This window comes from Paenibacillus sp. S33, assembly GCF_053615415.1.
In genome coordinates this window covers 5,087,747-5,203,089 of record NZ_JBSIEZ010000001.1, presented here as the reverse complement: position 1 = coordinate 5,203,089, position 115,343 = coordinate 5,087,747, and the positions used below count along the sequence as shown (strand labels likewise).

The window sequence follows — 115,343 nt, the reverse complement described above, 5'->3', positions numbered from 1 at the left end:
CGAATAGGGACTCCTGTAAATGAGTGGTTTCCCATGGTTTTAGTCGCATATAAATCACGTGTTTGTGGATGAGTAGACGTTTCCGAAATGGTGAGGTAATCCGCAGAATGGTTCAGCACCAGACTGCAATAGCTAAGCTCAAAAGGAAGCTCCTCTCCATTACGAACCAGCATCTCTTCCCGGTTAAATGAATCTACAATTACATTTGTAACCCCATCATTAGCGGCAATAAAAATGGTATTAACATGTAAAATATCACTCAACACATCAATGACATGCGCGGTAGCCTCTTGAATACTATTATAAAAACCTGTAGGTGAAGTAGTCATATGTCTCCAATCTTGATGCAAAGTGGTGGTTAACAAAACTCTAATAGTTTGTGTATCCCATTCCTAGTCCTCTGAAAGTATTGCTGGAGCGTATTATTAATTATACATGATTATTTCGTTATAAACCTGAGTCTTCTACTTCGATTTACCTATTCGCTTGCACAAACCTTCATTCCGTAGGTCTAATGCTAGCCTTTCTTGGAGAGTTTTTGCATATATTATTACACATTCACGAAAAAATATGATTATTTTCATTCTGTTTTCATAAATTCATATGTAATCTCATGATATGAAAATTGTGTAACAAAATAGGAGGACAGAACCAGTAATATCATGTAAATATTCTATATAATAGGTTCAGAGGTGGAATTATGAATAGACAGGAAGCCCTACAACACTTCCTTAAGACCTATGCAGAAGATGCATTGAACCAGAAATTACATCAAGCAGCGTCTTTGTATGAACAAAGAAAAGATGAGCTCATCTCTTCTTTTATTCAATCCTTTCAATCGATCTGCCTGCAAGCCCATTCTGCAGAAGTGGCCAAGACGAGGATCGGATACATTACTTATTCTTTGAGGCGCACGTATCTGATGGACCGTAACTATAACTATGTCGTTGAAGCCTATGATAAAAATTGGTTCTTTGATCCTCAACCTTGTTATGGAATCTATGATGCAGGCTGGGCATTCAGCTTTTTAGCAGAATTGGAGGATGAATTGAATCAGCTTCGAAAACCCTATATGAATAAGATTTTTCAGCCTGATGTGGAGCGATTTGTACTCCAGGCTACAGGGGAATTCCATCAATATGTTCTGAAATTAGCGAAAGATGCTATTCAGCAGGCTGTACATTTACCTGAATTCAAGGCCTTGAAATGTGAGGACGATTTGGAAGTAAGAATAGGGGAGTATAAAGGAATCAGTGAGGTGGTGTATTCAACAGCTTATGGAGTACTACATGATTCAACAGGATAATCGTATTACGGAGTATATGTATCCAGTAGAGATGAATCGCAGGCAGTTATTGGAATGGGCAGCCAGCGAAGAGGATTCCGTTTTACAATTTTATGTATCAGGTGATGCGGACTATATTGATTTTATAGAGCATCCGGTATCCATCGTTTCGGAACAACTAAAGGAAATCTTTGATATATATCATGCCGGATTAAGCTGGAAGCTGATTGTTTTTGCCGATATGCAGCGAATGCAGCAAACAAGGTATTGGCTGGCAAATCCGCCTAGCCTGATATGTTTATCACCACGTAGTGAATATCATAGGGACGGTACACTGAAGAAAATCATTCTAGATGAATATAAAGTAGAGAATCATAAAATATTCAGGGTTCAGGATGCCAATCATCATATCATTGTAGATCTTGATGTGGCTGAATGTATTTTGAAGTTCAATCTGGCAGGCTTGAAATTACAAAAGGTCGATACAGAGGGGCCATCTATACAAAGGAGAGTCCAAGAATGAGTGAGAGCTATGTAGTGGATGGGGCACAGATACATTGTAGCTATGGAAGTCATACGGGAAGATTTAGTGTTTCAGCTAACAGGGGAATTAGTATTGGCGACAAACTGCAAGGGAATATTCAGGATTTTCACCCGCAGACGCATATCCCTTCTTTCGGAAAGTGCCGTAGTATGCATAATCCTGCAGTCTCTTCTGCTAACAAAGGAAATTCCGGGAAAATCATTCCGCAGCCCTGCAAACCGAGCGTTTCTATGCCTTGGTTGAATGGAAAAAAGGATGTATACGTAGATCAATCTCCGGCTCTTATGAGCTGCTCCACGAATTTATGCATGTGGTGCGGCAAAATTTCATTCACGACAGATGGGCAGGAATAGTTAATAGAATGTAGGATTTGCATCATATGAAAAGCAAACGGGGGGAGTAAGATGGGACTGGCAGGAACTATGCTGACTTATGGAAATATTAGAGTGAATGCACCGTATGAAATTATCAGGCTGCTTGATTTTGAATTGACACAGAAGATAAATGAGCACGGCAAGGTGTACATCACTGCTCTCATACCGGATGAGGATCATGCAAAGTATGATGGACTAGCTTACGATGAAGATGTGCTAGAGGTATATGAGACGGATGAAGACCGAGGGACAGTTAGCATCTTTAAAGGAATGGTCACCAATATTAGAATTGCATTCAAAAATGGCGTATATCACATGTACCTTGAGGCTGCGTCTTTTACATATTTATTGGATCAACAACGGAAAAACCGTTCGTTTCAAAACAGCAACTTGACGTATTATCAACTGTTCCGCGAACTTATAGATGCCTATCCACATGGGGATTTTATTGACCTGGCGGACAGCGATCAAAAGCTGGGCGCTTTACTATTCAGTATGAGGAGAGTGATTGGGAGTTTCTAAAAAGAATGGCCTCTCATCTGCAGACTGGACTCATTGCCGAGATTACATCCGTATTCCCGAGATTATGGTTAGGTACCTCAAAAGAACAGGTGAAAGGTGAATTGCGTAGCATTAACTTTTCCCTCCAAAAAACAAAGTCAGGTCCCCAGTATACATATGCTGAAGTAGAGGATACGAAGCGTTTTGAACTTGGAGATGTCGTCGTGTTTCAACGAAAGCATTGGGTTATTGATCAGATCCACGCAGAGATGAAGCAAGGTATTATGACATATCGCTACGTTCTCGTTCCGGAAGCAGGTATTCCGAGGGAGGTTATACATAACCCGTTAATCAAAGGTACCTCTATTGAAGGGAAAGTCATTGATTTAGATGGTGAAAACGAATCCGTTAAACTTCACTTGTCCGTGGATTCTATGCAGTCCAAAGTTGAGGGGTGCTGGTTTTCTTATCCCACCATGTATACCAGTGAGGGAATCGGTTGGCATTGCATGCCTGAGCTAGGGGATCATGTCCATTTGTATTTTCCATCTAACGAAGAAAAGGAAGCTCGTGTGGTTCAATCCCTGCGTAAGAGAGACTACAAAGGAGATGAAATCAGCAAGCCGTCAAGAAAGCTATTTCATACCAAAACTCAAAAAGTGGCGAGATTCGACGACAAAGAAGTAGCACTTTCCACCCAAAAAGAAAAGATACTTATACGCTTAAATCCTGCTTCCGGTATTCACGTGTATAGTCATCACGATCTTACCTTTCACGCCGATACAGACTTGGTGCTGCATGGCAAAAAGGTACAAATGACCGCTACTCGCGAAATATCTCTGACGTGCAAAAGCAGCTATATCCGAACCGATGGAACGCTTCATATCAAGGCTAGTAAGCTCATGAAAAATCAGGTGCCTGATGCAGAGCTGAAAGCCTATAAATCCCTAGTTCAAGAATTGAAAGGGAAGGGATATCCGCAATGGGTACAGGACTTGCTGCTTCAATATAAAACGGACTACTACAAAGCCGTGGCAGCCGGGGACAAAAAGGGGGCCAAGGAAGCAGCGGTCAAGGCCAAGCAATTGCGTCAGCAGGTGGCAGAAATAGATCGTATGCCTGCCTGGGCCAGAGCGCAAATGCATGAATACACGTCCCAGTGGTGGGAAGCGTACGGTGCAAACGACAAGGCCAAGCAAAAGCAGATGCATCTTCTCGCCAACCAACTGCGTGACAATGTGCTAATCAACGAGCTGATTCGTGGGCATTCAGCCAAGTCCTATCTGGATGCGAATCGGCTGGAGGAGCTGTCCGGACAATACGCAGATGCAGCCCATAAGCTGACCGTTGCTGATCAAAAGGCTTTAGCCAAGGAAGCGGCTGCTCTGCGAAGTAAGTATGGCGTGAACAGCCAGCTTGCCAGGGAGAATTTGAACAAGCTTGCCAAGAAGTATCCAGACAGCTTCTCGTACAAGCTTCCAGCTACAGGCGATTGGGATAAGGAGCTTAACGCCGCACTGCATGACTTTGCGAAAAAATACGGCCTGGAGAATAAGGGCTATGGTCGTGATGTGCTCGCAGTGTACCTGCATCAAGTAGCCAATGGGATTCTTCCATGGCCTAAGGTTAGCAAGGCTGCAACGCCGACTGTTCCAACGCCGACAACAACGAAAACGGAACCGGAACCGGGCAAGAAGCCGCCGACTACTCCTGAAAAGCCGCCGAAGGAGGAACCAAAGCCATTAGATCCTGAGGATTATAAAGATGGATTGGTGGCGGTGAAAAAGATTGAGAAGTATATAAGCAGTAAGGGTATAAAAGGTAATCAGGCTCGAGCTCTGTACAGAATAAACGATTACACGAATAACAGCATTGTTCAAAAGAAACTGTCATCGAACCGTAAGGCACCCCTTGTGTTTTTCTTTGAAGGAGACGGTTCGTATAGTTATGCACAAGACGATCATCAGGAAGGACGGTATGGAGCGACGGCTATTGTGGTGATAGATGGCGAAATTAAATATACAAGCAATAATGCAAGTACACTTCCAGATTATGAAAATGAGGCTGCCACGGTAAACGAGGGGGTATATGGATTTAAAAGTGGACGTCACCGTGGAACATATCCAGCATTACGCATTAGGAACGGAGGGGGCGTTCCGTCAATTATGCAAAATAAAAAGCATACAGCTACTGGTATCAACATCCATAAGGGTTTCAATAAGGACAGTTCTAAGCCTAAGCACGAGTCTTCAACCGGTTGTATAACAATTCATAAATATGAGTTCACTCAATTTCTTATCGCAGTAGGAGTGGTAAAACACTCATTAGAAGACAAGTACATCAACGAAGAAATTTACGGACTTGCTATCATTGACAGAAAAGATAGGACGAAAAAAAGCATAACGAAAAAAAGATAACGAGGAGTTTGACTATTGAAAGGAATATTAATATGCATTGTTGCATTGTTGCATTGTTGATTTTATCCGCGTGTTATCACTCTGATGAAAGTAGTCAAATACAAAGTACGGCACATAAAAGTGAAGTAGTTCAGACAACAAATGATAATAAAAATGTAATGCCAACAAACTGGATACTATTCCGGGGTGAAAATGATAACGAACCTATAGAATATTTGGAAAACATGGACGATTTAAATGGTGATGATATCATTAACACAGATAGTATTATCGATAAGCTGTATGCGAGTGAAAAAGGAGATTATCCAAAAGATGAGCTGTATATAAATAGTATTTCGCATAATGGTAGCCATATTATCTTATGCAGAGAATCACACGATTCGAATTATTTAATGATTAAAATTTTTAATTTATCGACACTCCAGAAGACATTTGAATTTAATATACCAGTAACTACTGATTATTTTCTGATTTCTCCTGACTTAAAAAGATGTGTTTACGCAGAAAATGGGGTTTTGTATCAATATATTATAAAGGAGAAGTCTGCTAAAAAACTCGCTGATTTGTACAATCATGTAACAGGCTTTGCTAATCTTAAAAACCCAATTTTTTCTCCTGATAGTATGAAGCTATGCCTTCAGAGTAATAGTGAGCTAGTCTTTTATGATTTAATGAATAATAAAAAAATTAAACAAGTCAGCATGGGTACAGAGGGGATTTGGATTGAACAATGGCTTTATAATGATCTACTGCTGCACTCTTCTTCCAGTAATAATAAAACATATCTATTGGATTTGAAGAATGGAAATAAAAGAGTACTGGCAGATGTGAATGGAAGCCTTACTCTAACTATGGATGGCAAACGAATGGTCTATTTGAACTCTCAAAAAGAGATAGAACAACACCATATCAACACTGGCCAAAGTGTAAAATACTTTGATGTAATGCAGAGGATAGGGTATTCTGTGGCTCCTGTGCAATGGATACAGACTACAACAGACTTGATGAAATATAGAAAAAGCATCCCGGCACAGAAAATCGTCGCTTCATCTATACTTCCAGATCAAGCAGGCAATTCCTATGCTGCCCGTAACATTATGGACGGAGATGCGAGTACAGCCTGGTGTGAAGGAGTTAAAGGAGACGGGATTGGAGAGTGGATCAAGATTGATTTTGGTTCTGTGCAAGAATTGAAGGGTTTCGAGCTTATCAATGGTTTAGCTAAGTCATCTAATGCTTTCCAAGCAAATAATAGAGTTAAACGAATGAAACTGGAGTTTTCAAATGGACAGACCATGATGATAGATAATGATTTTATAAGCAACCAATTTCTTGATAAGCCTATTCATACTTCATTCGTGAAAATAACGATTGAGGCCGTAGAGCGAGGAACTAAATATCACGATACCTGTATGTCGGAGATACGATTCTTCTAGCATTTCTAACAAAGGAGAAGACATATGAGATGGAAAGAACCAACGTTTGGTGCAACCCCTATGTTGAAAGCTTTAACAACTGCTAATGCTCATAGGAAAGCAAAGGCTTTTGACCTGGCGGCAGAACAGAAAAAACAAAAACTAAATTATCCCGACTGGGCCCAGACCTGGATGCGTAAATACAAAGAAGATTGGTATATTGCTCAAGCCAATGGTGACGAGGTTGGTATGCGTAAAGCGCAAAAGCTAGCAGAGGGGTTGCGAAGCAAATTACGCGAAATGACCACGTTCCCCAAGTGGGCTCAAGAGCAAATGCAAAAAGAAACCGTTCGTTGGATGACTGCGGAGGCAAGCGGAGATATCAGGGATAAGCTGGCTGCCGAGAAGGCAGGACGAGCCATACGAGAGAAACTTGGTTTGATCGATACGAGTACTAAAGTACCACCAGAAGAACCTATCAACGAATCGAAAGATGAACCTACAAAAACGAACGTAAAGACTCCAGCTGGAAAATGGATACCTGCTGAGTTTCAGTACAACGGTAGTTCTAAAGCTGAGAAAACATTTAAAAGGCGCTCATTAAAATTCACTAAAATGCAATGGAATCAGGAAAAGATACACGGTTTATGGGAAGCTACAAAAAAGATACAAGAAACGTATCATATCCAGATTGATCCCCGTCTTTTGTTAGCAATTATTATTCAAGAAGGAACTGGAAGTTTTAACACTAGTAGTACAAATAGAGCGGCCGATGGTGAGCATGGTGCTGAAACTAATTATGCCAAAGATTTAATGAAAGCCAATAGTTTAGTATTTGGAAAGATATTGGGATATATATACTATGGTCAGGAATTTAGACAAGCCGTAGTGAAAAACAATAAATTAAGTGGTATTACAGGCAAAGGGGACGTTTTTCAATACTGCAATTGGTTCACGCCGATCATTAGAATGAAATCCAAGCGAGTTGAATGTGGAATATACGCTAGCGATAACCTTTGGGGTGAAAATGTGCGGGAAATATACAATATATTTAGTGGAAATGAAGCTTCTAACTATGAACAATATCTGTTGAGTCTCGATAAAAGTGTAACTCAGGAAATTGCTGCGTCGGAAGGTATTAAGCTTCCTAAATTTATATTCAGACCTGAACAAAATGGTAATAATAGCAGGAAAAAAGTTACAGGCGAGTGGACTATCGTTGGCAAACGATGACTACAAGTTAGAAATGAGGAAAAGAAATGTACAGGAAAGCTACGGTTATCTCATTATGATGCTTGTAATGATATTGGCGTTAACTGCATGTAGTTCTTCGTCTATCCATGATTATAATAGTGCGGAAACAGCTACCGCCAAAGTTAAGCAAGAAGACGGTTACTATCCAGATAAAAAAGCAGACAAAGCCAAAAATGTTGTATCTGCTGATCCTAAACTCCTTCAGGATGAGGACTTTGAAATCTCATATCGATCGCACAAGATTGATAAGAATACGGATATTAAAGAACTTATCCATAAGTGGGGTTACAGTGAAGGATTTGAAGCTAACAATAGGGGATATAATAGCGGAAATGGAACATATAGAAGATGGAGTCTGTCTTATCCTAACTATGAAGATCCAGAAATTGATTTTGTAGTCTTATCTAAAATTGAACTTGAAGGGGAGGAGCTAGTTGATGGTGAAAGTTATCTAGTAGCTGTGAGCTTGGAAAATCCCAAGTTTAAAACCAAAAGAGGATTGAAGATTGGTGAAACCCTTGGTAAAGTGCTACAACTTTACGGTCAACCAAGTACCATAACAAATAGAAGTCTGGTTTACTCCAAAAATGGCCTACATTTGAATATTTATTGGGATACTAAAACAGAGAAAGTAGATAATATTTTTATCGAATATAACATGGAGAAATCCGTGGAGCAGCAACGTAGTGCTGACTATGTAGAAGAAGGTGCTCAGCCCGACCCTGATCTGGAACCATATACTATCCAAAAAGAACAATCGTTTACCACCACTCTCGATGGCTGGGGAAAAGTACGGTTTGTATCTACATTAAAAGATGAGGAAACAAATGATCTGATACACGCAAAGTTTTTTTGGAAGTTAACAGTGACAAATATGTGGAAAATAAGATACTATACGAATTCCCCGAATTTTATGGTAACAACGGTAGGATGATCGACAGGATCAAGGCAGTAAGCTTCAAGGATTTAAATCAGGATGGGCGTACGGATATTATCATAATTGCAGATTATATCACCGGGGTTAATGCACACGGAATAGAAACGCTACCTGTCGCGGGGATCTACTTTCAGTAAAAGGACAACACATACACTACCTTGCCTGAATTGGATAAGAGTATCAATCAAACAGGCCACAATCGGACGCTTCAAAATATCATTCAATACGTAAGCAAACAACGTATAAACATGTAATGAATAATGTAAGAGAGGAGTTTTTTGAAATCAACTTTATAAAACAAAATAAAATACTATTTTTAATATTGTTATTTAGTCTGCTATTGAATGGATGTTCTGAAAAGCCTACGAATGAGAAGCAGCAAGCAGTTGATTCCACCAAACCTAGCACTCAAGTGATAGAGCAAAAAGTTGTGACTGAACCAGGGTCTGCTGCTCAAGAACAAGGTCGAAATAGCAATACTGTGAATCCGATAAATAAAAGAAATGGAAATTCCGACGCAGATTCTGACACATTAGATCAGTTTATAAAGAAAATCCAACCTCAAAATGAGCAGCTTCAAAAAATATTAAAAGAAGATTTGGACCATGATGGAAAGCCGGAATATGTACTTGCTTTTGGAATAGAAAAAGAGGAGATTTATAACATATTTGTAGTCCGGGAGGATGACGGGTATCACATTATTGATAAACTAGAGGACCCGGTTATAGTTGTGCATATAAATACAGATGTGAAAATCATGAAGCTGGACCAAACAGATCAAAAATTTATCGTTGTATACTCTATAGGCGACGGAGGGGCTTATTCAGAGGGATTCTCTATATATGCCTTGGAAAATAATCATATCAAGAGTATAAATTCTGATTTTCCTAATGCTACTGGACAAGGAATTCGAACGTTAAAAGATACCGATCATGACGGTGTCTTTGAAAGTGTCGATTATTACGAGTTTAGCGACACTCAGGAGCATACCATCGTGGTCTATCAAAAATACGATGGAACAGGACCTGAAAAAAAGGAGATTTTGTATAAAAATAAAAGTAAAAAGTTTGTATATCCAAGCGACCCTAAGGCTGTGATATTGAACTACTTGGAAGTTGATTATCTTATGAAGTGGTTTGATTTACCTTTTCCTGAAATGGACCAGCTTACCGATCCGGCAGCAAGGCAAACGTATGATTTTGAGGATGCTGTCGATCTTTCCGGTTTAGCATATTTATCTTACCCGGTGTTGGAACTGAGTATTAATGAGGTTAGTAGCAATGATAACCGAAAAATATTTTTGGTGAAAGATAATTCAATAGAAGAAAGAGCGAAAAAGGAAATTACGTTTACGTTAGAAAAGCAATCAGGCAAGTGGAAGATTATGAGTATAGAGATGAACGATAAATTGTAGAAAGTGTGATATCCAGCATGAATTACTTGAAGTACGGGCGAGCTTCTTGCGTCCTGTTATTACTCATTTCCTGTGTAGTGCTGAATGGGTGCATGAAGGAACAGAATTCTCCAGCAACTAAAACAAATCATGCGCTTTCTCTCCAAAATGACGATAAAACGAATTCCTATTCGAAAAAGCTGGACACGTTAGTGAAAAAACTTCATATAGTCAACGATGAAAATAAGGATTATGATACCAGACAAAATAAGCTTGAGGAGTTCACACAGGAACTTAATTTGTTGTTAAACGAGCCTAAAAGTGTAGAGATGAAAGATGGAGAATTAGTAGAAAAGTTCGATAATAATCTCACTATCTTAACAAAATCGTTCCAGTTAAAAAGTGGACGGCTAAACGTTAGAGTTGTAAATTACAGAGCACCTACGACGCTGACAGGCACAATCGGAGATAAATACACATTTATTCAGTGGTGGAGTACGAAGCAGCTTGTACACGCTCAGATGCTTGAGGATGGCGGGGCAGAATTAACTACAGATTTTGTGGTTCGAGATTCAGAGCACGGTATACAGTTGTGGTTAGGGGGGCATGTCTCCATTTATCATCCATACCCCGTATTTGTTGATTTGTGGAAGTTGTCTGGACAAAAATGGACGCAGAAAAGCATAGATGTAGGTAAGATGAAGCTCCCGAATTCGTGGGAATTAACCAAGGATGTGGATGAGCTTATTTTAGAAAATCGACAACATGATAGCATGAGTATCGAAGTATTAGACCACGGCGATGGTTTCTTAATAAGCAGTGATGATTCTGAACAGAACATTATCATTGAGTTCTCAAAAAGTGGAGAAGTCCGTATTGATTCTGAATATAGTATGGCCTCAAATACTCATAGTGAACGGCAAAGTTATGAACTCATTCAAGAGGAATATTCAAAAAATGGGATCGTGATTAAATACCCTCAAATTATAAAACTCAAGGATATTGCAAAGCAGAAATCTTTAAACCAAATTCTTAAGACTGATGCTTTAGAAGGATTACAAAACTATGCGGATTCCAATGCTGGAGTCCATGTCGAAATTGATTATGAGATCAAACGACAAAGTGAACGATTCTTGAGTGTTCAATATACGGGTATTCATTATGTGAAGGACGCAGCCTATCCTACTCATATGTTTTATACGACGAACCTGGATATGAAGCAGGTTTTAAGAATAAGGTTGAGAGATTTGGTAAAGGTCGAGAAACCTTTTATTGAGCTTATAAAAAGCAGGAAGATTACAGCTGTTCAGCCAGAGCAACAAGGATTAATTGGTGATTTCACAAAAGATGATTTGATTCAATTGTTAACAAATGCGGATGTAACCAAAGGTTCGCTTGCGGAAGTAGAAATGGAATCGTTTAGTTATTTCACAAATGATTCATTGGGGATGAGTGTACCTATGGCACATGTAGTAGGGGACCATGCGGAGTATGAAATTCGTTTTGCACAAATTCCAGAGAATAATAGGCAAAATGAGGAACTATGGAGTGAGTTAAGTTCCGTTGAGGATCAGTCTGTTTCCACAGTTGGCGGTGAAAAGTTGAATACTGACCAATATGAAATTGAAGAGTCGCAGTCTTTTCAAACTACTTTCGAAGGCTTTGGGAAAGTACGGTTTGTATCGACATATGGGTATACGGAAGGTTTTCGTAAATTCTTTTTCTTCCTATTGGATGACCAAGGACATATTCTGTATCCATTCCTGGATTTCTACGGGAACCGTGAGTGGGTTGCACGTTACGGAGGAGTAGAAGCAGTGGCCTTCAAGGATGTCAATAAGGATGGATTGAAGGATGTTATCATCATTGCCGATGTTGACAACGGGATTCATGGACCTGGTAGAGTTGACCAATTCCCTATAGCAGACATATATTTTCAAAAGAAAAATAAAACCTTTACCACGCTCTCTGCATTAGATGAGGCTCTTAACGATCAGGGGCATAATCAAACCATTAAAGCTGTCATTCAATACGTAAGCAAACAACGGATAAACGTAAACTAACCGACATAGAGGAGCGGTAACATGGGATATCCAATCATCAAGTATAATGGAACAGTTTTATCTCTTAAAAATCCAAAAGTTAAAGTTGTACAGAAAATGAATGAGCATGTGAAGGTCTTTTTGACAGGTGTGTTAACGGGTGCTCAAATGGAAGAATATACAGATCATATGGAAGCAGGGGCGAAGTTAGTTGTTTCTTATATGAATGACGATCATAACCAGAGTGTGCTATTTCGAGGGCCAGTCACGCAGTTCAGAATCAAGATGGTATCCAATGTAGCTCATTTGGTTGTCGAAGCTCTATCTTATACATGCCAGATGGATGAAATACCTCATAGACAATCCTTTCAAAATGTGAAGATGAAGGTGCAGGCATTGCTTGAACATGTACTCAAATCATATCCCAAAGCGAATTGTACGAGCCGCTTAAAAGATCAGCTTCTACAGGAATTTACGATGCAATTCGACGAAACGGACTGGTCATTTCTAAAACGTATAGCGTCTCGGCTTGGTTGGGGACTAATACCTGATCCGATTGGTGAAAAACCTCAGTTTTATTTTGGATTACCGGATGGTGTCAATCAAGGTGAGCTCAAACAGTATAACTACTCGATGACCAGAAAAACCAAGCCAGGGGCCAGCAAGGAAGACAACCTTTTGTATTACAAAATACAAACGACAGGGGCCAAAGATGTTCTGCTGCATATTGGCGCAGAGGTCAAATTCAAAGGGAAAACCTTATACGTCCTGCAGTCTGTTGCGTTTATACGCCATAGTGTCTTGTGGCATGAATATGTGCTGACCACATCGGATGGAATGAAACAGGATTTGATTGTAAATGAGAGTATTCGTGGCATCTCGTTAAAATCGAAGGTTATTGGAATCGAGCAGGACCATATGAATGTTTTCTTTTATGAAATGGACAAGGTCAAGCCTAACGTCAAGGAAACCTGCGCTTTTCCAACGGCTACATTTTATACATCGGAAGGGAATACGGGATGGTACTGCATGCCGGAGCTGTTTGACTTTGTAGATATCTACTTTCCAACCGCTAAAGAAAAAGACGCCATTGTAACTCACTCGATCCGCAAAAGATCCAAAGGGGGCGACTTTATTAAGGACCCATCGACGAAGATCTTTATGACCAAGTACCGCAAAGCCATTATATTTGAGAAAAATGAAATTTTAATCACGGGGAATGACGATGAAGTGGTGATTCGACTGCTGGATGACCATGGAATTGAACTGCGGAGTAAAAAGGACATACGTGTTAAGGCTGATGGAAACTTAGTATTCAATGCGGGTAACACAATACAAGTCACCGCGAAAGATACCATCGGGTTAAAATGTAAAACGAGTTTGGTAGAAATGGATGGTAACATTAAAATGACTGGAGAAAAGATAAAGACGCAATAACTAAAACCACCAAGAGAGGGTAAACCATGGCTAAAGTAACTACAGGAGCAATCGTGAATGAGAAACCGCCTACCCAAGAAGACATGATACAAGAGTGGAAACGTAAAATAAGCAAAGGCGAATATCCTTTTATTCATGTAACTAAGCATAGTACCAAAGGTGAATAGCGTTAAATATGACTAACGACGACTGAAAAAGGCTCCTAGGGAGCCTTTTCTGCAATCATGGTTCAATATTCTATTCTTTTTAGGATTTCTACTATCGATGAACCAAGCAGGTCCAGAGACGTCGATCACTTCTTTGGTTTTATAATTATAATAGATGGTAATTTTGCTGTCTTCGTGACCTTTAATGTACCCATACAGATATATTCTTGAGTGGATAGCCGGATCATCTACAACATAATCCTTTAATATGAAATCGGCCCTATAGTATCCCTTAATGTACTCTTTTCCAATAGGTATGCCTGTCCGAACGATTTCTTCTTTTTTGGCATTCGATGCGTACTGCATGTAATAGAAAACTCCTACCAGAATGACAAGTGATATAAAGACAAAAAGCCATAGTTGTTTCTTTTTCAAGTTGAAGTATTCTCCTTAAAATTGAGCTAAATATGCTATACGCTTTCTCAGGAATAAGGTGCATTCTTATCTATAACCTTACTATCAATAAACCAATCCGGTCCCGTAACATTGACGATTTCTTTTGAGTCCAAGTCATAGGATATCCTAGCTTAAGTCTGTATCGTTTCCTTTTATATAGCCGTAAAGATGTACTCTTGCAAAGACACTGTTTTCTTCAATATTGTAATTTTTTAATACGAAATCCGTATTATAGTGAGTATTAATATATTTGATACTGACAGTAGTAGCAGACTCCACTATCTCTTCCTTTTGAGCGGTAGAAAAACCACAACCGTCCAGAATGGTTAATATTATGATGAGAACTGTGCAACATTTAAGGATTGTGTTCATTTACGCAACATTCCCCTAACATGCTATTTATAATTTAATGTGAACTACAACCAGAATGCAGTGAACAATGACTTGGTTCTTATTTTTGTTGCAAATATCTCTCAGTAACAGGAAGTATTATAATGATACTATTTCCTCATATTTAGGAAAAAATCATCTGTAATGGGACTAATTATTTGAATACAGACTTGATTTTAGAATGGCGGAACAATCTTATTAGGATTCCTACTGTCGATGAACCAATCCGGTCCAGTCACGTAGAGCACCTCTTTTTTCTTATAGTCGTAATTTATTGAGATTATCTGGCCTTCATGTCCTTTTATGTAGCCACGGAGATATACGGTAGAGTTAACGTAACTACCAATAAAGTCGTTATTTTGGTATATAAATTCAGCATTATAGTATTTCCTAATATAGTCTTGCCCGATAGGTATGCCGGATTGGACGTACTCTTCTTTTTGTACATCCTCCGTATATTGCATGTAATAAAAGATTCCTACAAGGATTGAAACTACTATAAAGATGCTTCCCCAATCCTTTTTCTTCTTCAAGTTGAATTCTTCTCCTTAGTATCTCCTGACTATAAACTCATAACATTATTGCTTTTTATAATAATAGTAGGATAGCTCATTTATTTAATAAAAGGATTAGCTCGGTACAACGTTTAAAAATTGTGTTCATATACGCAAATCTCTTCTAACATACAGTTACAAAGTCCTAATCGTTATTAGGTATGAACCGCGACCAGAAATGCAGTAACCAACGACTTTATACTTATTTTTACTTTCAACTATACCCCAAGTAAATAGGAAGTATTATAATGATTTTACTTCCTTAGATTGGAAAAATATATTCTTGAACTGAAATGAATCATGTGTGCTTTTTTTTTGCATACAAATCCTGATATTTAAAATGGTGGAACATTCTTTTTAGGGTATCGACTGTCAATGAACCAATCCGGTCCGGTTACACTAAGCACTTCTTTTTTTTCAAAATCGTAAGCGATAGATATCGATTGATCTTCATGCCCTTTTATATAGCCGATTAGATGAACTGTATTATTAACATAGCTACCTATATAGTCATAACTCTTAAATATGAAATCAGCCCTATAGTATTTTTTGATGTACTCTTTTCCAATAGGTATACCTGTTCTAACGGCTTCTTCTTTTTTTACATTTGATGCGTACTGCATGTAATAGAGAGCTCCTACTAGGATGCAGAATAAGATAAGAGCAGTAACCCAAAATTTTTTCTTTTTCAATTTTTTGATGCTCCTTTTTTGAAAGTATCAACTTTTTCTAACTTTATAATATATTAGGTGATTAGACAAGGTGGGGTAATAGTTGCAGTATATTAGCGAAAAAACATACTGGAAGATAGCAGATGAGGCTTACCTATTGGATATTGATCCAAAGACTTATAAAAATGAAGATATTCCCGGTTGGAAGGTTGTTGATTTAGACGAAAAACTATTACATGACACGAATGGTTCTGGATTCGATGCGACCGTTTTTCACAATGAGAATAGCAATCAGGTGATTATAGGGTATAGGGGAACTGAACCAGGAGGAAGACCAATATGGAGTAGAGCGATGGACATAGGAACGGATATTAGCGATGTCGTGGGCGGACGAGCAAAAAATTTAAATCAACTTCACGATTATTATGTAAATAATCAAGAAGAGATAAAAAATTCCCCCCCACAGGTACAAAGTTCATTTCATCAGTATGAGGCCCAGTATCAGGATAATCAATTTACAAAAGCTCAAACACTGTACGACGAAGTGAAGAAGAAGTATCCCGCTGCCGAAATATCTACGACAGGTCATTCTTTAGGCGGTGCAGAAGCAGAATATGTTGCAGTGAAGAATGGTTTATCATCTGTGAGTTTTGCTGCTCCGAGCATTGTACATTTATTGCCTGAAGATCTTCAAAAGAGGGTAAAAGCAGGAGAATTCAAGAAGACTAATGTGGCTTTTGCCCATCCCGGAGATAGCGTTGGTGGGGGAGCCACTAAGGCTAACCAACATGTGGGGGAAACGTATCATATTGGGAGTGGTTATAAGACTGCCAATGTAGCCAAGTTTACTATTCCTGTTTCAATTCCCTTGGAAAGAAAAACCGAATTGGAAAGACTTTTTCTTGGCCCCAAGTGGACTCCTATTGTTTATGTTCCGATTACATTGCCTATGATGCAGCAAGATGCATTCACCAAATTCTATAATTCTGTATTAGGTGGAGAGAACACTCATAGCATGGAAAACTTTACGTTTGATGAAAATGGCAATATCAGCAATCCACTGTACACCATGGACGGTCAATTGGTGGAAGGCAATCCACGGGTGCAGGCATACGAGCAGATGCTGGCCGCGCGAGCAGAGCTCAAGGAAGTCATGGGCGATCTGGTTGAACGCTATGGTGGACAAATGGGGGCCTTCGGGCAGTTTGCTGCTAATGCACTGGGAGTGAATATCCTGGGAGTAGGACAACAGAATGGTCGCTCCAATGGCGGTGCATATTTTGTAGGCAACAAAAATGGGGGTACAATTCAATTAACACCTGAGGAGCTAAAGCATGCGGCTAACCAGATGCGTTCCAGCCTGCATGGATTTTCTAGCGATACCCGAGCATCCATCCAGTTATTTCAGGCTCATATCGGGACAAGTGAAAGTCAGTCTTTGACCCCAATTGCGCATAGTGCAACGGCAACACTGGATCGGATCAATCGCTGGTATCAGGAATCGATTACAGAGATAGCAGAGTATATAGATCGCAAGGGCCAGGAATTTACGATGGTGGATCAATAAAAAGAGCAGCTGGAAGAACACAACGGGAGGCAAAAGAGATGAGTAGAATATCTTTGAGCCTGGGGGATCTGCGTAGGGCTGTACAGCAGTGCGAGCAGCTAAAGCAAAGACTTCAGCATCAGGAGCAGCAGATGAGAAATATATATGGTCGTCTGCAAGACTGGAGGGGCGAATCGGCTGCTGAATTAACACGTAAAATGGAGGTATTTCTCCAAGGAACCACGGTACGAATACAAGAATTGGACGATCATAAAGAGCAGTTGAAACGTTATATTCGCAAAATGGAAGAAGCTGATCGGCGTGAGGAGAGACGTAAACGGGCTGCACAATGGTGATACAGGCAGACTGCAATAGTTAGGAGAACATCATGAAAGATCAAAATGCATTTGTTATTTTACTTATATTGAATATCGTTTATGGCTTAACGCTGTTTGCCTATCCGGCCATGCTGATGGTGGTCGCATTTTCTTTCGATGCACCAACAGCTGGAGATTATCTCATCAGTTATATTTTTGCCTATGTCATAATGAGCTACCCGATAGGAGTATTTATCTCATGGAGCTGTTGGTATTTTTATCATCGTTATGCTTTTAAGAAGGCGTATATCATAGCTAACTTTATGCTGCTGTGGCCAGCTACTCTTGTAGTGTCCTCGTGGATTCAATCGGCTTTTTCTTGAAGGGGTTCCCATCTGGCCAGTCAGCTACATAACATAAAAAACCGTACAATCGCTAGGGGACTCCCGCGGGGTACGGTTAAATGCGTTTAAATAAAAACTACATATATAGTAGTAGAAAAAAATATTCTCCCAGAGTGGTGACGATAATGATTTTGTAGTCTACTTTAATTTTCCTGCGGGGAATATAGCAGTGTTCGAAAACTTAAGGGTTAGACGAAAAAGTGTAAAAATGTTGAAAAGCTACAAAGTTCGACATATTGTTCGCTTTTTCGCATCATATGTTATTAGATTAGGGATTTTTGTTTGCTATTTATCGCATATTTATGTATAATCTATCGTGTTGAAAGATTGATTGTACGTAATATGCTGATGAGGGTGGGTTCATGACGCTGCTCGACAGTAACGAAAGCAAGAAGCGGATGTGCCAGATTTACAATGAAGTTTCAAAGGAACTGTTCGGCTTCGGGACCACGCTACTGCGGGCCACCGTTGAGAACAACATTGTTACCTTTGTGGCGAAGCACCGGCGTTCTCCACGCTCGGCGGCATTGGAAGTGGAAGCCCCCGGCTTGAAGCTGGAAGTGGATTTCCGAATGTCCATGCTGTACAAGAAGAGACTTCGCGAGAAGCTGATTGAGGATATGGAGCTCGATATAGAAGCTTTACTGCGTGATTATGATTCAGCAACGCAGTGGGCAATTACGAACATCATACTGAAAGAATCCTAATAAAATTGGATATTCGGCTTTTCGCTTCGGATCTATCTGAGGGGAGAACCTGTTATAACGCGCAGCGGGATCAACTTATTCTTTGTTTACGAAGAAAAGTATTCTTGTTTTACAAGAGTACTTTTCTTTTTTGTGTCATAAGGTGTGCATAATAAAAAAATAGGGGGAGTTTCATATGAAAAAATGGTTTAAAGGGTTTATGGCTGTGACCTTGGCATCCGTGGTACTGGCAGGTTGCGGCAGCAATGCTACTGGCGGTCAGACAGATGGAAAAGATGGTTCAGCTGATGGAAAAAAGAAACTAGTTATTTCCACATGGGGCTTTTCCGAGGACTTTTTTAACAAAGAAGTGTACGAGCCTTTTGAAAAAGAACATAACGTTGACATCGTGGTCGAAATTGGAAATAACGCGGAACGGTTGAACAAAATCAGTCAAGGCAGCACAGACGTCGATCTGATTTATCTGTCTGATTATTATGCTCAACAGGGAATCCAACAGGGATTGTTTGAGAAGCTGGATCGCAGCAAGGTGCCGAACCTGAACCAAATTTATGATATTGCCAAAGCACCGCTGGGTGAGGAATATGGTCCTGCTTATACAGTTGGACGCCTTGGTATTGCCTATAATCCGGAGCTGGTGAAAAAGAATGTGACCTCTTGGGCTGACCTGTGGGGAACTGAGTTCAAAGGAAACGTGACTTTGCCGAATATTACGGCGACTGCCGGACCGATGATGGTAGATGCAGCCTCCAAGGTAGCGGGTAGTAAGGAGTTTAATGAAGACCAAGCCTTCGGAAAACTGAAAGAGCTGAGTCCGAATATCGTTAAGTTTTATAGCAAAACGTCCGAGTTCGTGAACATGTTTAGTCAACAAGAAATTGCGGGCGGTCCGATCATGGAAATGTACTTCAAAGATTTGCAGGCGGCTGTGCCAGGAGCGAAATTTGTAGCTCCTAGTGAAGGTGCTTACGCAGTCATGAACACGATTAATGTAGTGAAGGGCTCCGACCAGAAGGAGCTGGCTGAGGAATTTATCAACTGGCAGCTGAGCAAGGAAGTTCAAGAAAAATCCGCCAAGGCGAAGGTTGATTCTCCGGTGAACACGCAGGTGGTACTTTCCGGTGCGGATACAGAAGGAATTACGTACGGTACAGATGTAGTGAATAAGCTGACCAAGCTGGATATGAAATTCGTTAACGATCATATCAAGGCATGGACAGATCGCTGGAACCGGGAAGTTGCACAATAATGAAAAAGGTCATATTAGATGTAGATACGGGCATTGATGATGCGTTGGGTATTTTATTGGCCGCCAAAAGTGGTCAGTTGGATATCCGAGCGATTACTACAGTATGCGGTAATGTCTCACTTAAACAAGCAACATTGAACACATGCAAAATCCTCGACCTTTTGGATAGACCGGATATTCCGGTTTATCGGGGGGCGGAGGCTCCCTTAATACGTAAAGGTCTGCACGAGCACCGTGTCCATGGAGAAGACGGCATTGGAGGTGCATTGAGTGGAGTAATCCCAGCAATGTCTGCATCCGAAGGTTTTGCGCCGGATATCATCATCGATACCGTGATGGCTCACCGGGGGGAAGTGACGCTCATTTGCACCGGGCCGCTCACCAATTTGGCACTGGCGCTGCTGAAGTGTCCCGAACTGACGGATCACGTCGATGAGGTCATTTTTATGGGCGGTGTTATTCACGGGTGCGGCAATATTACACCCGTAGCGGAGTACAATATGTATGCTGACCCTGAAGCCGCACGGATCGTATTTCATGCAGGATTTGGTCGGTTGATACAGGTGGGACTGGATGTAACACGGAAGGCTTTGCTGACTGCCGATCATATTGCTCGTCTGTCCCATCCTGCAATTCGTAATTATGTAGCTGAAAGTACGGCTGTTTATACCAAGCGTTATGAAGAACGCAACGGGGTAAAAGCGTGTGCGCTTCATGACCCGCTTGCCGTGGGTGTCGCATTGAATTCGAGGTTAGTAGATACCTCGTTGTTGTATGTCGACGTGGAAACCTCCAGTCGTATATGTGACGGACAAACGGTGGGCGATGTGCAGAACCGCCTTAATCATAGCCCCAATATGAATGTGTGCGAACAGGTGGACAGCGAAGCTTTTCTGGAGCTGTTCATCCAGGTGCTGAATAAGGAATAACATTTTGATAACCGCAAGGAGCTACCCATGAAGAAAACATACTTGTATTGGCTGCTGCTGCCAGGTCTGCTCTTTCTGGCGGTGTTCATGGTCATTCCGATTGTGTTGACGATCGGTTCGACCTTCGTACAGAACAGCTCATTCACCCTAGAAGGCTATCTCCATTTCTTCAAGGACCCTTATTTTCTGAAAATATTGCTGACTACGCTGGAAGTCAGTGTCGTAACGACACTCGTGTGCGTATTACTCGGCTTCCCGACGGCTTATTATATTTCGCAAAAGGCCCCGCGTCGTAAAGGTATTTTGCTTGCGCTGGCTATCTTTCCCTTATTGACGAGTCCGGTGGTGCGGTCATTCAGCTGGATGGTCATTCTGGGTCGCAAGGGGCTGTTAAATAACGTGCTCATCGGTTTAGGACTTGTAGATGAACCGCTGAATATTTTGTACACCCCGGCAGCGATGATTATTGGTCTGGTTCATTTGTTTTTACCACTGATGATTATTTCACTGATTGGTGTGCTCGAAAATATTGACGGTGATCTTGTTCATGCTGCTCAGAGCCTCGGGGCTTCCAGATTCAGCGCATTTCGTAAAATCGTATTTCCGCTGTCTGTGCCGGGCCTGATCATTGGAAGCATTCTCGTTTTCGTAGGCAGCCTGACTGCATATACGACACCAGCACTACTTGGAGGAAAACAGCGGGTTATCGCTACATTTTTGTATCAGAACGCGATGACGCTAAACGACTGGTTTTTAGCTTCTGTTATTGCAACAATTATGATTGTTATTACATTTATCGTGGTCGGTCTCTTAAATAAGGCGGCCCATAAACTCAATCCGAAGGGGTAGGTGGATATGCGGGAGAAACATTACGGACTAGGCTTCTTTAGCCTGCTGGTCTTCATCTTTCTGCTCGGTCCGCTGTTGATCATATCGGTCACTTCTTTCGAGCCGGGCACGGTATTAAAATTTCCTCCGCAGGGCTTTTCTTTGCGCTGGTATGAAAATATTTTTGAAGTGGATTTGTTTATGTCCACGTTCAAAACGTCCATTGTCGTCTCTCTGCTAGGTAACATCTTGGCACTGCTGATCGGTATGCCTGCCGCCTATGCACTTAGTCGCTTTTCGTTTCGCGGGAAGGATGCGCTGAATGCTTTGTTCCTTTCCCCGTTGCTTATACCGGGTATCGTTCTTGGTTTTACACTGCTGCGCTATTTGATCATTGTTTACCATTTACCAGTATATGCTGGACTATTGATCGGACATACGGTGATTATGTTGCCGTTCATTATTAGAGTCATTGCATCCAGTTTGTCTAACTTTGATTTTGCGATTGAGGAAGCAGCGCTTAGTTTGGGGGCTGGACGGCTGGAAACCTTTTTCAAGGTGGTTCTGCCCAACATCCGCTCAGGTATTATTGCGGCTATCCTGATTGCCTTTCTGGAATCATTCAACAATGTCGACATCTCCGTCTTCATGACAGGACCGGGCTTCAGCACCCTGCCCATTCAAATGCTGACTTACGTCGAAAATTATTTTGACCCGACGATTGCAGCGATTTCAGTTATGCTGATGATTTTGACCGGTATCCTGATGTTCTTGATTGAACGACTGATGGGATTGTCTTACTTCACTAAAAGGTAATGGAGGCTTCAACCTTATGGCACTGCTTACTCTGGATCGCGTATCGGTCGCTTATGACAACCAACTGATCTTGCAAGATTTCGATTTGCAGCTCGAACGGGGGCAATTGCTCTCGTTGCTCGGACCGAGTGGTTGTGGCAAAACGACCACACTTCGTCTCATTGCAGGATTTCTCGAAGCTAAACAAGGAACATTTTTGTTTGGCGATAAGGATTATACTCGGGTTCCGGTGAATAAACGGAACTTCGGCTTTGTATTCCAAAGTTATGCACTCTTCCCGCATTTGTCCGTTTTTGATAATGTTGCCTTTGGTCTGCGGTTACGTAAGGTAAAGGAAGATGATGTGAAACGCCGCGTTATGACCATGCTGGATACGGTTAGCCTGGGGGGATTCGAAAAACGTTTCCCCGGTGAATTGTCAGGTGGACAGCGTCAACGTGTTGCGATTGCGCGAGCGCTTGTGATTGAACCCGATCTGCTGTTGTTTGATGAACCTCTGAGTAACTTGGATGCTAACCTGCGTGTAAATATGCGTGTGGAAATCCGCCGTATTCAACAGGAACTGGGCATCACTACTGTGTATGTATCGCATGATCAGGAGGAATGTTTTTCGATTTCTGACCAGGTTGCGATTATGAATAAGGGGAACATCGAACAATTAGATGCTCCATCGACCATTTTTAAATATCCGACGACCGAATTTGTCGCCCGTTTTATTGGGTTTAATAATTTTCTAAGTTTTGACGAGCGTACTGAAGAAGGGGATCGTATTCGACTGAATACAGGCGATCTTTCGTTCGGCGTAGCGCGTAATCAGGGTACTGCCCAACCGGGTGCTCGTCAGGGCGCTATTCGCCCGGATGATTTGGTCATTCGAACAGAAGGCAACGAGACAGGGGAAAATGAGCTTCCCGGTATTATTAAAGTAAGTACTTACCTGGGGCGTAGCTATCAGTACGTGGTAGAAACGGCGAAAGGCAACTTTACGGCTAATCAGGAAATGGATACGCCTTACCTGAGTGGTCAGCGGGTTACCCTACATTTTCCGGCAGATAAAATGGTGCTGGTCCAATAATCAGCGGGTTCGATGAAGGAGATACATCATGCGTGCAGACAAAATGATTTTACAAGTTAAGGTGTATAACAGTTACTACAAGACGTTCGAAGAAGGTAATGTAGCTATACTTAATGGCAAGTTTATGTATATCGGTCAGCGTGGTCTGGAGTCTTTCGAGGCTGCTGAAATTGTCGAAGGGCATGGGAAATATATGATTCCCGGCCTGATCGACATTCATTTGCATATCGAAAGTACCATGGTGACACCAGCGACTTTTTCCTATGGGCTGATTCGCAATGGGGTAACGACGATTGTACCGGAACCGCACGAAATGGCGAATGTTTTCGGATTGGAAGGCATTCAGGAAATGATGGAAGCCAGCAAAGATTGTGTGGCTGATATGTTCTACGGCATTCCAAGCTCTGTCCCGGCAACGCCGCTCGAAACCTCAGGGGGCGAGATTGGTATTCCCGAGATTGATGCGCTACTGCAAACCGGCGAAATGATCTGCCTGGGTGAAATTATGAACTATGTGGATGTCATTCGTGATCCGGAGAGCAAGACGAATCGCATCTTACGCCATGTTCGTGAGCACTACCCGGAGCTGATCATTGAAGGCCATACGCCGCAACTGCTTGATCTGGACCTGCATCAGTTGATCTATGCGGGAATAGGCTCGGACCATACTCACCAAAGTATTGAAGGTATGAAGGCGCGGATGGCTGCCGGAATGTTTATTGAAATCCAAGAAAAATCCATGACCCCTGAAGTGATGGACTATCTTATTCAGGAAGATGTGGCACAGCATTTTTGCTTCGTAACGGATGATGTCATGCCAGACTCTTTCGTAGAGCGAGGGCATCTGAACCATATTGTAAGTAAAGCAATCGGAATGGGCATGAAGCCTGAGGATGCCATTTATGCAGCTACGTTTACTCCTGCTGCACGGATGCGAATGCATGACCGCGGAACAATTGCACCGGGAAAAATAGCTGACTTTGTACTGCTGTCCGATCTTGGTCAATTTGATGTGGAGCAAGTCTATAAGGACGGACTCAAGGTATTCGATAAGTTCGAGGAATACCATCAAGCACCGATAAAAAGCCGCTTCCCCGCCCATTTTTATCAAAGTGTGAAGCTCAATCCGCTCACGGAGCAGGATTTTACGGTAAAGATGGATGTAGCTGATGGCACACATCAATGTCGTATTATGATGGTCAAGGATGGCTCAACTTTTACGAGCGAACGGATTGCACCTGCACATGTGGAGCAGGGTGAACTGGTATGGGAACATGGTGAACATGGACTCATCGCTACGTTTGAACGGTATGGAAAGAATGGCAACCGTGCTTACGGTTTGATCGGGGGAGATACGATTAAACGTGGGGCAGTGGCAACCACCTATTCGCACGATAACCATAACTTGCTGGTCGTAGGGCATAACAAGCAAGATATGATACTGGCTGCGAATACGGTTCTATCCAGCCAAGGTGGCTTTTGCGTAGTTGAAAATGGCAAGGTGCTGTCCCATTTGCCGTTAACCGTAGGCGGGATTTTAACAGAAGGACCGCTGGAAATGGTTGCGGCCCATGTGAAGGAGCTTCGTTCAGCCTTGCTGTCGCTGGGCTACCGTCATTACAATCCAATCATGTCACTGAGTACGCATTCTTTGCCGGTCAGCCCGGCCTTGAAGATTACCGATCACGGCCTGATTGATGTAAATGCAGGCAAGGTTGTATCCTTAATCGTGGAACCTTCAGAGATGCAAGAATAAAAAAAGAGCCGACCCTCTTACGGGTCGGCTCTTTTTTTGTCGTGGCTAGGTATGAGGTAGTAGGTTATGGACTTTGCCTACAATACAGATACTTTAGCAGACAAAATTAACATCTTCTTTACTCCTATTGATGTAACCTATGTATAAAAGATAAATAAGTCTTGATTCTGGATATCCTATTGCCTATAGAGTTTGATTTACAATCAATTCACGTAATCTTCATGATTTAAACCGAATTAAGACTTGAAAAACATCGACACAGTGTTATAATTAAAACAGGATTTAGATTAAGTCTAAATTAATTAATAAATATTTATTGGATTCACGCATGGGATTTTGAAGAAAATCAGACACTACTGTTAACGAGTATCCAAGCTTTACACCAACTATATTTTGAATGAAAACGAGAGGGGATTTTAACATGAGTACATTAAATCATACGAACGCACCTACACAAGAGGCTATTCAAGAATTGCACAAGGCATTGAATCGTCAGGTAGCTACCTGGTCTGTATTGTATACGAAACTGCATTATTTCCACTGGTATGTGAAAGGACCTAAATTCTTCACACTGCATGCTAAATTTGAAGAGCTTTACAATGAAGCAACAGCTAATCTAGATACGATTGCTGAACGTTTGTTGGCTATTGGTGGCCGTCCGGCTGCGACCTTGAAGGAGCATTTGCAACTTTCAGCTATTCAGGAGTCCGCAGGTGAACAGACAGCTGACGATATGGTGAAGTCCGTTGTTGCTGATTTTAAAACCATCACTGTTGAACTGGCTAATGGGATGGAAGCAGCGGAAGCAGCACAGGATAAAGCGACAGAGGATCTTCTTAACGGCTTGAGAGAAGCAATGGATAAACATATCTGGATGCTGAGTGCGTATTTGGGATAATTAGTTGGTGTATATTTCCATGTATATGGAGATCAGGTGAACAAGATACACATCCCGTTGGTTCCAGTCTGCCACTGGAGTATAATGACGAGAAGGCGTGGAAGACCACGGGCTCTTGAGTCATGGAGCTGCCGGGATGGGGTGTATGATATGGAAGTAAAACAACAGCTTTTGCATGAAGCGGAGCAGTTTATATATACATGTTATGAGGAGCTGGGCCGAAGCCGCGATGAAGCGGAAGCCCGGCTTCTTAATATTCGTTACGACATAGAGGCTACGGGAACGTATGATCATACTTACGAAGAGCTGGAACACGGAGCGCTCATGGCTTGGCGCAATAGCAATCGTTGCATCGGGCGCTTATTTTGGGACAAGCTTTTAGTCAGGGATGCGCGGGGCGCATCAGATGCGACGGAGGTGGTCAGCGAGTTACTGGAACATATACGCATAGGAACGAATGGCGGAAAAATTAAGCCAACGCTTACTGTATTTCGCGCCTCCAAGCCAGGGCAGCCGAATATCCGCATCTGGAACCATCAACTCATTCGTTACGCTGGATATGAAACCGATCAAGGGATCATAGGAGACCCGGCCTCGGTGGATTTTACCAATGCTTGTAAAGACATGGGCTGGCAGGGGGCGATGACTCCTTTTGATATTTTGCCACTGGTTGTGGAAGTCGGTGGGCAGCCTCCCCAGCTATTTGATATTCCTGAACATTTGGTGATGGAGGTAGCCATTGAGCATCCAGAACTTTCGGGTTTCGCTTCCTTGGGATTACGTTGGTATGCCGTGCCTATGATTGCGGACATGACGCTGGAGATTGGTGGTATCATCTATACAGCGGCTCCCTTTAACGGTTGGTATATGGGAACAGAAATCGGCGCCCGTAATTTTGCGGATACCTTCCGCTATAATAGGTTGCCACAGGTGGCTAAGCTGATGGGACTCGATACGACGAGTGAAACAACGCTTTGGCGTGATCGGGCGCTGGTGGAATTGAATATTGCTGTGCTGCATTCTTTTAAAAAAGCGGGAGTCAGCATTGTCGACCACCATACCGCAGCGGCACAATTTCAGCTGTTTGAGGAACGAGAAGCCAAGGCTGGGCGCGCGCTGACAGGCAATTGGACATGGCTGATCCCCCCGCTATCCCCAGCGACAACGCATATTTTTCATAGCTCCTATGATAATCGGCTTGTGAAGCCGAATTTCGGAGTTCAAGAGAAGCCGTATACGTCGAGACAGGCTACTAGTACAGCAACAGACACAGTGCTTCAGCAGAAGCGCCAAGGCTGCCCTTTTCATTCCGGATAACGATGGGAATGACCTAATGGCTGGATTAGGACTCCAGCTTATCCCATGCAACGATAAAAAGGGTAGCCAGTGGCCCTATTAATAGGGAAAGCAGAAACCAATTTAGCCCGCTCCGATTTTTGGATTGTGCCAAGCCGGCATTAATCAGGGCAAGCGTTCCCCAACCTATATAATAATCTTCTGACATGGTATTCTCCTTTGTAAAAAGGTATAATATCGTACTGTATATGGTATGAACACATCCATGATTTCATAAGTTTAAAGTAAATATAACTTTATATATCCTGGTTTGAGGAGCGAAGCTAAGTTGGAAAGAAATCAGGCAGAGCGCATTGTCGCTGAGCTGTTGGAACGGGCTGCTATAGGTGTGACAGTCAAGCTGGAGAAACGTTTTCCTGGTGGAAGGCTGATTGGGGGCAAGTATGCCATGAATGCTCACGTCATTACCATGTATACGGACGTTATCGAAACACAGTGTGTACAGATGTTCGGCAGCGTTGATCGAGTTGAGGAGTATTTTACGGTTGTGCTTGCACATGAGATCGGGCACGCCGCCGATACGGAATTAGTGGACCTCTCCGATGCGTTGGAGCAAGAGAACGCGATAGGGACCCGGCAACGACTTGCGCTGCAAATTGAAGAAAACGCATGGAATTATGCGCTTAGACTGGTGCCTGAAATAGAAGCAACGTTTATTTCTGCCGTAATAGACGAGTCCTTGCTGGCCTATCGGGTCCCGGTTATAGAGCAGTCCGACATTGCGTAACGATGATGATCCAAGAGCCGTCAGGCTCTTTTTTTGTTGATTAGAACAGACGAGATCGGGTCGGATGATTTAAAGAAGTAGCTTTTTAAGCTGCGACACGCGTCCCTGGGATAGTTCGAGCATTTCGGCTAATTCTTTTTGAGATACATTAGGATGCTCCTGCATGAGCTGTTTTAGTTTATTCAGGAGATCATTCTGATTTCTGTAACTCCTTCTTTTCTTGGGCTGGACAGGACGGGATTCATTCAAATGACTGGAAGGATTATCGCTCTTCAGATTTTCAATACAACTTTTACATATCAGATGATCCCTAAAATAGCTCAAATGATCTACGGCACCACAAAAATAGCAAGAAACCCCCGTATACTTGCGAATCATCAGTCCCTCTGGGGTAATAAAAAAATCGAGGGCATCTCCAATATTAATATTCATAGAATTGCGCAGCTCCTTGGGCAGCACAATGCGGCCCAAATGGTCTAATGGCCGTGTCATTCCTGTGTTCTTCATCATTTTTCCCCTTTCCTGAAATGCGCTTATAGTTGTAGGAATTGTATGTATATATGCTGGAAGTACAAAGCGCTTATATTACAGTTTGTTTTGGTATAGCTATGCTGAAAAAAAAGCTCCGGCATGACGAACAATTACGTCTGCCGGAGCATTGTACAGCCAATGAATCTAAGATGTCATGTCGAATTACTGTGGGTTGGTTGTCCAAATACCGGCTACTTTTAATTGAACCCGTGGAGGCAGTTTCAATGCGGCTAATGTCAGATCGGCCAAATCCTGCGGTTGAAGCATGCGATCCTCATCACCAATAGACAATCCTGCGTTTGCCGCCAGTTCTGTATTGACAGTACTTGGAGTCAGCGCGGTGACGCGAATATTGGATTTGCGAACTTCCTGCATCAGTGCTTCCGTGAAGCCCATCAAAGCAAATTTGGATGCGCAATATGCCGAGCCTGTTGCAAAACCTCGTTCTCCTGCCGTCGAGGAGATATTAATAATGTTTCCGCTCTTTTGTGCCAGCATGCTTGGAAGAGCAGCATGTGTAACATAATAGGTTCCCATCAGGTTTACGCGAATAATACGTTCCCACTCTTCGGGGTCCATATCTGCGACTGTGCCAAAGGTAGCAATGCCTGCATTGTTGATCAAAATATCGACAGCGCCCAATTCGTGTTCCAGTGAAGCTACAGCGGCAGCGGCCTGTGCGCGATCCGATATATCTGCAACAGCACTCACCACTTTCACACCGTATGTACTCCCCAGCGAATCCTGCAGCTTTTGCAGGTCAGTCAATGTTCGTGAGATTAATCCCAGGTTAACGCCTTCCTTGGCTAAAGTTTCGGCAATTGCTTTACCGATTCCTTTGCTGGCTCCTGTAATAATGGCTGTTTTATTCTTAAGTTCCATCCAGTCTCCTCCTTTTCACTCCATAACGTGGTTGTGCATGTGAGCACATGGTTACATTATACAAGGTTAAACTCATTGAACCAAACTTCGCCTCTGATGAGGTATTCATCTAGAGGTCTCCTATTTGGAAATATTAATATCCCCTGAGGTGGTTTCTACCTTTATCACGTTCACACTACCGGGAACAGATTCGGGAGTATCTATACTCCCAGAGTCAGAGTGGACATTATAAACACCTTTAAAATCGGGAGCTTGTTTAATCTTCACGTCACCAGAATCAGCATTCACTTCCAAGTTGGCTACGGCACGTTGCGTAATATTTGTCTCCCCTGAGGTTAGGGAAATAAGGCCATTACCGCTATAATCGCGGATGGTAACATCGCCTGAAGTAAGCTTCAACTCCATATCTGCTGCAAGCTGACTGGCTGTAAAATTGCCGGATGTTAAATTTGCGATCAGGTGGGTACTTTGGAGGTTTGTAATCTCGGCAGTGCCTGAAGTAGCGGTGATGGAAGTATTCTGCACGGAGGCATCTTGAAGTTTTACATTCCCTGAATGTGCATCTACCTGTAGGTCAGTTAGTGTTTCGCCGGAGGGCATCTCTACGGTAATCGTTTGATCCAAATCAGGGGTGATCGAAAGAAATGACAAGGAAGCGGCCGGCTCCGATTGAATCGTAAGCTTACCGTTCTCAATTCGGGCATTATGAATTTGGTCGGCTACCTTTGTCTGAACTTCTCCACTAATGCGTATCGTACCTTGGTCGCCAGAGCCGGGAGTAAACAAAATAGAGACATCATCAGAACTGTCCACTTTCAGCTTCTGTAGCTGACCACGTGTGAACGTCCATTTTTTGTTAATCGCAGTTGTTTCCTTCATGACTTGTTGACTCCATGGGGCACCGTAAGCCACCATTCCGGCTACACCGATCACAATGCACAGACCTGCTGCAATAAACCACTTTTTATTCATGTTGTTAGTAAGCTCCCCTCAGGGTAGTCTGATTCCATTTCCAGTATCGTACTGTGCCTTTGACCATAAGGAGTAAGAGATAACGTACTCCAGGCAGCAGCAATAGACCTATACCCGTCATCGTGATAGAGAAAAAGAATTTGGCCGGGTAAAAGGTGCTGTTCAGCGCATAATCAGTAACGGCGAGAAGGGGGGCTGCAATGAAGCTGACCGCTACCACGGTCAATGAAACCCATACTACCCATAGGGTAGCCATAATCGGGATGGAGATCAGCAAGTTGAGAAACAGCAGTCCTAAGAAAGTAAAAAGATTGCGTGCGAAGCTTCCCTGGCGAAGCGGAGGAGAAGCGTTCCAGGCTGCATTGGGATCATCCAACGCTTCTCGGGCAATATCCTCTGGGTTACCCAGCTCATTGGCAATCTCACTTTCGCTTTTTCCATTGACCAACCCGTAGTCAAAATGCTGGCTCAAATCACTAAGCAGCTCATTGCGTACCTCTGCAGGGAGAGGAGAAAGACGCTGCTCCACCTCTGTAAGAAACTGTTTTCTATTCATCGGAATTTCCTTCCTCCAGTAGGCTTGCGACATGATGGACAAAATCATTCCATTCCCGCGTAAGTATTTTTGTATAATGGCTTCCAGTATCAGTCAGCCGATAATATTTGCGGGGAGGTCCCTCGGTCGATTCCTGTAAATACGTTGTGCAGTATCCTTCTGATACCAGACGGCGAAGCAGTGGATATAGGGCTCCCTCAGCTACTTCAATATGACGGGAGACGGCTTGAGCCAACTCGTAGCCATAACGGTCTCTGCGTCCAATTAGAACTAGAACGCACAGTTCCAGTACCCCTTTTTTGAATTGGATGTTCACATTCACGAGCGGTGCTCCCTTCCTGGATGTTATCAATGATTCATAGGTGTCGTTCGGAATAAGGGGAAGAAACGTGTGTTTGTGCATAATTTGTCACGGGTACTAATTATAGAACAGTAGTCAGGTATAATTTAACATCATGTACTGATTAATGCAAGGTACTAAATTTTTAATAATAAAATATTTGTGCCGAAATGGGTATATTTTCTTTCTTGAAGGCTTTATTGAATAGCGAATGTTGTAGAAAAAAGTAGTTTCATTTGGAAATTCCTCGAAATATGGCTGGAAGCCCAAATAGGATGCCGCTTTAATTTCATTCATTAAAATGATAGATTGTAAAGTATTCAATAGGTTTAAAGATTACTTTTTATGAAGAGGTGGTAAAGGGTGGATTGGAAACACTGGTATATGGAACTGGAACAGGATGATGAGTCTTGGGATGTATCTGAGGAGATTGTTCTGCGTGGTGTAGTACATGTTAATTTTTGCGGGCAGCCCTCGGAAGTAGAAGTCGAATTTATCGTGGGAGCCGACTCCGAAGAACAGGCACAGACTATAGAAGAACCTACACAGTTGCAAAAAAAGACATGGGAGCAGTATATGGAATATTCGTCAACTATTCATCCTCAAGTGTTGGAGTCCATACACCATCATTATGCTGGCATAGTGGAAAAGTACCGGAATGCTTACAGTACATGGGGAGAGGACCCAGATGAATATGCGCCTTATGTGGAGCGGCCGGAACAATTGTTGGATCGAATACAGCTTATGTCTATACTGATTTCCGACTCATCGGCAAAGGATGAACTGTATTTGAATTTTAGTTGCTCCTGGGATCGAGAACATGGCTTAGGCGTACATATGAAGCAGATGAAAATGGAGCATATTCAAGGCGTATATACATTATATGATCTAGAATAAATCCCCCTTCCTGGCTTTTAGCAAAAAGGGCCGGAAAGGGGAATAGGATAAGGCGAAAATGATGGCGCGATTGGATACGATAAAAAAATTAGTTGGATACAGCCAATGCAGCCCGGGCTGCTTGAGCCGCTTGTACCATTTGTCGCAAGGCGGCGACAGATTCCTCTTTGGTACGGGTTTTCAGACCACAATCTGGATTAACCCAGAACAAATCTGATGGCAGTACGCGCAGGGCACGCTGGATCATGCTTAGCATTTCAGATACATCGGGGATGCGCGGGCTGTGGATATCGTACACGCCCAGACCGATGCCTTTGTCGTATACCTGATCTTCAAAGCTGACAATCAGTTCTCCGTGGCTTCGCGAGGTTTCAATAGATATAACGTCGGCATCCATATCGGAGATGGACTGAATCATATGCTGAAATTCGGAATAGCACATATGCGTATGGATTTGGGTCGCTGGCTCAACGGTGGCCGTGGTCACAAGGAAGGCTTGAACCGCCCAATCCAGATAGGCTTGCTGCTGTTCTTTTTTCAGCGGAAGCCCTTCACGAATTGCAGGCTCATCGACCTGAATCATGCCGATGCCCGCTTGTTCCAGTGCCTCTACCTCTGCCCGTAATGCCAGAGCCAACTGTAAAGCAACTTGACTGCGTGGAATATCATTACGTTCGAAAGACCAGTTCAAAATGGTCACAGGACCCGTAAGCATTCCCTTAACAGGCTTGGAAGTTAACGATTGGGCGAATGCCGTTTCTTCCACGGTCATGGGCTGATCGAAGGAAACGTCTCCGTATATAATCGGCGGTTTGACACAGCGGGAGCCGTAGGACTGCACCCATCCGTTTTGCGTAAAAGCAAAGCCGTTCAGCTTTTCGCCAAAAAATTCAACCATGTCGGTCCGCTCAAATTCCCCATGTACAAGCACGTCAATGCCAATGTCCTCTTGGATATCAATCCATTCCTTAATTTGCTGTTGGATGAACGTTCGATATTGCTCGGCAGACCATTCTCCTTTGCGATAGTGCAGGCGGGCCTTGCGGATCTCGGCGGTCTGCGGGAAGCTACCAATGGTCGTCGTAGGCAGTGGAGGCAACTTCAGCTTATTTTGCTGAATCTCACGACGCTCGGCGAAAGGAACGCTGCGTGACAGAGGCTCTTTGGCCAACAGGTCGGCCAGATCGGCAGTTGTCTGTACGCGTGCCGCTGAACTGTTGAAACGGGCTACCGCATCTGCACTTTGTCCAAGCTTGGTGAGTGCGGATGGATCGTGTTTGCCAAGTGCAGCTGTCAGGATGGCGATTTCCTCTAGCTTTTCATCAGCAAAGGCCAGCGCTTGCACCAGCTCCTTGTCCAGCTTGTGCTCTGCCTCCAGGCTGACTGGCACATGCAGCAGACTGCATGATGGCTGTACGATAAGCTGCTCGGCAGTGGTCTGTTCTGCTAACTGACCCAGCAGTGCAGCTACAGCGTTCAGGTCGCTGCGCCATATATTGCGTCCGTCAATGACACCAGCGCCCAGCGTTTTTCCTTTAGGAAAGCCATGCTGCAATATATGCTGAAGATTTTCGCCATCATCATACACAAAATCAAGACCCAGCCCCTGTACCGGAAGTGCGGACAGACGCTCATAATGATCTAGGCTGCCAAAGTAGGTTTGCAGCATTATATTTAAGGAGGGCGCAGCTTGGGTCAAAGCTTCATAGACTTCTTGAATAATGTCCAGATCCTCTACTGGGAATGAGGTGGTCAGGACAGGTTCATCGATTTGTACCCACTGAACACCTTCTGCTGCTAGCTCAGACAGGACACGGGTGTATAAAGGCAGGAAGGTTCTTATAATAGAGGCAAGCTCCTTACGATCATAGCCTTTGGAAAGGGTAACGAATGAATAAGGGCCGATGAGAACCGGTTTACCCTCAATGCCTAGTTCCTGTTTTGCTTCACGATAAGCCTGTAAGGGTTTATTTTCAGTGAATACCGGGACTGCATTTGCCAATTCGGGAACGATGTAGTGATAATTGGTATTCATCCATTTGGTCATTTCACTGGCGGTTGCTCCCTTCTGACCGCGAGCGATCCCGAAGTACACGGACAGAGGAATCGGACCTGCGGGACGATAGTTGAACCGTTCAGGTACTAGACCGAACATCACAGATGTATCCAGCATGTGATCGTAATAGGAGAAGTCTCCGACAGGAATGCGATCAATCCCCTTATCGCGCTGCTTGCTCAGATGCTCCAACCGTAATTTTTTCATTTCCGTCTGCAGTTCGCTTTCGTTAATGCTGCCGTTCCAGAAGCGTTCCAGTGCTTTCTTCCATTCCCGATTTTCGCCGATACGCGGATATCCCAGATTACTGCTAATTAAGCCGGACAATTCAGGCCATTCAATAATGGACATGTACTTTTCCTCCTAGCGGGTAGCTGTTTTATTTTTACGTACCAAAAAAGGCATTCTTCCCCCCAAAGTTAAAAATAAGTAGGGGAAAGAATGCCTCCGTGATTAAAAAATCAAAAATACGGCGACTGCTTTTAACACCTCCCTATCTTCCGTAGGTACTTGCGATGTTGTTAAAATAGGCAGGTCTCCTGACTTACGGATCATGACGCTCAGCATTCCTTCCCGGTCTGTGGACCAGTGGATATATGAACAGCTGAAAGTTCCCCGTTTACAGTGGCGGGACCGTGCCGGATTTGCACCGGCTTCCCTTTTAAGCCTGATCTGAATAGAACAGACACCTATCTCCAAGCTATGCGGTTAAGGTATGACGAATAATTATGCACTCGTATACTTGTTCACCATCATAAGTGAAACTTACAGGATGCGCAATAGAAACTCCAATGGAATCTGTTAGCTATATCTAATCTAAGACAAGCCTTACCCATGATGGGGGCTTGTCTTAGATTAGATATAGCATCTTGCTTGCTGGGTAAGCATCGCCTTATGTCAATGAAACGGTATAGCCTGCCTGAATACTGGCTTTCACATCTACCAGACGCTGGTTGCGACTGCCCCGGAAGGGAAGGGTCAGGTCCTTTTGCTGTTCTACAAAACGACCGTCCACAATCACATCGCACAAAAGCGCCAGTTCCTGTCGCTCCTGATCTGTGAGTAGATCTTCATAGACAAAGCCAGTGTAAGCCCACACGGTTCGGTCGGGACAGGCTTCGCGGAAGTCACGCACAAATTGCGAGCATTCTGCTGCTGAGAAAAACGGGTCTCCCCCGCAGAGAGTCAGTCCATCCAACAACGGATTTTCCATGATGTCACGAATGACCTCCTGTTGTCGTTGGGGGGTGAATGGCTCGCCTGCACGGAAGCTCCATGACTCTGGATTAAAGCATCCAGGACAGGCATGACGGCAACCGCTAATGAACACAACGGTGCGCAGGCCGTATCCTTCGTTCAGAGATTCCGGAATGTAGCCACACAAATTCACTTATGTTTCACCCGGTCTCGAACTTCTGCCTGTTTTGCGGCATTAAAGCGAACGGTATAATCTCCTGTCAGATATCCGGTTACCCGACGTAAGCGCTGAAAGTGTGTGTGCTCCTCATCTGTGCCACATTGGGGGCAGCTTGTCCCGATAATCCCTTCATAACCACATTCCGTACAACGATCCACCGGATGGTTGATGGAGAAATAGCCGATGTTCTGATGCAGCGCATACTGAACAATTTTAAGAAACGCATCCGGGTTATTCCGCGCATTACCGTCCAGCTCAATGTATGAAATCGCACCAGCGTTGCATAGGTTATGGAACGGAGCTTCCAAGCTGATTTTACGAGCAGCCGGGAGCGTGTAATACACGGGAATATGAAAAGAATTGGTGTAATATTCTCGATCATTTACCTCAGGAATAATCCCGAAATCACGTTGATCCAGCAATGTGAACTTGCCCGACAGACCTTCGGCAGGCGTAGCGAACAATGTAATATTTAAATTGTGATATTCACTCATTCGATCGCAATACACGCGCATGGAAGTGATGATTCGCTGTGCCTCGCGGTATACAAAATCATCCTCCCCGTGGTGTTTCCCGTATAGTGCCTTCATGCACTCAGCCAGCCCGATGAACCCGATCGAAAGCGTACCGTGTTTTAGTACGCCTCCCACCTTATCATCTGGTGCCAGTTGTTCTCCACCTTCCCATACCCCTTCGCGCATCATAAAGTCCGAGGCTTTGGCCGGTTGGCTGGTCTGGATTTGATAGCGATGAATTAGGCCATCTACCGCAATGCGCATAACTTCTTCTAGTCTCGCATCAAAGCGATCACGGTCAGGTGTCAGGCGTTTGCCTGTGCAAATACCATATTCAATGCCAAGCCGCACCAGATTAATGGTATTGAAGGAGAGATTCCCCTTGCCACTCTGCCGGTTTCTACCGAAACGGTCAGAAATGGTGCGGGTACGGCAACCCATTGTCGCTATAATGGTATCTGGATCATCAGCACGGTAAAAAGGCAGGTTGAAGGTGGCATCCACATTCACAAAATTGGGATACATCCGTCTGCTAGAGCATTCTACCGCCCGTAAGAACAAATCATAATTGATGTCGCCTTCTGCCTGGTTGATTCCCTCTTTACATTGGAAAATATGCTGTGGAAAAATAGGAGTTTCCCCGCTGCCCAAGCCGCGAATAGTGGCCTCTAGCAGCGATTGAGTAACAAGCCGTCCCTCAGCAGACGTGCACATTCCGTAATTCAGTGAAGTGAATGGAATCTGTCCCCCCGCCCGACTGCTCATGGTGTTCAGGTTATGAATGAGCGATTCAGCAGCCTGCCGGGTTTCCGTCTCCGTTTCTTCGCGTGCGAATGCGTATGAACGAGGGCAGACTTCTTGCAAATGGGGATTGGCCATATGTAGTTCGTCGTCAGGTAGACTGGATTCTATCTCTTCCTCGAACAACCGGAGTCCCTTGCGCAGATGCTTGCGGAAGGACCGGGCAACGTATGGGGCAAGGTCCCAATCGATTTTATTGGCAGAGACACCTCCGAATTGGCTGTTTTGCTGAGACTGGAATATGATGGCGACTAGTGCCATAGCAGACATAATCGTTTGCGGTGTGCGCACAGAGCCGTTGCCTGTATTGAAGCCGTCTCGCAGTAAACGACCAAAAGGAATAAAGATACAATTTGTAGTTCCGAGTGCATATTGGTCCAAATCGTGAACATATACATACCCGTGGTCAATCGCGTTCGTCAGTTCAGGCGGAAGTACCCGCAGGCGCGCATACCATTTGGCATACTCGGACCCAAGCTTGCTCATTTTGCCGCTGAACGATTCTCCATTCAAATTTGCATTCTCCCGCAGCATGTCCAGATCTTGTGCCCCAATGACCCGTTCGCCGATGTCGTATAATTGATGTTCCTCCAGCACCTTCATCGTAAAACCCTCCATATAGTAAAATATATATATTTTTCACAAAAACAACATATTGATGATATCTTGTGTTAACCAATTGTTTCGATCTATATATTGTATATACGTATACATTGAGAGTATGTGACTATTGTCACATTGGTAGGGGCGGGCAGCATAAAAAAGCCAGATACAGAGTAAGGGACACATCCACGGATATGCACCTTACTCTATATCTGGCCATCGTAGTTGCGATGAAAATGATAGGCTTGCGAGTACATAGTATATGATCTTGGGATATTGTTTTGAGAAGGTTTAGAGTAGCTTTTTCAACTGGGACACCCGGCCTTGGGAAATATCTAGCATTTCGGCATATACTTTTTGTGGCAGGTTCGGGTGTTCCTGAATCAGCTTGCGTAGCTTTTTTACCATTTCACCTTGCTGCACTCTAGATTGCTTGGGTTGCCAGGTTGTGTTGGTTCGGGTCGGCTTAGAATCTTCTTGAGCCTGGATAGCATCGGTGCTTGTGGCATGCACATTTTCATCGGTCTTTAATACCTGGATGCACTCTGCGCAAATAAAGCTGTCGCGAAAATAAGTTAAATGATCCACCGCGCCGCAAAATTTGCAGGAGACACCGGTGTATTTTCTTAGTACAAACCCTTCTTCATCTACGAAAAATTCAAGTGAATCACCGATATTGATATCCATTGTGGTCCGCATTTCCTTAGGAAGTACAATCCGGCCCAATTGATCTAGAGGCCGTGTCATTCCAGTATTTTTCATTAGATCTTCCTCCTTCCATGATATATCCTGATTATACCAAAAAATATTATTTTTAGCTTTGTATATTGAAGGTAAAATACAACTTTTTTTGTCTTTATGCTGCGGTCTCTCTTTCAACCAGTATAGGATGTTTTCGGTATTGTTGCCGGGGTATCCCTTTTTAGCTATGATATATTAAAACGCTTTCATAAATGAACTTTTTATCATCTTATTAAGCTAAGGAGATGACGGATATGAGTCATGAAACAACGGGTATCGAATATTTATTTCAAGATCCGAAGATTCATCTGAATGAGCGTGTACGGGATCTTGTGTCGCGACTAACCTTGGAGGAAAAGGTTGAATCCATGTTGCAATACCAGCCGTCCATTGACCGATTGGGAGTCGCAGCTTATAAGCACGGTACGGAAGCGGCACACGGGATAGCGTGGTTGGGTGAGGCGACTTCATTTCCTCAGCCTGTAGGATTGGCATGTACTTGGGATACGGAATTAATGCGCCTCATCGGCTCTGTTATCGCCGATGAGGCGCGTGTGTACTATCGTCGTGATCCCAAATTAAACGGTCTGACCCTGTGGGCACCTACAGTGGATATGGAGCGTGACCCAAGGTGGGGACGCAATGAGGAAGCTTACGGCGAAGATCCATATTTGACGGGAGAGCTGTCAAAGGAGTTAGTCAAGGGGATACAGGGGGATCATCCGGTATATTTGAAAGCGGTCGCAACTTTAAAACATTTTCTAGGTAACAATAATGAAGTGGATCGGGGAAGTGGCTCCTCCAGTATAGATCCACGAAACCTGCGAGAATATTACCTAAGAGCCTTTGAGAAGCCTTTTAGGGAAGGCGGCGCCCAGTCGATGATGACTTCTTACAACCTGATTAATGGAACGCCTGCTACGTTATATTATGGGGTTAACGATATTGTCAGGGACGAATGGGGGATGGACGGTTTTGTCGTAAGTGATGCGGGTGATGTCATGGGGATTGTCAACGATCATCAGTATTACGATTCACACACGCCAGGTGTGGCCGAATCTATTCGGGCGGGAATTGACAGCATTACAGATGATGCAGAGCTCTCCAAACAGGCGATTCGTGAAGCCTTGGCGCAAGGAACGCTACAAGAAGAAGACTTGGATCGGGCATTGTTCCATACGTTCCGTGTCCGTTTTCGTTTGGGGGAATTTGATCCGGCGGCAGACAATCCTTATGCCTTAATCGGAGAGGAAGCTCTCCTGACAGAGCAAGCCCGTGAATTGTCGTTGCGTGCGGCGAGGGAGCAGATCGTATTGCTTAAAAATGAGCATGAACTCTTGCCTTTGAACCCTGCCCGGTGCGGCAAAGTAGCGGTCATTGGTACGCATGGCAATGAGGTGTACCGCGACTGGTATTCCGGTACGCTGCCCTACCGGGTTACACCGCTGGAGGCGATTCGTGCCAAACTGGAAGGTGAGGACGCAAAGGAACGCGTCGTGTACCGTGATGCCAAGAATCGCGTGACCTTGACGGCGGCAAATGACGGAGCGAAGCTCACAGTCGATTCTTCTGGTGAGATGCGCCTGTCCCAGGATGGAAAGCCCACGATATTGACCATGACGGATTGGGGCAATGGCAGTGTGACGTTACATGATGAGCATCTAGGTACTTACGTGACGAGTGATGAGGAGACGCTCCGTGTGACAGCTGATGAAGCGTATGGCTGGTATGTCAAAGAGGTCTTTGGGCTGACTCCTGTTGAACAAGGAGAGCATCTGTGGACAACATGGAATGGCAATTCAGTGATTGCCGGAATGGAGGGCTCATTAAAGGTAGTGGAGGCTGAAAAATCTGTACTTCACGCTGTAGAGAGTAACGCCTCGACAGTTTCAGGACAGAGCCATACAACATTCCAGGTAGAGACGGTGTCAGATGGTTTAGCGGAAGCGATAGCCGCTGCGCAAGCGGCAGATACAGCAATTGTATTTGTTGGAAATCACCCGCTCATCAATGGAAAGGAAGAGAATGACCGTCCAGGCTTGGAACTGGCAGCTTCCCAGCAACGGCTTATCGAGGAAGTGTATCGCGTCAATCCGAATACGATTGTGGTTCTGACGGGCAGCTATCCATTTGCCATCCCTTGGGTTCAGGAGCATATTCCAGCGATCGTATACACGTCTCATGCGGGACAAGAGCATGGTACAGCAATAGCGGATGTGTTATTTGGAGACTACGCGCCAGCGGGGCGTTTGAACATGACTTGGGTTCAGAGCGAGGATCAATTGGGCGACATTAAAGATTACGATATTATTCGCGGCGGTCGTACCTATCAATATTTTGAAGGTGAACCTTTATATCCGTTTGGCCATGGATTGACGTATTCGCCTTTTGAATATAATGACCTGCGTACGGATGCCCCAAAGGATAGCTTAAAGTCTATTGCTGCACTGGATGCCGTGGATACGCTCCAGGTGTGGGTAGAGGTGACGAATCGGGGCGTAGCTGCTGGTGAAGAGGTCGTACAACTCTATGTACGGCCCGGTGCCTCACGAGTAAAGCGACCACTGAAGACATTGTGCAGTTTTCAACGTATTCGCTTAGAGGCAGGTGAGACGAGAACGGTTTCCTTTACGATTCGGATAAAGGATTGGGCAATTTGGGATGTTACACGGGATTGCTATTGCGTTGAATCGGGAGAATATACACTGCTAGCAGGCGCTTCCTCAGCGGATATCCGGTTGGAGCACCCTGTGTATGTTCGTGGCGCAGTTATTCCACCACGTCAAGCCGGACGAAGTATCCGCGCTGAAAACTTTGATGATTGCTCCGACATCGTACTGGATGAAAGCAAGGAGCAAAGGGAGGCTTGTGTACGTCCGCGCACACCTCAACGTTCCGGTTGGATTGCCTTTCATGGCGTAGACATGGATACGGTGAGTGTGGTCGAGTTTCAGTGCCGCGTGTCAGGCAACAGTAGCGATGCCACAATTGAGCTGTGTTTGGATGCGCCGGACAGCGAAGCTGTGGCACGTGTGAACGTGGGCAATACAGGAGGAGCGCAAGCATGGGCTACGCTCGCGGAAGCGGTACATTCAGTCTCTGGCACACGTGATGTATACCTGTTGTTGAGCGGAGAAGTGCGGCTAGCTCATTTTACTTTGGGCGCTAATGCTACAGAGGATTCCGGCTTTCAGGCTTGAACTTACTTCTGACATCACGTACAATGCATTCAACGAAGTTTCTACAGCTTAGGGGTGTCATCTCATTTGAATAGTGAAAAACGACTACGCACCGCAACGCCCAAATGGCTTGGGGTGGCGGTAAAGGCGCTTGTCTATTTGGAAAAGTACGGAGAACTCTGTGCCAGCGGTTCTATTGCCCGTTCCATTGACTGTGAAGTCACTTTGGTGCGCAGGGTGCTGACGCGACTTGTACAGGCAGATTTGATTGCAGCACGCGAAGGTCGTGAGGGAGGCTATGTGCTTACCCGTTCGGCCGACCATATTACACTTGCCGATATATACCACGCTATTGAAATATGTGATCCAATTTTCCCGGGTATGATGCATGAACCGGAAACCAATCCTTTTTGTGAGGAGTTGGCGATAGCCGTATCCGAAATTTTAGCCGAGAGCGAACAACGTATGCTAGAAGTATGGGGGTCCCATACGCTGGCTTCGCTTGCCAAGCGTACATCACTCGTGGTGGGGAAATGCAATCATAATGAAGATTCAAAATGATAATAGCCGATGCAACTCTCAAGAGAGGGTTGTATCGGCTATTTCTATGAAATGGTCATGCCTCAAATTATATTTCATATGAGCAAACCCGGTTACGTCCTGCATTTTTAGCTTCGTATAGTGCTTTATCTGCCTGCTCCAGCAGGGCTGCTCCGGACATATCTTCCCCGGTACCAGGAAAGGTCGTCACGCCGATGGACACCGTGACTTTAAGAACAAGATCGTCCGCTAAAATAAACTCGTGCTGATTTACTCCACTAAGAATCTGATTAGCTATGCGCAGCGCTTGCCGAAAAGCACAATTCGGCAAAAGCACGGTGAATTCTTCCCCCCCGCTGCGAGTGACTACATCATTAGGACGACATTTTTCCATTAAAATCTGCCCAAGCTGGCGCAGCACTGCATCTCCTGCCGCATGTCCGTAGGTATCGTTGACTTCCTTGAAGTGATCAATATCCAACACCAGTACAGATAAGTGCTCATGACGTTGGCGAGCTTGAGGGAGCTTTTCTTCCAATGAAAACTCAAGCTGTCTTCTGTTGCTTAAATTAGTGAGATGGTCTGTGTAGGAGGTATGCTCCAGTCGAAGTAACAGCTCATTGGATGTGTTGATAGATTCAGCAATGAGGTACAGAAGACATCCGCCGACCATGGAAATGAAGAATTGGAGCGGATACACGTGCAGAACATCATCAAGATCTTTTAAATTAACCATCAGGGAACAAAATATAAAGCCCAAAGCAAAAATGTTCATCATAATCAGCTTGGGCAAACGTGACCACGACAAATGTGACAGTATAGCGCACCCCAGACCGGCAAACAGCATAAAAACAGCGCCTACGATGGCTTGAGTGTTAATACCAAACAGTAATAATCTACCTACACATATAAACAGGGTAGCCATGAGTGCTGCTGGGGCGCCGATATACGTTGCGGTAGCTACGATGGCCAAATGACGAAGATCGGCAATCGTATTAAATCCTACTGGAATTGAATAGTACATCATAACTATGCCGTAGCACCCAAAAAGGGCGCCTCCAATCCAATGTACCTTACGTTTCAAGGTGTGCAGTCGGATTTTATATCTTTGTGATATAAGGCCTGTTATGTACAAAAAGGTGACAAGGATACAGGTATTTACAAAAAACGTACTGAACAAGATGCTAACCCTCCCGAGAGGCATATTCCTTCATTTTATCAAAAAAACTGACATTAAGCTTGCAAATGAAGAATTTATTGAAATTTATTACGCGGGTGCGCTTATAGCGTTTCGTTCACATGTTTGGTGCATAACTGGGAATAGATTGAGCATACTCCAAAGATACAAGAATAAGGAAAAATGGGCGGTAGCTATTGCTGCCTTACTGGAGATGAGGTTTGCTCATGATTCGCTATCCCTATCGCAAACATAATAAAAAGTCGGGTGCGGACAGGAATAAAGAAAATTCTTCACGTTCTTTAAAGATCGAGGCTCATTTGGATACCAACTTGCAGCAAATTAAGGAATCGACGTCTAACAGCCCAGACTTCTTGATTCGCCGTTTTAATGTCGGACTAAAGGCGGATGTTCCTGCCGCCATTGTATTTCTAGATAGTATGGTCAAGACGGATACGGTGAATGAGCTCGTCATGAAATCATTGCTTAGCCGCCCATCTGCCGAGGTGGCTGCTGAGGTAGAAAGTGCAGAAGAGCTTTACAATCGGATACAGGCTCATGCGCTGGAACTGGGTGAAGTGAAGGATTGCGATGATTGGAATTCCATGATGGAACAACTCTTGATGGGAGATACGATCATTCTGCTGGAAGGCTGTAAAAAAACCATCGCATGCGGCACACGCGGAGGAGAGACACGGGGGGTTAACGAGCCCTCCACACAGTCTGTCGTCCAGGGGCCGAAGGATGGATTTGTGGAATCCCTGTTCACGAACGTCTCTCTTGTACGTCGGCGGATTAAAAGCTCCGATCTTACGATGGAGATGTTCAAAGTGGGAAGTACGTCCCTCACGAATGTGGCCATACTGTATATGAAAAATATTGCAGATTCAAGTGTCGTAGATGAAGTTCGCAAACGAGTAAAAGCCATCAATATTGACGCCATATTTGAATCCGGCATGGTAGAAGAGATGATACAGGACCAAAATCTCACACCATTTCCAACGATCTATAACTCGGAAAGACCGGATACGATTAGCAGCAACATTATGGAGGGTCGGGTGGCACTCATCGTCGATGGAAATCCATTTGTACTGGTGATGCCCACTGTATTTGCTCAATTTTTTCAAAGTTCTTCCGATTATTCGGAACGTTATGACATGGCAACTGTCATCCGAGTCATACGTTATATCAGCTTTATTATTCTGATTTTGGGGCCTTCTCTCTACATCGCCTTAACCACTTATCATTATGAAATGATACCAACCCCACTGCTGATCAGCATACTAGCGCAGCGGGAATCCGTTCCTTTTCCGGCATTTCTGGAGGCGTTTATTCTGGAAATCACCTTTGAAATCTTGCGAGAAGCAGGTATTCGAATGCCCCGTGTGGGCGGACAAACGGTATCCGTTATCGGTGCGCTTGTATTGGGACAAGCGGCTGTGGAGGCTGGAATTGTCACCCCGCTGCTCACGATTGTAGTAGCGCTGACGGGGATTGCCAGCTACGCGATTCCGGCATATAACATGGCGGTAGCCGGGAGACTGTTCCGGTTTGTTTTTATGGTGCTGGCTGCATTTATGGGGCTGTATGGCATTACATTGGGGCTCATTGCGCTGATCGCCCATATGAACAGCCTTCGCTCTTTTGGGGTACCCTACATGGCCCCTTTCAGTCCTTTTGTGCTGGAGAGTCAAAAGGATGCGGTATTGCGAATGCCATTTTGGATGATGCGGAAACGTCCTAAAAGTATTACATCAACGAATCAGACACGAATGAAGGATGGAAGCGGGATTTCCCCTTCCGATAAAACTTCACCAATGCGGGAGGGGGGCGCTCAGGGTGCATCTGGAGAAGGGGAGTAAACGAAGCACAGTAACCTTTAAATGGAGAATATGGATGCTGAGTTTGGTGGGGCTACTAGTCATGCCGCTTCTCTCTGGCTGCTGGGATTCAGTGGAGTTGAACCAGCGGGCAGTAGTCGCGGCTATAGGCATTGATGCGGATGGGGAATCGGATTATGTGGTTTCCCTACAGATTATCGTAGCGGATGAAATTGCCGGGGCTAAGGCCCGAGGAAATACCCCAGTCGTGCTGTTTCAGCAAAAGGGAAGCAACCTTTTTCAAGTGATTCGCAAAGCTTCACAGAAGATTCCGCGGGTAGTTTCTCTGGCCCATGCGAGGATTGTCGTTTTTGGAGAAAAGCTGGCTCGACGTGGTATCGGGGATACGTTGGATTATTTGGAAAGGGCCGCGGAGCCCCGACTAACGATGAAAATGCTGGTAGCACGCGGTGAAACGGCCAAGAACGTACTGGCATCCATGACTGCAATCGGTCGTATTCCTGCTAATGATATCTCGGGTAAGCTGGAAGCGTCCCAGCGTATGTACGCCGGGGATTACGCAGTGAGTCTAGACGATGTTATCCGGAGTATGTCCAATAAAGGTAGTGGCCCTGTCCTTACTGGTGTAGAAGTAGAAGGTAATTTGGAGCAGGCTCCCCTTAAGGCTAACGTGGATACTATTTTGCCCGAAGCGGTTGTTCGCATTAACGGTATGGGTGTGTTCCGTAAGGATCGTCTCGTCCATTGGCTGGACGATAACCGAGCTATTGGATTATCTATAGTAAACAATAAAGTGAAAAGTGCTGAAACCGCGTTGGGCTGCGGCAAAAAAGGTGAAACCATTGGAATCGAAACCTTGTATTCTAAAACACATGTACACAGCCTGATCGAGCAAGGGAAGCCGGTATTTGTTATTAATTTGGAGCAGACCGGGACGATTCAGGAAGCCGAGTGCTCGATTGACTTAAAAAGTCCAGAGGTTATGTATAGCTTGCAGAAACAGTGGGGAGAAGAAACAAAAAAAGTGATTACTTCAACGGTTAAGGAGGTTCAGCGTAGCCGTAGTGATGTACTCGGTCTAGGCCATGCACTGGAGAAAAGCCATCCTGAACAGTGGAAAAAACTCTCACCTGAATGGAGCCGCTATTTTGCAGAAAGCACCGTTCGTGTTCAGGTGACTTCGGTACTGAAGCATACACAGTCACGGACTAGCCCTTATTCAAAGGGAGAGTCCAATTAGTGAAATCGGGAAAGGAGGGAAGGCATTGAAAAAGATACAAATCGACGCAAAAGAGATGATTTCCCTGATGATGCTGTTTGAGTTGGGGACGTCCATGATGTCTATTCCCGGAAGAGATGCGGGCAAGGATGCGTGGATTGCTATTCTTATCGCCGCAGGTTTGGGAGCCCTACTTTTTCTATGCTACGGCAGCCTTCACCGCCACTTTCCCGACCTACTCATGACACAGTACTGCAAGGTGCTCCTGGGCAAAACTGCTGGGAGCGTGCTTGCCTTTTTATATATTGTGTTTTTTCTTTACGGTGGAGCACGCGATCTTCGAGATACTGGAATACTGATTGCCGATCGGACATTACAGCATACGCCGTTAACTATCGTCTGTGTCCTGATGATTGGTCTTGTAATGTATGTGATGCATTTGGGAATTGAGGTCGCAGGCCGCACGGGACTTATGCTGTTATTTTTGCTGCTGCTGCTGGGCTTCGCTACGAATATCATGATTTTATTGTCAGGCATTGTTCATATGAGCAATATATTGCCTATTGCTCAGCATGGCTGGCAGCCGGTATGGGAGGTTGTCTATTCACAAGCCTTGATGTTGCCATACGGTGAGATGGTCACGTTTGCGATGATCCTTCCCACATTAAAGAAAGGCTACCGTGCCAACGGGGTTGGGGTCACCGCTGTATTGTTGGGAGGCGCAATCCTGTCTTTTGTTACACTGTCAAATGTGGTTGTGCTTGGGGAGGACGTATTCAAACGGGCCACTTACCCGCTGCTTTCTATGATCAGCAAGGTGGAAATATCAGATTTCGTCGATAGAGTGGATGTAATTGGGGTCATGACTGTCATTATTTTTGATTTTTTCAAAATTTTCATTTTCTATTATGCAGCGGTTAAGGCTGCTGAAGATGTATTACGTGTTTCATACCATAAACTGATTCTGCCGTTTGGGCTTATCATGCTTGTTTCTTGCGTGTTGATGGCTCAGGGTTATCAAGAACATCTTACAACAGGCAAGTTTGTACTGAAATGGGTGTTTCCGATATTTGCTGTGTTCTTTCCTTTCTTGTTGCTTATGGTGTCATGGCTGAAAAAGTTTCGCAACAAAAAAAGAAAGGAGTATGCCTCGTGAGTCATCGTCTTGAAAACAAAACATACATCAGCACGGGGCAATTGCTCATTCTTATGTTTCATTTTCTTACAGGCAACGCAATTACCATTAATATGAATAGTTATATGCAGCGGGACACCTGGATTATCCAACTCGTTGCTATGATTCTGGGTATGGTATTATTCCGAATGTACTGCTACACAGCTGAAACGTTCCCTGGTAAGCCTCTCACAACCTATGCTAGCGAATTGGTCGGTCATACATGTGGAACAGTCATGGGAGTATTATATATTTTGTTTTTTTTATTTCTAACAGGCGGGAATTTGCGCGATGAGACAGAGCTAATTCGTATTTCCGTACTGGAGCAAACGCCCAGCCTCGTCGTTGCCTTCCTTATGGTTTTGTGCGTAATGTATGTCCTTTGGTTAGGATTTGAAGTATTAGCTCGAACAGGACAAATCATGCTTATTGCAGTGGTGACTGTCATTTTTGTGGGAAATGTACTGTTGATTTTATCGGACAGCATTCATTTGCATGAGCTGACGCCGGTGATGGAGCATGGCTTTAAATCTGTGCTTCATTCAGCCATTCGGGAACATTTGGCATTTCCATACGCAGAAATGATTTGTTTTATGATGTTCGTGCCCCATTTGGAAAAAACGTCGCAGATGGCCAGAACAGGCTATGCGGGCATTATCGTAGGTGGTTTCGTTTTAGCTGAATCCGCAATACTAAATGTGGCTGTTATGGGCACTGACATTGCACAGCGCTCCATCTTTCCTTTACTCAGCACCTTTGGGAATGTACAGTTTTCAGAATATTTACAACGTCTGGATGTGATTGTTCTGATGACGATGATTGTGGGCGATTTTTTTAAAATTGCCCTGTTCTTCTATGCTGCGGTGCTCGGGATCTCCGATATTTTTAGCCTCCCCTACCGGAAAACACTACTTTTTGTCGGAATCATTGTCTTACTGTGGTCACAGGTACAAACACCCAGCATGATTGAGCACCTTGCTTTTGGACGATTATCGTTTATTTATATTCATCCGTTATTTGTTTACATCTTTCCCTTGCTGCTCTTTTTGGCCGCTCTTTTGCATCGAAGCAGAGTTAGAACCCGAGGAAGAAGCGGAAACTTTAAGAAAACGGGACCATCGTGAAAAAAGGAAGTGAAATCCGTATTTAATTTGTTTTTTTGCCACGGTCACAAAGAATACGAGCAGCATTCCTGCCAAGACGATATATTCGGATGGACGCATAGTGCTAAAAGCCAATGCCATCGGCTCCCACGGGGTATGAGTACTGAATAGCCAGTTCACTAGCAGATTGGTGCCGAGCATAAGCATCATAAAGAGTGTGAATATCCACAGTATTTTCATAAAATATTCCTCCGATGTGTATGAGCTGAGATGTACCATGTATACATTGTGTTGCAAAGCCGTTCAATTTATCCGATCCCATTGACTTGAAATAAATTAAGATTTATACTTATTCTAAATTGATCTTTATTATGATTGTAAGTTTGTAATTAATATAATCTGCGTTGGTTAAGGGAGATGCGGCATGAGAACTTTAAATTTAACTTCGCAGCGCCAAGCGGTATATGATGTGGTTCGTGAAGCCCACGATCATCCTACTGCGGCCGATGTTATGAATCGGTTGATGGAGCGCGGATATAATCTGGCCTATGGAACGGTATATAATTCACTGCGTTATTTGACGGATAAGGAATTAATCCGTGAATTGAAGCTGGGGGAAGCTGCTAGTCGTTATGACGGACGGATGGACGATCATCAGCATATTATTTGTCAGGTTTGCGGCCGGGTAGATGAAGTAATGAGTGAAGTCCCCCATGATTGGATTGACACGGTTGCGCATGAAACGGGGTATAATATTGCCCATGCCCATGTCGTATTCGGAGGAGTGTGTAAGGAATGCCAAAGCAAGCGAATCAGATAACGAATCGTTTCAAAGTGGCTGACATGCCTAGACGGGTGAAGGGCAGTTGGACATCGATGTTAGCAGCTCCCTCTACACCTACGGTGCAGACCGTTCCCTCCAATGAGCCTTTGTATTGTCCGACCACACGTCGTATCATTCTAATCAGTTCGGTACCGGGTGTAGTTCACGGGTTGGTGCGTACGTTGTCAGATGCGTGTTTTGATGTGATGGTTTTTCATCGCTGGGAGCCTGAAGTGCAGCGTCATCTGGGAAGCGATCTGTTGATTTACGATTTGACCGCCACCGAACCACAGAATGAATTACTGGATATCCGCAATCGTCTGGAGGTAGAACACATGAAAGACACACCGGTTATGTACGTGGTTCAGGATCGGGTGTCTGTACATGCGAATGAGCTGCTTCCTTCAGAAGAGGTGCTGGTGTGGCCGCTGGCTTCCAATCATATGGTGCATGACATTGAACGGATGATTGTACGCCATCCTGCCGTTTCCCGTCAGGCAGCGCAAGCCAGCCGTCGTACGGTGTTCAAGGACATCTGGATTGACCGAGATAAAATGCTGGTATATAAAGAAGAGAGTCAACTGAATCTGACTAAAACAGAATACGATTTGTTGCTGAAGCTGATTGATGCTCAAGGCAAAGTGATCTCTCGCGAGCAAATGATGCACGATATCTGGGAGACGGATTTTGTAGGCGGTAGTAACGTTGTAGATGTGCATGTCAAAAGTTTGCGTAAGAAGCTAGATGATCGACCTGCGGAACCTGAATATATTGCAACCGTAAGAGGTGTAGGATACAGATTGGCAGATTGACCTGAAAGTTATGAATACCGATGAATTTCCGCCGGATGGAGACATTCGGCGGTTTGTATATGATTCCATGAAGAAACTGACATTAGGTGTGACGGTTGACTTTAGCCGGATATATACACTACAATCGGTAGTGTGAGGTGCTTCTTATGAAACGACTGAATTTTAAAGCTGGCGAAACTGGGCTTAACCGATTTTTCGGGCCTCTGGAAGCCAAGATTATGGATATTTTATGGTCCACTTCGGATCGGAGTATCAAAGAAGTGCAGACCGCGTTGGAGGGGGATCGGGACTTTAACTTCAATACGGTAATGACCGTGATGAACCGTTTAGTGGACAAGGGGATACTGAGTAAGAGTATACGTGGGAGAACGTCTTTATATCGTCCAGTTTTAAGTAGGGAAGAGTTCATGGATGAGCAATCCAAGGGACTCAGTCACGAATTGGTGGATGAATTTGGTCCGCTTGCTGTCAATCATATGATTGATGCTCTGGAGGTGGCCGATCCGAAGTTGATCGAACGTCTGGAACAAAAAATTAAACAATGGAAAAAGGATATGTAGCGATGTGGAAAACACGTTCTAAATTACTGTTTACAGCAGGCGCCTTGATTTCGGGTTTCGCCCTTATACAGATGGGTATGTACGCTGGGCAGCATGTTTTCGGCTGGAAATTGAATTATAACGTGTTTCAAATTTGCAGAAGTTTGTTGCAGCACTACGGAATTGGCTACATGGTGGATGCGCTCAGCGGGCTGGTTTTCGTTACCTTCGCTATCGCCGGAGGAGAAGCAGTCAGACAGTGTATGGCTACCAGGGCAGCTTTTCGCAGACTGCACCGAATGCGTGATCTGTCGCTGACCGAAGCACTGGGTGAGCGATATCGTGAACTCGGGACCGATCGGATATGGGTCATTGATTATGCCAAGCCAGCCGCCTTTACGATGGGATTATGGAAGCCACGCATTGTATTGTCCTCTGCACTATTGTCCGTACTGGACAAGCACGAGGAAGAGGCTGTCATATACCACGAAGCCTATCATATGAAACATTATGATCCGTTGAAGACCTGGTTGCTGCAAGTGTGTGCTAAACAGCTGTTTTACTTGCCAGTGCTGCGTCACATTACCAATCATTATAAGACGGCCCGTGAAATTTTGGCTGATAACGAAGCGATCCATCGAGCTGGTTCACCCGTTGGGATTGGGAGCGCATTGCTCAAGCTTCTGAGTATGACACCTGCCAATACTCGCCTGGTAAACTCGGCCGCTTGTTCCTCGTTTGCAGAAACGTCCATTAATTATCGTATCTCACGTATTTTAGACCCTCAGCAAGAACCTGTCATTCAAATGCCTTGGCGTTCGATTATGTTTTCCAGCTATGTGCTAGTGATGCTGACACTTATGTTCGCACTGGCGCTAATCTAGTTGGACAAGATGTTTCTTACGGGTGGTGCTTTTCGCGCTCCCGATTCTCAATGTGCAATACACTACACTATGTAGTTTGTTGCAGGATTTTTATACAATTTAAAAGGAGATGAGCAAATGAATCAAACGCTTATGAATATTGGATTATTGTTGGTACGAATCTTTACAGGGGTTATTTTTATCGTTCACGGTGCACAAAAGTTTCAGGGATTAGACGGAACCTCCGGCTTCTTCCAAAGTATCGGACTCCCTGGTTGGATGGCCCCTGTGGTCGCTACGGTTGAGCTGGTTGGAGGAATTGCACTGGTTCTGGGTATCGGAACACGACTGGCTGGAGCGGCATTGACCATTGTTATGATTGGTGTATTGCTAACCGCTAAAAAAGGACAGCCTTTTGGCTCGATTGAATTTGATCTGCTGATTCTGTTCACCAGCCTTCAGCAAGCGCTTGTCGGTGGACGTTTTCTGGCAGTGGATCAGTTATTTGGCCGTAAAAAGACTGAAAACAGTAACGTACAGGTCTAAATGTTCATATAACCGCGTCCTTAGTCTTATAGGGCGCGGTTTTTGTTTTTCTCCTTTGTGAAATTTTATTGTAAATCATTTGCTACTTTCAACCGATATAACTAACACGGAATGTAATTCAAATATATTGTTTTATGAGCAAAGGGGAAAAAACATGGGAACAACGCGAAAGAGAAAAACGATATGGACACTCAGGAACAAGCTAAGTTTAGGCTTTTTACTTGTTTTGCTGATTCCGAGCTTAAGTATTTCCACTGCGACCTATAAATCATCATATAATGCTATGGAGAAACAGCTCCACGGCAGTGCGAACCAGGGGGTAGCGACAGCTAACTCCATTATTGAATACGCAATCGCCAGTAAAATTAAAGATGCGAGTTATTTGGCGGAGCGTCTGGACGGTTCGATGATAGATGGTCGAAACAGCCCTTTGATTCAGCCCAAGCTGATCCAATACAAGGGTTTGCACGAAGATGCAACGGATATTTTTGTTGGTACACCGGAGGGGCTGATGATCCGGGGGGTGCCCAAGGAGGATGAAGGGACATTTGACCCTCGCACACGTCCATGGTACATCGAAGCGATGAAGCAGCCCGGTAAGGTTGCAATTACGCCTGTGATCATCAATTCATCGGGTATTCCTGTTGTCGTAGTATCTCAGACGCTTTCCGACAAGTCCGGGGTTATCGGGATTTCTCTAAATCTGGAGAGTGTACGTAAACTGGCCTCTATCAAAGTGGGCCAGGAGGGGTATATCATCATTTTGGATCATACGAAGAAATTCGTAGTCCATCCTACGGCTAAAGCGGGCTCATCTCCTCAGGAGAATTCGCTTGATACGTTGTATACTGCGCCGAGCGGGAACTTCAACTATATGCATGAAGGTCGCGAGAAATATTTGACCTATGTAACGAATACGGATACCGGCTGGAAAATTGCAGGTACCTTCTATCAATCCGAGATTAGCGATGCCACCGCTGCCATGCGTTATGTAACCATTTTCGTGCTGGCTGCCTCACTGGTGATTGCGCTTATCGCGATTTTCCTGATTACCCGTTCTGTTTTGGTACCGATTCGTAAGCTGCAAAAATCAGCAGAACGAATCAGTGAAGGAGATTTGACGGGCGATTTGGAAACTGGAAAAACGGATGAGGTGGGCGAATTGTCTGCTCACTTTCAAACCATGGTGGATAGTTTGCGCACGATGATTCGAAGCGTACACGAAACGACAGATCGGGTAAGTTCTTCAGCGGAGGAGCTGGCTGCGGGTGCAGATCAGACAACCCAAGCGATTGAGCATGTCACCATTGCTATCCAGGAAGTAGCTGTGGGCAGCGAACGTCAGGTGGAGAGCGTCAAGCACGGCTCCGTAAATATGGAGGAGCTTGCTCAGCAAGCAGCGAACGTATCCGAGCGTATGGTGGGCGTATCTGAACATGTGAAGATGAACGCCGAGTCGGCTCAGGAGGGCAGCAAGGCTGCTACGCAGGCTGTCCAGAAGATGCATGACATCGATGAGACCGTTAACGATCTCGGACAGGCCATGGACTCTCTCAATGAGCGCTCCGGTGAAATCGTGAATATTATCAGCGTTATATCCGGTATTGCCAAACAGACGAATCTGTTAGCTCTGAATGCGTCCATTGAGGCCGCACGCGCTGGGGATCATGGTAAGGGATTTGCCGTGGTCGCTACGGAGGTACGTAAGCTAGCTGAGGAATCAGCGAAATCGGCTACCTTGATCTCGGAGCGTATTGAAGCGATGCAGGTGGATATGAATCATGCTCTGGGTGCTATGCATCAAGCGCGGACACGGGTGACGGAAGGCATTGATTCGGTAACCACGTCTGAGCAATCCTTTGCGGAAATCAGCCAGGCCGTGGAACGAGCTATGGTACATATCAATGACATTACCGGAGTGACTCAGGAAATGGCACGAGGGACTGTAGGCGTCGTAGATATTATGAGCGATATTGCCCACATTTCGGACGAGGCAGCGAGCAATACCGAGTCGATCTCAGCGGCAGCTGAGCAACAGCTCGCTTCTATTGAGGAAATTGCTTCATCTACAGCGGACCTGAGCCAAATGGCAGAGGAATTGCGCGAACTGGTTGGACGTTTTCAGGTTGAAGGAAAATCATAAAATGATAAAAAGCGCCCGGATACAGGAGATTATACTCTGTATCCAGGCGCTTTTTTTAATGTTTAGCATAATTTCTAGTTTGCAGGGTTAGAAGTTAACGTTGGAAGGACTTGCGGCGATCCAGACGGAAACGGACATCCCGTGAGCTGTCGGAAGGACGCAGTGAACTTCTCTGAAACATATTGTTCAGAATCAGTGCGAAAATGACTAGCACTGTCCCATATAGTTCAAAACGGCTAATGACATAACCTTGGAAGTACATGAGTACCAGCGTGGTAATCGGTACAAAGTTAATAAATAGAATTCCGTTCAGTGGAGACAGCTTTCGGATTCCGGCATTCCAGCTAAGCAGGGCAGCTAGCCCTGGAAGCAGGATCATAAAGCTCATTTCGTATTTAACTGACCACACAGCCTGCCAGTCCGGCACCACAATCCAGTTGAAAGCAGAGGCAAATGTGACGACTACGAAGGAGACGAGAGTTCCCAGCAGGCAGGTTAGGGTTGAATACCGAAGAGTAGACCATCCTGCAAAGTGGCTGCCTCCCATGGAATATACGACCCATCCGACGACGCCTACGAAAATAAGCAGCAGCGGCAGTAAATGTTGTCCGGCAAGTGTGAAAAAGGTCCATTTTCCGTTCGTGATCACAAGTAAAGCCCCAGCCAGCGCAATCACCATGCTGATTAGTGTATATTTCGGAGGCATTTTACGGGTCATGATCCACACCATCGCAATGGAAATCATCGGCATTAGCACTTCCATTATAGAAGCTACCAGAGTACCTGCTGCCCCCATCGCGTGCTGTCCCTGGAAAACGGCCATATTATAAATGGTGAATCCCATGGTCCCAAAGAATAACAACGTCTTGCCCTTGCCCTCAAAGCGAAATGCCGTCCGTCCCTCTTTGAGCCACAATAGCACGACTAAAATGAGTGTAACCGATAAATAGCGCAAAAATGAAAAGTACAGTGGATTGATATGTTGTAATGCAATGTGCGAAACCGGAAACATCGCCCCCCAGGACATACTGGCGATTAGGCATAATAAAGATCCGGTCATGATTTGTCTGTTCATGGTGTACAAAAGCTCCTCCTTGCCGGTCTCAGCGGACATATCTTATGGACACATCATAAAGGATAGGAAGCTGTTGGTAAAATGATTGAAAATAAACATTATGATCATTTAAAATGATAATAAGTGACAAGGCGCGTCAATTTTGATGGCCCCTTGTCCTTCACAATAAGGAGGAGCAGTAGTGGATCTGAACGATTTAAACATTTTCCAGACGGTGGCTGCGCATGGCAGTGTCAGCAAGGCTGCAGCCGAGCTTAGCTATGTCCAGTCCAATGTAACGGCCAGAATCAAGCTGCTCGAAAAGGAACTGCAAACGCCTTTATTTAATAGACATAAGCGGGGAATGATCCTCAATGCAGAGGGCAAGCGTCTGCTGCAATATACGAAAAGCATTTTATCGCAATTTGAGGAAATGAAACATGCGTTTCAGAATACCTCTGCACCTTCGGGGGTACTGGAGATTGGCATTGTGGAGACTGTCATTGCCCTCCCGGCCATTTTACATGCTTACTATAGCAAGTACCCGGATGTCGAGTTGTCCCTCAAGGCCGGGGTTACAGAGTCTCTGGTGCAGGAGGTTGCAGAAATGCGGCTGGATGGAGCTTTTGTGACCGGGCCGGTCAAGCATCCGCTGATTGAACAGTTTGATGTGTTTCAGGAAAAACTGGTCCTCGTATCCCAAGGAGATGACTTTTCTGTCGAGGATCTTACGACCCGTCCACTCCTGCTGTATAAAAAAGGTTGCGGCTACCGGGGACGGCTGGAAACTTGGCTCAAGATGGAGGGGATTATTCCCAAGCAGATTATGGAGTTTGGGACATTTGAGACAATTATCGGCAGTGTGGCGGCCGGTATTGGAATGACTGTTTTTCCCGAATCGTCGATCAGCGGGCTGGTGGCTCAAGGCCTTGTATGCGGTCATGCGATGCCTGAGCCGTACAATGAAGTAACAACGGTGTTTATCCGGCGTAAGGAAGCCTTTGTTACCAGTACTTTGCAGTCTTTTATAGATGAGATTATCACTCAGACAGAGGCGTAGCTTTATCGCTTGGGCTCGGTTACAATGAGAGGGATTTGATCTCATTTTTCTTCCTGAAGGAGGGCTATTATGTTTACAATATATCCGGCGGCTTCCCGATTCAGCTTCGATAAGGGCTGGTTGCGGGGAAGTCACAGCTTTTCATTCGCGGAGTATCAGGATGAGAACAATACAGCGTTTGGCCCTATGCGTGTCTGTAATGACGATGTCATCGCACCGGGACGGGGATTTGGGGCGCATCCGCACAGTGATATGGAGATTGTTTCGATTGTGCTGTATGGGGAACTGCGTCATGAAGACAACCGTGGACATGTAGCGGTAACCCGTTTTGGAGGCATTCAGCGAATGTCAGCGGGCCACGGCATCATTCATACGGAGCACAACGCTTCACAAACGGAGGATGTCAGTCTGCTGCAATTGTGGTTTAGCCCGCATACGAGAGGACTGAAACCGTCATATGAGGCTACAGCATTCAATCCTGAGCGTCTTTACGGTCAGCTTCTGCCTGTCGTTGCCGGAAAGCGCGTACCAGGCACGGAGGGTGAAATAGCTGCAATCAACCAGGATTTAACGATTTATTTAAGCAAGCTTCAGCCTGGAGAACAAGTAGAATTCACACAGGCCGAGGGTCGGCGCGTGTTCCTGTTCGTCATCGAAGGCTCGCTGCGTGTGAACGGTGAACATATTCTGCAAGGACGCGATTCCGCTCGTATTGAGCAGGAGCCGAAGCTCTCACTGAAAGCAGAAGATTCTGTTTTTTATATGTTGATTGATTTGCCCTAAAAGGAGGTGCGCACAATGGCGCAGCAGGAAACATGGCTGATTAAGCATGCCGTCACGGGACGTAGCTTTGCTGACAGCCGCAAGCAGAGTTTCGATTGTCATTTTGAATCGGTGGACGGTGTGTTTCGCTTTACGCTTCAAGAGTTGCCGCGTGAGACGGCGGAGGCGATTGTGCGTTATAGCGGGGAGTTGAACGTATTTCGTTTTGTAACCCCGGTAGATGATGGCCCCCTGGTGAAGCATTGGTATTACGTCACCCCGGAAAGCGTGGAATATCATGATCAGACAGATAAGCTTACGTTCGAAGCTGGTTCTGAGATTGAATACCATCCCGAGGAGTATTGGGGCGATTAATCATTCCTTTATCATAAATTTTCAGATATATAATGGATTTCCGAAGGCTCTGCATCATTGCAGGGTCTTTTTGTTATCCGTTCAATATGTTGAGTTCATTGGATACATAATCCTTTGCAGGCTGGTACATCCTATATGTCATATTATCTGTTCGGCTCATTCGTAAAGGGGGAATAACGATGAAGAAAGGGCGCTTTCCCAAGTTGCCGAAGCCACCGTGGATCCGGAGAGCGATTCCAGCCGCAGACCGCAAGACACGAAATTCCAATGTGCCTAAAGGACTGCCTGAGTCTTCGTGGCTGGAACAGCCGCTACGTAGCAGTGTGGAAGACAATTTGATTGCTTTGCGTGATATTTTCAAGGATTGCTCTGATATCGTCTATCGAGAGCTCATGATTTCTCCTGAACGCAAAGGGTTGTTGGCTTATTTTGAAGGTACGGTAAAATCGGAGGATTTGCAGGATCATATCCTGCGGCCTGTCATTCTGGGCATGATGCTCAAGGACCCTGAAGTGAACGGCAAATTGGAGCCGCTGGATGAAACTCGTATCTCCATGTCCCAGACCAAAACGATGGACGAATGGAAGATGGTATCGGCAGCGATACTGGACGGCAATGCCGCCTTGTTCGTAGATGGCACGCCTCGTGCGTATATTTTTAGCGCCAAGGGGGGCGTTCGCCGTGGCGTAGAGGAACCACAGACAGAAGCGGTTATTCGAGGTCCGCGTGAGGGCTTCACTGAGACTCTTCGCGTTAATACGGCACTGTTACGCTTCAAGCTGAAGACCTCCAAGCTCAAGATGTACAGCATGACCATCGGAACAGAAACTCAAACGAGCGTCGTCCTTACTTATATTGAAGGGATCATAGATTCGAAGCTGGTGGAGGATGTAAAAAAACGGCTCAGCGATATTAAAATTGATGGTGTTCTGGAGACGGGGTATATTGAGGAACTGATTGAGGATCATCCGTTTTCACCGTTTCCGCAAATGGAATACACTGAACGTCCGGATACCGTCACTGCGCAGTTACTGGAAGGACGTTTTGCCATTTTTGTGGACGGAACGCCTTTTGCCCTGATTGGGCCAGTCACCATGTGGCAGATGATGCAAGCGAGCGAAGATTATTACGAGCGCTTTTTCATCAGTAATATGGTGCGCTGGATTCGTTTTCTTTTTCTGGTAATGGCTCTCTTTCTGCCCGCATTATATGTAGCGGTGACGACCTATCATCATGATATGCTGCCGACGACGCTCATCCTGAGTATTGCGGCGGCTCGCGAATCCATCCCTTTTCCAGCACTGGTGGAAGCATTGATGATGGAGATTTCCTTTGAGGCATTACGGGAAGCAGGGATTCGTCTCCCCAAAACAGTCGGTCAGGCCGTCAGTATTCTTGGTGCGCTCGTCATTGGGCAGGCCGCAGTACAGGCAGGAATCGTATCGGCGCCCATAGTCATTGTTGTGTCGCTCACAGGTATTGCGTCGTTTACCATACCGCGTTTTAACTTTGCCATCACGGTTCGTCTGCTGCGATTTCCGATCATGCTGATGGCGGGTTTATTCGGATTGTTTGGGATCATTATTGCGACAACGCTGATTGCTACGCATCTAACCAAGCTAACCTCGTTTGGTGTCCCTTATATGAGTGGATATAGCCCATACAACCATATGGATCAAAAGGATATCGTCGTCCGCGCGCCTTGGTGGAAAATGACCAAACGTCCTTCCTGGATTGGTAAAGACAACAACAAACGAGCGAAGGAAAAGATGAATGGAACGCCCAAAAGCGAGGAGGGATGGTGATGAAGCCCAAATCGAATACACAACAAATACGTAAAGTCGCTGTGCTCTGTTGTCTGCTGCTATGCTCTGTTCTCTTGGGAGGATGCTGGGATCGCCGTGAAGTGAATGATGTGGCTTTCGTGATGGGTACCGGGCTGGACAAGGAAGGCGATCAATACCGGGTAACGATGCAAATCGCTCTACCCGGACAACTCGGATCTTCGGGCAGTACAGGAGGAGGGGGAGGTACCAGTGGTACGAAATCCTACTATCTGGAGTCCAAAATAGGCCCAAGCTTTCGAGGAGCAAGTACCGAGGAACAGCGCGGAGTTTCGCGAACACTCAATTACTCCCATCGGCGGGTGCTGCTGTTCGGCGAGGCGCTGGCACGAGAAGGGATTAGCAAAATGATGGATGTACTGGCACGTGTTCCGCAGAACCGTCTGTCGTCCCTGGTTGTTATTACGAAGGGTTCAACGATGGAATTGCTTCAGGCAGATGCTCCGATAGAGCAATATCCAGCAGAAATGGTGCGTGAGCTCAATATTTCCTATATGAAAAAACCTCGTTCCGTTAAGCTGTTGATGAATTCCGTCCTGCTGGAAGGCGTTGACCCGGTGGTACCAGTAATGTCTCTGGTGAAGAATGGGCCCCCTAACCTTAAAGACAAGAAAACGAATATTCAGGTCGATGGACTGGCTGTGTTTCGCAAAGACAGGTTAACAGGAATTATTGATAACCACCTCAGTCGGTTTCTGCTTTTGGGTATGGAGCAAGCCAAGGAGACAGAAATATTTATTCCCCCTCCCAAAGGTAGAGGTTACATATCTGTACACCTCATCGAAAATAAAGTCCAAATTAAGCCCCATATTCAAGGGGATGAGATTCGAATGACCATTCAACTGAACTGCAATGGGAATGTGAAGGAAAATGAGACGAGTTTCGATATTTCCAACGAGGAAAATTTGAAGTGGCTGGAGCAGCAGACAGCCGAGGAAATTAAGAGGGAGCTGGGAGAGGCTGTTCAGGTGATTCAGCAAAAGTATCGTTCAGACGTACTTGGTTTGGGCCGGGCTATTATTACGAGTCAACCGGATGAATGGAAACGGATCAAACCCCAATGGGAACAACTGTATCCCAAGGTGAAGGTCACCATAAATCCGGTCGTGCATATTGAGAATATCGGTGCGGTCACCAAACCATTCGGGGTCAAAAAGGAGCAAATCCAATGAATAAAGTATTTCTGTTACCTTTGGTGCTGGTTATGCTCTTCATGTATCTGATGGACCGTAAAAATATTCACAATGCACCAGCCATCAATCGCTGGGTCTCCCGCGTAATGTATGTTATTAGCATTGGTATCTGGATTTACGGAACATCAACGAAGAGCACCGTTTATGTGGCTACATGGCTAACCCGTTTTATTGACATGTGGCTCCCCCCTACGTTGTAAATCGTGTAATGGATGCCTGCGGGCAAAAGGAGGATGTACCTGCATGAAACAGTTCACAACCAGACAAATTGTGCTGCTTGGTGTATTGATGGAGGTCGGTATTACCCTTATACATGCTCCGGCGCAGGCAGCGGATCACGCGAATCAGCATGCTTACTGGACCTGTATAATTGCGGCTATCGTGCTATGCTTGCCGATCTGGGCGATGTTGAAACTTAAACGACGGTTCCCTAATCAGGATCTGATGCAGGCGATGGTGAGCTCTCACCCTGTGCTGGGCCGTGTGCTGCTTGCAATCTACCTTATTTTATTCCTGATCATCTTTGCACGGGATTTGAGGATTATTACGGATCTGGTGGAGGTGGTGCTTTTGCCGCTGACTCCGATTGTGGTCACTTCTCTTATTGTGCTGTTGACTCTAGTATTTATGGCTAAAGGCGGAATAAGCACCATCGTGAATATGACCGAGAATTTTATACCGCTGTTGATTGTGACGCTGTTGACCATGCCGCTTTTTTTTGGGCGTAATATGGATTTTTCAATGCTGAGACCCTACTTACATCCAGAAGTAGAGGGAGTAATCAAGGGGAGTTGGCGCATGCTGGGTTATATGGCCGATATTATGATAGTCCCCTTTGTGATTTCTGGGAAGAGCTATAATGGGCGTAGTGCGTGGTTTGGGCATTTGCTCGGAACCGCTTTTCTGACCATGCTGGTGCTGCTATCCGAGTTGGTTATTGGTGTTCCTATCTTGTCACGGCTGTTTTATCCAGCGTATGAACTGGTGCGTCAATTGCAGCTAACGGACTTTCTGGATCGGTTCGATTTGTTCGTGGCAGTACTGACCGTACCGACCTTTCTTACGAAGATTGGGGTTGATCTGTACGTTACCAGTTTGGCGGTAAAACGGATGTTTGCCCAAGCCTGGGGGAGCCTGATGGTTTGGCCCGTAGGTTTGTTAGGCTATGTCTGTTCGTTTATGCTGTTCTCCAACATTGTGCAAATTTATGAGTTCAGCCGGGAGTGGACCGCGGTGATGATCATTTTTTTTGTTATCATGCCTTTGTTGCTATGGATGTTGCTCCGACCCAAATCTAAAGGGAAAGGCGGAGATGATAGGGCATCTAACGGAGAGCGGGATAGTAGTAGTCAGAAAGAAAGCCAGCATGGAGGCAGAACAGAACACGGCCACTTATAAGATTACTGTATTCATCGGAAAAGTAATTCTTATTTGTCTTTTACCCCTCTGATTGTATACTTGGTAGAAAGAAATACGACATCTACAAGGGAGGCAACAGAATGGCACAACGCATGGCAGGCAAGAGAGTCGCTCTTGCTGGTCCCCGTAAAGCAGAAGAAATGGCGCTGCTAGTTGTGAAGATGGGGGGGGAGCCAGTACAGCGCCCGGCCCAGGGTACCGTTTTTCTGGATGATATCGAGCTGCGCAACGCTGTTGTATCGTGGGTGAAGCACCCTCCGGACTGGTACATCTTCACGACAGGTATGGGGCTGGATGCCCTGTTCGATATGGCAGAGGATATGGGCGTGGCTGAGCAGATTATGGAGTTGCTGCAATCTTCCAACATTGCAGCGCGGGGCTACAAGACGGTCAATGGACTCAAAAAGCGTGGCTTTACGCCAGCAGTACGAGACGAGGACGGAAGTTTGATCGGATTGACAGGAGCTTTCGCCCCATACGATCTGAAGGGAAAAGAAGTATTGTTGCAACTGCATGGCGATCCAGCCCCACGGTTGGTAAAGTGGCTGGACGAGCAGGGGGCAGTAACCCGCCAGGTACTTCCTTATAAGCATATCCCACCTGAGGAAGCAAAATTGCAGGCGTTACTGGAGGATGTTATCCATCGTAATGTTGATGCTGTTACGTTCACGAGTGGTCCGCAAATTCGATTTTTAGCCCAATATGCGAGAGAGCAAAATCGAATCGAGGATTTACTGGAAGCTTTCCGTGAGGATGTGATTGCTGTATCAGTAGGGAAGGTGACTGCACAGTCCATTGTGGAAGAAGGGATTGATCGAGTCGTGTTTCCAACCGAAGAGCGCATGGGCGCGATGATGGTGGAGCTGGGCAAATATTTTGAGCATAACGATTCGGTGCATGGCTGTGGTCTGAAGATCGTGAATGGTCATTGAAATGAGATGAAAATGAGATAGAAATGAGATAGAAATTATAAATATAGTATGCTAAAAATGAACTTATATTTTTGGATAAAGCGTAAAATAAAGATAAGGGCCTGCGAGGTCTTTATCTTTTTTTTTGTTGGACATGCATCGACAAAGATTTTTGTTATAGCGAAAATATTTAGCTAATATAATGAATAAGTTTCGATGCATGATACTTAGGACAGGAGCTGAGACGTTAATGAATTCTATTTGTGTATTTGCCGGGTCCAGACCTGGACATTCATCGGTATATGTTGAAGCGGCAGGCAAGCTGGGAGAAGCCATGGCTCGCCATCATATCCGTCTGATCTACGGTGGCTCCAGTAGGGGGCTGATGGGAGAGGTGGCGGATGGAATACTGGCGGGTGACGGTCAGGTCACTGGCATTATGCCCACCCTGTTATTTGATGCAGAGATCATTCATCGGGGAGTTACCGAGTTCATTGAGGTAGCAAGCATGCATGAGCGTAAAGCGGCAATGAGCGAGATGGCCGATGCGTTTATTGCCCTTCCGGGTGGCTTAGGAACCTTTGAGGAGCTGTTCGAGGTATTGTGCTGGGCGCAAATCGGCATTCATCGCAAGCCGATTGGGCTGCTGAATGTGAATGGATATTTTGACCCGTTAGTAGAAATGGTGCGTCATAGCGTGCAAGAAGGGTTTACCGGGGCTGAGCATCCAGCGTTATTAAGTATCTCTGCGGACCCGGACGAATTGCTACATATGTTAAAAAATAAAGCAGAGAACTTGAAATAAAGCGTTTTTCGTGCTTGCACAACTGATTGAGGCAAGGTTATGATAAGACCCATAATCAAATAGCGGACAGACAAGGTGCCTTTGCGGTTGAGCAAAGGGTAACAGGGAATCGGGTGCAAATCCCGAGCGGTCCCGCCACTGTAAGGAAGAGGATTTTTTTAAATGGTCACTCGTGAAAAACGGGGAAGACGAAAGAATCTGTTGATGCCAAGCCAGGAGACCTACCTTGATCTGTATGCACCGTTAACCTTCGCGGAGAGGATGGGTGTACGAAATCAGGAAATCAGGCACACGTTGCTTTTTCCATGTTGGTTAGAGGTTTGCGTGGATATGAACGTGCAGCAGCGTTTGAAGCGTAAACAGACAGGTGGAAAACAACGGCAGGCTGGAGGAAGACAAATAGTGTCTTCTTACGCTGTTTGTTCGTCTGATGAGAGATACGTACATAGAAACCCCATCCGGGTAGGATGGGGTTTTTTGAGTTACAGGATGTCCATAAATCATTGAAATAGATAGCATAGCTACCCTGAAAAGGGTGAATAGGAGGAGCACGATGAGCCCATTAGGAAAATTGCTGGTGATTGGATTTGGACCAGGAGATATGGAACATATCACAAAACGGGCGCTGGATGCGCTGGCCGAAAGTGAGGTCATTATCGGCTACAATACCTACGTTGATTTGATCCGTCCGTTGTTGAACGGACAAGAGATTGTACGCACAGGGATGACAGAGGAGGTGAGCCGTGCGCAGGAGGCGGTTCGCCAAGCAGAGATGGGCAAGAAGGTAGCTGTCATTTCCAGTGGAGATGCAGGAGTCTATGGTATGGCAGGGCTGGTGTACGAAGTGCTGATGCAAAAAGGCTGGCGACGCGAGGACGGGGTTGAGGTAGAAGTCGTGCCGGGGATCTCGGCTATTCAGTCCTGTGCTTCACTGTTGGGGGCGCCAGTGATGCATGATGCTTGCACGATCAGTCTGAGTGATCATCTGACCCCATGGGAAACGATTGTGAAGCGTGTAGAAGCAGCGGCTTCGGCCGATTTTGTGATTGCATTATACAACCCGCGCAGTGGTCGGCGTACCCGCCAGATTGTGGAGACGCAGTCCATTTTGCTGCGTTACCGCGATCCGCAAACTCCAGTTGGGTTGGTGAAAAGTGCTTATCGTGAACGTCAGCAAGTTATTGTAACGACGCTGGAAGATATGCTGAATCATGACATCGGGATGCTGACGACTGTAATCATCGGCAATTCCTCGACAACGGTGTATGACGGCTTGATCGTGACTCCGCGCGGATATCAGCGCAAATACACGCTGGATGCGACCGAGCAAGCGCTCAAGCCACATCAGCGGCTCCGCACGGAAGCGGAGCCGTGGTCGCTGGGCGCACAAGAGGCTGCACCGCAGGCAGGCGCAGCCCCGACTACGCCCGCTGGACCCTCCGCGAGCGGCGCTGCGGTTGCGACGCAGGCACGCCCGCAAGCGATGGCTGCCGTGCAGGCAACGACCGCTGTGCAAACCGGCGCAGCAACCCCGGCATCGCTGGCGGCAGAGGCACTAAGCCGCCTCGCTGTTGGCGGCAAGCTGCCTGACGCAGCCAACGCTCGCTGGAGCGGGCAAGCGCCTACCGCCGAGAGCACCGCCAGAACGTCAGCGGTGGCCGGAGCGGGGGCTACGGCCGGGATGGCGACAGGCGGCTTTGGCAAGCCTGCGCTATTTGAGGTGGGCGTTTCCCCGGGTGTGGGAAACAAGAAGTTCACCGCTCGCCAGATGGCGCTGCTCGCCGAGGTAGCGGGTGATGACGGCGAGCTGGAATACACGCCAGATCATCAGATCGTGCTGCGCGTACCATGTGCAGACCCCGAGGAACTGGTCGGACGGCTGCGGGATGAACGATTCATTGTCATGCCGATTGGCGATGTGTTTAAGGTAAAGGCGTGCGACTTCTGCAATATGGAGAAGGATGACGCTGTGCCTGTGGCTGAGCATCTACAGGTTGTACTTGGCGGATTACAGGCACCCAAGGAAACGAGCATTGCTTTGAATGGATGCGGTATGGCCTGCTATGGAGCGGTGCTGGAGGATATCGGTATCGTCTATCGCAAGGGAGGATACGACCTCTTCCTTGGTGGCAAAAAATTCGGTCGCAATGCTCATGCCGCTCAGCCCGTAGCGGAAGGGATTCCGGGTGACCAAATTACTGACATTGTGGAGAACGTCATCGCTGAATATAAGGAAAAAGGGCATCCGAACGAGCGTTTTCATAAATTTTTTAAACGTGTAGGCGTCGTTGCGGGTTTCCGGCATGAAGATGCACCAGCAACGGTAGAAGTGAATGCGGTTTGTGGGGATTAATGGACTGAAGGCCTGATGAACTGGATACAAGCATATATAAAATAGGGCGTCATGCAGGCTATCCCTATTAAAGAGGAGGAAAAAACAGCAGTGGATGCAATATTGTTAGTTGGACATGGAAGTCGGGACCCGGAGGGGAACCAGGAACTGCTGGAATTTGCACAGGCAGTGGCAGACCGGGTACCGGATATGTGCGTGGAAACCTGTTTCTTGGAGTTGGCACGTCCCAGCATTGCTGATGGGATGCAAACATGTGTGGAGAAAGGTGCGACGCGTGTCGTTCTCATTCCGATTATCTTGTTCGCAGCGGTACATGCCAAAATTGATATTCCGATGGCTATTGATCGGGCAAAAGCAAAATATCCACAGGTGGAATTTGTATATGGACGCCCGATTGGCGTTCACGAGAAAATCGTCAGCATTCTGCAAAGCCGCTTGAAAGAGGCCCGTCCGGTTGCAGTTCCAGCGGGAATGAATAGCGCTGTAGAGGCATTTGCCGAGGTATCCGACGAAGAAACGGCGGTACTTGTGTTAGGACGCGGAAGTAGCGATCCAGATGCGAACAGTGACTTTTTCAAAATCACCCGTATGCTGTGGGAACAGCTTTCTTATACGTGGGTAGAGAGCAGCTTTATCGGTGTGACGCAGCCTTCTTTTCCCGATGGATTGGAGCGTTGTGTACGACTAGGGGCCAAAAAGATTATCGTGCTTCCCTATTTTCTGTTCACGGGTGTGCTGATTAAGCGCATCGGAGAAATGACCCAGGAATTTGCCGAGGCTCACCCTACATTACAAGTGGAAATGGGAGGATATTTTGGTTTCCATCCTCAACTGATTGAACTGGTACTGGAGCGAGCTAAGGAAGGCTTGTTTGGCAAGGTTACGGCCAATTGTGATAACTGCCAGTTCCGTCTGGAGGCGCAGGAGCACCACCATCATCACCACGACCATGATCATGACCACCATCACGATCATGAGCATCATCACCATCATCATGCACATGAGCACGATCATCATGATCACCATACACACAGCCATGATCACACTCATGAGCATGTCCATGCTCACAGCCATGATGACCATGATCACCATCACGAGCATTCACATACGCCATCTGTAGTGAATGGAAGCGGGCAGGTGAAGGGCTCATGATATTCATGCTATGTGGAACGAGCGATGCTCGGGAATTGGCGCTGCAAATCCGTGACAATGGCTTCAACGTATTGACCTCGGTCGTAACCGAAAGTGCGGCAGCCAGCTTGTCCGAAGCAGGACTGGACGTACGTACAGGCCGAATGACAGCCGATGAAATGGCTGCAATGATTCGGGATCAGGGAATACAGGCTGTTGTTGATGCCAGTCATCCTTTTGCAGAAGAAGCACATGCGAATGCGATGACAGCTGCTCGCGAATCCGGAGTTCCTTATATTCGCTACGAGCGGGCGGGACTGGTGTATGACAATCATCCATTGCTCCACATCGTGTCTTCCTATGAAGAGGCCGCATTAGAAGCGAAGCAACTCAAAGGCTCTGTCATGCTTACGACAGGTAGTAAGACGCTCGGCACGTTCACCAAGCATTTACTCGGAGACCCGGAGATTCGTCTGGTTGCACGCATGCTGCCGCGCTTGGACAATATGGAGAAATGCGGCGAACTGGGCATGGAGCAAAAGAATATTATTGCCATGCAGGGACCCTTTTCCCGCGAGATGAACGAAGCATTGTACAAGCACTATGGCACGACCGTGATGGTCACCAAGGAAAGCGGACGCACGGGAGCAGTGGATGAAAAGGTACAATCTGCATTGGAGCTGGGGATTCACGTACTTTTGATTTCCAGGCCGGAAGTGGAATTTGGCACAGTATTTGATCATTTCGGCGGAGTCATCAACGCACTGCGCACAACAAAAGAGAGAACTTCAATTTGAGTTGAGCCTTGCCCCTGCGAGTCCAATCCATCAGGAACGACTTCTGGCATGTATTTAAAATATAGTCATCTTAAAACAGGTGTTTTTAAGAGGTATCTATGATTTTGTAGCAATGAATTGTCATTTTCCTAAACTATTTTCTAATTTTCCATAAGGGAGTGGTCTACCATGGATTTTAAAACAGAATTCAAACCGCTAACGGTACAGCCGCAGGAGATTGAAGGCAAAAGCTTCGAGATGATCACAGAAGAATTGGGAGAGCATCCTTTTACAGCAGAGCAATATCCCGTTGTACAGCGTGTCATTCATGCATCTGCTGATTTTGAGCTGGGCCGCAGCATGATGTTTCATCCAAAGGCGATTGAAGCCGGGATTGCAGCTATTCGTGCAGGACAGCAGGTAGTGGCGGATGTGCAGATGATTCAAGCGGGGCTGAGTAAGGATCGTATCCGTCAATTTGGCGGGGATGTGCATGTGTACATATCTGACCCTGATGTCATGGAAGAAGCGAAAAGACTGAATACGACACGCGCCATTATTTCCATGCGCAAAGCGATTCAGGCGGGCGAAGGTGGTATCTATGCCATTGGTAATGCGCCGACAGCGTTGCTGGAGTTGATCCGTCTGGTAAAAGAAGGAGCGGCTAAGCCCGGACTGGTGATTGGCATGCCCGTCGGTTTCGTATCGGCAGCAGAATCCAAGGACGAGCTGCGCAAGCTGGATATTCCGTTCATTACGAATATTGGACGCAAGGGCGGCAGTACAATTGTCGTAGCAGCATTGAATGCGATCTCCTTAATGGCTGTCCGCTAGATGCGGTTGTCCGTTTGCTGTATCATGAAATGAATTAGAACATGATCAGCAGAAGAGGTTAAGGAGGAATTGGCATGGAAAAGGAAGCGGCGTCCGCCAACAGGCCCAAACGGATGAAAAGTGGTGAAGCTCCCGCGCCGGACAAGCCGATGCGGTCAGGCTTTACGACGGGGGCTTGTGCGGCTGCAGTAGCCAAAGGAGCGGTACAACTGCTCATCACGGGCATTCCACCGAAGGAAGCAGTGATATCGCTGCCCGCGGGATTCGATCATGCGTTTGAGCTGATCGAGCCTGTGTTGGACGCGGACGAAGCTTCCTGCACGACGATCAAGGACGGTGGCGATGACCCGGATGCCACGCATCAGGCGAAAATTATCGCCTCTGTTAGCTGGCGCGAGGAGCCGGGTATTGAGCTGGATGGCGGCATCGGCGTAGGGCGGGTAACGAAGCCCGGTCTGCCTGTGCCTGTCGGGGAAGCAGCGATTAATCCGGTGCCGCGACGGATGATTACGGAGGCTGTGACAGGCGTGCTTGAAGAGCACGGATCGGCCAAAGGTGTCCGTGTCGTCATCAGCGTACCGGACGGCGAAGAAATCGCCAAGAAAACGCTGAACGGGCGTCTTGGCATTCTTGGCGGTATTTCCATACTAGGTACACGCGGTGTGGTCGTTCCGTTTTCCACGTCAGCTTATAAAGCCAGCGTCGTGCAGGCCATATCGGTTGCACAAGCGATGAACTGCCAGGAAATAGTCCTGACCACAGGCGGCAGCAGTGAAAAATATGCCATGCAAATGTATGATCAGCTGACGGAAGAAGCCTTTATTCAGATGGGCGACTTTGTCGGCTTTGCAGTTAAGCATGGCAAACGATTGGGAATGAAAAAAATTATTCTCGTCGGTATGCCTGGCAAGCTGTCGAAGGTAGCTCAAGGTGTCATGATGGTTCACTCCAAGAGCGCTCCGGTGGATTTTGGTTTTTTGGCTGAGGTCGCGCGTGAAGCGGGGGTGGATGAGTCGCTTGCAGCGGCAGTGGCAGAGGCGAATACAGCTACGCAGGTGGCGGATATGATGACCGAAGCGAATGCGCTTAGCTTTTTTGAAAAGCTGTGTACCTATGGATGTCAGCATTGTCTGGACCATGCAGGTGGTGGAATTGTCGTGGAAATGGTACTGGTAACGATGAAAGGGAACGTGCTGGGGAGGGCGAGAGTCGGTGAGTAGAGTGATTCGTGTCATTGGTATCGGTGAAAATGGAGCGGCAGGTCTGTCGCAGGAGACGCTGGAGCACATTGAGCGTGCCGACCTGCTGGTTGGTGGAGAACGCCAGCTAGCCTTTTTCAAGGCATTCGCAGGGGAAAAACGAACATTAAAGAGCGGCTTATCTGCCGTGGTAGAAGAATTGGGACGGTTGCGCAAGGACAAGGATATTGTCGTGCTTGCGTCAGGCGATCCGCTTTTTTTTGGAATTGCAGGTTATTTGTCCGCCAAGCTGGGGGCAGAACATCTGGATATTTTGCCGCATATCAGCTCGGTTCAGCTGGCGTTTGCGCGTCTCGGTGAAAGCTGGCAGGATGCGGTGCTGGAAAGCGTACACGGCCGTCCGATGACCGGATTGGCGCAGCGGATCGATGGACAGAACAAGGTCGCGCTGCTGACGGACGACCGCAATCATCCCGCCGCAGTCGCTGCCTATCTGCTGCATTATGGCATGACGGAATATGATGCCTTTGTCGGCGAGCATTTGGGCGGACCGGATGAGGCGTATCAGCATTATACGTTGGATGAGATGGCGCAGAGAACGTTCCAACCACTGAATGTGGTTATTTTGCGCCGCCGTAAGGGAGAAGACGTGCCTGCAATTCGTCGGGGATTTGGCTTCGAGGATGCGGAATTTCACCAGCGTAAGCCAGAAAAAGGACTGATCACGAAGCGTGAAGTACGCGTATTCAGCTTGTCCGAGCTGCGTCTGACCGAACGAAGCATCGTATGGGATATCGGCGCAGGTTCTGGCTCTGTAGCGGTGGAATGTGCGCGGCTGGCCAAGTATGGGCAAGTATTTGCCATTGAGAAGAACGAAGGCGATCTGGCTAATGTCGAAGCAAATAAAATCAAATTCCGTACCGATTTCCCGGTTATTCATGCCAAAGCGCCTGCCGGACTGGAAGATCTGCCAGACCCGGATGCGGTGTTTATCGGTGGGAGCGGGGGAGAATTGGCCGAACTGATTCGTCTGTGTGCTTCCCGTCTGCGGAAGGATGGACGAATTGTAGTGAATGCTGCAACGATTGAGACGCTGCATGACGGGATGAAGGCGATGCAAGCAGCAGGTCTCGAAACTTCGGTGACGTTATTGCAAACAGCGCGCAGCAAGCCGATTTTGAATATGACTCGTTTTGACGGACTCAATCCGATATATGTTATTACAGGACAGCCGTCGGTGGACGTGGCTGACGAAGTAGCAGGGGAGTAAGCTGGTAATTCAAGAGGGGGAGAGAGACAGCATGAATACGGCAGCAACAGGAACACTTTACGGCGTAGGCGTGGGGCCGGGTGATCCCGAGCTGATTACGGTCAAGGCGTATCGCATGATTCAGGAATGTGCAGTTGTGGCTTATCCGAAGAAACGCCGGGGAGGTAAGTCGTATGCTCACGAAATCGTGGAGTTGTACGTCAACCCGGAGGAAAAGGAGATGCTGGGACTCATTTTTCCAATGACCAAGGACCCGGTTGTACTGGAGCGTGAGTGGAACAAAACGGTGGTTGCTTGCTGGGAGGCACTGAGCCAAGGCAAGGATGTAGCCTTTGTCACAGAGGGAGACCCTAATCTGTACAGTACCTTTATTCATTTGGCACGGCTCATGAAGGATCTCCATCCTGAGGTGCCGATTGTATCTATTCCGGGCATTTCGTCTGTGTTGGGAGCGGCGGCAGCGCTGGAATTGCCTTTGGCAGACGGAGATCAGCAGGTCGGTATTATTCCGGCTACGGATGATCGGGAAGCGATGAAGCGGGCGATTGAGAATCACGATACGGTCGTGTTTATCAAGGTTGCCAAGGTGCTGGATTTGATTTTGGATGTGCTGGATGAACTCCATCTTGGGGACCGTGCATCAGTCATTACCAAGGTCACTTCTCCTTATGAAATGGTATGGCGCGACGCACGTGAGCTGCGCGGACAGGAGCTTGAATATTTGAGTTTAATGGTGGTGAGCAAATGACGTTGGAGCCCAAAGTGTATATCGTAGGAGCAGGTCCCGGCGACCCGGAGCTGATTACTGTCAAAGGCTCCCGGATTCTACGCACGGCCGATGTGGTATTGTACACGGATTCGCTCGTGAACGACGAGCTGATTGCCACGGCCAAGCCAGAGGCGCAGGTACTGCAAAGCTCAGGCATGGATTTGGAGCGGCAGGTCGAGATTATGAGCGAGGCTGTGCAGGCTGGACGCAGTGTAGCTCGCGTACATACAGGTGATCCGGCAGTGTACGGAGCCATTTTGGAGCAAATGGTGTTGCTGAAGCAGCGCGGAGTAGCATACGAAATCGTACCAGGCGTCAGCTCGGTCTTTGCTTCTGCGGCGGTGCTGGGTGCAGAGCTAACTGTGCCTGACCTGACGCAGACGGTCATTCTGACGCGTGCCGAAGGCCGTACACCTGTACCGGATCGGGAAAAGCTGCGTGACTTGGCATCCCATCACTGTACAGTGGCACTGTTCCTCAGCGCAACGTTGGCAAAGAAGGTGGTCGTTGAGTTTTTGGCAGCAGGCTGGAGTGAGGACACGCCTGTAGCGGTTGTGCAGCGCGCGACCTGGCCGGACCAAAAGATCGTACGCACGACGCTTGGTCAATTACCCGCCGATTTGCGTGCAGCAGGCATAACGATGCATGCCATGATTTTGGCAGGCTGGGCGCTCGATCCGGGACTGGTGGATAAGGACGCGCATCGTTCCAAGCTGTATGACAAGTCGTTCACCCATGGCTACCGGAAGGGAGTGAAGCCCGGTGAGTAATCCATTTGCCGCTGTGGCGATCACGAAGCATGGAGTGGAAATGGTCCGCAATTTGGGAGCCAGCTTTCCGGGCACGGATGTGTATTACATGTCCAAGTTTGAGCGTGGCGACGAGCAGCAGCGTGGCATTCAGTTGTTCGAAGGCTCGGTCAAGCTGATTTTGCCGGATTTATTTAAACAATATAACGGTATTATTTTGTTTATATCTCTCGGTGCAGTGGTTCGTATGATTGCACCAATTTTGGTGGATAAAAAGGTAGACCCGGCGGTAGTTGTCATTGATGATCGTGGCGAGCATGTCATTAGCGTATTGTCTGGCCATTTGGGTGGCGCCAATGAATTGACCCGCCATGTAGCGGCTGTACTAGGCGCACGTGCTGTAATCACGACTGCATCGGACGTGCAGGGCACGATCCCGGTGGACATGTTTGGTCGGGAATTGGGTTGGGTGGTCGATAGCTTCGACAAGGCCACTCCTGTGAGCGCCGCTGTTGTGAACGAGGAGCCTGTTGCGCTCATACAAGAGACAGGCGAACGGAACTGGTGGCGTTATGACAAGCCTGTACCTGGACATATCAAGGTATATGCTTCGACGGCAGAAGCATTGCAAGAACCGTTTAACGCCGCATTGGTCGTGAGTGACCGTTTATTGGAGCCGGAGGAAGAGGAGCAGCTTCTTTCTAATGGCGTGCTGTACCGTCCGAAAAGCTTGGTGCTCGGCATCGGCTGCAACCGTGGGACTGCATTGGAGGAACTGGAGGCGGGTGTGCTGGACACCTTGCAAGAGCTGCGTTTGTCCGTGAAAAGCGTACGGAATATTGCCACCATTGATCTGAAAAAGGACGAAGAGGGCTTACTTGCCCTTTGCGCCAAATACGGTTGGGAACTGGTGACGTATACTCCGTCAGAGCTGAATACAGTGCAGCTTCCCAATCCATCGGAAACCGTCTTCAAATACACTGGCGCATATGGGGTCAGTGAACCTTCAGCCTTGTTGTCTTCTGGTGCAGACCATTGGCTGCTGGAGAAGAAAAAAAGCGGCAATATGACGCTGTCTGTAGCGCGGGTTTCCTATGACTGACATCATGAAGCAGGCTGTACAGTCTGATCCGTCTGCCGCTACGCGCAGAAGCCGTATTGTTGTTGCCGGAACAGGCAGCGGCGCTGGCAAAACGACGGTTACCCTCGGGCTGATGAAGGCGTTCGCCGACAGCGGCCTGCGAGTGCAGGGTTTTAAATGCGGGCCGGATTATATCGATCCGACCTATCATACTGCCGCGACCGGGACCTCTTCCCGTAATCTGGATTCATGGATGACCTCACCGGATACGGTGCGTGAAACCTTTATCCGTGCTTCCGAAGGCGCGGATATTTCCGTGATTGAAGGCGTCATGGGGCTGTATGACGGCAAGGACCCGCTCAGCAACACCGGCTCGACCGCTGAGATCGCCATGCTGACGGACAGCCCTGTATTGCTGGTGGTCGACGTGCGCAGTATGGCACGAAGCGCCGCCGCTATTGTGCTCGGCTTTCAACGCTTGGAGCCCAAGCTGCGCATTGTGGGCGTAATGGTGAATCGCTGCGGTAGCCAAGGGCACTATGGCATCGTCAAAAAGGCGATTGAGCAGGAGTGCGGCATCCCCGTGCTCGGCTGGTTAAAGCGTGATGACAGGCTGGATATTCCTGAGCGTCATCTGGGTTTAGTACCCGCTGTGGAACGCGGCGAGCTGGAGCCGCTTTTCCAACGGGCGGCAGAGCTGATCCGCGCGGGTACGGATCTGGATGCACTGCGGGCATTGGCGGATTCGGCTCCGCCGTTGTCTCTGCCCGCACAACCGTTGTTTCCCCCGGATTGGCTTCCATCAGCAGGGCATGAAGCTGATACCGGGGAACGTCCCGTCATCGCCGTCGCCAGAGATGCGGCGTTCAATTTTTACTACCCGGAGAATATGGATTTGCTACGTCAGGCGGGAGCAGAGATTGTCTATTTCAGTCCGCTGGCGGGAGAACGCGTACCTGAGCAGGCAAGCGGCCTATACCTGGGCGGCGGTTTCCCCGAAGAGTTTGCCGCAGATATCGCTGCAAATACGGGCTTTTTGGAAGATATCCGCAACGCGGTAAGCCGGGATATGCCAGTATTCGCCGAATGCGGCGGTTATATGGTACTGGCACGGACACTTACGGATCGTATGGGGAATGCCTATCACATGGCCGGGGTTATTCCGTCGGACGTCCGCATGCAGGAGAAACGGGCTGCACTGGGATACCGGGAAGCAACCGCTTTGCAGGATTGCTTGCTGCTGGAGGCTGGAGAGACCATTCGGGGACATGAATTTCATTATTCTGTCATGCACTATGATGAATCATCCGCCCCCTACTCCTACGCCTATCAAACCAAGGGGATGCGTGGTCTCCAGAGCGAGGGTTATGCGAAAGGGAACCTTTTGGCAGCCTACACGCATGTTCATCTTGCATCTCTTCCCAAGGCGGCAGCACGCTGGGTGGAACAATGCCGGGTTTACGGTCAATAGTTTTGCAAACGAGTGCACCACTTCATATAAGCGAAAAAAAGCCGAGTCCCTAAAGGGCCCGGCTTTTCTAAATTCAATAGATTTAAACCTTACATAGTATGGAAGCGTATACATTACTTTTTTGGTGATTCGCTTACATGAGTTTTTTCAGTTGGGAAATCCTTCCCTGACTCACGCCAAGCATGGAGGCGAGTTGTTTTTGTGAAGATGCTGGATGTTCTTCCATAAGCTCTCTCATTTTCTCCAAAATAACGTCTGTGCGCTGATAAATTTTTTTCATATGCATATTTTGCTTAAGTGGAGGTGAATGGGTTTCAGTCGCTGTGACCGGAATTAAATCTTCCGTTTTCATCGAGGCTGCACAATCATCGCAGATAAACTGATCTTTAAAGTAGGTGTTGGTATCAACCGCACCGCAAAATATACAGTTGGTTGATTTGTACTTACGGAGCATGAGTGTCTGGTCTTCAATAAAAAACTCTAATGGATCGCCGATGTCAATCTCCATCGTCATGCGCAACTCTTTAGGAAGCACAATTCGCCCCAAGCTGTCCAAGGGCCGGGTCATTCCAGTCCTTTTCATTCATGCAACCTCCCCGGTTTTTTAAGATTTATAGAATGTATAAGGTTTGAGGCAATTCTTATCAATTCTATAACCGCAAGCATAAATTCTTACAAAAAGCGGCCCTTCATTGTTAATCAAGCATGGACGCACTTTTTTTCTTACGAGTATACCATAAACAGGCCGAATCGCCATCGTTCAGATTTATAAAGTTTGAATAAGTTTTAATAAGTTTATTGCGAGCGAACATATATGCTATAATCGTCTGCTAAAGGATTTAATAGGCCGTCTGTAGAATTATTTATATATGCCGTAGCTCGGACAATGATGGCGGTGTTATGGGAAATGGATAAGGGCCAAACGGAATTTTCTGAGCGTTTTGACCCCACAAACAAGAATAAATGACACGGGCCCCGCCTTTAAAGTCCTTATATACAAGTCAGGCAAGGAGGATTTATCATGGAAAAAAGAAAAGCATTGTTGTTAGGAGATTATTCGTATCCGGAGTTTCACCCGCTGCAAGGGGTGGACGAAGAGATTAGCCATATTTTACAGGATTGGATGACCGTACAGTGCAGTGAGAATCGTAAAATGCTGCTCAAGGAAAATCTAACCTCATTTGATCTATGTATCTCGTACTGCGATAGCCGCAAGGAGGTTCTGTCACCTCAACAAACAGCAGGATTGCTGTCTTATGTTAGTGGCGGGGGTGGATTGCTTGTGCTGCATAACGGAATCACATTGCAAGGACGGTATGAAATTGCACAGTTAATGGGGGCACGTTTCTTGCGACACCCGGCTGCGGGTCCACTTTCCTTCAAAGTAACGGAGCCGGATCATCCGATTATGGAAGGAATCGAGCCGTTCGAGATGCAAGAGGAGCCGTATCGTTTTGATTTTGATCCTTTCACTGAAAAAACACTACTGATGGAATATGAACACGAAGGCCAGTGGTGGCCGGCGGCATGGTCACTGTCCTATGGCTTGGGTCGGGTCGTCTATTTGATGCCTGGACATAATCAGCCAAGCTTCCAACACGAGGGATACCGCAAGCTGCTGCTTCAGGCTGCCAAGTGGGCTGGACGCTTTCCAGGTTAAACATAGATCATTCCATTCATTGAGGAAGGGGAGCTGCGAACTTTATGCGGCTCCCCTTTTCAGGTTATACTATAGGTAATCACAGGTAGGGGAGGATATATTATGAGCGATTTGTTCAAAAAAGCCATCTCATTGGGGTGGGGCCTCACCGTTGTCAGCAAAGAAAAGGTGGAGAAAGCCGTCGAGGATCTTGTAAACCGGGGAGAACTTGCGCCCTCGGAATCCAAAGCGCTGGTCGATCGTCTGATCGAACGAGGGGCAGAGGAACAGGGACAATTCAAAACAGTGATCCGCGAACAGGTTAGCCGCATTTTGCAGGAGCTGGAAGTACCTACCGAAAATGATGTTACAAGTTTGGAGCAGCGTGTGGCATTGTTGGAAAAACAGGTAGCGGAGCTGGAAAAAGAAAAGGCGGCGCTTACGGGTTCGAGCGACGCTGAAGAAGCGAACCGGCTGGATTAAAATGGCGGTTCGTATGAAGCACGCCGGTCGTTACCGGGAAATTGCCATGGCGCTGGCGCGTCATGGCTTTGGCTATATGGTGGAAGAAATGGGACTGTTCCAGCTGCTGTCATTGCCTCGCAAGTGGCTGACGAGAGAAACTCCCGAGTCCAAAACGCTAGGTGAACGGATTCGACTTGTGCTGGAGGATCTGGGGCCTGCATTCATCAAGCTTGGACAGTTGGCAAGCACACGTGCTGACCTGCTGCCGGAGCCTATTATCCGTGAGCTGGTTAAGCTTCAGGATCAGGTACCACCGTTTTCATCTGAAACGGCGCGTGGCATTCTGGAGCAAGAGCTGGACACGTCATTAGAGGACATACTGGTTCGTTTTGACGATGTTCCGCTGGCCGCTGCTTCGATCGGGCAAGTGCATCTGGGCAAGCTGCACAGCGGCGAAATGGTCGCCATTAAAATCCAGCGTCCTGGCGTTAATCGCATTATTCGGCGAGATTTGGACATTTTGCGGGAACTGACCGCTATGGCAGCCAAGCGCTGGGAGTGGGTAGAGCGATATCAGCTTCGCCAGATGGTGGAGGAGCTGGGGAGATCGCTCATTCAGGAGCTGGATTACAACCATGAAGCCCGTAATACAGAGAAGATTGCGCTCCAATTTGAGCAGGACCCACATATCTATATTCCGAAAATATACTGGGATCATACCTCTTCCCGTATACTGACTATGGAGTTTCTAGACGGAACTCACTTGGGTAGTCGTGAAGAGCTATTACGCCGTGGATATAACTTGAAAGAACTGGCGCAGCGGCTGGTGAACAGCATGCTGCATCAAATTTTTATAGAGGGATTTTTTCATGCCGATCCCCATCCGGGGAATTTACTTGTTTTGAAAAATGGCAGTCTCGCTTATTTGGACTTTGGCATGACGGGAAGGTTGAGCGAAGAGATGAAGAATCATCTCGCTTCCCTCATTATTGCCCTGATGCGCAAAAATACCGATGCCATGGTTCGGTCTATCGAACGTTTGGGTCTGGTCGAACCGGACACCGACCTGAATGCGCTGCGTGCTGATCTGGACAAGATACGCGAAGATTACTCAGACGTTCCTTTCTCACAGATCAGTATTGGTGATGCTTTGAACGACCTATTTGGCGCAGCGCAGCGCCATCGGATTGGTTTGCCGTCGGACGTCCTGTTGCTAGGCAAGGCGTTGCTGACACTGGAGGGGGTCGTGGAGCACCTGGACCCCGATCTCAGTATTATCGCTTTGGCTGAGCCCTTTGGTAACAAGCTGTTGAAGGAACGCTTCAGCGGTCGTCGTATCCGAGGCAAGCTGCTGGGTGGTGCGACTGAGCTGGTGGAGACGCTGATGGAACTACCAGGACATGCGAGGCATTTGGCCTCGATTATCAGCAAGGGCAAGCTTAAGCTGGAGGTTACTGTGCCGGAGCTGGAAATGCTTCTGCGCAGGCTGGATCAGATCAGCAACCGTCTGTCATTCAGTATCGTGCTGTTAGCGTTCAGCATTATTATGGTCGGACTTATTATCGGTTCATCGCTGAATCATCAGGTGACCATGCTGTGGAATGTACCTGCTATTGAAATCGGCTTTGTTGTCGCTCTCTTAATGGTTGCCTTTTTACTATATTCCATTTTTAAATCGGGAAGATTCTAGATACTGACCAGAAAGGAAAACTTATGGATACACATAAGATGAATAATCTCCAAATTGCAGATGTGCCATGGCACCGCCTGACTACTCCTTATGGCAGGGGCACGGAGTTGCCACAATTGATATCCAACGGGGAGTACGCAGCAATTGCTGATCTGATAGAGCATCAAGGCACACTGTGGCAGGTTACGCCATGGGTGTTACTTTTCTTATTGCGTATTATGCATATGAGAAATTCGGATGATATCACGCGGAGTGAGTTGGAACTGTACCATGCGGTTGTTGGAGCATTGGACATGGAAAACGCACAAGAGGATTCACAGAAGTCTGTAGAATCCCTAACCATGCTGCTGGACGAAAAATATCTATGGCCGGCAGACAGCGATCCAGAAGAAGATGAACTGGAGTGGGAAGAGGAAGAAGCACGCGGTTATGATCCGGTAGCTTTTTGGAGTTATTATGACTATAGTTATCGATTATTGAAGCAAGCACTGCCTGACTTTGAAGGCTTACTCCAGCAGCATGCGGACTCTGAGATTGCGGAATCCCTAATGGAGATTGTACAGAAATTGCGAAAATTTTAAACATAAGAAAACGAATAAGATGAAGATAATGATCGATATTTCAAGGAAATAGATGATTTCTTTCTGTAAACAGCCTTTTAACTCATTCGTCTCTGCGAATTCCTTACGTTATAATGATGGACTGAATGTAACGGACCGGGTTCGTTTGAGAGAGACGAACTGAATGATAGGAGAGCCTTGGCGATTGGTCGCTGGACGGAGACCCGAAACACACGGGGTACGAGTCAACACGCTACTCTCCGTAAATATAGGAGGCTGGAACGAGACAGTATGAATCTTAGACAACAATGGTTCGGTAATATCCGGGCCGATATACTTGCGGGCATGACCGTGGCGCTAGCACTAATTCCCGAGGCGATTGCCTTCTCGATCATTGCGGGGGTCAATCCCATGGTCGGACTGTATGCCTCCATTTCGATGGCAATTGTCATCTCTTTTGCAGGTGGACGTCCGGCCATGATCTCGGCAGCAACCGGGGCCGTAGCTGTACTGGTCGTTGGCCTGGTGAAGGATCATGGCGTGGAGTATCTGTTTGCAGCTACCATTTTGGCAGGAATCATTCAAGTGCTGCTGGGTGTTTTGAAAATAGGTCGCTTTATCAGCTTTATTTCGCAGCCGGTTATGACCGGATTTGTGAATGCGCTGGCGATCCTCGTCTTTATGGCGCAACTCACCCACTTCCATGGAGCTAATTGGATCATGTACGCGATGGTAGCGGGGACGCTGCTCATTGTGTATATTTTACCGAGATTTGTGAAAAGCATTCCTGCTCCATTGACGGCAATCATCATCATGACGATCATTACGTATGTATTTGGATTGAATGTGAAAACGGTAGGAGATATCGGTACGCTAACCAGCTCGCTGCCTTCATTCCATTTGCCGCAAATTGAGTGGTCGTGGCATACTTTGCGGATTTTGTTGCCGTATTCCTTTACGATGGCACTGGTTGGACTGCTGGAATCGCTGCTGACAGCCAGTATTTTGGATGAAATGACCGAAACGAAGAGCAATAAAAACCGGGAAGCCCGCGGGCAAGGGATTGCCAACTTTGTAAATGGCTTTTTTGGTGGTATGGGTGGTTGTGCCATGATCGGACAATCCGTCATTAATGTCAGCTCAGGTGGAAGAGGGCGTTTGTCCACTTTTACGGCTGGGGTATTCTTGGCCTTTCTGCTGCTCGTGCTTGGCGGGGTTGTAAAGGAAGTGCCAATGGGTGCATTGGTAGGAGTCATGTTTATGGTGTGTATCGGAACCGTAGACTGGAAATCGCTCCGAAACATTGCTAAGGTACCCAAGGCGGACACGTTTATTATGGTGGTCACGGTGATCATTGTGGTGGCTACGCATGATTTGTCCAAGGGCGTGATCGTAGGCGTACTGCTGAGTGCTCTGCATTTTGGCTGGAAAATGGCTAAAATTCGCATCAGCGCAACGGAGAACAACGACGAAAAGGTGTACCATGTCAGGGGTCCGATGTTTTTTGCTTCAACGACTCATTTTGTCGATCATTTCGAACCTTCGGATGATCCAGAACGTGTCGTGGTGGACTTCAGTCATTCTCATATTTGGGATCACTCCGCAGTTACTGCCATCGGCAAGGTGTTGCAAAAGTATACGAAATCCGGCAAATCCATTACCCTGCGGGGATTAAATGAGGAGAGCCGTTTAATTGTAGAGAAGCTCGGCGGCCCTCTTGTTACCGAGCCGCTCGTATGATGAATCGTATAGCATAAATCAAAGCTTGAAATGAAATTTATTCATTTCAAGCTTTTTTTATTTATTTCTGAAATAAAACAACACTTTTCTTCCTGAATCATAGATAAATATGACAAATTTTCATCAAAGTATTGACGTAATAATTGGCCAGGAATACAATCATTGTTATTAAGCAGAGCAAGTACATAGGAATAATTGAAAATCGAAAGGTATACACATATGAACTTAGACTGGGAGTTTATTGTAGAGAGCTTGCCGTTATATGGAGAAGCTATGTGGTTGACGTTGAAGATCGCCTTTTTTGCTATTCTATTTTCATTAGTCGTCGGTTTGCTGTGCAGCACAGTACTGTATTACAAGGTAAGGGGAGTTAGCGGCATCGTTGTTGCCTATATTGAGCTTTCCCGAAATACGCCGCTGCTTGTACAGTTATATTTTCTGTATTACGGGTTTACGAAAATAGGTCTGCATATGAGCGAAATGACGTGTGCCATTGTGGGCATGACCTTTTTGGGCGGGGGTTATATGGCTGAGGCGTTCCGTGGGGGAATGGAAGCAGTGAGTAAAACCCAGACGGAATCCGGGCTGAGTCTCGGACTGTCCAAGATACAACTGGCGAGATATGTTATTTTGCCACAGGCTTTTGCCATCAGTGTTCCGTCTCTAGGAGCGAATGCGATTTTTTTGCTCAAGGAGACTTCCATTGTTGGCGCCATTGCTTTATTAGATCTGATGAATGTGGCAAAAGACCTGATTGGCATGTACTACAAAACGACAGAATCGCTAATTCTGCTGGTATTGGCATACCTCGTCCTGCTGTTACCTTTGTCGATACTGCTAACGTGGGTGGAAAGGAAGGTGCGATATGCTGAATTCGGGGATTAATGTACTTTTTGAAGGTTCCAATTTCGAGCGTCTATTAGGGGGATTGCTCGTTACGCTGGAGATTGCGCTACTTTCCATTATTATCGGTACTCTATTAGGCATTTTGATGGGGTTGCTGCGCACCTTAAAATCAAGACCGATTCGGTTTGTGCTGAGGTTATATTTGGAGACATTCCGCATTATTCCAATTCTGGTGTGGTTGTATGTCGTATATTTTGGATTTACTCCTTTGTTGAATGTGAATATCAGCGGGGAATTGACAGCAATTATCGTATTCAGCCTGTGGGGAGCGGCCGAGATTGGTGACATCGTTCGTGGTGCATTAGAATCACTGCCCAAGCATCAGGTGGAATCCGGGCAAGCATTGGGACTGACATATGGACAGTTATACCGCCATGTGCTCATTCCCCAGGCGGTGCGCCGAATGCTTCCCGGTTCTATTAATCTGGCGACACGGATGATCAAAACCACTTCATTAGTGGTGCTGATCGGTGTAGTGGAAGTGGTCAAGGTCGGGCAGCAGATTATTGAGCTTGGTGTAATCAAGGCGCCCTCGGCATCCTTCTGGGTGTACGGCTTTATTTTCATATTGTATTTTCTCGTATGCTATCCGTTATCCAGACTTTCCAAAAGATTTGAACGCAGATGGCAAAATTAGCAGGATGGGGTGGATGTCATGGGAGAGGCTGTGGAGGTTTTACTCGAAATTCGAGGGCTGCACAAAAGCTTCGAAGACCGAAAAGTACTGCAACAGATTAATCTGGACGTAACGAAAGGGGAAGTCGTGGTCGTTCTCGGTCCTTCGGGATGTGGAAAAAGCACGCTCCTCCGATGTCTCAATGGTCTGGAGCCGGTCCAGAGTGGAGCTATCCGTTATAGAGGGCAGGACCTGACGGATAAGAAAGTGAACTGGCGTGAGGTGCGGCAGCATATCGGAATGGTGTTCCAGAACTACGAGCTGTTTCCGCATATGACGGTCTTAGAAAATATATTACTCGGCCCGCTTAAAGTTCAGCGGAGAAACAAGCAAGAGGCACTTGAGCAAGCGGAGCAGCTATTGGAGCGAGTGGGTCTGCTGGATCGCAAAGATGCGTATCCGAGACAATTATCAGGTGGGCAAAAGCAACGGATTGCAATTGTGCGAGCCCTGTGTATGAACCCAGAAATTATGCTCTTTGATGAAGTCACCGCATCCTTGGACCCGGAAATGGTCAGAGAGGTACTGGATGTCATGCGAGAGCTGGCACAGCAGGGCATGACCATGATTATCGTGACGCATGAAATGGGATTTGCCAAGTCGGTAGGAGATCGTATCGTTTTTATGGATCAAGGACAGATATGCGAAATGACTACGCCACAGCAATTTTTTACCCAACCGGAAACAGAGCGTGCTCAGCACTTTCTGGATATATTTCAGTACGAAACGATATAAACAGGGGGATGAATACAGATGAGAAAAGGAATGAAGTTCACGACGTTATTACTGGCTTTGAGCTTGCTGATTGTTGGTTTGGCGGGATGTGCAGGAGGCGGAAATACCAACGGTAGTTCAGGCTCGGCTAAATTTGCTTCGATTGAGGACATTAAAAAGAATGGCAAGATTCGTATAGGTGTATTTGCAGATAAGCCGCCTTTTGGCTACGTGGATTCGGAAGGGAAGAATCAAGGCTTTGACGTCTATATTGCGAAGCGGTTTGCCAAAGATCTCTTGGGTGACGAGTCCAAGGTGGAATTTGTTCTGGTGGATGCTGCCAGCCGGGTCGCCTATTTGGAATCCAACAAGGTAGATATCATCATGGCTAACTTTACGGTGACGGATGAGCGTAAGGAAAAAGTCGATTTTGCCAACCCGTATATGAAATTATCCTTTGGCATTGTGTCGCCTGATAGCGCTCCAATCACCACGATTGACCAATTGAAGAATTCGGATCAGAAGCTGATTGTCGCAAAGGGAACAACGGCTGAAACCTATTTCACGAAAAATTACCCTGATATCAAGCTGCTTAAATTCGATCAATATACAGAAATCTTCTCAGCCCTCAAAGACAAACGCGGGGCTGCCATTGCCAACGATAATACAGAGCTGATCGCCTGGGCAAAGGCCAACCCTGGCTTTACCGTAACCATCCCGGCCTTTGGTGGTCAAGATACGATTGCACCCGCAGTAGCAAAGGGAAATAAGGAGTTATTAGACTGGATCAATAATGAGCTGGCTACATTAGGAAAGGAAAACTTTGTGCATCAAGCCTACAAGGACACATTGACCTCTGTTTACGGAGAAGGCTTTACAGATCAACTGGTCGTAGAGGGCGGCAAAGTGGATTAATCATAGTATAAGTTGTTGTTTTACTATAAAGAAGTGTTGGGACTGCAAGCCCAACGCTTCTTTCATTTGGGGAAAAGGGAGCACGGGCAACTACTTATTTAGTCATGGAGATGTCCGTTGGGCCAATAGTAATCTTTATTCTCATGTTATAGTTTCACTGTTTCTCCATTCCATCTTCGGGGATGTATTCTATAATATCAGCAAGAGTAATAGTCCTTGAAAATCTTCGTTGATAGGCAATTCTGTTCAAAGCATCCAGGATATGGACAAGTGTTTCTAATTCAAGTCTTTTGGTTTTGCCATTTACCATATCTATTACAGTAGCCGGACGTATTTTTGCTTCTACGGCCAGTTTATTTCGGGAAATATCAAGTTCTTCTAAAATATCGCCAAGTTTAAAATGATATCTCTCATGAATATTCATGATAAAAAATACTCCTTTATCAGTATAGATTCTAGTTACACGTACTCTGAAATAATGATAACGATTATGCTAAATAACAAGGGAAAAAATATCCCTGCCAGGGGCAGAGATATAAGGTGCAGCGGACTATTCTGTGAATGTATCAGTGTTTCTCTGATTCATCCTCAGGTATATATTCGAGAACATCATGTAGGGTTAATGGACGACCAGAGAGCCGAATCAGTGTTTCCATCACGGTATTAAATGTTTTAAATTCGATTCGCTTGGATGTATTGTTACACATCTCATAGATGGTATTAGGCCTGATTTTTGCCTCACGAGCGAGAGCGTTTTTAGTAATCCCGATTTCTCGAAGTAATTCTTCAAGTTTAAAAACAATTCCCATACATACACCTCATTATAGAAATTTAAATAGAAATAGCATTAACTATTGAAGTTTATCTTTAAAGGATATAAAATAACTACAAAGGTTAATCTTGAAAAGTTATAAAATTTACAAATCTAATCTTTAGTAAAGACCGATTTAATAGATGTGAAGGGAGCTAAATCTAAATGAACAAAGGCAATTTTGAAAAAGTAAGTGTCATTCTTGGTCCCTGTGATCTTCCGCATATGTATGAGCTTTTTGAAGGCTATCTGATCAAGGACCGTTACGTCATGATGATCGACAATAGCGTGCTTACTCTTCGACATGTAAAAAAGGAAAGGCATTATTCGCATCTATATGTTGATGGTGACACGGGAGGAATCACTCTTGCAAGACATGTACAACGTGAAGACATAGATGTGATTACTGAGTTGGTCGAACGATTGCGCAACATGGATGCATTAAGTTTTCTTACAGATGAACTGTTATGGAACACATGTCGGGAAGATATAGACTTTGACTTAGTTCGGAATAAAGGACTATGAAAAATGGCGAACGTAAATTCTGATTCGAATTTTTGTTCTCGTTTTACTTATATAATGTAACACAGAAGCGTAAAAGGGTGAAATGAACACTGCCGTAATAAAGATACATACTTCCCCAAAGCTCTTGCATACTAGTAGATTTCATTATATAATCTTAAATGATAATGAGAATCATAATCATTAATAACAGTCTTTAGGTGCATGCTCCCGCTATGAGTCTAAGTGAATAGGATGGTGATGTACACATGGCTAAAGCAGATGTGGCAACTGCCAGAAGACAGCTTCGGAGTCGGAACAAGGTAACTCGCAGACGAGCTTTGAGAACGATCAAAGCTGCGAAACGCGCGAAGTAGCAGGTTCCAAGTTAACTGCAAATGGCAATACCAGTGTCAAATTTTTCAGTCTCCTCGTTTTGATATTGCACCTGCCTTCCTGATGGTGGTACACAGGAAAGTAGGTGACTTTTTTTGAATAATAAAAAAGCGCCAGGCGGGTATCGAACCGTTCTGGCGTTATTTTTTATAGATATGAAAAACAATTTTATTTCTTTTGTGCAAACAACCATTCAATCATATCCTGATTTTGCAGAGCCGGAACCCAGGAGAAGTGTCCTGTAGGTTTGATAATCCCTGCTTCGTATTCAGTGAAGTGAATGAGGTTTCCGTTTTGTGCTTTAATGGCAGCGACCATTTCTTGCGAGTTTTTAGGACTTACTGTGGTATCGTCTGCAGCATGGAAGGCCCAAATAGGAACGTTTTTCAATGCCTCGACGTGTGTAGGTTCAACAGGCGCATACATGTTAACGGCTTTTTCATAGTTGGTCAAACCGGCAATTGGCACACCTGCGGCGAACAAGTCCAGATTTTTTTCCAACAATCTCCACGTTCCCATGGCTCCTTGAGAAATACCAACAATATAGATTCGGTTGGTATCGATCGGGTATTTTAACGCCGTATCACGTACCAAATCGGCTACAGCGCTGTTGCGTGGCTCATCTGCCCAAATGAATTTATGCTCCAGGTCAATCGGGCTTTGTGGAGCGATGACGAAGGATGGGTGTTTGGCTTGCTGCTCAGGAGAAGCCCAAGTGACAGCACCAGCATTCGCTAACAGGTTGACTCCGTTTCCATCACCGCGTTCGCCGTTTCCGTGCAGGAATACAACCAAAGGGTAGGTTTTGCCTGGTTCTACTTTAGGCTCAAATGTAAAGTAGTTCAGCTTGAAGCCTTCTTTATTTTCAAAGGTGTTTTTTTGGAAGTCGTCCACGATTGGTGTAATTTTATCCGTTGCTTTTACAGTCTGTGTAGAGGCTGGGATGACTGTTTTCTTTGAAGTTGCAATATCTTTCTTTTGACTAATCGTATAATTCAACGTGTTGATGCGGTTAACTGCGCTTGTTGCATCGTAAGTAAGGGTACTTGCATTTTTATCTTGCGTATCCAGCTCAATCACGACATATTTGCCATGAGTACTGCGGTTGGTGATGGCTCCAGTATCATTGGTATATACACTGGTCACGGTTCTGTCTGTATATACATCATTGAGTACAGATTGAACCTGAAAGCTGGACGTGGATAAGGATGCCCCGTCAATATTGGTGCTGTATTTCAGTACGACAGCAGAAACGACTTCACCCAAAGGCTGTACCTGAGTAAGTAGGGTAGCCTGTGGCGCTGGGACATCGGCTGCTGTGGCAGAGCTGGAGGATGGGAAAAAGATCGTAAGCAGGAACACGAAAGATAATAAAACAAGGGCAAAACGTCTTCTTTGCATGAGATTAATCTCCTTTGGTGTCATTTTTTAAAGCGCTTACTACATGTTCGGGATGGTTGACTGTATGCTGTGGAATTCATACAAATCAAAAAAAGGCAAACTCCGGGTACACGTGTGTACTCGGGTTTTGCCTTTTCAGTAACAATCCCACTTGAAGGATAGCACCTTCATTGGAATCTGACAAGTGAAAGCGCTACATTTTTGGGTGTTTTTTTAAAAAAAAGTTTTACTTTCGTTACGGATGATTCTACAAAAATCCTTAAAGCAGCTTGCAATTAGAAGTAGATAGATCAAACTCATGGTATTCATCTATAGCGGGCAACCAAGATACCGGGCTTTTCAACGGTAATATTGTGGTATATAATCTCCTTAACTTAACAGTGTTAACTTATATAACGATGTTAACAAAAGGGGATGAAATCATGAACCCATACGATGTTATTGTCATCGGTGCAGGACTGGGTGGCTTGTCCTGTGCAGCAAGACTTTCCGCGCTCGGTTACCGAACAGCTGTTTTTGAAAGCCATACTTTAGCTGGCGGTTTCGCAACTGAATTTACAAGAAAGGGATATACCTTTGATGTCTCCTTGCACGGTGTCGGCGGACTCGAGGAGGGCAGCTTCGGTCGACTGTTAAAGGACTGCAATGCGGACCAGCGAATTGTTCCCCTCCGCAAAAAGCACCCGTACTCCATTCGTTGGGAAGGACAGACCATTGATATTCCGTCCGATGTTCAGGAGTATGTGCAGCTCCTCAAAAACATGTTTCCCGCTGAGGTGGCAGGCATTGACAGTTTATTCGCGGGCATTCGCCGTTTTGAAACAGGCTTTTCTGCTTTTTCTACTCTCACTTCCTGGCGCAAGGCGGTTGGCCTGCTCAAAGCAGGAACCTTCTTCCGTTGGACGCAAATGACGACCTGGGAAGCTGTAAGACAATTCGGGTTGTCTGAACGATTCACGGAATTTTTTACCGCGCTGTGGGCCTATTATGGATTGCCTCCAAAGCGGCTTGCGGCCTTGTATTTTTTCATTCCCTGGATCGGCTATCATTTGGAGGGGACGTACTACATTGAGGGAGGCGCACAGGCTTTATCCAATGCATTGGTTTACGCTATTAAGTCAGCGGGAGGAGAAGTTCACCTGCGCAGTCAAGTATCTGAGATTATACTCGAACGCGGTAAAGCAGTTGGAGTCCGTCTGAAAAAAGGCGATGTATATAAAGCCAACTGGATTGTGTCTGGTATCAGTCCCCATCATACGTATGGCCGCCTACTGGAAAACCATGATGCTGCCCGTCGTGAGCTGGAAGCTGTCAGCAGTCTGGAGACTGGCACGTCTCTCACCCAGCTATATCTGGGATTATCATGTGAGCCTTATGAGCTTGGCATCACCGAAGAAGACTTAATCCTGTGCAATGAGCCGGATTCGGAAATAGATTATGAAGTTATGATGAGCGGCCAGTATACCAAAGGCAACTGGATGCTCACGAATTATAACGCCATGGACCCTAAGCTCAATGAACCGGGAAAGGGTGTCATTGCAATTACATTTTTGGACAGATTGGAGAACTGGCCTGCCGCACGTCCCGAATATAAAGCCAAAAAAGAAGCCGTGACACAGCAGATACTGGGATGTCTAGAACAGCTGTATCCGGGTTTTCGCAGCAAGGTAGTGGTGGCCGAGTTGGGCACACCGCGCACGATGCAGCGTTATACCGCTAATCCCGACGGGGCCGTTTATGGCTACGCACAAACGGTCCGGCAGTCCGGTATAAAAAGACTGAAGCACAAATCAGCCGTGAATCGTCTGTCATTGGTAGGGGCCTGGACACAGCCTGGGGGCGGGTTTCAAGGGGTTATGAACTCGGGTATAATGGAAGCTGATCGTATCGCCGCCAAATTGGGGTAGGCAGAAAGGGCAAGTACATCTACTCATGAAACATATCAAACGCCGAGAACGTGAAAGCAGTGAGATCCGCCGGAAAATCATTGAGGCCGCCCGGTCGCTTTTCCTGAATCAAGGATATGCCGAAGTCTCCATGCGCAAAATTGCGGATCAGATCGAATATTCACCAACAACTATTTATCATTATTTTGCCAATAAGGAAGCCGTGGTCCGTGAACTGCTGGTAGAAGGAAATACCTTGTTCCTGCAGGCTCTTCAGCGGCGTGTGGATGAAGCACAGGCAGCGGGATTGAACGCTCTGGACACACTGAAAACGGTATCTGATGCGTATGTTCGTTTTGGAACGGCTAACCCGGAATATTACAACATCCTGTTTATCAGCAACCTGGAATCTGTAAGCTTGGTCAGCCTTATAGACAGTGGGCGTTTTAAAGGCTTTGAGTTGCTTGAAACTGGGCTCAAAGCCGCTATGGAGGAAGGCTGCATCATGCAAGGAGATGAGCGCCTGATCGCCAGATCCGTATGGAGCATGCTGCACGGATTGACTTCTTTGCTCCTGAATTTTGAACTTCCTATGGCAAAATCCAATGATGAATTGATCGCATTCACTATAGATACTTTCCTCAGGGGGTTAAGCCGCTGACGCAGCGGCTAACTTTCTTTACCTCGCATCACTGTACATGCGGATCCGCGTCTGAAAGCTGCTTAAGCACGGCTTCAATGCGACGTTTATCTTTTTTGAGCATAACGAGCTGCAAAGAAGCAAGAAGCAGATCTGAGATATTGGCCCAAGCGTCTGCTTCCAGAGCGGGAAGGAGATCCCGATGAATCATGATATCCAGCGCCTCCGTTGCAATTTTCTGATGAAGCTCGCTATCGGATAGCCATTCAATCAACTGCTCAGCTGTAGGACGGGAGTGAGCGAAAAGTATTGCCCAGCCATCCACCGGATGATTGACTTTATCCCGCATCCAGTTAATGATCTGGGGTGAACGAAAATGCTGTAGCCGCCCATTAGCGGTGTATCCTTCTAATTTGTTTTCTGCAGCCGAATCCTGTAGCAGGTAGATTGCAAACACATACCAAGCCTTCCTGCTCGGGTAGGCAACGGGCGCTCAGATAGGCACGTGTGGACACAAATGCACCCTTAGCATGTAGGGTATTGTTTTGAGCTAAAGATGTCCATGCTTGCGCGGTTTCCGGTTCCCACAAGGAGCGGACCCAAAGCGGCCCCCATCCCCGCGGTCTCCCCTACCAAAACGGCCCAAGTAGAGAATGGAACCTGGCTATGCTGAATGCTCTGCCAGTGCTGCTCCCAGGCAAGAAAAATATCCTTTGGATCATAGGCTTGAAAAGCCTGCAACACAGCAGGATGATCTACGCCATGCATGGTGGTGTAATGGATCAGCGTCTCCAACGATTGCGCATCCTCCAGTTTCATCGTGCAAAACATGTTCAACCAGCGTAGCCAGAGTTGCAGTGGTAGGCTGTTTAGCTGAATGCCATGCTCATCGGCCACTTTAAACCAATCCCATAGCCATAGCCCATGCAAGGTGAGCATGGTGTCTATATAGGCAGGTAGATTTTCCGCAAGCAGCGTGAACTGGTCCAACTCGTGATGATAGCAGAACACCGCTGGCTCTGTAGTGGATGTCGCCATATCAAGCAGTATCGGATCACCCGCACCATTATAATTAAGGATCAGATATCGTTGCTCGTCCACTACCGAGTCGGTATCTTCCCCATAGGATGTAAAATAGCCAATATACTCATGATTCCAGCCAAACTCTCCTGTGATATCGTCTAGGATACTCTGCTCTTGTTCAAGATCATTGCTGTTTTTATATGAACACTCCGGTCCATCAGCTACAATACAGTGTGGGGGGAGGCACCATAGTAAATTTAAGCTGCCACACCGCTGTATTAATTCAGACAGGGAGGCAGGCAAAGGCATCCGCAGCCGTTCCTCCAGCTCAGTTAGTTCACCTGTAGAAATCCCCTCCGTCCATTGGTATACCACATCAGGCATCCCACTTTGTCTCAGACGATCAACGACTTGTTCCAGTTTTTCTAAGGTTTGTGCAAAATGTACTGTCATTCGTATTTGTCCTCCTCTTACTCTACAACCCGACAATGCTCTTTTTGCAAGAATGCTAGAATTTCATCACGAAGTGCTATCGCTTTCGGTTCATAAATGATCGCCACTTCGCGTCCATATGCATAGTTAAAACGCACGTATCCGCCTAGAGTCTGAAGAAAAGCCATGCAGATATGCTCATTTTCAATCCATAGGTTTGAGGCAAAATGCTGTTTAAACCGCTGAGCCAATGCTTGTATGGATGCCGGAGCGAAATCCAGGGCTTGCTCGTTCGGATGGGCTGGATTGTAGGCCTCGGTCGTATCCGGGGGATTAAACAGTAGGACTGTTGCGGCTTTGTCTGGGCTGACAGGTTCGAAATAATGGGGAAATGGTTCCATCTTTCCGAATTCATCCCGTAAAATATGTTCCAGTATTTCTGTGAATGGGACTTGAACATCTAAAGTCTTCGTAGTAATGATCTCCGAGTGTCGTGGCAGCCACCGTCGTATGTTGTGTGGAAACCCAATACATGTAGGATGCACCTGCTTTCCGGCACTCTATCTATAGGGATAGAGATCAAAAGTAAATGAGAGATATGCTATAATTAGGAAATAAAATAGTTATAGATTAGTCTATCTTAATTCCATAGGAACTACAATTTGTGAGGGGACGAAGGAGGAACACATCTTATGACAACATCAGGGGTACAAGCCTACATAGATCCAATTTTTGAGGCGATTGATGAGGCGTACGCTTCTGAGCAAAAGCGCATCGCCGAAATCCAAATCAAAAGTGTCCTTCACGAAGGAATTCATGAATATTTAAAAGTTACCTGTAAGAAGGATGGGTTGTGGGTGGATACCTACGAACCGTTTGATTGGGATCATCGTAGACCGGACATGGAGATTTCTGGTTTTACGGAGGGGGTAACACTGCAGCAGGTTCAGGACGAATGGATGCCTGTGTTTAGGGAACGGATAGAGGCGCTATTTAATTCGGAAGAATTCAGTTCCGTGTTCTTTCGTTATCGACTGGATTTTCATCTGGAAGTGGTCTTGGAGAATAAGGCCAATCAATTTACATTCTCACTCCTAAATGAAGATAAACGGCAGCAACTGTTAGCCACTATCCAGCAGTTTGTGAAGCAGAAGCTCAACCCCTCCAGTAAAGCTATCCCGAAGGAAGAGGACGATTTCTTCTTAGTGAGACACTTGCTTGATCCTCATTTGTACGCTATAGATGCCCAGCGTGTGGATGAGTTGCTCCATATAATTGATGCCAAAGTGAAGGTCAGCCGCAAGCGTGAGGAAGCATGGAGGTATCAGCTCAGCAGTGGCTTAAAGCATTGGGCTGAAGATGAATTTTTGCTGAAGTATGCGGATCGGGAAAAAAGCTATGGGTTGGATTATAAAGTGAAGCCCGATATTCTCCCTTCGGAAATTCCCGCGCCAGCCATGGAGATGTTCCTGTTTACCGCGATGCGGGTGGGTTCGACCGATGCCGATGCACGGCAGAAATATTTGGAGATTGCTGCACAGCTAGGCTCGGAGCAGGCTTCCGTGTGGCTTGAGAGCGGATCAGGAAGCATCCCAGCGCTACATACAAGCGAGCGAGTCATCTGCCAAGCCAATGATATTTTGCAAACATTGGAGGTTCAGATTCGTTCAGAGGAAGAAGAAAGCTATAGACAAGCACTTGTATATTTATGCGATATTTTAAAGAAGGGCTTTACCAAGGAATATCGGATGAAGTTCAAAAGCAAGGTGAAAAACTACCTGCCTGTACCCAAGTTGGCTAAATCTACGCTACATCGTTTCTTCGCCAATGCACTTGAGTATCCGTCGCTGCATCCGTTGCTGGCTGAATATGCCGAAACCGTGATGGAAGAATTCAAATGGTATAACGATGTAGAGCCCGGTGAAAAGTCGGCGATGCCGGGAACCTATGCGGTAATGGGATTAGGACTGAAAGGAACGAACTATTTCCCATTAGTGAATCATTATATGAAGCTGGTGGACAGTGAACATCAGTCCGTACAGGACGGTTACGCGGCTGCCTTTGCCGAAGCGCATGGGCTAACACCTGACACGATCCCCGTTTGGACGAGGATTCTACTGGCAAGCAACGAGTCTGCCAAACCCCTGAAGTCATCCGGAATCGAAACTGTAGAGCAGGCACAGGTACTGGTGGAGGAGCTTGAGAAGCTGGAAGACTATGAACAAGAGGTGCTTGTTTATCGTATATGGGGTGGCGCGAAGAAACTAAAAAACAGCCTGAAGCAGGCTGTCCCTGAGGTAAAAGAGTTGCTGGAGACGCTTATTCCATAAAAGCATCATATTCATGATAATATCGCAGTCCCTGCGCAATGCGTTCAATATCCGGCTCGCTTCCGCTGTGGCGTAACACTTCAATGACATCCTGTACAGTCGCCACCTCCAGCCAAGATTGCACGTGATGGTCTGGCAGAGATGCAGGGATACTTTCATCACGATGATTGGTGACGGTGAGACCGGCATCCTCCAGCTCCCACAATTCTTCCTCGGGAATGATGTAGTAGGTAGAATTGAGCGGATTACTTTGGACATGTTTTAGATTGGCAAATATCCATTCATTGATTTCTGTTTGGTCAACAGCATGGACCAGTGCTTCAAGGCTGTCAAAAGTTTGTATGCTCATGTATGGAGGCTCCTCTCTTAGCCGCTGGCTTATGCTGTAGCTTTTGTAATATCTTTAAGATGGCCTGGCGATTCTTCGCATCCTTAATGTACTTGGGAATGGAATGGGAAGCCGTACGCATCATACCGGATGTAGGCTTTTCCCGCAACTCGGCAGAAATATAGGAGAGCAGGTAATTCAGGTGTATCCGGTTAAGAGCCCAGACAGGTTTACCCCGATAGTAATCAAGGAAGTACAGTTGGAGCTGGAAAATAGGGTCTTTTCCGTTTTGAATCACGTCCGTATGCCATTCGCGTGATTGAACACGATGCACCGGAACCTGATTGCGTGTCTCACAGTGCGGACAGTTTATATTCGTATTTTTATGGAGTTTCGTTCGGTCATCGTGGATTTCGATATTAAAATACCGCTCGCAATGGTTGCATACGCCGCGTGCATAGAATGTATAAGATTCTGGCTGCTGATACGTGTAGTAACAATGAGAGCATCGAACAACGTAATAACATTCTTTTTTGGATCTGGAAATAAAAGCTTGACCCTGACAACGGGGACAGTGAACAGCTACTTGTTCTCCTCTCCGGATCACGGCGGCAAAGTCATATTTATATCCATGTTCATCTTTGAAGCGCTTTTGCTCCATATTCGTTCCTCCTTTTCGGAAAGAGCGTAAAAACGTACATTTTATGATTCATATGTTATAATATTCCTCAACAACAGAATGGCTTAGATGGGCGGTCGGCTAGTCTCCTGTAAAGGAGGTGACGGTCCTGATTCTTTCCTTCCATAAAAAGAAATAGACCGCCCTCGACAAAGGCAAGCGGTCTATTTCAATGATCATCCTTTGACACGGCTACCGCCCTTAAAAAGCGGCTGTTGCCAAAGAGTGAGGATGTTGACGCATCTTCACTCTTTTTTTAGAATATACATCTTATTCCCATTTTAACACTTGAAAATGGCCTTTTCAATGCACCGAAGGGTGAAAAGGTGAATAGGACGTGCAAAAGGAGAGGGCGAACATGAGCATTTTTACAGGGCTGCAACGTCCGCAGTTTCAGGCTTATTATGATGAGACTTTTCTAATAGAACATCGTTTTGAAAATGGTATGGGTTTTCCGCCTTCTTATATAGATTATGTCAAAACTCTTGGTTACGGGCGACTATGCGGCTTATGGAACATTCATATTCCTCTTGGCGATCACCCGGATTCATGGCTTCATCGTTATCATGACTGGCGGGCCTGGTTTGATGATTTACTCGAATCGGAAGAGGTTTTACAAGAAGCGGCGCTGGAGCCAGATGGCTTTCCAGAACTTTTGGAGCATGCGGTTCCCTTCGTTTCCAGTGAAGGGAATGACCTGCTGATTTGGGATATTCAATCGCCTGATGAACGGGGAGAATTCCCAATCTATGCTTTGAATCTACGCACATGGGGCAATTTTCGGTATGCAGCCTCGGATTTGTATAGCTTCATCGAAGCGTTGGTGGATGAAGAGCGCGTGAAGTCGGTATTGGGCACAGATCGTACACCATTCCCTTATACATTCGAGCCTTTTTAACAACGCTTTTTTGAATCTACCATACAGTGCGCAAATCACCTGACATAGGGCAGCAGGGGAGTGCGATTGTTCTGCTGTTCCTTGGTATAAGCTTCGCATAGGAGAGCATCGTAACCATGGCGGGTTCCATCAAAAATCACGATTTGTTCACCTGTGACTGCATCTTCTGCAATAATGAGCTGGGGTGCAAATTCAGTTACAGCGATTAGCTCGTCCATAAACTCTCCATAATAAAAAATGTGGAATTTCGTATGTCCGGCCTGTGAACGGAGCTTACCTGTCCACTCCTGCTCGACCCATGCCTCCGGGTTCTCGGGTACAACCCAACCTTCCAAATAAGCCGGTCCCCATTTAGGATTATGTATTTCTGTCATCAGTAGGCCTCCCTTTCTGCTCGTTGAGTCGTTCAATTACCTGGTTAAAAAACGTTGTAAAGTCTGTTGCCACCAGATACAAATGTCCACATTGGGCCTGCTCTGCAACATCATAGTTCAGTTTGTCATCATAAGCATGAAGATGTGTGCGGTCCCAGTAGTACACATACGGGGTGTATTCATTACATATCAGAACGTAAAAATTGTCGCCCGCATCTGCACCAATCAACAAAGCGTTCTCGACATGATTGATTTCATCCAGAAATTCATTATTAATCGCTAGCGGTGCATCATTTGTGAGATCATGTCATAGATAAGGTGACGATTTTGTTGTTCTCATCCACATCTACCTTCACATTCACTCCCAGCTTGTCCTTAAACAGCTTACTGATATTGATATAGTCATCCTTTACCGCACGGCTTGATCTACCGGTTGTGCGAGTCATTCCAGCGGTGATGATGGAACGGACGTATGTTTTATCGAGCTTGGCTTCGGGATTATAGGTATAAATAATCTGTTCCTGCTGATTGTAATAATGGGTTAATTCCGTGTAGTCGTTAGCATTCTCATACTGCTTTTCCTCACGCACATACTCAGGATGATCCATGGTGTAGTGGACTCCCCCATCCAGAAAAGGATTTTCCTTGGAGGGTCGGAGTTCATATTGTCCGTAGGCTAGTTGAAACAGATACTCTATGCCTGAGCCCTCCGCCTGATAGTAGAGCTGACGATTGTCCCCTTTTTTATCTATAGCGGTATAACTGCTAATTAAAGGCCAGGCATCATACTTTTTATCCTTTACCTCAATGGCAAGCTTGTAATGTACAAGCACCTTTTCATTTTGAAATAATCCAAAGCTGCTCATAATAAAATAGGCAGGCACACATATAATTCCGATAATCAATATGAATATAAATATTCTTACACGCATAAGTAGAGTGATTCTCCTTTGGTTGTCGATGATGTGGAAAGCTCCCGTTTGGCAGATGCACCGAATTCCTCATGCTGCAATAATTGCTTATAGAGCATGTTCTGCGAAAGGCATGCTTTTATGTACGCGAAGCAGTACGAAAGCGGCCTCCTTGACTAAGATATATGTATCACTGCGGATCAACTCTCATGTCTGTAGCTCGATAAAGCTTCTTCCGGTCCGCCACCCTCCAGCTTCCTGTTTATTCATTCAGTTCCTTAATCTCTGCGCGGATACCTCTGCACAGAAAGCTACCTGACAGTCCCGACAAGGCATCGATATCAACGACCATGTCTGCTTCTTCATAGCGGAAATCAAGCTGCAAGATGATGTTTTCTGTTTCTACAGGAGTTAATACATGTTCTTTGGTTTCCAGAAATGTAAAAGTCACTGCATAGCGTGGGACGTCTTTTGCTGGAGCTTCAGGGATTACAGGTGCCTCAGCCGAAGGCTCCAGATCCGGTGATCTAGGGACAAGCACGCTAGCGTAGGATAGCTCGATCGTCAGTGTAATCTGGTCTTTCGTCATATTAGCAGCCGTAATTCGGTCATAATGAAAGGGAGGAAAATAGCCGAGCTTTTCAACAATGCTGTCTGCACCTTGAATAGAAACGGTTGGAGAGAAAGCCAGTTCCAGTCCGATGGACCCTGCCAGTTGGTCTTCATATTCTGGATTGATACGTACAAGGGCTTGTTCCGGCTCTACTTTCAAAATCGTGCCTATAAAATACTGTTTGCCATGGATCAGAACAATATCATGCGGAACGAACGGCAACGCTCCCCCCGCTTGATAATGAATGAGATATTCGTTCTCTTTTTTTTCAACCTTTTGAACTTGAATTTGCATAAATTGCAGCCTCCTAGGGTTAATGGTATGGCGGATTGTTTAAGTGTGTGGTAAAGGGAACGGAGCCCACGATTGAAAAACATACTTCATATCCGGTGTATCCTGTTCGAGCATAAATGGAACAATATCCATAATAGCGAGTGCTTTACTGCCAGCATAAAAGTTACGCGGGCTGTGTAGCAGCTTGTGTGCCTTTAACCACTGGCTCAGCTTCATCATAACGTCTTCGACGATTGCTTGGTCGATATTTTCATAAACGTCCTGACGGATTGAAACGAGCATGCCGCAATGATTAGAAGGGCACATGGGGTCATTGGACAAAAGAATGTACACTTCCGGCGTTGTCCCTTTGGTATATGACGGAATTACCAATTCTTATACCATAATATATGACATGAAGATCGAATTCACCTTTTACATCGACTGTGGTACTGTTCATTAAAATCGTTTGGAAACCAGTTCAACTTCGCGTATACTAGGAAAGTCATACATGGAACGGGCCTGAGCCGCATGGCGGCCGTATGTTGGTTACATGAACAGATTCAACGATAACGGATAAGCTCCCTTCCTGAAAAGGGTAGAATGAGAACCGATACAAAAATGGGAATTCTGAACTATGGAACGATAGATGTCATATGGCACATGAACCTATTTTACGTGACACATATTGAATACAGATAAGGGAAGTGAATACCACTTGAAGAATTTTGCAGCATTAGGCGTAGAGCAGCATTGGGTAGAAGCCTTGAAAGAACAGGGAATTTCATCCCCAACTCCTGTACAGCAGGAGTCGATTCCACTGTTGATGGAAGGTCAGGATGTTATCGCCGAGGCACATACGGGAACCGGGAAGACGCTTGCGTTTTTACTGCCGATTCTACAAAAGCTGAATTTGGATAAGCGACACCCACAGGCGCTCGTGATTGCACCTACGCGTGAACTGGCGCTCCAGATTACGGAGGAAGCAAAATGCTTGGCTGCTACGGAGCCGAACCTGTCATTACTGGCTGTATATGGAGGACAGGACGTAGAGCGTCAGCTTCGTAAACTGAAAGGCGGCGCACAACTGATTATTGGTACACCTGGGCGACTGCTGGATCACCTGAGACGTGGCACGCTGGATCTGGGTGGCATTAAAATGCTAGTCCTGGACGAAGCCGACCAAATGTTACACATGGGCTTTTTGAACGATGTGGAGACGATTCTTCAGGAGGTTCCTTACCGGAGACAGACGATGCTGTTTTCCGCTACGATGCCAGCCGGTATTCGCAAGCTGGCTCGTGTATATATGAACGAACCCGTAGATGTCAAAGTGAAATCCGCTTCTTCCGTTCCGGTGAGCCAAATCCGTCAGGTCGTTGTGCAAACAACAGACCGTGGTAAGCAACAGGCATTGGTGGATATGCTGAATACAGATCGTCCGTACTTGGCTGTTATTTTCTGCCGTACGAAGCGACGGGCTGCCAAACTGAACGAAGAACTGCAAGAGATGGGCTTCGAGAGCGGTGAGCTTCACGGAGATTTGTCCCAGAACAAGCGGGAGCAAGTGATGAAGGCATTCCGGGAAGCGAAACTCCAATTGCTCGTAGCGACTGATGTAGCTGCACGCGGCTTGGATGTAGAAGGCGTCACGCATGTCTTTAACTATGACATGCCGCAGGATGCCGAAAGCTACATCCACCGCATCGGGCGTACCGGCCGTGCCGGAGGCAAAGGCGTGGCAGTGACGCTCGCGACGCCAAGGGATGTTCCAGAGCTTCGGAACATCCAAAGAGTTGCTGGTGTCACATTCACCAGCAGTGAGGGCGGCGGACAGCGTAGACCTGCTTCCGATACGGCTGATCGGCAGGGTCGAGAACGCCGCTCGGGCAGAAACGACCGCCGTTCCTACGGCGGCAACGACTCCGGCGGTGGGCGCCGGGGCAGCGGCCGCGAACAGGCGGGCCGTCGTGATGCCACAGGCGGCGAACGTCGCTCTAGCCGCGGCAGTAGCGAGCGTGGCGGATATGACCGCAGCAGCGGTGGTTCTGCACGCGGAGGCCAAGGCCGCTCGACAGGACAAAGCAGCGAGCGTGGCGGGTATGACCGCAGTAGTGGCGGTTCCGCACGCGGAGGTCAGGGCCGCTCGGCAGGACAAAGCAGCGAGCGTGGCGGGTATGACCGCAGTAGTGGCGGTTCCGCACGCGGAGGTCAGGGCCGCTCGGCAGGACAAAGCAGCGAGCGCAGCGGATATGACCGCAGCAGCGGCGGTTCCGCGCGCGGAGGCCAAGGTGGCCGGGGTGGACAAGCCAAAAGCGGCCCGCGTGGTGGTCAAGGACAAGGAGGCCGTCGCGGACGGTCCAGATAGTTAAAACAGGAGTATTCTCATAGAATGCTCCACTATGGTTATCATAATAGCCCCGGGGAGGCTCATCTTCCGGGGCTATTGTAATCTTCATCCATACCGCTGAAGGAGCGGCACCATAAGATGACATGAGTAGCGGAGCTACCTTGAAATATACGATTAGCGTTTAGGTTACATTTTTCAAAAGATAAATTTGGAGGGGTTATACATCATGCAGGAACAGGATATGGGCAAGCGCGCCATGGTCTCAGCATGGATCAGCCTGATTAGCAACATCCTATTGACCGGCATTAAGATTATTACAGGACTTATGTTCAACAGTAAGGTGCTGGTAGCCGATGGTGTGCATAATGCCGGAGATGTGATTGCCTCTGCGACGGCACTGGGAGCGATGCGCATATCCAGCCAGCCGCCGGATGAGGATCATCCTTATGGTCACGGCAAAGCAGAAGTGATCGGTGCAAGCGTGGTGGCGGTCATATTGTTTGGAGCGGGCATATTTATCGGCTATCATTCCATTGCAGCACTGTTCGAACCGATGCCACAGGAGCATATACTGGCTTTGGTGGCCGCCATTATTTCCTTGCTCTGGAAACAGTGGCTGTATATTTACACGATTCGTATCGGGAGAGCGGCCAATAGTCAGGGTCTTATTGCAACGGCAAAAGATCATCTCGCTGATGTGTACGCCTCTGGGGCTGCTGTACTGGGTATCGGCTTAGGGCTAATTGGGGAGCACTGGAGCATTTCAATCTTATCTTACGGCGACCCTATTGCGGGATTCGTAGTGGCATTGCTAGTTCTGAAATTGGCGTGGGAAATGGGCCGTGAATCCATAGATGTACTTATGGAAAAAGCGATTGCAACGGAGGAAATTGAAAGCTACGCCGCAGCCGCACTGAGTGTAGCCGAGGTTCAACGTATTGACCGTATCCGTGCCCGTGAGCACGGCCATTATATCATCGTGGATATCCGCGCTTCAGTGGATGCCTCTTTGACGATTCAGCAGGGACACGATATTATCCGACTGATTAAGGGGGCTGTTATGAAGCGGGAACCGCGGGTTTATGAGGTGCTTGTCCATTTGAATCCATGGTATGCGGACGACCACTAGAACAGACGACACGAATTGACAGATAACTTGCAGGAAGGGTATGCTTTTAAAAGCCGAACGATGATGAATAAAAGTGAGGTTACCCGAAAATATGCGAAAATATTTAAAATGGTTAGGCATTTCTGTGACTGCGGCGGTTCTTTTAGTGGGCGGTTATTATACGTATTCTATATATCATTTTACGAATCAAATTTCGGTTGCTTCCGGACAGGATTCGAAATTCAAACCCCAGGCACAAACTCAAACCAATGTACAACCTGTAGAGGTATCGCTCCCACCGGAATGGGATGGGACAGAAAGAGTGAATATTCTGCTGCTAGGCGGCGACTCCCGTGGAGAGGATTCAGGGCGTTCTGACTCCGTTATGGTTGCTTCTATTGATCCGGTTACGAAAAAGGCTACACTTATGTCGATTCTTCGTGATACGTACGTCAATATCCCAGGTCATGGGCAAAGTCGATTGAATGCTGCTTTTTCCTACGGTGGACCGGATTTGACCAGACAGACCGTGAGCGGCCTGTTGGGGATACCGATTCAATATTATGTATATACTGATTTTAATGGCTTTATTGCGCTGGTTGATTCTGTGGGTGGTATTGACCTGGATGTCGAAAAAGATATGCACTATACCTCCAAGGCAGATAAACACCAGTTTGATATTGATTTGAAAAAGGGAATGCAGCACATGGACGGTAAAACAGCCTTGCAATATGTACGCTTCCGTCATGATGCAACTTCCGATTTTACGCGTACGGAGCGGCAACGCAAATTCATTACCGAGCTTGGCGGTAAAATTCAGTCAACCTCATCTCTAATTAAACTGCCGAGTATTTTAAATAGCATTTCTCCTTATATTGAAACGAATCTCAGCACTACGGAAATGCTGCAATTGGCTTCATTGGGCTTTAATATCGATGCAACAACAGTAGCGAAGCAGCAAATCCCGCCGAATGAATTGGTACGCGGTGAAACCATTAAGGGTGCGCAGGTGTTGGGTGTAGACGAAAGAAAGCTCAAGCGCTTCATACAGAATCTTTTTGAACAGGAGAACAAACCTGTGACCACGACGGTGGATGCTGCAACCACGATAAATGATACTCCATAACCCTCGAAAGCAAGCGAAGTTCGTACGATGACGTACAACTTTGTTTGCTTTTGTGTTTATTTGGGTATAACCTTGTATATTTTGTTCCAAAAATATATCGTATCTATGAAGAACGTCTACTCATTTGTGTAAAGAGAAGGGGAATGTGGTGTGGAAATAACTCCGGCATGGAAAGACCGATTCAAGAAGTTTTTTCTGAACAACAAGTTTGTGTTATTCCTGCTGGTACTGCTGCTGATCGGCTTGAATATCTTGGTGCTTACCAAAATTTCATACATATTCACACCTGTCATGGTGCTGTTAAAAACGATAATTCTCCCTGTCATTTTATCCGGCGTGTTGTACTATCTGTTCAACCCGTTGGTTGATGTATTGGAGCGTAACAAGGTGAAACGAATATACTCCATTGTTGTACTGTTTTTGCTTATTATAGGGGTTATTGCGATTGTGGTTACATCGGTGGTACCTGTAATCCGCGATCAAATACAGGGGCTTATCCAGAATTTCCCTGCCTATAGCGAGCAAGTACAACGACAATTCGAGAAACTGATCGGCAGCGATTTTGTAAACCAGTTCCAGAACACCATTCAAATTAATCCATCTGAGCTGGCCTCCAAAGCTTCTGAAAAGTTATCTAGCTTTATTAATAATGCATGGACGGGTGTGGGCAGCTTTTTGGGCGTGGTTACAGAAACGGTACTTGCGATTGCCACGGTTCCATTTATTCTGTTCTACTTGCTAAAAGATGGACACAAGCTGCCACAGTTTATCCTGAAAATGCTCCCGCCTATGTTTCGTAAAGAAACAGATCGCATTATGACCGAGATGAATCATCAGGTCAGTTCCTATATTCGTGGGCAGATTATTGTCAGCTTCTGTATTGGGGCGCTGTTGTATATTGGTTACCTAATCATTGGATTAGACTACTCTCTGACGCTTGCAGTCATTGCATCCTTTACGAGCGTTGTCCCCTACTTAGGTCCCGTCATTGCCATTACACCTGCGTTAATTGTAGCCTTGGTCACCTCACCGATTATGCTGCTCAAGATGGTTATCGTGTGGACAGTCGTACAGCTCATTGAGGGTAAATTAATTTCTCCACAAATTATGGGCAAATCTCTTCGGGTACATCCGATCACGATTATCTTTGTTATTCTGACCGCAGGCAATTTGTTTGGTGTGGTGGGAATTGTACTGGCGGTTCCGGGGTATGCTGTCTTGAAAGTAATCGTTACACATTTGTATAGTTTCTTTAAAAAACGTTCGCATCTCTATGAGGCGGATAAAGGGAACGCAAGTCTTTACGAAAAATAAAATTTTCCACTATAAAATGGATATGGGCCCCTCTTGGGTAACTGTGGCTACGCGTGCTATAATTAATGCCTATCCTTATTCCCAAATAGAAAGGTCAGACTTTTATGATAAAACTCAGCATTCTTGACCAATCTCCGGTATCGGAAGGCATGACGCATGCGCAGGCATTACAAAAGACCGCTGAGCTTGCTATAGAGGCGGAACGCTTGGGTTATCATCGCTTTTGGGTATCAGAGCATCATTCTGCCGCAAATCTCGCAGGCTCCAGTCCGGAGGTACTGATTTCACATCTGGCCGCACGTACCTCAACCATTCGAGTGGGGTCGGGTGGTGTGATGCTGCCCCATTACAGCGCTTATAAAGTAGCGGAAAACTTCCGTGTGCTGGAGGGATTGTATCCGGGACGCATTGATTTAGGTCTGGGACGAGCGCCCGGAGGAATGCCCATTGCTACCAGAGCCCTGCAAGAAGGCAAAATGCGAGGTGGTGTAGATCTATACCCTGAGCAGTTGGATGACCTGTTAGCTTATTTACATGACAGCACAGGCAATAATCACCGTTTCGGTTCGCTACAGGCGATGCCGCTTATAGAAACTGTACCGGAAATGTGGTTGCTCGGCTCCAGTGGTGATAGCGCAGGTCTGGCAGCCGAGCGTGGCGTGGGCTTTGCGTTTGCGCAGTTCATTAATGGTGAAGGCGGCACAGGGGCTATGAAGGAATACCAGGAAAGCTTCCACCCTTCCCAGCATAGTGACCAACCACGTTCACTTGTTGCCGTATTTGCGATCTGTGCGGATACCGAAGAGGAGGCGAATCGGTTGGCTTCCAGTATGGACTTGTCTCTTGTTCTATTAGAGCAGGGAATGCGCTCCGCTGGAACACCTTCCGTCGAAAAGGCACTGGCGTATCCGTATACGCCGTTTGACCGGATGCGGATTCGTGAGAATCGCAAACGTATGGTGGTCGGTTCGCCCGAACAGGTGAAGCGTCAGATTGAGCGATTAAGTAAGGACTATAATGCACAGGAGATCATGGTTGCGAGCATTATTCACGACTTTGATGCCAAAATGAATTCTATACGTCTCATGGCTGAAGCATTTGGACTGTCTTCTGTACAGTCATAATGCGATTCGCCGTATTTAAAAGATCACAGCTTCGAGGAGCTGTGATCTCAGAGTGTCGAGAAAGTCCAAAGGACTTTCCGGCACTTTATTTTTTATTTGGGGAGACTCAACTTTTAAAACAAAAATCGATTTAAAACGATCTGAGGACCCATTTTTAATTGATCAAAATGACCATTTTAAACCTCATTAAAAAAACAGGGGGTTTCTCGACAGCCTGAGATCACAGCTTCGAGGAGCTGTGATCTTTTTTTGAATTTTTTGAGGGAATATTGGATGATATGCACTGTATGATATAGGAAATAAACCAGTTAACACTTGATAATGATTATCAATATCTTTATTATATAAAGATAGAATGAAGTTTTGATGAAAGTCGTGCGTTAAGCCCGTGACTATATATATTGGATAAGGGAAAGGGATGATTCCAAATGTTTCGTCTGAAAACGGCAAATCTGGATATTGCTTATGAAGATCGATTGATTGTAGAAGATCTGAACGTAGAAATACCGCAAGGGAAAATCACAGCCTTGGTGGGCGCAAATGGTTCTGGCAAGTCCACCATTCTGAAGACGATGGCTCGCATCATGAATCCTAAGGGCGGCAGTGTTCTGCTTGACGGTAAATCCATTCATAAGCAATCCACCCGGGAAGTAGCTAAGCAGCTGGCTATTTTGCCACAAAATCCGACTGCACCGGAAGGATTAACCGTGACGGAACTGGTATCTTACGGACGTTTCCCCTATCAAAAAGGTTTTGGTTCTATGAAAGCGGAAGATCGCAAAATGGTGGAGTGGGCCATTCAAGTAACGGGAATGAGCGAGTTCCACGATCGTCCGATTGATCAGCTTTCTGGCGGTCAGCGTCAGCGTGCCTGGATTGCTATGGCGCTTGCGCAGGATACGGATATTTTGTTTCTGGATGAGCCGACGACATTTTTAGATATGGCACATCAACTGGAAGTGCTGCATTTGCTAGAGTATCTAAATACTTCGGAGAAGCGCACCATTGTTATGGTCGTGCATGATTTAAACCATGCCGCCCGATATGCTCAGCATATGATTGCAATCAAAAAAGGGAAGGCCGAGGCGGTAGGAACTCCAACAGAGGTTATGTCCCCTGATGTGCTGCGTGAGGTGTTCGGGATCGAGGCGGATATTGTAACAGATCCTCGTACGGGTGTACCGCTCTGTCTTCCGTATGCTTTGGCTGGACAGCCTGCGGTGAGCCAAGCAGTAAAAGAAATGAATGTGGAAGATAAGAAACTCGTAGGTTCTGTTGCTGAGCGGCGTGATGCTAGAGCACAAGTAGCGGCAAGAGGTTAAAGAGGACATACCATGAAACCACTGGATTACGATCAGCTTGAGCAACTAGGGAAAATAGTGAGAGTCACGCCGGAAGATGCAGTATATTCCGGACCAGTGGCCGAATGGCTTGAACCAGAGAAGATCCGTTCTGTGATGGAGTATTACGGCGATCTTCTGCGTGCTGAAGACGATTTAACCGCAGCCGTTTATTTTGTGAACCAGTTGCGTGGTCTCGTGTTTGCACAGCATTTTATGGTGTCACTGTGTGAACGCCGTTTGGATCTGTCCGTATCTAATCTCAGATTTCATATTTGTTATGAAGGTCAATATCCCTCTATTAGCCTCCAGGTCATCGACCTCACAGAGCTGGACAATACGCGGAACAATGGGGATGACCATTCTTCCGAACAGGCTCAGCAAGTGTTACGTGACTTTTACAGTTTGCAGATGCGGCCCATAATGGAGGCAATAGCTGCAGTGGGAAGCGCATCTATTGGGCAAATGTGGGGACAGTTTCCGTTGACATTGCTGTATTTTAAGGATAGAGTACAGCCATCGTTGACTGATCCTCAGGATGTGGAGCGCTTTGAACAAGATTATATTTATGTGACACGTGAGCTGAAGGGAGCGGTATTCGGGCGTAAAAGAAATCCGTTTACGGTTCGTCTTATTGAATTGGACAATCCTTACCGCCCCGGTGAAAATACCTACATGAAACCGTCCTGTTGCCAATATTACAAGACAGGTGGAGGCCAGCGGTATTGTTATGCTTGCCCAAAAATGTCCGCTTCCGAACGTGAACAACGCAGACTCGAAGTGATGGCATCACGGTAAAGGATCTGCGGATGTTGGCATGTCCGTCACGTTTTGGTTAAAATAGGTTATGTAACCTAAACCAAGCGACACGAAGGAGGATGCTGTATGTCTGTTTATTCACATAATGCCGTAACACCAGCGAATCAGGAGGTTTCTCTGGATACTTACACCGGTAAGGTGCTGGTTATTGCGAATACCGCCAGTAAATGTGGACTTACCCCGCAATATGGGGATTTGCAAAAGCTTTATGATGAATATAAGGATCGGGGATTAGTTGTATTAGGCTTTCCTTGCAACCAATTTGGCGGTCAGGAGCCGGGCAGCAGCGAGGAAGCGGCTGAATTTTGCCAACTGAATTACGGGGTTAGTTTCCCGGTATTCGCCAAAGTGGACGTCAACGGACCGGATACAGCGCCTCTGTTTGAATATTTGAAAAAGCAACAGCCTGGAGAACAGGAAGATGGAACAATTCAGTGGAATTTCACGAAATTCATTGTGAATCGTGAAGGTGTACCTGTGGGTCGTTTTGAACCGAAGGAGTCACCAGAAGCGATGAAAGCAGCCATTGAGCAATTGTTATAGTAGCTTTGCCTTAACTCCAAAGTATATGTTTAAAAAGGTCTGATTTCCTGCGTGTCTCCGGGAAACGGACCTTTTTTTGTTCTCTACATGTGCATTTGTTTAAGGGGGGCGCATCATGTGAAAGTCGATTCCAAGGGCATAATCAGGGGGCTTACAGGGAAAACTGAATGGAGCAAAAAAATATTTCAGCAAACCGTTGATTTTGTATATCCTTTCTTTTTTAAATGTGGACAAATTGTGAATATCACGAAAAGCTATTGTAATGTGAAAAATATCACACTATAATAAGCGCATGAAGTGAAATAAATCACAAACGCAAACGAGCTGTTTACGTGAAACTATTCACAATTATTATACATTTTATGCCCACACACCAAGGAGGAATTTTACATGAAAGTAGCAGTTATCGGATGTACACACGCAGGCACGGCAGCTATCGTCAACACAGCTAAATGTTATCCAGATGCAGAAATTACCGTTTACGAGCGTAATGATAATATTTCATTTTTATCTTGTGGTATTGCCCTGTATGTAGGTGGTGTCGTTAAAGATCCACACGGCCTGTTTTATTCGTCTCCAGATCAACTGTCTGACTTGGGTGTAGTGACCAAGATGCTTCACGAGGTAACGAGTGTGGATACGGCAGGCAAGACGCTGCATGCACGTAATCTCCAAACAGGTGAAGAATTTACAGACACATTTGATAAATTGATTGTGACCACAGGATCATGGCCCATTATTCCAAAGCTGGAGGGCATTGAACTTGATCATATTTTGCTCTGTAAAAACTATAATCATTCCAATGATATCATTGAGAAAGCCCAGCACGTACAGAACATTACAGTCGTCGGGGCTGGATACATTGGTGTTGAACTGGTAGAAGCTTTCCAAATGAACGGTAAAAACGTAACGCTGATCGACAGTGCTGATCGTATATTGAATAAGTATTTGGACCATGAGTATACAGACCGGATTGAAAGTTCCCTGAAGGAACATGGCATTAAGCTGGTACTTGGCGAAACGGTGAGTCGTTTTGAGGGTACGAACGGTAAGGTGAGTAAAGTCGTGACCTCTAAAGGAGAATATGAAACAGAGCTTGTTATTCTCTGCATCGGTTTCCGACCTCAAACGGATCTGCTCAAAGGTCAGGTAGATATGTTGCCTAACGGTGCGATCATTGTGGATAACTATATGCAAAGTAGCTGCCCGGACGTGTTTGCAGCAGGTGATAGTTGTGCAATCCGCTATAATCCGACAGGTAAAACGGCTTATATCCCTTTGGCAACCAACGCAGTTCGTATGGGTACGCTGGTAGCACGTAATCTGGTACAACCAACGATTGCCTACATGGGAACCCAAGGAACTTCGGGTATCAAAATTTACGAAGACAATATCGCAGGAACAGGCTTGACGGAAGCGGCGGCAACGGACGAAGGCATGACTGTAGAAGCTGTAACCATTGAGGACAGCTACCGGCCTGAATTTATGCCAACCTCCGAAAAGGTATTACTGAAAGTGGTATATGAGCAGGAGACACGAAGAATTTTGGGGGCTCAAATTATGTCGAAGGTGGATTTGACGCAATCCATTAACACACTATCCGTAGCCATTCAAAATCATATGACCATTGACCAGTTGGCCTTTGTCGATTTCTTCTTCCAGCCGCATTATAACAAGCCTTGGAATTTCCTGAATGCAGCAGGCTTGCAAGCATTGCCTACAATATCCGAACGGAACCCAGTTACTGTATAATTAGATTTGTCTGTGACATTGTTCATAAGTTTGTCAACAATCTGAGACGTACGGACGAATCCTTATAGTACAATATAGAGTAGCATAAGGATTAGGGGGTAAGTAGCTTATGGATTTGTTTTATATCCTTTTTCTTGTAGTCGTGGCCCTGGTAGGCCTCGGTGGAGTTATTTGGTTCTTGAGAGCAGTTGAAAAGGAAGAATACAACTAAATGTAAAGCGCGTAGTAGCGCAGTAGATGTAATAATACAGAAAGACAGTCCTTTTTCCAAGGGCTGTTTTTTTTATAGTTGAGAAAGTGATTTTTTTCACAAACATAATCACTGATTTTAAATAAAATATGAAAGAAGAATATTTTAGTAAAAAGATATTAAAGGAGCGGGGACATATGGCGAGCTATAAACCGGGGCAAATTGCTGAAAAGACGGTGGAAACAGGAGTGGCCAAGGCGAACAACCCGTGGACTGTGGCGGTGGTACTGGGATTTTTGGCAGGTGCATTTATTGCACTCGGTTTTTTGCTGGATATACGTGTTATTGCAAGTGCGCCTAAAGAATGGGGAAGCATTGCCACCTTTATTGGAGCTGCGGTGTTCCCCGTAGGTCTGGTATTAGTTTTGATCGCCGGCGGAGAATTGCTGACCGGCAATATGATGGCGGTCCCTTTGGCGAGATGGGCAGGACGGATTAAGACAGGAGCCTTGCTTCGTAACTTGGCGATTATTACGCTCAGTAATTTTGCAGGTGCGTTATTCGTTGCATTTTTCTTTGGGCATGTGCTGGGTTTGACAGAAACGGGCCCTTATCTGGACAAAGTGGTGGATATGGCAGGACATAAGCTACATGAAAGCTTTTTGCAGTCTTTTATATCGGGTATAGGATGTAACTGGCTCGTAGCACTGGCTGTATGGCTGGCATATAGCACAGACTCTATCGGTGGCAAAATTATGGGCATTTGGTTTCCAACAATGGCCTTTGTCGCTATTGGATTTCAGCACGTTGTTGCCAATATGTTTCTCATTCCGGCGGCTATTTTTGCAGGCCACTTTTCGTGGGCAGATTATGTTATGAACTTCATTCCGGTCTGGCTGGGAAATTTGGTAGGAGGTAGCCTGTTTGTGGCTGGAGCCTACTGGTTGGCCTATTTGAAAAAGCCTCAAACCAACGCACATCCAGTGAATGAATCTCCAACTACTTCTTCGGTTGCACATCAAATCCGTTGAGTGATCCTGCTTAATTACGGTACTTTAAACAGCAATGAACAAAGCAAATCCGCCATGACAGGCCCGGGGGAACGAAACCTGTCATGGCGGATTTTTTTGGGAGTGGTCCATGATTTGGCATGGAGGATGAGTGTGCTCTCGTCCCATAATGCCTTGATCTCTTTTACCCTCGGTAAGATGTGATGAAACAGGATGTTGAAAAAAAATTATGATTCTAAAAAAATCCGTTTTGCTCTATGCAGCAGACGGATTTTTTTAATATTTTGGAGAGCGGCTGTGTGGGAAAATCCTTCTCTTGCCATAGGCCAAAGCTGTGGATATGATAAGATCAGTGTAATTTTTGGAAACGGTAACGGAAAGGAGCATCAACACTATGGATCATCGCAATAGCGCGCCTCCTGAGGCCACGCTTCAACAAGACTTACAAAGGGGACAGCGGATGACGGAGCAGCAGGACGGAATTTTTCCGGCTGTATGCCCGTTAGATTGCCCGGATACGTGTGGGCTCCTGCTTCACAAGGAAAGTGGAAAGATAGTCAAGGTGACTGGGAACCCGGATCATCCTATTACCAAAGGGGCTATTTGTAACAAAGTTCGCAATATGACGGAGCGGGTATATGATCCTGATCGGGTGCTCTATCCGTTGAAACGTATAGGCCCCAAAGGAGAAGGGAAATTTGAACGTATTAGCTGGGAGGAGGCAGTCGATACCATTACAGGTCGGTTCAAGGAGCTGATACGTATGGACGGACCGGAATCTATTCTCCCCTACAGCTTTTATGGCAATATGGGCGTATTGAGTGTGGATGGAATGGACCGCCGATTTTTTAATGCGCTGGGTTCAAGCCAACTGGATCAGACGATATGTAGCGTGGCAGGGAATGAAGGCTGGGCGTCCGTTATGGGTTTTAAGGGCGGCACCAGCCCGGAGGACACGGAGGATGCAGACCTCATTATTGTGTGGGGTGGAAATGTCATTAGCACGAACATGCATCAGGTCGTTTTGGCTGAGAAAGCACGTAAAAAAGGTGCTAAGGTGGTCGTTATTGACGTTCATCGCAACCGGACGGCGCAATGGGCGGATTGGTTCATTCCGTTATATCCGGGGACGGATACGGCGCTCGCGCTGGGTGTTATGAATGTGCTGTTCGCTCAGGGACTGACGGACGACGAATTTTTACATCGCTACACGGTAGGCCATGAGGAACTGCGCGAGCATGTTAAGACATATACACCAGAGCGAGTTTCGCGGATTACCGGCGTACCGGAAGCGGATATCATCCGTTTGGCGGAAATGTACGGAACTGCGCGAGCAGCGTATATCAATATCGGCAATGGGCTTCAGCATCATGATAATGGCGGTATGAACGTACGTGCGGTTACATGCTTGCCTGCGCTCACTGGACAATGGCTGAAGCACGGCGGGGGAGCGTCACGCTCTAATGGCGCTTATGGCAAGTTTAACGGCGCCAATCTGGCGCGTCCTGATCTGCGACAGAATCCGGATGCCCGGGTGATCAACATGAACCGGATCGGAGAAGCGCTGCTACAGAAGGAACAGCCGATTAAGGCGTTATTCGTATACTGCAGTAACCCCGTAGTTGTAGCCCCCGATTCGGAACGGGTGACTGAAGGATTTGGACGAGAGGATTTGTTCACAGTCGTTCATGACCTGTTTCTTACGGATACGGCCCGTTATGCCGATATTGTGCTGCCTGCAGCGTCTTCCTTTGAAGGTACAGACCTATATAAATCCTACTGGCATCACTATGTTCAGATGCAGGAACCCGTCATTGCTCCACTCGGGGAAAGCAAAAGCAATTATGAGCTGTTTAGCCTGCTCGGACGGGCTATGGGCTTTGACGAAGCTGCCTTTACGGAAAGTGAAGAGGACATGATTGCAGGTGCGCTTGATAATCCAACGAACCCTTATCTCAACGGTGTAACCTTGGAAGCCTTAAAGAGGTCACCTTTTGTAAAGCTCGATATGACGCCAAAGGCTACTTATTTGGATCGTTTAACCACGCCTTCAGGCAAGATTGAGTTGTATTCGGAAAAAATGAAACAGGCAGGTCTGCCCGCGATGCCTTCTTATGTGCCGCTGATTGAAGGGTACGACGGAGAGCATCGACCGCAAGCGGACGAGCGGTATCCATTAATGTTTATTTCATCGCCAAACCATAATTTTCTGAATTCTACTTTTGCTAACTTGCCCAAGCATCAGCGACTGGAGCGGGAGCCCTTGCTACAAATTCACCCGGAGGATGCTCAGACAAGGGACATCGCGGATGGGGACCCGGTTACCGTATGGAATGATCGGGGGACGTATGAGCTGAAAGCGAAAGTCACCGATCTAATGCTGCCCGGTACAGTGATTAGTCAGGGATTATGGTGGGAAGGCAAAGGACGCAGACAGCGTGCCAATGTGTTAACCTCTGATCGACTGTCGGATATGGGACAGGGGGCTACTTTCTTCTCAACGGTGGTGAATGTGAAGCGCCAATGAGATAATGCCTTTTATGGCGTCAGATGCAAAAGGAGAAACAAAAGATATGAAATGGTTGGAGTCTTATCCGAAAGAAGTGAAAGTGTTTCTCGTTGCTAGTCTGATTAATTCCGCTGGAAGTTCCCTGATGTGGCCGTTGGTTAGCATGTATGTGTTTGACGAGCTAAACCGTAGTATGGGAGATGCAGGGATTGCGATTTTAGTGCAATCTCTGGGCGGAATTTTTGGTCAAGTGCTGGGCGGAGCCCTCTATCACCGTATTGGAGCCAAAAAACTGATTGTTGGCTCACTCGCGATGAACGCGCTGGGACTTCTCGCGCTTCCATTTACCAGTGGTCATTGGGTAGCGTTTGTCATCATGATGGGCTTTATCGGCTTTTTTAATGTCGTATCTGTGCCTGCGATTCAGGCCTTTGTAGGTTTTCGTTTTGCTGACCGTCGTGGTGAGCTGTTTAATATTATTTATGTCGCTAACAATATTGGGGTTGCAGTGGGTACGGGATTGAGTGGCGTTCTGGCTGACCTTTCCTATCAGCTCAGCTTTGTGATGAACGGAGTGACTTCTGCGGTATTTGCCGGGTTCTTCTGGTCTTATCTAAGCAGGGTGGATCGGGAAGAGGGAGAAGTGCAGCTCAGTAAGTCCGTGAAAAAAAGAGAGGAAATACCAGCTCGATTGCTGTTTCGTGATACCAGACTGTATCTCTTTGTGGGGTTAGGTTCGCTTTTTTTATGGTTCGGGAATTCGATCTGGAATACAGGAGTGTCTCCCCATATTATTGAGCAGGGCTTGCCTAAAACGATGTATGGATTACTATGGACACTGAATGGTATCCTTATTTTTGCCGCACAACCCATTATTTTTTGGATAAAACGACTGTACGCTCATCACGCTTCAGCGCAAATGACATGGGCCGGAGGATTTTATTTGGCGGCTTATATTGTCATGCTGGGCACACAGAACTATACTGGAATGATATTCGCTATGGTTCTGGCGACCCTGGGAGAAATGCTGATTGCACCTGCCGTTCCAGCATTCCTGTCTGATCATGGAGGTCGGGGTGCACCCTTTTACATTGGGCTTGTGGGGGGCATTGGCGCAGCCGGACGGGTAATGGGGCCTTATATTATGGGGAAGTTGTATGATGGCGGTGGGTTACCGCCTACACTTTGGCTGGCATCAGGCGTAGCGGTGTTGTCGATCCTGTTTTTCGTCTTGCATAGCTGGTTGAACCGTTTCCGGCATCATTCGGATACTTTGGATACTACGACGTCCAAGGTGGATGCTCCCAGTTCTTAAGTCCTAATAAAAGTGCAGTAATATGCTGTGATTATGGTACAATAGTGACGGATGGTTGTAGTTATTGCTTCAGGAAAGCCTTCACAGGAAGGATTGAAAGGAATTGTTTACAAGTCAACCCTTGACGATACGTCATTCGGAGATGAAGGATGCTCCTGATCTGATCGCGCTGGATGAATTGGTATGGAATGAACGCACGGCTCCCGCTTCATTGTCTTGGAAGTCGCGTGGAGAGTTTCTGCGCAATACGCCTCCAGGCTCTCAACTGGTTGCCATCGAACAGGAAGTACTC

At 46.2% G+C, this 115,343-nt stretch carries 111 protein-coding genes, 2 pseudogenes and 2 riboswitches (2 of these 115 running past the window's edge); of the genes and pseudogenes, 84 read left to right on the top strand and 29 right to left on the bottom strand.

Features of this window, described 5'->3' with window-relative positions; all coding sequences use genetic code 11:
* A protein-coding gene (locus ACWGXJ_RS23655; RefSeq protein ID WP_452567706.1) for an ATP-binding protein crosses the window boundary here: on the bottom strand, nucleotides 1–329 show its start. Its footprint begins 856 nt before the window's first position; the window shows 329 of its 1,185 coding nt (coding positions 1–329); the start codon lies at nucleotides 327–329; the stop codon falls past the left edge of the window.
* Nucleotides 330–700: 371 nt separating this feature from the next.
* Between ACWGXJ_RS23655 and ACWGXJ_RS23650 the strand changes: the two genes are divergently transcribed.
* The 11 genes and pseudogenes from ACWGXJ_RS23650 to ACWGXJ_RS23600 all read left to right on the top strand — a co-directional run bounded on the left by ACWGXJ_RS23650 (nucleotide 701) and on the right by ACWGXJ_RS23600 (nucleotide 13,766).
* Nucleotides 701–1,306: a hypothetical protein gene (locus ACWGXJ_RS23650; RefSeq protein WP_452567705.1), complete on the top strand. Its 606-nt coding sequence runs from the start codon at nucleotides 701–703 to the stop codon at nucleotides 1,304–1,306.
* Entirely contained in the window at nucleotides 1,290–1,808 is a 519-nt protein-coding gene (locus tag ACWGXJ_RS23645) for a hypothetical protein (RefSeq protein WP_452567704.1), read from the top strand. The genes ACWGXJ_RS23650 and ACWGXJ_RS23645 overlap by 17 nt, the downstream gene beginning before the upstream one ends.
* On the top strand, nucleotides 1,805–2,182 hold the full coding sequence (locus tag ACWGXJ_RS23640) for a DUF4280 domain-containing protein (RefSeq protein ID WP_061830527.1): 378 nt from the start codon (nucleotides 1,805–1,807) through the stop codon (nucleotides 2,180–2,182). The genes ACWGXJ_RS23645 and ACWGXJ_RS23640 overlap by 4 nt, the downstream gene beginning before the upstream one ends.
* Before the next feature lie 51 nt (nucleotides 2,183–2,233).
* Nucleotides 2,234–5,121, top strand: a pseudogene (locus ACWGXJ_RS23635) (contractile injection system protein, VgrG/Pvc8 family).
* An 8-nt stretch (nucleotides 5,122–5,129) separates the two neighbouring features.
* A complete protein-coding gene (locus ACWGXJ_RS23630) occupies nucleotides 5,130–6,557 on the top strand; it encodes a discoidin domain-containing protein (RefSeq protein ID WP_452567703.1) in 1,428 nt (475 codons plus the stop codon).
* 24 nt (nucleotides 6,558–6,581) lie between these two features.
* Nucleotides 6,582–7,769, top strand: coding sequence for a hypothetical protein (locus ACWGXJ_RS23625; RefSeq protein ID WP_452567702.1), 1,188 nt, complete (start codon nucleotides 6,582–6,584; stop codon nucleotides 7,767–7,769).
* Nucleotides 7,756–8,724: a hypothetical protein gene (locus tag ACWGXJ_RS23620; protein WP_452567701.1), complete on the top strand. Its 969-nt coding sequence runs from the start codon at nucleotides 7,756–7,758 to the stop codon at nucleotides 8,722–8,724. The genes ACWGXJ_RS23625 and ACWGXJ_RS23620 overlap by 14 nt, the downstream gene beginning before the upstream one ends.
* Nucleotides 8,725–8,980: 256 nt before the next feature.
* Nucleotides 8,981–10,141, top strand: coding sequence for a hypothetical protein (locus ACWGXJ_RS23615; RefSeq protein ID WP_452567700.1), 1,161 nt, complete (start codon nucleotides 8,981–8,983; stop codon nucleotides 10,139–10,141).
* Between the two features lie 17 nt (nucleotides 10,142–10,158).
* Entirely contained in the window at nucleotides 10,159–12,183 is a 2,025-nt protein-coding gene (locus tag ACWGXJ_RS23610; protein WP_452567699.1) for a DUF4163 domain-containing protein, read from the top strand.
* Nucleotides 12,184–12,204: 21 nt separating this feature from the next.
* The gene (locus ACWGXJ_RS23605) at nucleotides 12,205–13,599 is read left to right on the top strand and encodes a hypothetical protein (protein WP_452567698.1); all 1,395 of its coding nucleotides are present in this window, start codon (nucleotides 12,205–12,207) and stop codon (nucleotides 13,597–13,599) included.
* 26 nt (nucleotides 13,600–13,625) lie between these two features.
* Nucleotides 13,626–13,766: a hypothetical protein gene (locus ACWGXJ_RS23600; protein WP_322158899.1), complete on the top strand. Its 141-nt coding sequence runs from the start codon at nucleotides 13,626–13,628 to the stop codon at nucleotides 13,764–13,766.
* Nucleotides 13,767–13,778: 12 nt separating this feature from the next.
* Here ACWGXJ_RS23600 and ACWGXJ_RS23595 read toward each other — a convergent pair whose 3' ends face one another.
* The 3 genes from ACWGXJ_RS23595 to ACWGXJ_RS23585 all read right to left on the bottom strand — a co-directional run bounded on the left by ACWGXJ_RS23595 (nucleotide 13,779) and on the right by ACWGXJ_RS23585 (nucleotide 15,837).
* Nucleotides 13,779–14,111, bottom strand: a complete 333-nt coding sequence (locus ACWGXJ_RS23595; RefSeq protein ID WP_452567945.1) for a hypothetical protein — start codon at nucleotides 14,109–14,111, stop codon at nucleotides 13,779–13,781.
* Nucleotides 14,112–14,767: 656 nt separating this feature from the next.
* The gene (locus ACWGXJ_RS23590; RefSeq protein WP_235306604.1) at nucleotides 14,768–15,124 is read right to left on the bottom strand and encodes a hypothetical protein; all 357 of its coding nucleotides are present in this window, start codon (nucleotides 15,122–15,124) and stop codon (nucleotides 14,768–14,770) included.
* 356 nt (nucleotides 15,125–15,480) lie between these two features.
* A complete protein-coding gene (locus tag ACWGXJ_RS23585; RefSeq protein WP_452567697.1) occupies nucleotides 15,481–15,837 on the bottom strand; it encodes a hypothetical protein in 357 nt (118 codons plus the stop codon).
* An 82-nt stretch (nucleotides 15,838–15,919) separates the two neighbouring features.
* Between ACWGXJ_RS23585 and ACWGXJ_RS23580 the strand changes: the two genes are divergently transcribed.
* The 12 genes from ACWGXJ_RS23580 (at nucleotide 15,920) to ACWGXJ_RS23525 (ending at nucleotide 27,658) form a co-directional block, all read left to right on the top strand.
* Nucleotides 15,920–17,383: a lipase family protein gene (locus ACWGXJ_RS23580; RefSeq protein WP_452567696.1), complete on the top strand. Its 1,464-nt coding sequence runs from the start codon at nucleotides 15,920–15,922 to the stop codon at nucleotides 17,381–17,383.
* 38 nt (nucleotides 17,384–17,421) lie between these two features.
* The gene (locus ACWGXJ_RS23575) at nucleotides 17,422–17,718 is read left to right on the top strand and encodes a WXG100 family type VII secretion target (RefSeq protein ID WP_250260184.1); all 297 of its coding nucleotides are present in this window, start codon (nucleotides 17,422–17,424) and stop codon (nucleotides 17,716–17,718) included.
* A 32-nt stretch (nucleotides 17,719–17,750) separates the two neighbouring features.
* Entirely contained in the window at nucleotides 17,751–18,062 is a 312-nt protein-coding gene (locus ACWGXJ_RS23570) for a hypothetical protein (RefSeq protein ID WP_322171960.1), read from the top strand.
* Nucleotides 18,063–18,445: 383 nt separating this feature from the next.
* Entirely contained in the window at nucleotides 18,446–18,790 is a 345-nt protein-coding gene (locus ACWGXJ_RS23565; RefSeq protein WP_013373571.1) for a hypothetical protein, read from the top strand.
* 175 nt (nucleotides 18,791–18,965) lie between these two features.
* On the top strand, nucleotides 18,966–20,039 hold the full coding sequence (locus ACWGXJ_RS23560) for an ABC transporter substrate-binding protein (RefSeq protein WP_061830502.1): 1,074 nt from the start codon (nucleotides 18,966–18,968) through the stop codon (nucleotides 20,037–20,039).
* Entirely contained in the window at nucleotides 20,039–20,968 is a 930-nt protein-coding gene (locus tag ACWGXJ_RS23555; RefSeq protein WP_452567695.1) for a nucleoside hydrolase, read from the top strand. Before ACWGXJ_RS23560 ends, ACWGXJ_RS23555 begins: the two co-directional genes overlap by 1 nt.
* A 27-nt stretch (nucleotides 20,969–20,995) precedes the next feature.
* The gene (locus ACWGXJ_RS23550) at nucleotides 20,996–21,817 is read left to right on the top strand and encodes an ABC transporter permease (RefSeq protein ID WP_013312457.1); all 822 of its coding nucleotides are present in this window, start codon (nucleotides 20,996–20,998) and stop codon (nucleotides 21,815–21,817) included.
* Between the two features lie 6 nt (nucleotides 21,818–21,823).
* Nucleotides 21,824–22,612 (top strand): ABC transporter permease, encoded by a 789-nt coding sequence (locus ACWGXJ_RS23545; RefSeq protein ID WP_013312456.1) that lies wholly within the window; start codon nucleotides 21,824–21,826, stop codon nucleotides 22,610–22,612.
* 16 nt (nucleotides 22,613–22,628) lie between these two features.
* Nucleotides 22,629–23,687, top strand: a complete 1,059-nt coding sequence (locus tag ACWGXJ_RS23540; RefSeq protein WP_103047311.1) for an ABC transporter ATP-binding protein — start codon at nucleotides 22,629–22,631, stop codon at nucleotides 23,685–23,687.
* Between the two features lie 28 nt (nucleotides 23,688–23,715).
* Entirely contained in the window at nucleotides 23,716–25,443 is a 1,728-nt protein-coding gene (locus tag ACWGXJ_RS23535; protein WP_069290620.1) for an adenine deaminase C-terminal domain-containing protein, read from the top strand.
* A 421-nt stretch (nucleotides 25,444–25,864) separates the two neighbouring features.
* The gene (locus ACWGXJ_RS23530) at nucleotides 25,865–26,341 is read left to right on the top strand and encodes a Dps family protein (RefSeq protein WP_023990827.1); all 477 of its coding nucleotides are present in this window, start codon (nucleotides 25,865–25,867) and stop codon (nucleotides 26,339–26,341) included.
* A 150-nt stretch (nucleotides 26,342–26,491) separates the two neighbouring features.
* Nucleotides 26,492–27,658 (top strand): nitric oxide synthase oxygenase, encoded by a 1,167-nt coding sequence (locus ACWGXJ_RS23525; protein WP_452567694.1) that lies wholly within the window; start codon nucleotides 26,492–26,494, stop codon nucleotides 27,656–27,658.
* Nucleotides 27,659–27,683: 25 nt separating this feature from the next.
* Here ACWGXJ_RS23525 and ACWGXJ_RS23520 read toward each other — a convergent pair whose 3' ends face one another.
* Complete coding sequence (locus tag ACWGXJ_RS23520; RefSeq protein WP_013312451.1) at nucleotides 27,684–27,845, bottom strand: hypothetical protein; 162 nt, start codon at nucleotides 27,843–27,845, stop codon at nucleotides 27,684–27,686.
* A gap of 120 nt (nucleotides 27,846–27,965) precedes the next feature.
* On the opposite strand from ACWGXJ_RS23520, the gene ACWGXJ_RS23515 reads away from it, so the two are divergent.
* A complete protein-coding gene (locus tag ACWGXJ_RS23515) occupies nucleotides 27,966–28,424 on the top strand; it encodes a hypothetical protein (protein WP_322172983.1) in 459 nt (152 codons plus the stop codon).
* Nucleotides 28,425–28,493: 69 nt separating this feature from the next.
* Here ACWGXJ_RS23515 and ACWGXJ_RS23510 read toward each other — a convergent pair whose 3' ends face one another.
* The 5 genes from ACWGXJ_RS23510 to ACWGXJ_RS23490 form a co-directional block, all read right to left on the bottom strand.
* Nucleotides 28,494–28,931, bottom strand: coding sequence for an AbrB/MazE/SpoVT family DNA-binding domain-containing protein (locus ACWGXJ_RS23510; protein WP_061830486.1), 438 nt, complete (start codon nucleotides 28,929–28,931; stop codon nucleotides 28,494–28,496).
* Nucleotides 28,932–29,117: 186 nt separating this feature from the next.
* A complete protein-coding gene (locus tag ACWGXJ_RS23505; RefSeq protein ID WP_061830484.1) occupies nucleotides 29,118–29,837 on the bottom strand; it encodes a 3-ketoacyl-ACP reductase in 720 nt (239 codons plus the stop codon).
* A 120-nt stretch (nucleotides 29,838–29,957) separates the two neighbouring features.
* On the bottom strand, nucleotides 29,958–30,809 hold the full coding sequence (locus tag ACWGXJ_RS23500; protein WP_061830482.1) for a DUF4097 family beta strand repeat-containing protein: 852 nt from the start codon (nucleotides 30,807–30,809) through the stop codon (nucleotides 29,958–29,960).
* Nucleotides 30,810–30,813: 4 nt separating this feature from the next.
* Nucleotides 30,814–31,365: a DUF1700 domain-containing protein gene (locus ACWGXJ_RS23495; protein ID WP_250266875.1), complete on the bottom strand. Its 552-nt coding sequence runs from the start codon at nucleotides 31,363–31,365 to the stop codon at nucleotides 30,814–30,816.
* Nucleotides 31,358–31,687 carry a PadR family transcriptional regulator gene (locus tag ACWGXJ_RS23490; RefSeq protein ID WP_061830478.1) on the bottom strand — a complete coding sequence of 110 codons (330 nt, stop codon included), beginning with the start codon at nucleotides 31,685–31,687 and terminating at the stop codon, nucleotides 31,358–31,360. Before ACWGXJ_RS23490 ends, ACWGXJ_RS23495 begins: the two co-directional genes overlap by 8 nt.
* 381 nt (nucleotides 31,688–32,068) lie before the next feature.
* On the opposite strand from ACWGXJ_RS23490, the gene ACWGXJ_RS23485 reads away from it, so the two are divergent.
* Nucleotides 32,069–32,602 (top strand): DUF6985 domain-containing protein, encoded by a 534-nt coding sequence (locus ACWGXJ_RS23485; RefSeq protein WP_348620873.1) that lies wholly within the window; start codon nucleotides 32,069–32,071, stop codon nucleotides 32,600–32,602.
* An 88-nt stretch (nucleotides 32,603–32,690) separates the two neighbouring features.
* Here ACWGXJ_RS23485 and metE read toward each other — a convergent pair whose 3' ends face one another.
* The 4 genes from metE to ACWGXJ_RS23465 form a co-directional block, all read right to left on the bottom strand.
* Nucleotides 32,691–35,009 carry a 5-methyltetrahydropteroyltriglutamate--homocysteine S-methyltransferase gene (gene metE / locus ACWGXJ_RS23480; RefSeq protein ID WP_452567693.1) on the bottom strand — a complete coding sequence of 773 codons (2,319 nt, stop codon included), beginning with the start codon at nucleotides 35,007–35,009 and terminating at the stop codon, nucleotides 32,691–32,693.
* Nucleotides 35,010–35,170: 161 nt separating this feature from the next.
* Nucleotides 35,171–35,366: riboswitch (cobalamin riboswitch) on the bottom strand.
* Nucleotides 35,367–35,550: 184 nt separating this feature from the next.
* A complete protein-coding gene (gene nrdG, locus ACWGXJ_RS23475; protein WP_061830472.1) occupies nucleotides 35,551–36,048 on the bottom strand; it encodes an anaerobic ribonucleoside-triphosphate reductase activating protein in 498 nt (165 codons plus the stop codon).
* Nucleotides 36,045–37,994: an anaerobic ribonucleoside triphosphate reductase gene (locus ACWGXJ_RS23470; protein WP_452567692.1), complete on the bottom strand. Its 1,950-nt coding sequence runs from the start codon at nucleotides 37,992–37,994 to the stop codon at nucleotides 36,045–36,047. The genes nrdG and ACWGXJ_RS23470 overlap by 4 nt, the downstream gene beginning before the upstream one ends.
* A gap of 291 nt (nucleotides 37,995–38,285) precedes the next feature.
* On the bottom strand, nucleotides 38,286–38,756 hold the full coding sequence (locus ACWGXJ_RS23465) for an AbrB/MazE/SpoVT family DNA-binding domain-containing protein (RefSeq protein ID WP_023990816.1): 471 nt from the start codon (nucleotides 38,754–38,756) through the stop codon (nucleotides 38,286–38,288).
* Nucleotides 38,757–38,989: 233 nt separating this feature from the next.
* Here ACWGXJ_RS23465 and ACWGXJ_RS23460 point away from each other — a divergent pair, with 233 nt between their 5' ends.
* Nucleotides 38,990–41,935 carry a glycoside hydrolase family 3 C-terminal domain-containing protein gene (locus tag ACWGXJ_RS23460; protein WP_452567691.1) on the top strand — a complete coding sequence of 982 codons (2,946 nt, stop codon included), beginning with the start codon at nucleotides 38,990–38,992 and terminating at the stop codon, nucleotides 41,933–41,935.
* A gap of 66 nt (nucleotides 41,936–42,001) precedes the next feature.
* Nucleotides 42,002–42,475 (top strand): Rrf2 family transcriptional regulator, encoded by a 474-nt coding sequence (locus tag ACWGXJ_RS23455; protein ID WP_452567690.1) that lies wholly within the window; start codon nucleotides 42,002–42,004, stop codon nucleotides 42,473–42,475.
* A 67-nt stretch (nucleotides 42,476–42,542) separates the two neighbouring features.
* Here the strand turns inward: ACWGXJ_RS23455 and ACWGXJ_RS23450 are convergent, their stop codons facing one another.
* Nucleotides 42,543–43,634, bottom strand: a complete 1,092-nt coding sequence (locus ACWGXJ_RS23450; protein WP_452567689.1) for a diguanylate cyclase — start codon at nucleotides 43,632–43,634, stop codon at nucleotides 42,543–42,545.
* 224 nt (nucleotides 43,635–43,858) lie between these two features.
* Here ACWGXJ_RS23450 and ACWGXJ_RS23445 point away from each other — a divergent pair, with 224 nt between their 5' ends.
* The 10 genes from ACWGXJ_RS23445 to ACWGXJ_RS23400 all read left to right on the top strand — a co-directional run bounded on the left by ACWGXJ_RS23445 (nucleotide 43,859) and on the right by ACWGXJ_RS23400 (nucleotide 54,694).
* Nucleotides 43,859–45,493: a spore germination protein gene (locus ACWGXJ_RS23445; protein ID WP_322172965.1), complete on the top strand. Its 1,635-nt coding sequence runs from the start codon at nucleotides 43,859–43,861 to the stop codon at nucleotides 45,491–45,493.
* Nucleotides 45,471–46,712, top strand: coding sequence for a Ger(x)C family spore germination protein (locus tag ACWGXJ_RS23440; protein WP_452567688.1), 1,242 nt, complete (start codon nucleotides 45,471–45,473; stop codon nucleotides 46,710–46,712). Before ACWGXJ_RS23445 ends, ACWGXJ_RS23440 begins: the two co-directional genes overlap by 23 nt.
* A 25-nt stretch (nucleotides 46,713–46,737) precedes the next feature.
* Nucleotides 46,738–47,847 carry a GerAB/ArcD/ProY family transporter gene (locus tag ACWGXJ_RS23435; RefSeq protein WP_250260198.1) on the top strand — a complete coding sequence of 370 codons (1,110 nt, stop codon included), beginning with the start codon at nucleotides 46,738–46,740 and terminating at the stop codon, nucleotides 47,845–47,847.
* Nucleotides 47,844–48,989: a GerAB/ArcD/ProY family transporter gene (locus ACWGXJ_RS23430; RefSeq protein WP_452567687.1), complete on the top strand. Its 1,146-nt coding sequence runs from the start codon at nucleotides 47,844–47,846 to the stop codon at nucleotides 48,987–48,989. Before ACWGXJ_RS23435 ends, ACWGXJ_RS23430 begins: the two co-directional genes overlap by 4 nt.
* Nucleotides 48,990–49,392: 403 nt before the next feature.
* On the top strand, nucleotides 49,393–49,788 hold the full coding sequence (locus ACWGXJ_RS23425) for a Fur family transcriptional regulator (RefSeq protein WP_023990809.1): 396 nt from the start codon (nucleotides 49,393–49,395) through the stop codon (nucleotides 49,786–49,788).
* A complete protein-coding gene (locus ACWGXJ_RS23420) occupies nucleotides 49,764–50,603 on the top strand; it encodes a response regulator transcription factor (RefSeq protein WP_250260200.1) in 840 nt (279 codons plus the stop codon). The genes ACWGXJ_RS23425 and ACWGXJ_RS23420 overlap by 25 nt, the downstream gene beginning before the upstream one ends.
* A gap of 146 nt (nucleotides 50,604–50,749) precedes the next feature.
* Entirely contained in the window at nucleotides 50,750–51,163 is a 414-nt protein-coding gene (locus ACWGXJ_RS23415) for a BlaI/MecI/CopY family transcriptional regulator (protein WP_039271686.1), read from the top strand.
* Between the two features lie 2 nt (nucleotides 51,164–51,165).
* On the top strand, nucleotides 51,166–52,026 hold the full coding sequence (locus ACWGXJ_RS23410; RefSeq protein WP_069290603.1) for a M56 family metallopeptidase: 861 nt from the start codon (nucleotides 51,166–51,168) through the stop codon (nucleotides 52,024–52,026).
* A gap of 117 nt (nucleotides 52,027–52,143) precedes the next feature.
* Nucleotides 52,144–52,551, top strand: a complete 408-nt coding sequence (locus ACWGXJ_RS23405) for a DoxX family protein (RefSeq protein WP_341162852.1) — start codon at nucleotides 52,144–52,146, stop codon at nucleotides 52,549–52,551.
* A 154-nt stretch (nucleotides 52,552–52,705) separates the two neighbouring features.
* Nucleotides 52,706–54,694 (top strand): methyl-accepting chemotaxis protein, encoded by a 1,989-nt coding sequence (locus ACWGXJ_RS23400; RefSeq protein WP_452567686.1) that lies wholly within the window; start codon nucleotides 52,706–52,708, stop codon nucleotides 54,692–54,694.
* A 94-nt stretch (nucleotides 54,695–54,788) separates the two neighbouring features.
* Here ACWGXJ_RS23400 and ACWGXJ_RS23395 read toward each other — a convergent pair whose 3' ends face one another.
* Complete coding sequence (locus ACWGXJ_RS23395; protein WP_039271680.1) at nucleotides 54,789–55,769, bottom strand: DMT family transporter; 981 nt, start codon at nucleotides 55,767–55,769, stop codon at nucleotides 54,789–54,791.
* A 181-nt stretch (nucleotides 55,770–55,950) separates the two neighbouring features.
* Here ACWGXJ_RS23395 and ACWGXJ_RS23390 point away from each other — a divergent pair, with 181 nt between their 5' ends.
* The 19 genes from ACWGXJ_RS23390 to ACWGXJ_RS23300 all read left to right on the top strand — a co-directional run bounded on the left by ACWGXJ_RS23390 (nucleotide 55,951) and on the right by ACWGXJ_RS23300 (nucleotide 75,750).
* Entirely contained in the window at nucleotides 55,951–56,808 is an 858-nt protein-coding gene (locus ACWGXJ_RS23390; protein ID WP_023990802.1) for a LysR family transcriptional regulator, read from the top strand.
* Between the two features lie 69 nt (nucleotides 56,809–56,877).
* Nucleotides 56,878–57,591 carry a pirin family protein gene (locus ACWGXJ_RS23385; protein WP_254326196.1) on the top strand — a complete coding sequence of 238 codons (714 nt, stop codon included), beginning with the start codon at nucleotides 56,878–56,880 and terminating at the stop codon, nucleotides 57,589–57,591.
* A gap of 15 nt (nucleotides 57,592–57,606) precedes the next feature.
* Nucleotides 57,607–57,945 (top strand): hypothetical protein, encoded by a 339-nt coding sequence (locus ACWGXJ_RS23380; RefSeq protein ID WP_322158882.1) that lies wholly within the window; start codon nucleotides 57,607–57,609, stop codon nucleotides 57,943–57,945.
* 179 nt (nucleotides 57,946–58,124) lie between these two features.
* Entirely contained in the window at nucleotides 58,125–59,750 is a 1,626-nt protein-coding gene (locus ACWGXJ_RS23375) for a spore germination protein (RefSeq protein WP_452567685.1), read from the top strand.
* On the top strand, nucleotides 59,750–60,961 hold the full coding sequence (locus ACWGXJ_RS23370; protein ID WP_452567684.1) for a Ger(x)C family spore germination protein: 1,212 nt from the start codon (nucleotides 59,750–59,752) through the stop codon (nucleotides 60,959–60,961). Before ACWGXJ_RS23375 ends, ACWGXJ_RS23370 begins: the two co-directional genes overlap by 1 nt.
* Nucleotides 60,958–61,182 carry a hypothetical protein gene (locus ACWGXJ_RS23365; RefSeq protein WP_069290596.1) on the top strand — a complete coding sequence of 75 codons (225 nt, stop codon included), beginning with the start codon at nucleotides 60,958–60,960 and terminating at the stop codon, nucleotides 61,180–61,182. The genes ACWGXJ_RS23370 and ACWGXJ_RS23365 overlap by 4 nt, the downstream gene beginning before the upstream one ends.
* 43 nt (nucleotides 61,183–61,225) lie before the next feature.
* On the top strand, nucleotides 61,226–62,380 hold the full coding sequence (locus tag ACWGXJ_RS23360) for a GerAB/ArcD/ProY family transporter (RefSeq protein ID WP_250260205.1): 1,155 nt from the start codon (nucleotides 61,226–61,228) through the stop codon (nucleotides 62,378–62,380).
* A 101-nt stretch (nucleotides 62,381–62,481) separates the two neighbouring features.
* The gene (locus ACWGXJ_RS23355) at nucleotides 62,482–63,333 is read left to right on the top strand and encodes a uroporphyrinogen-III synthase (protein ID WP_069080101.1); all 852 of its coding nucleotides are present in this window, start codon (nucleotides 62,482–62,484) and stop codon (nucleotides 63,331–63,333) included.
* Nucleotides 63,334–63,562: 229 nt separating this feature from the next.
* On the top strand, nucleotides 63,563–64,117 hold the full coding sequence (locus ACWGXJ_RS23350) for an LOG family protein (RefSeq protein WP_069290593.1): 555 nt from the start codon (nucleotides 63,563–63,565) through the stop codon (nucleotides 64,115–64,117).
* Nucleotides 64,118–64,174: 57 nt separating this feature from the next.
* Nucleotides 64,175–64,360: riboswitch (cobalamin riboswitch) on the top strand.
* A gap of 310 nt (nucleotides 64,361–64,670) precedes the next feature.
* Nucleotides 64,671–66,470, top strand: a complete 1,800-nt coding sequence (gene cobJ / locus ACWGXJ_RS23345) for a precorrin-3B C(17)-methyltransferase (protein ID WP_452567683.1) — start codon at nucleotides 64,671–64,673, stop codon at nucleotides 66,468–66,470.
* A gap of 90 nt (nucleotides 66,471–66,560) precedes the next feature.
* Nucleotides 66,561–67,622: a sirohydrochlorin chelatase gene (locus tag ACWGXJ_RS23340; protein WP_452567682.1), complete on the top strand. Its 1,062-nt coding sequence runs from the start codon at nucleotides 66,561–66,563 to the stop codon at nucleotides 67,620–67,622.
* On the top strand, nucleotides 67,619–68,398 hold the full coding sequence (gene cobK / locus ACWGXJ_RS23335) for a precorrin-6A reductase (RefSeq protein ID WP_452567681.1): 780 nt from the start codon (nucleotides 67,619–67,621) through the stop codon (nucleotides 68,396–68,398). The genes ACWGXJ_RS23340 and cobK overlap by 4 nt, the downstream gene beginning before the upstream one ends.
* 168 nt (nucleotides 68,399–68,566) lie before the next feature.
* Nucleotides 68,567–69,211 (top strand): precorrin-8X methylmutase, encoded by a 645-nt coding sequence (locus ACWGXJ_RS23330; protein WP_452567680.1) that lies wholly within the window; start codon nucleotides 68,567–68,569, stop codon nucleotides 69,209–69,211.
* Nucleotides 69,212–69,285: 74 nt separating this feature from the next.
* The gene (locus tag ACWGXJ_RS23325) at nucleotides 69,286–70,431 is read left to right on the top strand and encodes a cobalt-precorrin-5B (C(1))-methyltransferase (protein WP_452567679.1); all 1,146 of its coding nucleotides are present in this window, start codon (nucleotides 69,286–69,288) and stop codon (nucleotides 70,429–70,431) included.
* Complete coding sequence (gene cbiE, locus ACWGXJ_RS23320) at nucleotides 70,424–71,680, top strand: precorrin-6y C5,15-methyltransferase (decarboxylating) subunit CbiE (protein WP_452567678.1); 1,257 nt, start codon at nucleotides 70,424–70,426, stop codon at nucleotides 71,678–71,680. Before ACWGXJ_RS23325 ends, cbiE begins: the two co-directional genes overlap by 8 nt.
* A 31-nt stretch (nucleotides 71,681–71,711) precedes the next feature.
* Nucleotides 71,712–72,428 (top strand): precorrin-2 C(20)-methyltransferase, encoded by a 717-nt coding sequence (gene cobI / locus ACWGXJ_RS23315; RefSeq protein ID WP_039271654.1) that lies wholly within the window; start codon nucleotides 71,712–71,714, stop codon nucleotides 72,426–72,428.
* Nucleotides 72,425–73,219: a precorrin-4 C(11)-methyltransferase gene (gene cobM / locus ACWGXJ_RS23310; protein WP_069290588.1), complete on the top strand. Its 795-nt coding sequence runs from the start codon at nucleotides 72,425–72,427 to the stop codon at nucleotides 73,217–73,219. Before cobI ends, cobM begins: the two co-directional genes overlap by 4 nt.
* On the top strand, nucleotides 73,212–74,300 hold the full coding sequence (locus tag ACWGXJ_RS23305; RefSeq protein ID WP_039271653.1) for a cobalt-precorrin 5A hydrolase: 1,089 nt from the start codon (nucleotides 73,212–73,214) through the stop codon (nucleotides 74,298–74,300). Before cobM ends, ACWGXJ_RS23305 begins: the two co-directional genes overlap by 8 nt.
* Nucleotides 74,293–75,750 (top strand): cobyrinate a,c-diamide synthase, encoded by a 1,458-nt coding sequence (locus tag ACWGXJ_RS23300; RefSeq protein WP_452567677.1) that lies wholly within the window; start codon nucleotides 74,293–74,295, stop codon nucleotides 75,748–75,750. The genes ACWGXJ_RS23305 and ACWGXJ_RS23300 overlap by 8 nt, the downstream gene beginning before the upstream one ends.
* A 133-nt stretch (nucleotides 75,751–75,883) precedes the next feature.
* Here ACWGXJ_RS23300 and ACWGXJ_RS23295 read toward each other — a convergent pair whose 3' ends face one another.
* Nucleotides 75,884–76,333 carry an AbrB/MazE/SpoVT family DNA-binding domain-containing protein gene (locus ACWGXJ_RS23295; protein ID WP_452567676.1) on the bottom strand — a complete coding sequence of 150 codons (450 nt, stop codon included), beginning with the start codon at nucleotides 76,331–76,333 and terminating at the stop codon, nucleotides 75,884–75,886.
* Between the two features lie 438 nt (nucleotides 76,334–76,771).
* Between ACWGXJ_RS23295 and ACWGXJ_RS23290 the strand changes: the two genes are divergently transcribed.
* The 9 genes from ACWGXJ_RS23290 (at nucleotide 76,772) to ACWGXJ_RS23250 (ending at nucleotide 85,055) form a co-directional block, all read left to right on the top strand.
* A complete protein-coding gene (locus ACWGXJ_RS23290) occupies nucleotides 76,772–77,410 on the top strand; it encodes a ThuA domain-containing protein (RefSeq protein WP_039271649.1) in 639 nt (212 codons plus the stop codon).
* Nucleotides 77,411–77,512: 102 nt separating this feature from the next.
* Entirely contained in the window at nucleotides 77,513–77,872 is a 360-nt protein-coding gene (locus ACWGXJ_RS23285; protein WP_013312404.1) for a phasin family protein, read from the top strand.
* A 1-nt stretch (nucleotide 77,873) separates the two neighbouring features.
* Nucleotides 77,874–79,544, top strand: a complete 1,671-nt coding sequence (locus ACWGXJ_RS23280) for an ABC1 kinase family protein (protein ID WP_039271646.1) — start codon at nucleotides 77,874–77,876, stop codon at nucleotides 79,542–79,544.
* 23 nt (nucleotides 79,545–79,567) lie between these two features.
* Complete coding sequence (locus ACWGXJ_RS23275; protein ID WP_452567675.1) at nucleotides 79,568–80,125, top strand: hypothetical protein; 558 nt, start codon at nucleotides 79,568–79,570, stop codon at nucleotides 80,123–80,125.
* A 270-nt stretch (nucleotides 80,126–80,395) separates the two neighbouring features.
* A complete protein-coding gene (locus ACWGXJ_RS23270) occupies nucleotides 80,396–81,844 on the top strand; it encodes a SulP family inorganic anion transporter (protein ID WP_039271645.1) in 1,449 nt (482 codons plus the stop codon).
* 219 nt (nucleotides 81,845–82,063) lie between these two features.
* Nucleotides 82,064–82,729: an amino acid ABC transporter permease gene (locus ACWGXJ_RS23265; protein ID WP_165177833.1), complete on the top strand. Its 666-nt coding sequence runs from the start codon at nucleotides 82,064–82,066 to the stop codon at nucleotides 82,727–82,729.
* The gene (locus ACWGXJ_RS23260) at nucleotides 82,710–83,387 is read left to right on the top strand and encodes an amino acid ABC transporter permease (protein ID WP_069290584.1); all 678 of its coding nucleotides are present in this window, start codon (nucleotides 82,710–82,712) and stop codon (nucleotides 83,385–83,387) included. The genes ACWGXJ_RS23265 and ACWGXJ_RS23260 overlap by 20 nt, the downstream gene beginning before the upstream one ends.
* An 18-nt stretch (nucleotides 83,388–83,405) precedes the next feature.
* The gene (locus ACWGXJ_RS23255) at nucleotides 83,406–84,161 is read left to right on the top strand and encodes an amino acid ABC transporter ATP-binding protein (RefSeq protein WP_025721631.1); all 756 of its coding nucleotides are present in this window, start codon (nucleotides 83,406–83,408) and stop codon (nucleotides 84,159–84,161) included.
* 18 nt (nucleotides 84,162–84,179) lie between these two features.
* Nucleotides 84,180–85,055, top strand: coding sequence for a cysteine ABC transporter substrate-binding protein (locus tag ACWGXJ_RS23250; protein ID WP_069290583.1), 876 nt, complete (start codon nucleotides 84,180–84,182; stop codon nucleotides 85,053–85,055).
* Between the two features lie 154 nt (nucleotides 85,056–85,209).
* Here ACWGXJ_RS23250 and ACWGXJ_RS23245 read toward each other — a convergent pair whose 3' ends face one another.
* Both ACWGXJ_RS23245 and ACWGXJ_RS23240 read right to left on the bottom strand, forming a co-directional pair.
* Nucleotides 85,210–85,479 carry a helix-turn-helix domain-containing protein gene (locus ACWGXJ_RS23245; RefSeq protein ID WP_452567674.1) on the bottom strand — a complete coding sequence of 90 codons (270 nt, stop codon included), beginning with the start codon at nucleotides 85,477–85,479 and terminating at the stop codon, nucleotides 85,210–85,212.
* 142 nt (nucleotides 85,480–85,621) lie between these two features.
* The gene (locus tag ACWGXJ_RS23240) at nucleotides 85,622–85,864 is read right to left on the bottom strand and encodes a helix-turn-helix domain-containing protein (protein ID WP_235306563.1); all 243 of its coding nucleotides are present in this window, start codon (nucleotides 85,862–85,864) and stop codon (nucleotides 85,622–85,624) included.
* A gap of 167 nt (nucleotides 85,865–86,031) precedes the next feature.
* Between ACWGXJ_RS23240 and ACWGXJ_RS23235 the strand changes: the two genes are divergently transcribed.
* Together ACWGXJ_RS23235 and ACWGXJ_RS23230 are read left to right on the top strand one after the other, a co-directional pair.
* Entirely contained in the window at nucleotides 86,032–86,391 is a 360-nt protein-coding gene (locus ACWGXJ_RS23235; RefSeq protein ID WP_254350552.1) for a hypothetical protein, read from the top strand.
* 245 nt (nucleotides 86,392–86,636) lie between these two features.
* Nucleotides 86,637–86,744: a putative metal homeostasis protein gene (locus ACWGXJ_RS23230; RefSeq protein WP_250260219.1), complete on the top strand. Its 108-nt coding sequence runs from the start codon at nucleotides 86,637–86,639 to the stop codon at nucleotides 86,742–86,744.
* Between the two features lie 187 nt (nucleotides 86,745–86,931).
* Here the strand turns inward: ACWGXJ_RS23230 and ACWGXJ_RS23225 are convergent, their stop codons facing one another.
* Nucleotides 86,932–88,164 carry a peptidase gene (locus ACWGXJ_RS23225; protein ID WP_452567673.1) on the bottom strand — a complete coding sequence of 411 codons (1,233 nt, stop codon included), beginning with the start codon at nucleotides 88,162–88,164 and terminating at the stop codon, nucleotides 86,932–86,934.
* A gap of 422 nt (nucleotides 88,165–88,586) precedes the next feature.
* On the opposite strand from ACWGXJ_RS23225, the gene ACWGXJ_RS23220 reads away from it, so the two are divergent.
* Nucleotides 88,587–90,071, top strand: coding sequence for a phytoene desaturase family protein (locus tag ACWGXJ_RS23220; RefSeq protein WP_452567672.1), 1,485 nt, complete (start codon nucleotides 88,587–88,589; stop codon nucleotides 90,069–90,071).
* 25 nt (nucleotides 90,072–90,096) lie between these two features.
* Nucleotides 90,097–90,711: a TetR/AcrR family transcriptional regulator gene (locus ACWGXJ_RS23215; RefSeq protein ID WP_250266852.1), complete on the top strand. Its 615-nt coding sequence runs from the start codon at nucleotides 90,097–90,099 to the stop codon at nucleotides 90,709–90,711.
* A 28-nt stretch (nucleotides 90,712–90,739) separates the two neighbouring features.
* Here ACWGXJ_RS23215 and ACWGXJ_RS23210 read toward each other — a convergent pair whose 3' ends face one another.
* The 3 genes from ACWGXJ_RS23210 to ACWGXJ_RS23200 all read right to left on the bottom strand — a co-directional run bounded on the left by ACWGXJ_RS23210 (nucleotide 90,740) and on the right by ACWGXJ_RS23200 (nucleotide 92,546).
* Nucleotides 90,740–91,147, bottom strand: coding sequence for a hypothetical protein (locus ACWGXJ_RS23210; protein ID WP_452567671.1), 408 nt, complete (start codon nucleotides 91,145–91,147; stop codon nucleotides 90,740–90,742).
* A 68-nt stretch (nucleotides 91,148–91,215) separates the two neighbouring features.
* On the bottom strand, nucleotides 91,216–92,166 hold the full coding sequence (locus ACWGXJ_RS23205) for an SMI1/KNR4 family protein (RefSeq protein WP_452567670.1): 951 nt from the start codon (nucleotides 92,164–92,166) through the stop codon (nucleotides 91,216–91,218).
* Between the two features lie 17 nt (nucleotides 92,167–92,183).
* A complete protein-coding gene (locus ACWGXJ_RS23200) occupies nucleotides 92,184–92,546 on the bottom strand; it encodes a hypothetical protein (protein WP_452567669.1) in 363 nt (120 codons plus the stop codon).
* Between the two features lie 291 nt (nucleotides 92,547–92,837).
* Here ACWGXJ_RS23200 and ACWGXJ_RS23195 point away from each other — a divergent pair, with 291 nt between their 5' ends.
* Nucleotides 92,838–94,475, top strand: coding sequence for a DUF6138 family protein (locus ACWGXJ_RS23195; protein WP_452567668.1), 1,638 nt, complete (start codon nucleotides 92,838–92,840; stop codon nucleotides 94,473–94,475).
* On the opposite strand, the gene ACWGXJ_RS23190 is transcribed toward ACWGXJ_RS23195, so the two are convergent.
* Nucleotides 94,465–94,824 (bottom strand): DUF7716 domain-containing protein, encoded by a 360-nt coding sequence (locus ACWGXJ_RS23190; RefSeq protein WP_452567667.1) that lies wholly within the window; start codon nucleotides 94,822–94,824, stop codon nucleotides 94,465–94,467. The genes ACWGXJ_RS23195 and ACWGXJ_RS23190 overlap by 11 nt on opposite strands.
* Nucleotides 94,805–95,464 carry a hypothetical protein gene (locus ACWGXJ_RS23185; RefSeq protein WP_250240659.1) on the bottom strand — a complete coding sequence of 220 codons (660 nt, stop codon included), beginning with the start codon at nucleotides 95,462–95,464 and terminating at the stop codon, nucleotides 94,805–94,807. The genes ACWGXJ_RS23190 and ACWGXJ_RS23185 overlap by 20 nt, the downstream gene beginning before the upstream one ends.
* Nucleotides 95,465–95,840: 376 nt before the next feature.
* Here ACWGXJ_RS23185 and ACWGXJ_RS23180 point away from each other — a divergent pair, with 376 nt between their 5' ends.
* Complete coding sequence (locus ACWGXJ_RS23180) at nucleotides 95,841–96,380, top strand: hypothetical protein (protein ID WP_452567666.1); 540 nt, start codon at nucleotides 95,841–95,843, stop codon at nucleotides 96,378–96,380.
* A gap of 41 nt (nucleotides 96,381–96,421) precedes the next feature.
* Here the strand turns inward: ACWGXJ_RS23180 and ACWGXJ_RS23175 are convergent.
* The 4 genes and pseudogenes from ACWGXJ_RS23175 to ACWGXJ_RS23160 form a co-directional block, all read right to left on the bottom strand.
* Nucleotides 96,422–96,754, bottom strand: a pseudogene (locus ACWGXJ_RS23175) (hypothetical protein); the annotation flags it as partial.
* 302 nt (nucleotides 96,755–97,056) lie between these two features.
* Nucleotides 97,057–97,686, bottom strand: a complete 630-nt coding sequence (locus tag ACWGXJ_RS23170; RefSeq protein ID WP_250260229.1) for a hypothetical protein — start codon at nucleotides 97,684–97,686, stop codon at nucleotides 97,057–97,059.
* A gap of 241 nt (nucleotides 97,687–97,927) precedes the next feature.
* Entirely contained in the window at nucleotides 97,928–98,572 is a 645-nt protein-coding gene (locus ACWGXJ_RS23165; RefSeq protein ID WP_250266845.1) for an immunity 50 family protein, read from the bottom strand.
* 39 nt (nucleotides 98,573–98,611) lie between these two features.
* Nucleotides 98,612–98,905: a hypothetical protein gene (locus ACWGXJ_RS23160; RefSeq protein WP_452567665.1), complete on the bottom strand. Its 294-nt coding sequence runs from the start codon at nucleotides 98,903–98,905 to the stop codon at nucleotides 98,612–98,614.
* Between the two features lie 364 nt (nucleotides 98,906–99,269).
* On the opposite strand from ACWGXJ_RS23160, the gene ACWGXJ_RS23155 reads away from it, so the two are divergent.
* The 13 genes from ACWGXJ_RS23155 to ACWGXJ_RS23095 all read left to right on the top strand — a co-directional run.
* Nucleotides 99,270–100,919 carry a DEAD/DEAH box helicase gene (locus ACWGXJ_RS23155; protein ID WP_452567664.1) on the top strand — a complete coding sequence of 550 codons (1,650 nt, stop codon included), beginning with the start codon at nucleotides 99,270–99,272 and terminating at the stop codon, nucleotides 100,917–100,919.
* Nucleotides 100,920–101,127: 208 nt separating this feature from the next.
* The gene (locus ACWGXJ_RS23150; RefSeq protein ID WP_013312377.1) at nucleotides 101,128–102,030 is read left to right on the top strand and encodes a cation diffusion facilitator family transporter; all 903 of its coding nucleotides are present in this window, start codon (nucleotides 101,128–101,130) and stop codon (nucleotides 102,028–102,030) included.
* A 91-nt stretch (nucleotides 102,031–102,121) separates the two neighbouring features.
* Complete coding sequence (locus ACWGXJ_RS23145; RefSeq protein WP_452567663.1) at nucleotides 102,122–103,135, top strand: LCP family protein; 1,014 nt, start codon at nucleotides 102,122–102,124, stop codon at nucleotides 103,133–103,135.
* A 150-nt stretch (nucleotides 103,136–103,285) separates the two neighbouring features.
* Complete coding sequence (locus ACWGXJ_RS23140) at nucleotides 103,286–104,449, top strand: AI-2E family transporter (protein ID WP_039271613.1); 1,164 nt, start codon at nucleotides 103,286–103,288, stop codon at nucleotides 104,447–104,449.
* A gap of 104 nt (nucleotides 104,450–104,553) precedes the next feature.
* Nucleotides 104,554–105,573 (top strand): LLM class flavin-dependent oxidoreductase, encoded by a 1,020-nt coding sequence (locus tag ACWGXJ_RS23135; protein WP_452567662.1) that lies wholly within the window; start codon nucleotides 104,554–104,556, stop codon nucleotides 105,571–105,573.
* 428 nt (nucleotides 105,574–106,001) lie between these two features.
* Nucleotides 106,002–106,895 (top strand): ABC transporter ATP-binding protein, encoded by an 894-nt coding sequence (locus ACWGXJ_RS23130; protein ID WP_039271609.1) that lies wholly within the window; start codon nucleotides 106,002–106,004, stop codon nucleotides 106,893–106,895.
* A 12-nt stretch (nucleotides 106,896–106,907) separates the two neighbouring features.
* A complete protein-coding gene (locus ACWGXJ_RS23125; RefSeq protein ID WP_061832021.1) occupies nucleotides 106,908–107,711 on the top strand; it encodes a hypothetical protein in 804 nt (267 codons plus the stop codon).
* Between the two features lie 87 nt (nucleotides 107,712–107,798).
* Nucleotides 107,799–108,275, top strand: a complete 477-nt coding sequence (locus ACWGXJ_RS23120) for a glutathione peroxidase (protein ID WP_039271605.1) — start codon at nucleotides 107,799–107,801, stop codon at nucleotides 108,273–108,275.
* A gap of 390 nt (nucleotides 108,276–108,665) precedes the next feature.
* Nucleotides 108,666–110,027 carry an FAD-dependent oxidoreductase gene (locus ACWGXJ_RS23115; RefSeq protein ID WP_069290565.1) on the top strand — a complete coding sequence of 454 codons (1,362 nt, stop codon included), beginning with the start codon at nucleotides 108,666–108,668 and terminating at the stop codon, nucleotides 110,025–110,027.
* 387 nt (nucleotides 110,028–110,414) lie between these two features.
* Nucleotides 110,415–111,248 (top strand): formate/nitrite transporter family protein, encoded by an 834-nt coding sequence (locus ACWGXJ_RS23110; protein ID WP_322172895.1) that lies wholly within the window; start codon nucleotides 110,415–110,417, stop codon nucleotides 111,246–111,248.
* 373 nt (nucleotides 111,249–111,621) lie between these two features.
* Nucleotides 111,622–113,754 (top strand): molybdopterin-containing oxidoreductase family protein, encoded by a 2,133-nt coding sequence (locus ACWGXJ_RS23105; protein WP_452567661.1) that lies wholly within the window; start codon nucleotides 111,622–111,624, stop codon nucleotides 113,752–113,754.
* A 46-nt stretch (nucleotides 113,755–113,800) separates the two neighbouring features.
* A complete protein-coding gene (locus ACWGXJ_RS23100; RefSeq protein ID WP_069290563.1) occupies nucleotides 113,801–115,051 on the top strand; it encodes an MFS transporter in 1,251 nt (416 codons plus the stop codon).
* A gap of 103 nt (nucleotides 115,052–115,154) precedes the next feature.
* Nucleotides 115,155–115,343: the beginning of a GNAT family N-acetyltransferase gene (locus tag ACWGXJ_RS23095; RefSeq protein ID WP_039271600.1), read on the top strand. The gene runs 306 nt beyond the window's last position; only the first 189 of its 495 coding nucleotides appear in the window; it begins with the start codon at nucleotides 115,155–115,157; its stop codon lies beyond the right edge, outside the window.

Bases quoted from the DNA above. Each gene is read 5' to 3' on its own strand.
- ACWGXJ_RS23405 (WP_341162852.1), top strand. From the start codon at position 52,144: ATGAATCAAACGCTTATGAATATTGGATTATTGTTGGTACGAATCTTT.
- ACWGXJ_RS23470 (WP_452567692.1), bottom strand. From the start codon at position 37,994: ATGAAGGTGCTGGAGGAACATCAATTATACGACATCGGCGAACGGGTC.
- metE (WP_452567693.1), bottom strand. From the start codon at position 35,009: ATGTCCATTATTGAATGGCCTGAATTGTCCGGCTTAATTAGCAGTAAT.
- ACWGXJ_RS23290 (WP_039271649.1), top strand. From the start codon at position 76,772: ATGGAAAAAAGAAAAGCATTGTTGTTAGGAGATTATTCGTATCCGGAG.
- ACWGXJ_RS23640 (WP_061830527.1), top strand. From the start codon at position 1,805: ATGAGTGAGAGCTATGTAGTGGATGGGGCACAGATACATTGTAGCTAT.
- ACWGXJ_RS23595 (WP_452567945.1), bottom strand. From the start codon at position 14,111: ATGCAGTACGCATCGAATGCCAAAAAAGAAGAAATCGTTCGGACAGGC.
- ACWGXJ_RS23270 (WP_039271645.1), top strand. From the start codon at position 80,396: ATGAATCTTAGACAACAATGGTTCGGTAATATCCGGGCCGATATACTT.
- ACWGXJ_RS23230 (WP_250260219.1), top strand. From the start codon at position 86,637: ATGGCTAAAGCAGATGTGGCAACTGCCAGAAGACAGCTTCGGAGTCGG.
- cobM (WP_069290588.1), top strand. From the start codon at position 72,425: ATGACGTTGGAGCCCAAAGTGTATATCGTAGGAGCAGGTCCCGGCGAC.
- ACWGXJ_RS23295 (WP_452567676.1), bottom strand. From the start codon at position 76,333: ATGAAAAGGACTGGAATGACCCGGCCCTTGGACAGCTTGGGGCGAATT.
- ACWGXJ_RS23460 (WP_452567691.1), top strand. From the start codon at position 38,990: ATGAGTCATGAAACAACGGGTATCGAATATTTATTTCAAGATCCGAAG.
- ACWGXJ_RS23420 (WP_250260200.1), top strand. From the start codon at position 49,764: ATGCCAAAGCAAGCGAATCAGATAACGAATCGTTTCAAAGTGGCTGAC.
- ACWGXJ_RS23525 (WP_452567694.1), top strand. From the start codon at position 26,492: ATGGAAGTAAAACAACAGCTTTTGCATGAAGCGGAGCAGTTTATATAT.
- ACWGXJ_RS23545 (WP_013312456.1), top strand. From the start codon at position 21,824: ATGCGGGAGAAACATTACGGACTAGGCTTCTTTAGCCTGCTGGTCTTC.
- ACWGXJ_RS23215 (WP_250266852.1), top strand. From the start codon at position 90,097: ATGAAACATATCAAACGCCGAGAACGTGAAAGCAGTGAGATCCGCCGG.
- ACWGXJ_RS23520 (WP_013312451.1), bottom strand. From the start codon at position 27,845: ATGTCAGAAGATTATTATATAGGTTGGGGAACGCTTGCCCTGATTAAT.
- ACWGXJ_RS23385 (WP_254326196.1), top strand. From the start codon at position 56,878: ATGTTTACAATATATCCGGCGGCTTCCCGATTCAGCTTCGATAAGGGC.
- ACWGXJ_RS23500 (WP_061830482.1), bottom strand. From the start codon at position 30,809: ATGAATAAAAAGTGGTTTATTGCAGCAGGTCTGTGCATTGTGATCGGT.
- ACWGXJ_RS23530 (WP_023990827.1), top strand. From the start codon at position 25,865: ATGAGTACATTAAATCATACGAACGCACCTACACAAGAGGCTATTCAA.
- ACWGXJ_RS23240 (WP_235306563.1), bottom strand. From the start codon at position 85,864: ATGGGAATTGTTTTTAAACTTGAAGAATTACTTCGAGAAATCGGGATT.
- ACWGXJ_RS23180 (WP_452567666.1), top strand. From the start codon at position 95,841: ATGAGCATTTTTACAGGGCTGCAACGTCCGCAGTTTCAGGCTTATTAT.
- ACWGXJ_RS23610 (WP_452567699.1), top strand. From the start codon at position 10,159: ATGAATTACTTGAAGTACGGGCGAGCTTCTTGCGTCCTGTTATTACTC.
- ACWGXJ_RS23570 (WP_322171960.1), top strand. From the start codon at position 17,751: ATGAAAGATCAAAATGCATTTGTTATTTTACTTATATTGAATATCGTT.
- ACWGXJ_RS23400 (WP_452567686.1), top strand. From the start codon at position 52,706: ATGGGAACAACGCGAAAGAGAAAAACGATATGGACACTCAGGAACAAG.
- cobK (WP_452567681.1), top strand. From the start codon at position 67,619: ATGATATTCATGCTATGTGGAACGAGCGATGCTCGGGAATTGGCGCTG.
- ACWGXJ_RS23205 (WP_452567670.1), bottom strand. From the start codon at position 92,166: ATGACAGTACATTTTGCACAAACCTTAGAAAAACTGGAACAAGTCGTT.
- ACWGXJ_RS23575 (WP_250260184.1), top strand. From the start codon at position 17,422: ATGAGTAGAATATCTTTGAGCCTGGGGGATCTGCGTAGGGCTGTACAG.
- ACWGXJ_RS23195 (WP_452567668.1), top strand. From the start codon at position 92,838: ATGACAACATCAGGGGTACAAGCCTACATAGATCCAATTTTTGAGGCG.
- ACWGXJ_RS23300 (WP_452567677.1), top strand. From the start codon at position 74,293: ATGACTGACATCATGAAGCAGGCTGTACAGTCTGATCCGTCTGCCGCT.
- cobI (WP_039271654.1), top strand. From the start codon at position 71,712: ATGAATACGGCAGCAACAGGAACACTTTACGGCGTAGGCGTGGGGCCG.
- ACWGXJ_RS23280 (WP_039271646.1), top strand. From the start codon at position 77,874: ATGGCGGTTCGTATGAAGCACGCCGGTCGTTACCGGGAAATTGCCATG.
- ACWGXJ_RS23120 (WP_039271605.1), top strand. From the start codon at position 107,799: ATGTCTGTTTATTCACATAATGCCGTAACACCAGCGAATCAGGAGGTT.
- cobJ (WP_452567683.1), top strand. From the start codon at position 64,671: ATGAGCCCATTAGGAAAATTGCTGGTGATTGGATTTGGACCAGGAGAT.
- ACWGXJ_RS23370 (WP_452567684.1), top strand. From the start codon at position 59,750: ATGAAGCCCAAATCGAATACACAACAAATACGTAAAGTCGCTGTGCTC.
- ACWGXJ_RS23245 (WP_452567674.1), bottom strand. From the start codon at position 85,479: ATGAATATTCATGAGAGATATCATTTTAAACTTGGCGATATTTTAGAA.
- ACWGXJ_RS23645 (WP_452567704.1), top strand. From the start codon at position 1,290: ATGATTCAACAGGATAATCGTATTACGGAGTATATGTATCCAGTAGAG.
- ACWGXJ_RS23445 (WP_322172965.1), top strand. From the start codon at position 43,859: ATGATTCGCTATCCCTATCGCAAACATAATAAAAAGTCGGGTGCGGAC.
- ACWGXJ_RS23125 (WP_061832021.1), top strand. From the start codon at position 106,908: ATGAAACCACTGGATTACGATCAGCTTGAGCAACTAGGGAAAATAGTG.
- ACWGXJ_RS23265 (WP_165177833.1), top strand. From the start codon at position 82,064: ATGAACTTAGACTGGGAGTTTATTGTAGAGAGCTTGCCGTTATATGGA.
- ACWGXJ_RS23185 (WP_250240659.1), bottom strand. From the start codon at position 95,464: ATGGAGCAAAAGCGCTTCAAAGATGAACATGGATATAAATATGACTTT.
- ACWGXJ_RS23505 (WP_061830484.1), bottom strand. From the start codon at position 29,837: ATGGAACTTAAGAATAAAACAGCCATTATTACAGGAGCCAGCAAAGGA.
- ACWGXJ_RS23355 (WP_069080101.1), top strand. From the start codon at position 62,482: ATGGCACAACGCATGGCAGGCAAGAGAGTCGCTCTTGCTGGTCCCCGT.
- ACWGXJ_RS23615 (WP_452567700.1), top strand. From the start codon at position 8,981: ATGAATAATGTAAGAGAGGAGTTTTTTGAAATCAACTTTATAAAACAA.
- ACWGXJ_RS23540 (WP_103047311.1), top strand. From the start codon at position 22,629: ATGGCACTGCTTACTCTGGATCGCGTATCGGTCGCTTATGACAACCAA.
- ACWGXJ_RS23130 (WP_039271609.1), top strand. From the start codon at position 106,002: ATGTTTCGTCTGAAAACGGCAAATCTGGATATTGCTTATGAAGATCGA.
- ACWGXJ_RS23235 (WP_254350552.1), top strand. From the start codon at position 86,032: ATGAACAAAGGCAATTTTGAAAAAGTAAGTGTCATTCTTGGTCCCTGT.
- ACWGXJ_RS23190 (WP_452567667.1), bottom strand. From the start codon at position 94,824: ATGAGCATACAAACTTTTGACAGCCTTGAAGCACTGGTCCATGCTGTT.
- ACWGXJ_RS23465 (WP_023990816.1), bottom strand. From the start codon at position 38,756: ATGAAAAATACTGGAATGACACGGCCTCTAGATCAATTGGGCCGGATT.
- ACWGXJ_RS23110 (WP_322172895.1), top strand. From the start codon at position 110,415: ATGGCGAGCTATAAACCGGGGCAAATTGCTGAAAAGACGGTGGAAACA.
- ACWGXJ_RS23495 (WP_250266875.1), bottom strand. From the start codon at position 31,365: ATGAATAGAAAACAGTTTCTTACAGAGGTGGAGCAGCGTCTTTCTCCT.
- ACWGXJ_RS23410 (WP_069290603.1), top strand. From the start codon at position 51,166: ATGTGGAAAACACGTTCTAAATTACTGTTTACAGCAGGCGCCTTGATT.
- ACWGXJ_RS23105 (WP_452567661.1), top strand. From the start codon at position 111,622: ATGGATCATCGCAATAGCGCGCCTCCTGAGGCCACGCTTCAACAAGAC.
- ACWGXJ_RS23170 (WP_250260229.1), bottom strand. From the start codon at position 97,686: ATGCGTGTAAGAATATTTATATTCATATTGATTATCGGAATTATATGT.
- ACWGXJ_RS23600 (WP_322158899.1), top strand. From the start codon at position 13,626: ATGGCTAAAGTAACTACAGGAGCAATCGTGAATGAGAAACCGCCTACC.
- ACWGXJ_RS23560 (WP_061830502.1), top strand. From the start codon at position 18,966: ATGAAAAAATGGTTTAAAGGGTTTATGGCTGTGACCTTGGCATCCGTG.
- ACWGXJ_RS23275 (WP_452567675.1), top strand. From the start codon at position 79,568: ATGGATACACATAAGATGAATAATCTCCAAATTGCAGATGTGCCATGG.
- ACWGXJ_RS23375 (WP_452567685.1), top strand. From the start codon at position 58,125: ATGAAGAAAGGGCGCTTTCCCAAGTTGCCGAAGCCACCGTGGATCCGG.
- ACWGXJ_RS23625 (WP_452567702.1), top strand. From the start codon at position 6,582: ATGAGATGGAAAGAACCAACGTTTGGTGCAACCCCTATGTTGAAAGCT.
- ACWGXJ_RS23200 (WP_452567669.1), bottom strand. From the start codon at position 92,546: ATGGAACCATTTCCCCATTATTTCGAACCTGTCAGCCCAGACAAAGCC.
- ACWGXJ_RS23255 (WP_025721631.1), top strand. From the start codon at position 83,406: ATGGGAGAGGCTGTGGAGGTTTTACTCGAAATTCGAGGGCTGCACAAA.
- ACWGXJ_RS23550 (WP_013312457.1), top strand. From the start codon at position 20,996: ATGAAGAAAACATACTTGTATTGGCTGCTGCTGCCAGGTCTGCTCTTT.
- ACWGXJ_RS23220 (WP_452567672.1), top strand. From the start codon at position 88,587: ATGAACCCATACGATGTTATTGTCATCGGTGCAGGACTGGGTGGCTTG.
- ACWGXJ_RS23330 (WP_452567680.1), top strand. From the start codon at position 68,567: ATGGATTTTAAAACAGAATTCAAACCGCTAACGGTACAGCCGCAGGAG.
- ACWGXJ_RS23350 (WP_069290593.1), top strand. From the start codon at position 63,563: ATGAATTCTATTTGTGTATTTGCCGGGTCCAGACCTGGACATTCATCG.
- ACWGXJ_RS23565 (WP_013373571.1), top strand. From the start codon at position 18,446: ATGACGCTGCTCGACAGTAACGAAAGCAAGAAGCGGATGTGCCAGATT.
- ACWGXJ_RS23555 (WP_452567695.1), top strand. From the start codon at position 20,039: ATGAAAAAGGTCATATTAGATGTAGATACGGGCATTGATGATGCGTTG.
- ACWGXJ_RS23250 (WP_069290583.1), top strand. From the start codon at position 84,180: ATGAGAAAAGGAATGAAGTTCACGACGTTATTACTGGCTTTGAGCTTG.
- ACWGXJ_RS23100 (WP_069290563.1), top strand. From the start codon at position 113,801: ATGAAATGGTTGGAGTCTTATCCGAAAGAAGTGAAAGTGTTTCTCGTT.
- ACWGXJ_RS23415 (WP_039271686.1), top strand. From the start codon at position 50,750: ATGAAACGACTGAATTTTAAAGCTGGCGAAACTGGGCTTAACCGATTT.
- ACWGXJ_RS23325 (WP_452567679.1), top strand. From the start codon at position 69,286: ATGGAAAAGGAAGCGGCGTCCGCCAACAGGCCCAAACGGATGAAAAGT.
- ACWGXJ_RS23380 (WP_322158882.1), top strand. From the start codon at position 57,607: ATGGCGCAGCAGGAAACATGGCTGATTAAGCATGCCGTCACGGGACGT.
- ACWGXJ_RS23425 (WP_023990809.1), top strand. From the start codon at position 49,393: ATGAGAACTTTAAATTTAACTTCGCAGCGCCAAGCGGTATATGATGTG.
- ACWGXJ_RS23225 (WP_452567673.1), bottom strand. From the start codon at position 88,164: ATGCAAAGAAGACGTTTTGCCCTTGTTTTATTATCTTTCGTGTTCCTG.
- ACWGXJ_RS23115 (WP_069290565.1), top strand. From the start codon at position 108,666: ATGAAAGTAGCAGTTATCGGATGTACACACGCAGGCACGGCAGCTATC.
- ACWGXJ_RS23360 (WP_250260205.1), top strand. From the start codon at position 61,226: ATGAAACAGTTCACAACCAGACAAATTGTGCTGCTTGGTGTATTGATG.
- ACWGXJ_RS23650 (WP_452567705.1), top strand. From the start codon at position 701: ATGAATAGACAGGAAGCCCTACAACACTTCCTTAAGACCTATGCAGAA.
- ACWGXJ_RS23395 (WP_039271680.1), bottom strand. From the start codon at position 55,769: ATGAACAGACAAATCATGACCGGATCTTTATTATGCCTAATCGCCAGT.
- ACWGXJ_RS23150 (WP_013312377.1), top strand. From the start codon at position 101,128: ATGCAGGAACAGGATATGGGCAAGCGCGCCATGGTCTCAGCATGGATC.
- ACWGXJ_RS23165 (WP_250266845.1), bottom strand. From the start codon at position 98,572: ATGCAAATTCAAGTTCAAAAGGTTGAAAAAAAAGAGAACGAATATCTC.
- ACWGXJ_RS23285 (WP_013312404.1), top strand. From the start codon at position 77,513: ATGAGCGATTTGTTCAAAAAAGCCATCTCATTGGGGTGGGGCCTCACC.
- ACWGXJ_RS23510 (WP_061830486.1), bottom strand. From the start codon at position 28,931: ATGAAGAACACAGGAATGACACGGCCATTAGACCATTTGGGCCGCATT.
- ACWGXJ_RS23365 (WP_069290596.1), top strand. From the start codon at position 60,958: ATGAATAAAGTATTTCTGTTACCTTTGGTGCTGGTTATGCTCTTCATG.
- ACWGXJ_RS23260 (WP_069290584.1), top strand. From the start codon at position 82,710: ATGCTGAATTCGGGGATTAATGTACTTTTTGAAGGTTCCAATTTCGAG.
- ACWGXJ_RS23145 (WP_452567663.1), top strand. From the start codon at position 102,122: ATGCGAAAATATTTAAAATGGTTAGGCATTTCTGTGACTGCGGCGGTT.
- ACWGXJ_RS23535 (WP_069290620.1), top strand. From the start codon at position 23,716: ATGCGTGCAGACAAAATGATTTTACAAGTTAAGGTGTATAACAGTTAC.
- ACWGXJ_RS23605 (WP_452567698.1), top strand. From the start codon at position 12,205: ATGGGATATCCAATCATCAAGTATAATGGAACAGTTTTATCTCTTAAA.
- ACWGXJ_RS23135 (WP_452567662.1), top strand. From the start codon at position 104,554: ATGATAAAACTCAGCATTCTTGACCAATCTCCGGTATCGGAAGGCATG.